The 113,622-nt window shown below is 67.7% G+C and carries 104 protein-coding genes and 1 pseudogene (2 of these 105 cut by a window edge); 61 read left to right on the forward strand and 44 right to left on the reverse strand.

Annotated elements, in window-relative coordinates:
• The 4 genes in view from ACFXHA_RS20075 to ACFXHA_RS20090 are tightly spaced (at most 8 nt apart) and all read left to right on the forward strand, a layout consistent with a single transcriptional unit that may run on beyond the window.
• On the forward strand, positions 1-1,681 hold the 3' portion of the coding sequence (locus ACFXHA_RS20075; protein ID WP_379358794.1) for a thiamine pyrophosphate-binding protein. The gene continues 26 nt to the left of window position 1, outside the view; the window shows 1,681 of its 1,707 coding nt (coding positions 27-1,707); the start codon falls outside the window, past its left edge; the stop codon is at positions 1,679-1,681.
• Positions 1,682-1,684: 3 nt separating this feature from the next.
• A complete protein-coding gene (locus ACFXHA_RS20080; protein WP_379358796.1) occupies positions 1,685-2,344 on the forward strand; it encodes an SRPBCC family protein in 660 nt (219 codons plus the stop codon).
• Positions 2,345-2,352: 8 nt separating this feature from the next.
• Positions 2,353-3,393 (forward strand): 3-oxoacyl-ACP synthase III family protein, encoded by a 1,041-nt coding sequence (locus tag ACFXHA_RS20085; RefSeq protein WP_379358798.1) that lies wholly within the window; start codon positions 2,353-2,355, stop codon positions 3,391-3,393.
• Positions 3,390-4,589: an aminotransferase class I/II-fold pyridoxal phosphate-dependent enzyme gene (locus tag ACFXHA_RS20090; protein WP_379358800.1), complete on the forward strand. Its 1,200-nt coding sequence runs from the start codon at positions 3,390-3,392 to the stop codon at positions 4,587-4,589. Before ACFXHA_RS20085 ends, ACFXHA_RS20090 begins: the two co-directional genes overlap by 4 nt.
• On the opposite strand, the gene ACFXHA_RS20095 is transcribed toward ACFXHA_RS20090, so the two are convergent.
• On the reverse strand, positions 4,543-5,511 hold the full coding sequence (locus ACFXHA_RS20095; RefSeq protein ID WP_379358802.1) for a bile acid:sodium symporter family protein: 969 nt from the start codon (positions 5,509-5,511) through the stop codon (positions 4,543-4,545). The genes ACFXHA_RS20090 and ACFXHA_RS20095 overlap by 47 nt on opposite strands.
• Before the next feature lie 104 nt (positions 5,512-5,615).
• Here ACFXHA_RS20095 and ACFXHA_RS20100 point away from each other — a divergent pair, with 104 nt between their 5' ends.
• Genes ACFXHA_RS20100 through ACFXHA_RS20115 form a run of 4 tightly spaced genes read left to right on the forward strand, consistent with a single transcriptional unit; the run spans position 5,616 to position 8,251 of the window.
• On the forward strand, positions 5,616-6,554 hold the full coding sequence (locus ACFXHA_RS20100; RefSeq protein WP_379358804.1) for a TIGR04222 domain-containing membrane protein: 939 nt from the start codon (positions 5,616-5,618) through the stop codon (positions 6,552-6,554).
• A complete protein-coding gene (locus ACFXHA_RS20105; RefSeq protein WP_379358806.1) occupies positions 6,551-7,402 on the forward strand; it encodes a DUF692 domain-containing protein in 852 nt (283 codons plus the stop codon). Before ACFXHA_RS20100 ends, ACFXHA_RS20105 begins: the two co-directional genes overlap by 4 nt.
• Before the next feature lie 36 nt (positions 7,403-7,438).
• Positions 7,439-7,795, forward strand: a complete 357-nt coding sequence (locus ACFXHA_RS20110; RefSeq protein WP_379358808.1) for a hypothetical protein — start codon at positions 7,439-7,441, stop codon at positions 7,793-7,795.
• Between the two features lie 27 nt (positions 7,796-7,822).
• Positions 7,823-8,251 carry a GNAT family N-acetyltransferase gene (locus tag ACFXHA_RS20115; protein WP_379358810.1) on the forward strand — a complete coding sequence of 143 codons (429 nt, stop codon included), beginning with the start codon at positions 7,823-7,825 and terminating at the stop codon, positions 8,249-8,251.
• On the opposite strand, the gene ACFXHA_RS20120 is transcribed toward ACFXHA_RS20115, so the two are convergent.
• Entirely contained in the window at positions 8,252-8,656 is a 405-nt protein-coding gene (locus ACFXHA_RS20120; protein ID WP_379358812.1) for an SdpI family protein, read from the reverse strand. It lies immediately after the preceding gene.
• A gap of 103 nt (positions 8,657-8,759) precedes the next feature.
• Here ACFXHA_RS20120 and leuS point away from each other — a divergent pair, with 103 nt between their 5' ends.
• Entirely contained in the window at positions 8,760-11,633 is a 2,874-nt protein-coding gene (gene leuS / locus ACFXHA_RS20125; RefSeq protein ID WP_379358814.1) for a leucine--tRNA ligase, read from the forward strand.
• Positions 11,634-11,685: 52 nt separating this feature from the next.
• On the opposite strand, the gene ACFXHA_RS20130 is transcribed toward leuS, so the two are convergent.
• Positions 11,686-12,273 (reverse strand): TetR family transcriptional regulator, encoded by a 588-nt coding sequence (locus ACFXHA_RS20130; RefSeq protein WP_379358816.1) that lies wholly within the window; start codon positions 12,271-12,273, stop codon positions 11,686-11,688.
• Positions 12,274-12,478: 205 nt separating this feature from the next.
• Between ACFXHA_RS20130 and ACFXHA_RS20135 the strand changes: the two genes are divergently transcribed.
• Positions 12,479-13,492, forward strand: coding sequence for an NADPH:quinone reductase (locus ACFXHA_RS20135; protein WP_379358818.1), 1,014 nt, complete (start codon positions 12,479-12,481; stop codon positions 13,490-13,492).
• Between the two features lie 51 nt (positions 13,493-13,543).
• On the opposite strand, the gene ACFXHA_RS20140 is transcribed toward ACFXHA_RS20135, so the two are convergent.
• The 3 genes from ACFXHA_RS20140 to ACFXHA_RS20150 are packed head-to-tail and all read right to left on the reverse strand — an operon-like array spanning position 13,544 to position 16,921.
• Entirely contained in the window at positions 13,544-14,869 is a 1,326-nt protein-coding gene (locus tag ACFXHA_RS20140; RefSeq protein WP_379358820.1) for a PHB depolymerase family esterase, read from the reverse strand.
• Between the two features lie 6 nt (positions 14,870-14,875).
• Entirely contained in the window at positions 14,876-15,565 is a 690-nt protein-coding gene (locus ACFXHA_RS20145; protein WP_379358822.1) for a hypothetical protein, read from the reverse strand.
• A gap of 15 nt (positions 15,566-15,580) precedes the next feature.
• Positions 15,581-16,921, reverse strand: a complete 1,341-nt coding sequence (locus ACFXHA_RS20150; RefSeq protein ID WP_379358824.1) for a tannase/feruloyl esterase family alpha/beta hydrolase — start codon at positions 16,919-16,921, stop codon at positions 15,581-15,583.
• Between the two features lie 209 nt (positions 16,922-17,130).
• Here ACFXHA_RS20150 and ACFXHA_RS20155 point away from each other — a divergent pair, with 209 nt between their 5' ends.
• The gene (locus tag ACFXHA_RS20155) at positions 17,131-19,029 is read left to right on the forward strand and encodes a helix-turn-helix domain-containing protein (protein ID WP_379358826.1); all 1,899 of its coding nucleotides are present in this window, start codon (positions 17,131-17,133) and stop codon (positions 19,027-19,029) included.
• 12 nt (positions 19,030-19,041) lie between these two features.
• Here the strand turns inward: ACFXHA_RS20155 and ACFXHA_RS20160 are convergent, their stop codons facing one another.
• The 6 genes from ACFXHA_RS20160 to ACFXHA_RS20185 form a co-directional block, all read right to left on the reverse strand.
• Positions 19,042-20,187: an acyl-CoA dehydrogenase family protein gene (locus ACFXHA_RS20160; protein WP_379358828.1), complete on the reverse strand. Its 1,146-nt coding sequence runs from the start codon at positions 20,185-20,187 to the stop codon at positions 19,042-19,044.
• A 3-nt stretch (positions 20,188-20,190) separates the two neighbouring features.
• Positions 20,191-21,159: a diiron oxygenase gene (locus ACFXHA_RS20165; protein WP_379358830.1), complete on the reverse strand. Its 969-nt coding sequence runs from the start codon at positions 21,157-21,159 to the stop codon at positions 20,191-20,193.
• Between the two features lie 155 nt (positions 21,160-21,314).
• On the reverse strand, positions 21,315-22,022 hold the full coding sequence (locus ACFXHA_RS20170; protein WP_379358832.1) for a TetR/AcrR family transcriptional regulator: 708 nt from the start codon (positions 22,020-22,022) through the stop codon (positions 21,315-21,317).
• 24 nt (positions 22,023-22,046) lie between these two features.
• Positions 22,047-22,838: a polysaccharide deacetylase family protein gene (locus tag ACFXHA_RS20175; protein ID WP_379358834.1), complete on the reverse strand. Its 792-nt coding sequence runs from the start codon at positions 22,836-22,838 to the stop codon at positions 22,047-22,049.
• 69 nt (positions 22,839-22,907) lie between these two features.
• Entirely contained in the window at positions 22,908-23,708 is an 801-nt protein-coding gene (locus ACFXHA_RS20180) for a polysaccharide deacetylase family protein (protein WP_379358836.1), read from the reverse strand.
• Positions 23,709-23,866: 158 nt separating this feature from the next.
• Positions 23,867-24,571 carry an SDR family oxidoreductase gene (locus tag ACFXHA_RS20185; RefSeq protein ID WP_379358838.1) on the reverse strand — a complete coding sequence of 235 codons (705 nt, stop codon included), beginning with the start codon at positions 24,569-24,571 and terminating at the stop codon, positions 23,867-23,869.
• Positions 24,572-24,735: 164 nt separating this feature from the next.
• Here ACFXHA_RS20185 and ACFXHA_RS20190 point away from each other — a divergent pair, with 164 nt between their 5' ends.
• Both ACFXHA_RS20190 and ACFXHA_RS20195 read left to right on the forward strand, forming a co-directional pair.
• Positions 24,736-26,076 (forward strand): glycogen debranching protein, encoded by a 1,341-nt coding sequence (locus ACFXHA_RS20190; RefSeq protein ID WP_379358840.1) that lies wholly within the window; start codon positions 24,736-24,738, stop codon positions 26,074-26,076.
• 83 nt (positions 26,077-26,159) lie between these two features.
• Positions 26,160-26,912 carry a glycoside hydrolase family 25 protein gene (locus ACFXHA_RS20195; RefSeq protein WP_379358842.1) on the forward strand — a complete coding sequence of 251 codons (753 nt, stop codon included), beginning with the start codon at positions 26,160-26,162 and terminating at the stop codon, positions 26,910-26,912.
• 53 nt (positions 26,913-26,965) lie between these two features.
• Here ACFXHA_RS20195 and ACFXHA_RS20200 read toward each other — a convergent pair whose 3' ends face one another.
• The 4 genes from ACFXHA_RS20200 to ACFXHA_RS20215 all read right to left on the reverse strand — a co-directional run bounded on the left by ACFXHA_RS20200 (position 26,966) and on the right by ACFXHA_RS20215 (position 30,202).
• Positions 26,966-27,691, reverse strand: coding sequence for an amino acid ABC transporter ATP-binding protein (locus tag ACFXHA_RS20200; protein ID WP_379358844.1), 726 nt, complete (start codon positions 27,689-27,691; stop codon positions 26,966-26,968).
• Entirely contained in the window at positions 27,688-29,514 is a 1,827-nt protein-coding gene (locus ACFXHA_RS20205) for an ABC transporter substrate-binding protein/permease (RefSeq protein ID WP_379358846.1), read from the reverse strand. Before ACFXHA_RS20205 ends, ACFXHA_RS20200 begins: the two co-directional genes overlap by 4 nt.
• Before the next feature lie 65 nt (positions 29,515-29,579).
• A complete protein-coding gene (locus ACFXHA_RS20210; protein ID WP_379358848.1) occupies positions 29,580-29,972 on the reverse strand; it encodes a type II toxin-antitoxin system VapC family toxin in 393 nt (130 codons plus the stop codon).
• A complete protein-coding gene (locus tag ACFXHA_RS20215) occupies positions 29,969-30,202 on the reverse strand; it encodes a hypothetical protein (protein ID WP_379358850.1) in 234 nt (77 codons plus the stop codon). The genes ACFXHA_RS20210 and ACFXHA_RS20215 overlap by 4 nt, the downstream gene beginning before the upstream one ends.
• A 121-nt stretch (positions 30,203-30,323) precedes the next feature.
• Here ACFXHA_RS20215 and ACFXHA_RS20220 point away from each other — a divergent pair, with 121 nt between their 5' ends.
• Positions 30,324-31,394: an ABC transporter ATP-binding protein gene (locus ACFXHA_RS20220; protein WP_379358852.1), complete on the forward strand. Its 1,071-nt coding sequence runs from the start codon at positions 30,324-30,326 to the stop codon at positions 31,392-31,394.
• Between the two features lie 10 nt (positions 31,395-31,404).
• Here ACFXHA_RS20220 and ACFXHA_RS20225 read toward each other — a convergent pair whose 3' ends face one another.
• Positions 31,405-31,905, reverse strand: a complete 501-nt coding sequence (locus ACFXHA_RS20225) for a winged helix-turn-helix transcriptional regulator (RefSeq protein ID WP_379358854.1) — start codon at positions 31,903-31,905, stop codon at positions 31,405-31,407.
• Between the two features lie 93 nt (positions 31,906-31,998).
• Between ACFXHA_RS20225 and ACFXHA_RS20230 the strand changes: the two genes are divergently transcribed.
• Positions 31,999-33,168: a thiolase family protein gene (locus tag ACFXHA_RS20230; protein WP_379358856.1), complete on the forward strand. Its 1,170-nt coding sequence runs from the start codon at positions 31,999-32,001 to the stop codon at positions 33,166-33,168.
• A 4-nt stretch (positions 33,169-33,172) separates the two neighbouring features.
• Here the strand turns inward: ACFXHA_RS20230 and ACFXHA_RS20235 are convergent, their stop codons facing one another.
• A complete protein-coding gene (locus tag ACFXHA_RS20235) occupies positions 33,173-33,757 on the reverse strand; it encodes a TetR/AcrR family transcriptional regulator (RefSeq protein ID WP_379358858.1) in 585 nt (194 codons plus the stop codon).
• A gap of 107 nt (positions 33,758-33,864) precedes the next feature.
• Between ACFXHA_RS20235 and ACFXHA_RS20240 the strand changes: the two genes are divergently transcribed.
• Positions 33,865-34,956: an NmrA family NAD(P)-binding protein gene (locus ACFXHA_RS20240; protein WP_379358860.1), complete on the forward strand. Its 1,092-nt coding sequence runs from the start codon at positions 33,865-33,867 to the stop codon at positions 34,954-34,956.
• On the opposite strand, the gene ACFXHA_RS20245 is transcribed toward ACFXHA_RS20240, so the two are convergent.
• Positions 34,885-35,232: a hypothetical protein gene (locus ACFXHA_RS20245; RefSeq protein WP_379358862.1), complete on the reverse strand. Its 348-nt coding sequence runs from the start codon at positions 35,230-35,232 to the stop codon at positions 34,885-34,887. The two genes, ACFXHA_RS20240 and ACFXHA_RS20245, sit on opposite strands and share 72 nt — an antisense overlap.
• A gap of 16 nt (positions 35,233-35,248) precedes the next feature.
• Positions 35,249-35,773 carry a hypothetical protein gene (locus ACFXHA_RS20250; RefSeq protein ID WP_379358864.1) on the reverse strand — a complete coding sequence of 175 codons (525 nt, stop codon included), beginning with the start codon at positions 35,771-35,773 and terminating at the stop codon, positions 35,249-35,251.
• A 644-nt stretch (positions 35,774-36,417) separates the two neighbouring features.
• On the opposite strand from ACFXHA_RS20250, the gene ACFXHA_RS20255 reads away from it, so the two are divergent.
• Complete coding sequence (locus ACFXHA_RS20255) at positions 36,418-37,401, forward strand: o-succinylbenzoate synthase (protein ID WP_379358866.1); 984 nt, start codon at positions 36,418-36,420, stop codon at positions 37,399-37,401.
• Between the two features lie 6 nt (positions 37,402-37,407).
• Here ACFXHA_RS20255 and ACFXHA_RS20260 read toward each other — a convergent pair whose 3' ends face one another.
• Together ACFXHA_RS20260 and ACFXHA_RS20265 are read right to left on the reverse strand one after the other, a co-directional pair.
• The gene (locus ACFXHA_RS20260; protein ID WP_379358868.1) at positions 37,408-37,920 is read right to left on the reverse strand and encodes a TIGR04338 family metallohydrolase; all 513 of its coding nucleotides are present in this window, start codon (positions 37,918-37,920) and stop codon (positions 37,408-37,410) included.
• An 11-nt stretch (positions 37,921-37,931) separates the two neighbouring features.
• Positions 37,932-38,774: a DUF2786 domain-containing protein gene (locus ACFXHA_RS20265; RefSeq protein WP_379358870.1), complete on the reverse strand. Its 843-nt coding sequence runs from the start codon at positions 38,772-38,774 to the stop codon at positions 37,932-37,934.
• A gap of 149 nt (positions 38,775-38,923) precedes the next feature.
• Between ACFXHA_RS20265 and ACFXHA_RS20270 the strand changes: the two genes are divergently transcribed.
• The 6 genes from ACFXHA_RS20270 to ACFXHA_RS20295 all read left to right on the forward strand — a co-directional run bounded on the left by ACFXHA_RS20270 (position 38,924) and on the right by ACFXHA_RS20295 (position 45,675).
• Positions 38,924-40,231: an ABC transporter substrate-binding protein gene (locus ACFXHA_RS20270; protein ID WP_379358872.1), complete on the forward strand. Its 1,308-nt coding sequence runs from the start codon at positions 38,924-38,926 to the stop codon at positions 40,229-40,231.
• Between the two features lie 106 nt (positions 40,232-40,337).
• Entirely contained in the window at positions 40,338-41,330 is a 993-nt protein-coding gene (locus ACFXHA_RS20275) for a carbohydrate ABC transporter permease (protein WP_379358874.1), read from the forward strand.
• Positions 41,330-42,220 carry a carbohydrate ABC transporter permease gene (locus ACFXHA_RS20280; RefSeq protein ID WP_379358876.1) on the forward strand — a complete coding sequence of 297 codons (891 nt, stop codon included), beginning with the start codon at positions 41,330-41,332 and terminating at the stop codon, positions 42,218-42,220. Before ACFXHA_RS20275 ends, ACFXHA_RS20280 begins: the two co-directional genes overlap by 1 nt.
• Before the next feature lie 113 nt (positions 42,221-42,333).
• Positions 42,334-44,553 (forward strand): transglycosylase domain-containing protein, encoded by a 2,220-nt coding sequence (locus ACFXHA_RS20285; protein ID WP_379358878.1) that lies wholly within the window; start codon positions 42,334-42,336, stop codon positions 44,551-44,553.
• A gap of 229 nt (positions 44,554-44,782) precedes the next feature.
• Positions 44,783-45,238, forward strand: coding sequence for a GyrI-like domain-containing protein (locus ACFXHA_RS20290; RefSeq protein WP_379358880.1), 456 nt, complete (start codon positions 44,783-44,785; stop codon positions 45,236-45,238).
• 11 nt (positions 45,239-45,249) lie between these two features.
• On the forward strand, positions 45,250-45,675 hold the full coding sequence (locus tag ACFXHA_RS20295) for a GyrI-like domain-containing protein (RefSeq protein WP_379358882.1): 426 nt from the start codon (positions 45,250-45,252) through the stop codon (positions 45,673-45,675).
• 61 nt (positions 45,676-45,736) lie between these two features.
• On the opposite strand, the gene ACFXHA_RS20300 is transcribed toward ACFXHA_RS20295, so the two are convergent.
• Positions 45,737-46,849, reverse strand: a complete 1,113-nt coding sequence (locus tag ACFXHA_RS20300; protein WP_379358884.1) for an inositol-3-phosphate synthase — start codon at positions 46,847-46,849, stop codon at positions 45,737-45,739.
• Positions 46,842-47,399 (reverse strand): PadR family transcriptional regulator, encoded by a 558-nt coding sequence (locus ACFXHA_RS20305; protein WP_379359601.1) that lies wholly within the window; start codon positions 47,397-47,399, stop codon positions 46,842-46,844. Before ACFXHA_RS20305 ends, ACFXHA_RS20300 begins: the two co-directional genes overlap by 8 nt.
• Before the next feature lie 185 nt (positions 47,400-47,584).
• Between ACFXHA_RS20305 and ACFXHA_RS20310 the strand changes: the two genes are divergently transcribed.
• The 3 genes from ACFXHA_RS20310 (at position 47,585) to ACFXHA_RS20320 (ending at position 52,611) form a co-directional block, all read left to right on the forward strand.
• On the forward strand, positions 47,585-47,998 hold the full coding sequence (locus ACFXHA_RS20310; protein WP_379358886.1) for a DUF5318 domain-containing protein: 414 nt from the start codon (positions 47,585-47,587) through the stop codon (positions 47,996-47,998).
• 770 nt (positions 47,999-48,768) lie between these two features.
• Entirely contained in the window at positions 48,769-50,919 is a 2,151-nt protein-coding gene (locus ACFXHA_RS20315; RefSeq protein WP_379359603.1) for a transglycosylase domain-containing protein, read from the forward strand.
• A 69-nt stretch (positions 50,920-50,988) separates the two neighbouring features.
• The gene (locus ACFXHA_RS20320) at positions 50,989-52,611 is read left to right on the forward strand and encodes a glycosyltransferase family 87 protein (protein ID WP_379359605.1); all 1,623 of its coding nucleotides are present in this window, start codon (positions 50,989-50,991) and stop codon (positions 52,609-52,611) included.
• Positions 52,612-52,623: 12 nt separating this feature from the next.
• On the opposite strand, the gene ACFXHA_RS20325 is transcribed toward ACFXHA_RS20320, so the two are convergent.
• Complete coding sequence (locus ACFXHA_RS20325) at positions 52,624-53,994, reverse strand: TerD family protein (RefSeq protein ID WP_379358888.1); 1,371 nt, start codon at positions 53,992-53,994, stop codon at positions 52,624-52,626.
• A gap of 111 nt (positions 53,995-54,105) precedes the next feature.
• Between ACFXHA_RS20325 and ACFXHA_RS20330 the strand changes: the two genes are divergently transcribed.
• Genes ACFXHA_RS20330 through ACFXHA_RS20350 form a run of 5 tightly spaced genes read left to right on the forward strand, consistent with a single transcriptional unit; the run spans position 54,106 to position 57,978 of the window.
• Positions 54,106-54,837 (forward strand): hypothetical protein, encoded by a 732-nt coding sequence (locus tag ACFXHA_RS20330; protein ID WP_379358890.1) that lies wholly within the window; start codon positions 54,106-54,108, stop codon positions 54,835-54,837.
• A gap of 43 nt (positions 54,838-54,880) precedes the next feature.
• Entirely contained in the window at positions 54,881-55,882 is a 1,002-nt protein-coding gene (gene dhaK / locus ACFXHA_RS20335) for a dihydroxyacetone kinase subunit DhaK (RefSeq protein WP_379358892.1), read from the forward strand.
• Positions 55,882-56,499, forward strand: a complete 618-nt coding sequence (gene dhaL / locus ACFXHA_RS20340) for a dihydroxyacetone kinase subunit DhaL (protein WP_379358894.1) — start codon at positions 55,882-55,884, stop codon at positions 56,497-56,499. Before dhaK ends, dhaL begins: the two co-directional genes overlap by 1 nt.
• An 8-nt stretch (positions 56,500-56,507) precedes the next feature.
• Positions 56,508-57,239 (forward strand): dihydroxyacetone kinase phosphoryl donor subunit DhaM, encoded by a 732-nt coding sequence (dhaM, locus tag ACFXHA_RS20345; protein ID WP_379358896.1) that lies wholly within the window; start codon positions 56,508-56,510, stop codon positions 57,237-57,239.
• Positions 57,220-57,978 (forward strand): isocitrate lyase/phosphoenolpyruvate mutase family protein, encoded by a 759-nt coding sequence (locus tag ACFXHA_RS20350; RefSeq protein WP_379359607.1) that lies wholly within the window; start codon positions 57,220-57,222, stop codon positions 57,976-57,978. Before dhaM ends, ACFXHA_RS20350 begins: the two co-directional genes overlap by 20 nt.
• Here the strand turns inward: ACFXHA_RS20350 and ACFXHA_RS20355 are convergent.
• From ACFXHA_RS20355 to ACFXHA_RS20370, 4 genes are read right to left on the reverse strand one after another with little or no spacing between them, the layout of a single operon-like run.
• Positions 57,908-58,780: an HAD family hydrolase gene (locus tag ACFXHA_RS20355; RefSeq protein WP_379358898.1), complete on the reverse strand. Its 873-nt coding sequence runs from the start codon at positions 58,778-58,780 to the stop codon at positions 57,908-57,910. The genes ACFXHA_RS20350 and ACFXHA_RS20355 overlap by 71 nt on opposite strands.
• A 3-nt stretch (positions 58,781-58,783) precedes the next feature.
• Positions 58,784-61,237, reverse strand: a complete 2,454-nt coding sequence (locus tag ACFXHA_RS20360) for a phosphoribosyltransferase (RefSeq protein ID WP_379358900.1) — start codon at positions 61,235-61,237, stop codon at positions 58,784-58,786.
• Complete coding sequence (locus ACFXHA_RS20365; protein WP_379359609.1) at positions 61,234-62,445, reverse strand: HpcH/HpaI aldolase/citrate lyase family protein; 1,212 nt, start codon at positions 62,443-62,445, stop codon at positions 61,234-61,236. Before ACFXHA_RS20365 ends, ACFXHA_RS20360 begins: the two co-directional genes overlap by 4 nt.
• Positions 62,446-62,485: 40 nt before the next feature.
• Positions 62,486-63,694 carry a hypothetical protein gene (locus ACFXHA_RS20370; RefSeq protein WP_379358902.1) on the reverse strand — a complete coding sequence of 403 codons (1,209 nt, stop codon included), beginning with the start codon at positions 63,692-63,694 and terminating at the stop codon, positions 62,486-62,488.
• Between the two features lie 228 nt (positions 63,695-63,922).
• Here ACFXHA_RS20370 and ACFXHA_RS20375 point away from each other — a divergent pair, with 228 nt between their 5' ends.
• Both ACFXHA_RS20375 and ACFXHA_RS20380 read left to right on the forward strand, forming a co-directional pair.
• Positions 63,923-64,498, forward strand: a complete 576-nt coding sequence (locus ACFXHA_RS20375) for a TerD family protein (RefSeq protein WP_379358904.1) — start codon at positions 63,923-63,925, stop codon at positions 64,496-64,498.
• Positions 64,499-64,601: 103 nt separating this feature from the next.
• Complete coding sequence (locus ACFXHA_RS20380) at positions 64,602-65,720, forward strand: DUF475 domain-containing protein (RefSeq protein WP_379358906.1); 1,119 nt, start codon at positions 64,602-64,604, stop codon at positions 65,718-65,720.
• Between the two features lies 1 nt (position 65,721).
• Here the strand turns inward: ACFXHA_RS20380 and ACFXHA_RS20385 are convergent, their stop codons facing one another.
• Both ACFXHA_RS20385 and ACFXHA_RS20390 read right to left on the reverse strand, forming a co-directional pair.
• A complete protein-coding gene (locus tag ACFXHA_RS20385) occupies positions 65,722-66,675 on the reverse strand; it encodes a DUF389 domain-containing protein (protein ID WP_379358908.1) in 954 nt (317 codons plus the stop codon).
• 26 nt (positions 66,676-66,701) lie between these two features.
• Positions 66,702-67,643: a DMT family transporter gene (locus ACFXHA_RS20390; RefSeq protein WP_379358910.1), complete on the reverse strand. Its 942-nt coding sequence runs from the start codon at positions 67,641-67,643 to the stop codon at positions 66,702-66,704.
• Positions 67,644-67,728: 85 nt separating this feature from the next.
• Here ACFXHA_RS20390 and ACFXHA_RS20395 point away from each other — a divergent pair, with 85 nt between their 5' ends.
• Positions 67,729-68,289, forward strand: coding sequence for a CGNR zinc finger domain-containing protein (locus ACFXHA_RS20395; RefSeq protein ID WP_379358912.1), 561 nt, complete (start codon positions 67,729-67,731; stop codon positions 68,287-68,289).
• Here ACFXHA_RS20395 and ACFXHA_RS20400 read toward each other — a convergent pair.
• Complete coding sequence (locus tag ACFXHA_RS20400; protein WP_379359611.1) at positions 68,191-69,546, reverse strand: glycosyltransferase family 87 protein; 1,356 nt, start codon at positions 69,544-69,546, stop codon at positions 68,191-68,193. The two genes, ACFXHA_RS20395 and ACFXHA_RS20400, sit on opposite strands and share 99 nt — an antisense overlap.
• 233 nt (positions 69,547-69,779) lie before the next feature.
• On the opposite strand from ACFXHA_RS20400, the gene rpsF reads away from it, so the two are divergent.
• The 6 genes and pseudogenes from rpsF to ACFXHA_RS20430 form a co-directional block, all read left to right on the forward strand.
• On the forward strand, positions 69,780-70,070 hold the full coding sequence (gene rpsF / locus ACFXHA_RS20405; protein ID WP_379358914.1) for a 30S ribosomal protein S6: 291 nt from the start codon (positions 69,780-69,782) through the stop codon (positions 70,068-70,070).
• A gap of 121 nt (positions 70,071-70,191) precedes the next feature.
• Entirely contained in the window at positions 70,192-70,761 is a 570-nt protein-coding gene (locus ACFXHA_RS20410) for a single-stranded DNA-binding protein (RefSeq protein WP_379358916.1), read from the forward strand.
• Between the two features lie 60 nt (positions 70,762-70,821).
• Positions 70,822-71,091 (forward strand): 30S ribosomal protein S18, encoded by a 270-nt coding sequence (gene rpsR / locus ACFXHA_RS20415; RefSeq protein WP_120739213.1) that lies wholly within the window; start codon positions 70,822-70,824, stop codon positions 71,089-71,091.
• 17 nt (positions 71,092-71,108) lie between these two features.
• Positions 71,109-71,564, forward strand: a complete 456-nt coding sequence (gene rplI, locus ACFXHA_RS20420; RefSeq protein ID WP_379358918.1) for a 50S ribosomal protein L9 — start codon at positions 71,109-71,111, stop codon at positions 71,562-71,564.
• 616 nt (positions 71,565-72,180) lie between these two features.
• A complete protein-coding gene (dnaB, locus tag ACFXHA_RS20425) occupies positions 72,181-74,826 on the forward strand; it encodes a replicative DNA helicase (RefSeq protein WP_379358920.1) in 2,646 nt (881 codons plus the stop codon).
• Between the two features lie 432 nt (positions 74,827-75,258).
• Positions 75,259-75,732 (forward strand): annotated as a pseudogene (locus ACFXHA_RS20430) (DDE-type integrase/transposase/recombinase); the annotation flags it as partial.
• A gap of 292 nt (positions 75,733-76,024) precedes the next feature.
• Here ACFXHA_RS20430 and ACFXHA_RS20435 read toward each other — a convergent pair.
• A complete protein-coding gene (locus ACFXHA_RS20435) occupies positions 76,025-76,705 on the reverse strand; it encodes a hypothetical protein (RefSeq protein ID WP_379358922.1) in 681 nt (226 codons plus the stop codon).
• A 161-nt stretch (positions 76,706-76,866) separates the two neighbouring features.
• Between ACFXHA_RS20435 and ACFXHA_RS20440 the strand changes: the two genes are divergently transcribed.
• Positions 76,867-77,181: a hypothetical protein gene (locus tag ACFXHA_RS20440; protein WP_379358924.1), complete on the forward strand. Its 315-nt coding sequence runs from the start codon at positions 76,867-76,869 to the stop codon at positions 77,179-77,181.
• Between the two features lies 1 nt (position 77,182).
• On the opposite strand, the gene ACFXHA_RS20445 is transcribed toward ACFXHA_RS20440, so the two are convergent.
• Together ACFXHA_RS20445 and ACFXHA_RS20450 are read right to left on the reverse strand one after the other, a co-directional pair.
• On the reverse strand, positions 77,183-78,241 hold the full coding sequence (locus ACFXHA_RS20445; RefSeq protein WP_379358926.1) for an alpha/beta hydrolase: 1,059 nt from the start codon (positions 78,239-78,241) through the stop codon (positions 77,183-77,185).
• A 124-nt stretch (positions 78,242-78,365) separates the two neighbouring features.
• Positions 78,366-78,692 carry a hypothetical protein gene (locus ACFXHA_RS20450; RefSeq protein WP_379358928.1) on the reverse strand — a complete coding sequence of 109 codons (327 nt, stop codon included), beginning with the start codon at positions 78,690-78,692 and terminating at the stop codon, positions 78,366-78,368.
• Between the two features lie 75 nt (positions 78,693-78,767).
• Here ACFXHA_RS20450 and ACFXHA_RS20455 point away from each other — a divergent pair, with 75 nt between their 5' ends.
• The 3 genes from ACFXHA_RS20455 to ACFXHA_RS20465 all read left to right on the forward strand — a co-directional run bounded on the left by ACFXHA_RS20455 (position 78,768) and on the right by ACFXHA_RS20465 (position 83,360).
• Positions 78,768-80,654, forward strand: a complete 1,887-nt coding sequence (locus ACFXHA_RS20455; RefSeq protein WP_379359613.1) for a CocE/NonD family hydrolase — start codon at positions 78,768-78,770, stop codon at positions 80,652-80,654.
• Between the two features lie 136 nt (positions 80,655-80,790).
• On the forward strand, positions 80,791-82,725 hold the full coding sequence (locus tag ACFXHA_RS20460; RefSeq protein WP_379358930.1) for a DUF6301 family protein: 1,935 nt from the start codon (positions 80,791-80,793) through the stop codon (positions 82,723-82,725).
• Positions 82,722-83,360 carry a class I SAM-dependent methyltransferase gene (locus ACFXHA_RS20465; protein ID WP_379358932.1) on the forward strand — a complete coding sequence of 213 codons (639 nt, stop codon included), beginning with the start codon at positions 82,722-82,724 and terminating at the stop codon, positions 83,358-83,360. The genes ACFXHA_RS20460 and ACFXHA_RS20465 overlap by 4 nt, the downstream gene beginning before the upstream one ends.
• Here the strand turns inward: ACFXHA_RS20465 and ACFXHA_RS20470 are convergent.
• Entirely contained in the window at positions 83,350-83,772 is a 423-nt protein-coding gene (locus tag ACFXHA_RS20470; RefSeq protein WP_379358934.1) for a winged helix-turn-helix transcriptional regulator, read from the reverse strand. The two genes, ACFXHA_RS20465 and ACFXHA_RS20470, sit on opposite strands and share 11 nt — an antisense overlap.
• 67 nt (positions 83,773-83,839) lie before the next feature.
• Between ACFXHA_RS20470 and ACFXHA_RS20475 the strand changes: the two genes are divergently transcribed.
• The 3 genes from ACFXHA_RS20475 to ACFXHA_RS20485 all read left to right on the forward strand — a co-directional run bounded on the left by ACFXHA_RS20475 (position 83,840) and on the right by ACFXHA_RS20485 (position 88,008).
• Positions 83,840-84,751: an NADP-dependent oxidoreductase gene (locus ACFXHA_RS20475; protein WP_379358936.1), complete on the forward strand. Its 912-nt coding sequence runs from the start codon at positions 83,840-83,842 to the stop codon at positions 84,749-84,751.
• Positions 84,752-84,852: 101 nt separating this feature from the next.
• Positions 84,853-86,388, forward strand: coding sequence for an FAD-binding protein (locus ACFXHA_RS20480; RefSeq protein ID WP_379358938.1), 1,536 nt, complete (start codon positions 84,853-84,855; stop codon positions 86,386-86,388).
• Between the two features lie 36 nt (positions 86,389-86,424).
• A complete protein-coding gene (locus tag ACFXHA_RS20485; protein WP_379358940.1) occupies positions 86,425-88,008 on the forward strand; it encodes a phytoene desaturase family protein in 1,584 nt (527 codons plus the stop codon).
• A 3-nt stretch (positions 88,009-88,011) separates the two neighbouring features.
• On the opposite strand, the gene ACFXHA_RS20490 is transcribed toward ACFXHA_RS20485, so the two are convergent.
• Positions 88,012-88,431 (reverse strand): winged helix-turn-helix transcriptional regulator, encoded by a 420-nt coding sequence (locus ACFXHA_RS20490; protein WP_379358942.1) that lies wholly within the window; start codon positions 88,429-88,431, stop codon positions 88,012-88,014.
• An 85-nt stretch (positions 88,432-88,516) separates the two neighbouring features.
• On the opposite strand from ACFXHA_RS20490, the gene ACFXHA_RS20495 reads away from it, so the two are divergent.
• Positions 88,517-89,413: an NmrA family NAD(P)-binding protein gene (locus ACFXHA_RS20495; RefSeq protein ID WP_379358944.1), complete on the forward strand. Its 897-nt coding sequence runs from the start codon at positions 88,517-88,519 to the stop codon at positions 89,411-89,413.
• Here ACFXHA_RS20495 and ACFXHA_RS20500 read toward each other — a convergent pair.
• Positions 89,408-90,325, reverse strand: coding sequence for a LysR family transcriptional regulator (locus ACFXHA_RS20500; protein WP_379358946.1), 918 nt, complete (start codon positions 90,323-90,325; stop codon positions 89,408-89,410). The two genes, ACFXHA_RS20495 and ACFXHA_RS20500, sit on opposite strands and share 6 nt — an antisense overlap.
• 258 nt (positions 90,326-90,583) lie before the next feature.
• Here ACFXHA_RS20500 and ACFXHA_RS20505 point away from each other — a divergent pair, with 258 nt between their 5' ends.
• Entirely contained in the window at positions 90,584-92,041 is a 1,458-nt protein-coding gene (locus ACFXHA_RS20505; RefSeq protein ID WP_379358948.1) for a threonine/serine exporter ThrE family protein, read from the forward strand.
• Here ACFXHA_RS20505 and ACFXHA_RS20510 read toward each other — a convergent pair.
• Positions 91,987-92,613 carry a GDSL-type esterase/lipase family protein gene (locus tag ACFXHA_RS20510; RefSeq protein ID WP_379358950.1) on the reverse strand — a complete coding sequence of 209 codons (627 nt, stop codon included), beginning with the start codon at positions 92,611-92,613 and terminating at the stop codon, positions 91,987-91,989. The genes ACFXHA_RS20505 and ACFXHA_RS20510 overlap by 55 nt on opposite strands.
• Before the next feature lie 241 nt (positions 92,614-92,854).
• Here ACFXHA_RS20510 and ACFXHA_RS20515 point away from each other — a divergent pair, with 241 nt between their 5' ends.
• Positions 92,855-95,287 (forward strand): flippase-like domain-containing protein, encoded by a 2,433-nt coding sequence (locus tag ACFXHA_RS20515; RefSeq protein ID WP_379358952.1) that lies wholly within the window; start codon positions 92,855-92,857, stop codon positions 95,285-95,287.
• Here the strand turns inward: ACFXHA_RS20515 and fadD5 are convergent.
• Positions 95,284-96,849, reverse strand: coding sequence for a fatty-acid--CoA ligase FadD5 (gene fadD5, locus ACFXHA_RS20520; RefSeq protein ID WP_379358954.1), 1,566 nt, complete (start codon positions 96,847-96,849; stop codon positions 95,284-95,286). The genes ACFXHA_RS20515 and fadD5 overlap by 4 nt on opposite strands.
• Positions 96,850-97,131: 282 nt before the next feature.
• On the opposite strand from fadD5, the gene ACFXHA_RS20525 reads away from it, so the two are divergent.
• From ACFXHA_RS20525 to ACFXHA_RS20545, 5 genes are all read left to right on the forward strand, one after another.
• A complete protein-coding gene (locus ACFXHA_RS20525; protein WP_379358956.1) occupies positions 97,132-98,106 on the forward strand; it encodes an NAD(P)H-dependent flavin oxidoreductase in 975 nt (324 codons plus the stop codon).
• 142 nt (positions 98,107-98,248) lie between these two features.
• On the forward strand, positions 98,249-98,413 hold the full coding sequence (locus ACFXHA_RS20530) for a type II toxin-antitoxin system VapB family antitoxin (protein WP_379358958.1): 165 nt from the start codon (positions 98,249-98,251) through the stop codon (positions 98,411-98,413).
• 134 nt (positions 98,414-98,547) lie between these two features.
• Positions 98,548-100,998, forward strand: a complete 2,451-nt coding sequence (locus ACFXHA_RS20535; protein ID WP_379358960.1) for an acyltransferase domain-containing protein — start codon at positions 98,548-98,550, stop codon at positions 100,996-100,998.
• A 14-nt stretch (positions 100,999-101,012) separates the two neighbouring features.
• On the forward strand, positions 101,013-101,405 hold the full coding sequence (locus ACFXHA_RS20540) for a hypothetical protein (RefSeq protein ID WP_379358962.1): 393 nt from the start codon (positions 101,013-101,015) through the stop codon (positions 101,403-101,405).
• Between the two features lie 12 nt (positions 101,406-101,417).
• Complete coding sequence (locus tag ACFXHA_RS20545; protein WP_379358964.1) at positions 101,418-102,581, forward strand: cation:proton antiporter; 1,164 nt, start codon at positions 101,418-101,420, stop codon at positions 102,579-102,581.
• Positions 102,582-102,587: 6 nt separating this feature from the next.
• Here the strand turns inward: ACFXHA_RS20545 and ACFXHA_RS20550 are convergent, their stop codons facing one another.
• From ACFXHA_RS20550 to ACFXHA_RS20560, 3 genes are all read right to left on the reverse strand, one after another.
• A complete protein-coding gene (locus ACFXHA_RS20550) occupies positions 102,588-102,968 on the reverse strand; it encodes an RNA-binding S4 domain-containing protein (RefSeq protein ID WP_379359615.1) in 381 nt (126 codons plus the stop codon).
• A 56-nt stretch (positions 102,969-103,024) separates the two neighbouring features.
• Positions 103,025-103,609, reverse strand: coding sequence for a C40 family peptidase (locus tag ACFXHA_RS20555; RefSeq protein WP_379358966.1), 585 nt, complete (start codon positions 103,607-103,609; stop codon positions 103,025-103,027).
• Between the two features lie 283 nt (positions 103,610-103,892).
• Entirely contained in the window at positions 103,893-104,150 is a 258-nt protein-coding gene (locus ACFXHA_RS20560; protein ID WP_379358968.1) for a hypothetical protein, read from the reverse strand.
• Positions 104,151-104,354: 204 nt separating this feature from the next.
• Between ACFXHA_RS20560 and ACFXHA_RS20565 the strand changes: the two genes are divergently transcribed.
• The 4 genes from ACFXHA_RS20565 to ACFXHA_RS20580 all read left to right on the forward strand — a co-directional run bounded on the left by ACFXHA_RS20565 (position 104,355) and on the right by ACFXHA_RS20580 (position 109,415).
• The gene (locus tag ACFXHA_RS20565) at positions 104,355-105,539 is read left to right on the forward strand and encodes an AAA family ATPase (RefSeq protein WP_379358970.1); all 1,185 of its coding nucleotides are present in this window, start codon (positions 104,355-104,357) and stop codon (positions 105,537-105,539) included.
• Positions 105,540-105,685: 146 nt separating this feature from the next.
• Entirely contained in the window at positions 105,686-107,641 is a 1,956-nt protein-coding gene (locus ACFXHA_RS20570; RefSeq protein ID WP_379358972.1) for an acyl-CoA dehydrogenase family protein, read from the forward strand.
• Between the two features lie 295 nt (positions 107,642-107,936).
• Positions 107,937-108,923 (forward strand): alpha/beta fold hydrolase, encoded by a 987-nt coding sequence (locus ACFXHA_RS20575; protein ID WP_379358974.1) that lies wholly within the window; start codon positions 107,937-107,939, stop codon positions 108,921-108,923.
• Positions 108,924-109,127: 204 nt separating this feature from the next.
• On the forward strand, positions 109,128-109,415 hold the full coding sequence (locus ACFXHA_RS20580; RefSeq protein WP_379358976.1) for a hypothetical protein: 288 nt from the start codon (positions 109,128-109,130) through the stop codon (positions 109,413-109,415).
• Positions 109,416-109,432: 17 nt separating this feature from the next.
• On the opposite strand, the gene ACFXHA_RS20585 is transcribed toward ACFXHA_RS20580, so the two are convergent.
• Positions 109,433-110,713 carry an acetyl-CoA acetyltransferase gene (locus ACFXHA_RS20585; RefSeq protein WP_379358978.1) on the reverse strand — a complete coding sequence of 427 codons (1,281 nt, stop codon included), beginning with the start codon at positions 110,711-110,713 and terminating at the stop codon, positions 109,433-109,435.
• A 367-nt stretch (positions 110,714-111,080) separates the two neighbouring features.
• Here ACFXHA_RS20585 and ACFXHA_RS20590 point away from each other — a divergent pair, with 367 nt between their 5' ends.
• Together ACFXHA_RS20590 and ACFXHA_RS20595 are read left to right on the forward strand one after the other, a co-directional pair.
• Positions 111,081-111,911 (forward strand): hypothetical protein, encoded by an 831-nt coding sequence (locus ACFXHA_RS20590; RefSeq protein WP_379358980.1) that lies wholly within the window; start codon positions 111,081-111,083, stop codon positions 111,909-111,911.
• Positions 111,912-111,950: 39 nt separating this feature from the next.
• Positions 111,951-113,622, forward strand: partial view of a fumarate reductase/succinate dehydrogenase flavoprotein subunit gene (locus ACFXHA_RS20595; RefSeq protein ID WP_379358982.1) — the 5' portion only. Its footprint extends 260 nt past the window's final position; 1,672 of the gene's 1,932 nt are visible here — the first part of the coding sequence; the start codon lies at positions 111,951-111,953; the stop codon falls past the right edge of the window.

The following is a 113,622-nucleotide window of genomic DNA, read 5'->3' on the forward strand; positions in this document are numbered from 1 at the left end:
TCACCTGGTCAAGGCGGTGTCGACCCTGGGCGTCGGGCACATCTTCGGTGTCGGCGGAGCGAATATCGAAGACCTGTACGACGCGGCCTTCGAGCATCGCGATCTGGTCACGGCGGTCGTCGCCAAGCACGAGTTCGCCGCCGCCACCATGGCGGACGGCTACGCGCGCTCCACCGCCGGACTCGGGGTCGTGTGCGCGACCTCGGGCGGCGGCGCGGTGAATCTGGTCGCCGGGCTCGCCGAGGCATTCGCCTCCCGGGTGCCGGTGCTGGCTCTGATCGGGCAGCCGCCGACGGTCTTGGAGGGCAAGGGCGCCTTCCAGGATTCGAGCGGGCAGGCCGGCGCCTTCGACGCGGTCGCGCTGTTCACGCCGATCTCGCACTACTGTGCGCGCGTCGGGGCCCCCGCCGACCTGCCCGCGCACCTCACCCACGCGGTCACCGCGGCCCGACGCGGCGGGCCCGCGGTGCTGTTGCTGCCCAAGGACATTCAGCAGGCCGACCTGGTCGCACCGGACTTCGTGCCGCCGTCACGCGCCTACCGCCGCGAGATCGAGAACCTGTGGCGGGTGTTGCGCACCGTGCGAACCGCCCGTGCCACCGGAAAGATCGTGATCATCGCCGGGGATCAGGTGGCCCGCGACGATGCCCGCGACGAGCTGGCCCGCTTCACCGCCGCCCTGGATGCCGCCGTCGGAGTGGCCCCGGACGCCAAAGACGTTTACCACCACGCGGATCCGGGCTACTGCGGCGTCTCGGGCAGCATGGGCAATCCCGAACTGCTCGACGCGTTGCGCGGCGCGGCGCTGTGCCTGCTGGTCGGCACCCGCATGCCGGTCACCGCCCGGGCCGGGATGGAGGACGCGCTGGCGGCGGTGCCGCTGGCGAGTATCGGCGCACTGCCGCCCTTTCTGCCCGCCACCCACGCACACAGCAACGACCTGGCCAAGACCCTCGCCGAACTGATCGGTGAATTGCACGCCGGCAGTGGCGATTCCGAGGCTCAGGTGATTCCGCTGCGACCTCGGCCGCGTGCCGAATCCGCCCTGACGGCGTTGTCGGTGCCGCCCGCCGACGGCCCGGGGCTGCGCTACCGGGAGGTGGTGGAGACCATCAACGACGCGCTGCCGGACGGTTCGGACGTGTTCGCCGACGCGGGCAATACCGGTGCGGCCGTGGTGCATCACCTGCGGCTACCGCGCGACGGCCGCTTCACGGTGGCGCTCGGCATGGGCGGGATGGGCTACGCGTTCGGGGCCGGAATCGGCTCCGCGTTCGCCCGGCAGCATCGCCCCGACGGGAGACAGCGCCGCACCTACGTGATCGCGGGCGACGGTGCTTTCTTCATGCACGGCATGGAAATTCACACTGCGATCGAGCACCGGCTGCCGATCACCTTCGTGGTGTTCAACAACAACGCACACGCCATGTGCATCACCCGCGAACAGCTGTACTACGGAGATCGATACAGCTTCAACCGATTTCGTCCCGCGTATCCGGGCGCCGGGATGGCCGCCATGTTCCCGGATCTGTGCACCCACGCACCGGAGTCCCTCGCCGAACTCGACGCCGCGCTGCGGCATTGCGCCGAGAAGCCGGGACCCGCCTTCGTCAGCATCGACTGCGATCCCGATGAAATTCCGCCGTTCACACCGTTCCTGACGCCCCCCACCAGGAGGTAACCCGTGACCACCAGCGCCCTGCCCGCCCTGAGCGATATCCCCGACGAAGCCGTACCCGGTCTGCTGCGCATCGAGAACTCCGATCGCGACGCCACCACCCCGATCATTCTCGACATGCTGCGATCGGTGTACCCGCACGACCAGATCTTCGGCGACTATTGCCCGGTCCAAGGCTATATCGACGCCCCGCCACGGGATCTCTACGAGTACCTCGCCGACACTCGCAGCCTGGAGGAGTGGACCTACAGCCTGCGCGGATTCACCGAGACCGAGGAACCAGGACTGTGGATCTCGCACGACCGGCTCGGCGACAACACCAATATCTACACCCGCACGGTCGCCAATCCCGATGCCATGACGGTGGATTACCACTGCGCCTGGGATCAGGGCGATCACCTGTGGATGATCTATCTGATGCGGGTGGTCGACGCCCAGGTGGTGTTCGACAAGCCGGGATCGGTTGTGCTGTGGACGAATTGCCATCACCCGTTCTATGACAAGAACCCGTACAAGGACACTGCGCCGGACAAGCGCAAAGTGTGGGTCGGCGACTTCTGGGAGATGTTCTCCGCCGGACACCAATTGGAGCTCGACAACCTCAAGGCGATCGCCGAGTACCGCGCCTCGCACGGCCTGCCCATCAAGCCCGACTGGATGAAGTGAGCGATTCCATGGATTTCACAGAGCCCTCGTTGAGGACGCCGCCTGTCAGCCTGGTCGACGTGGCGGGGTATCTACCAGGTGAGCCGGTCGGCACCGAATACTTCACCCAGTTCTCCCGCTCGGACCGGATGGCCAAGAACGTCATGTTCCGCGCCCCCAAGGGCCGCCACCACATCGCCCGCGACGAGACGTCGGTGGACATGGTCGAGCAGGCGGTCGCCCCGCTTATCGATCGTCATGGGACCCAGGAGATCTCGAATATCGACGTGCTGATCACCCACACCCAGCTGCCGGACAATCCGGTGCTGGGCATGGGGCCGGAGGTGGCGCGGCGGCTGGATATGAAGCCGCGCTGGGTCTTCGACGTCAGCAATGGCGGCTGCGCGGCGTTCATCCACGCCATGTGGATCGCCCGCATGGTCTTGCAGACCACCGACGCCCGCACCGCGCTCATCGCGTGCGCCCAGAACTGCGCCGGGCCGGTGTTCACCCAGTCCGATATTCGCGGGCTCGCGCAGGCCCCGGTACCCGGCGACGGCTGCGGGGTCGGGCTGCTGGTGAAGAACAATGCGGCGCCCATCCTCGATATCGAATGCCGCACCTATCCAGAGTTCGCAGGGGACATGGAGTTCAGCACCAATGGCGACCGCAAGTACTGGGAGCCGGGCGAGGGCCAGGGCTGCGTGAGCTTCACCGAATCCAAGGTGGCCAAGGTGATGGCGCGCGGCAATCGGCTGGTGCCCGAGGTGGCGCAGGCGGTGTGCAAGCGGATCGGGGTGAAGTCCCGCGATATCGACACCTTCGTCACCAACCAGCCCAACCGGCTGTTCCTGCGCAACTGGAACGAGGCCCTGGAACTGCCGCCCGAACGGCATCCGGACACCTTCGACAGCTGCGGAAACCTGTTCGCCGCAGGCATTCCGGTCACTCTCGACGCCGAGAACCGGGCGGGACGGCTGCGCGATGGCTCGGTCGTGCTGATGGCGGCGTTCGCGCACGCCGGGGACTTCGCGGGGGCGGCGGCCGTACGCTGGGGGGCCACGCGATGACCCGGCCCGGCACGGGGGAGAACAGCCGTCCCGTACCGCACACGGCGACCCCGGTGCCCTGGCCGACCGGACTGCGCGGCAGTGAGTTGATCGCGGACGCGCAGTCCGTCGACACGCACGGCGCGCGGACCATCCGCTACGACCTGAGCCTGAGCGAGAATCCGTTTCCGCCACTGCCTTCCGTGGTCGCGGCGCTGGACGACTGCCTCGGCAAGGCGAACCGGTATCCGGAATTCCTGCCCAAACGCCTGCCGCGGCTGATCGCCGACCATCTCGGGGTGGACACCGAGCAGGTGGTGGTGGGGTCGGGCGCGACCGGGGTGGCCATGCAGATCATGCAGACCCTGCCCCGCGCCGGTGCCGGATTCATCTACGGCGCACCGACTTTCGACGGCTATCCGATCATGGCGAACATGATCGGGCTGCGGTCGGTGGCGGTGCCGCTGGACACCCACGGCCGCCAGGACCTGTGGGGGATGGCGCGCGCGGTGGACGAGCGCACCGGACTGATCGCGGTGTGCCGCCCGCACAATCCGACCGGCACCGTGATCCCGGCCAGCGAACTGAAGGCGTTCCTGTATTCGATCCCACCGCACGTGCCGGTGCTGCTGGACGAGGCGTATGTCGAATTCCTCGGCGCGGCAGACACTCTCGACGACCTGGAACTGATCAGCCGGCATCCGAACGTGCTGGTGTTGCGCACCTTCTCCAAGGCCTACGGCCTGGCGGGGCTGCGCATCGGCTACGCCTTCGGGGCGCCGGAGCTGGTGCGCAAGGTGCAGCGGTTGCAGTTGCCGTTCGGGGTTCCCGCGACGGCGGTGGCCGCGGTGCGGGCCTCCTACGCCGCGGAAGCCGAACTGGGCGAACGGATTCTGCGCATCACCACCGAACGCGAACTGCTGCGCACCGAACTGCGGCGCGGCGGCATCCGGGTGCCGCGCAGCAGCGCCAACTTCCTGTACCTGCCCGGCCGGGACATCGCGCCCGCGCTGGCGCTGGCCGGGATCGTGGCCAAGCGCTATCCGGACGGCAGCGCCCGCATCGCGGTCGGGGATCCGGGCGCGGACCGGGCCGTCCTGCACGCCCTGGCCGCGCGGCCGTCGGCGGGCGGCCGGTCGCTGCGGCGCGAGGACAGCAGGCTGCTCTCGCTCACGGCGCGCTACGAGCCCAGCGTTGTGCGAGGGCGGCACAGGTGATCAGCTGAATCTGGTGGAACATCATGAGCGGCAGCACGATCAGGCCCACCGGGTGCCCGGCGAACAACACCGTCGCCATGGGCAACCCGGTGGCCAGACTCTTCTTGGAACCGCAGAACACCACCACGATCCGGTCGGCGCGATCGAATTTCACGGCCTCGCCGAGGAATCCGGTCGCGGCGATCACAATGGCCAGGATCGCGGCGCACACCAGCGCCAGCGACAGGATCCGCCACGGCGACATCGAATGCCAGATGCCCTCCACCATGCCCGCGCTGAACGCGCTGTAGACCACCAGCAGGATGGACCCGCGGTCCACCAGCTTGGTCGGCTCGGCGTAGCGGGACAGGAAGCCCTTCACCTTCGGGCGGATCAACTGGCCGATGAAGAACGGCACCAGCAGCTGCAACACGATGTCCACCACCGCGGACGGGTCCACCTTCGCCTGACCGGTGGTGTTCATCAACAGGATCACCAGCGCGGGAGTCAGGAAGACGCCCAGCAGATTCGACACGGTGGCGCTCACGATCGCGCCCGCCACATTGCCCTTGGCGATCGAGGTGAACGCGATCGAGGACTGCACCGTGGACGGCACCAGGCACAGGAACAGCACACCGGTGTAGAGGTCGCTGGTGAGAATGTGCGGCACCAGCACCCGGGCGGCCAGGCCGAGCAGCGGGAACATGATGAACGTGCAGGCCAGCACGGTCACGTGCAAACGCCAGTGCTTGAGTCCCGCGAGCGCCTCCTGCGGGGCCAGGCGGGTGCCGTAGAGCAGGAACAGCAAGCCGATGGCGATCTTGGTCAGCCAGCTCACGACGTCGGCGGCCTCACCCCGGGCCGGGAAGATGCTGGCCAGCACCACCATCGCAAGGATCCCCAGGATGAATCCGTCTATATAGAACTTGCTGAGGAATCGCACCGAAACAGGCTAATCACCCAGGAATACTCGGGATAACACCGCACCCTCACAGCCGCGATACTGGTGGTGATCGACAGTTTCGACGACTCCCGAGGGGAATCGCCATGGTCCAGTGGACCGCCGCGGCAGTGGCCGCACCCGACACCTGGGGGATCTCGGGTCCAATCTTCATGCTCGGCTACGTGATCGCCGGGGTGCTGGCGATTGTCGCCGGGTTCGCCAGGCGCGCCGCCATCCTGCGCATGGTCGATCCGGCGTGGCCGCCCGCCGCCGCGCTGCGGCCCACCGAGACGGCCATGCTCGTGGACGATCGGCGGCCGGTGCTGGCCGGGCTCGCGCAATTGCGCGGTCATCAGATCATCGACTCCGCCGGTCGGCCGGTGCGCACGCCCACCGAAGCCGAACAGCGGCAATTGGATCCGGTGTCCGGCACGCTGTACGCCCACCTGTTCAGCGCGAAGCAGCCGCGCGTCTCCGACATGGTCGCCGCCACCGGCTCGGTGGTGGGTGGTCTGCGCGAGCATCTGATCACCGCCGGCTACCTGTTCGGCGGCAAGCAGCGGAAGGCGCTGTGGACGGCCCGGATTCCGTTGCTCGCGGTGCTGGTTCTGGGTTTCGCCCGGCTCTTCTCCTCGACCGGGCATCCGGTCGGCTTCCTGGTGTTCGTCATGATCGTGCTGGCCTTCTTCACCTGGCCGGTGGGGCGGCCCACCCGGCTGACCCGGCGCGGCCGCGAGGCCCTGCTCATCACCACCGCGAGCAATCGCCACCTGCGCCCCGCCAATGCCCCGGCCTACTCCGCGTACGGACCCGACAGCGCGGCCGTCGCCGTCGCACTGTTCGGCGGGATGGCGCTGTGGACCCTCGATCCCGCGCTCGCCGGAGCGGCCGAGATCGCCGCCGGTGGCGTCGGAAGCGGTGGCAGCAGTTGCAGTTCCGGCTCCAGCTGCGGCAGCAGCGACAGCGGCAGTAGTTGCAGCAGCGGCAGCAGCAGTTGCGGCAGTAGCTGTGGCAGCAGTTGCGGCGGAGGCTGTGGCGGATGACCGAGTCACCGCTCCCGGCCGCGGCACTGGGCATCGGCTGGCGGCGCGAGATCTGCGGCATCGTGGCGGATCTCGACGACATCGGATTCTGCGAAGTCATCGCGGAATCGCTGACGCGCGGACGCCGATCCGCGATCACGGTGCCCGACGAGCTCACGGCACTGATCGATCGGGGTGTGCGCGCGGTGCCGCACGGTATTTCACTCTCGCTCGGCGGGGCCGAACCGGTGGACGAACAGCGCGTCACCCACCTCGCCGACTGCGCGCGGGCGCTGGACGCGCCCCTGGCGAGCGAACACATCGCCTTCGTGCGGGCCGGTGGCCTGGAAGCCGGGCACCTGCTGCCGGTACCGCGCACCCGTGAGGCGCTGGATGCCCTGGAACGCAATATCTTCCGGACCAGCCGCCAACTGGACGTGCCGCTGGCCGTGGAGAATATCGCGACCCTGTTCGACTGGCCCGACGCCGAATTCACCGAAGCCGAGTTCCTCCAGGAGTTGGTCGAGCGCACCGGGGTGTACCTGCTGCTCGATATCGCGAATGTCTATGCCAATGCCCGCAATACGGGCCGCGACCCGCTCAGCGAACTCCTGCGGCTACCCACCGAGCGACTGGCCTACTGCCACATCGCGGGCGGCCACGAATCCGGCGGGCGCTACATCGACACCCACACCGACCCCGTCCCCGCCGAAGTACTGGCCCTGGTCGCGGAATTCGCCCCCGGCCGTCCGGTGCCCCTCATGCTCGAGCGCGACGGAAACTATCCGCCCGCAACCGAACTCGTCGCCGAACTCAACGCCATCGCCACCGCGGCGGGCCGCCCGCCGATCACCGTGCGCACCACGTAGCGGTGGTGGTGAATGCGACAGAGGAGGAGGTGGCGGATGAACGGCACGATCGGCGAACCGGCAGGAGAGGCCGGCACACTCGCGCATCAGCAGGCCGCACTGGTGCGGGCACTGGTGGCCGGGGACGCGGTGCCTGCGGGCTTCGACGCCGAGGATCTCGCCGCGACCACGCACGGGCTGCTGCACAAGCGGGCCGAGGAGGTGCGGCGGCGGTTTCCGCAGCTGGCGCACGCGGCCGGGACGGATTTCGTGGGCCGCTATGTGGAGTGGGCACGTACTCGGCCGAAGACCAGCACTCCCGAGGACGCCGCCGCTTTCGCCGGCGAGCTGGGTCTGCCGGATCCGAGACCGGCCGGGCGCGCCCGGCTGCGCTGGCCCACCCGCCGCAGGTGAGCCTGGCCACTCGGGCATGCTGATCCCATGATCGAGGTCGTCACCGTCAGTACCGAACAGGAACTCGCCGACGCCTATGCCGTGCGCATGACGGTGTTCGTGGATGAACAGGGCGTGCCCGCCGACATCGAGATCGATGAGCTCGACGAGATCGCCGACCATTTTCTGGGTCGGCTCGACGGCATGCCCGCCGGGGCCGGGCGCATGATCGTGCGCGACGGCGTCGGTGTGCTCGGCCGGTTGGCCGTATTGAAGGAGACGCGCGGCACCGGACTGGGCGTCGCCCTGGTGCGTGCCATCGAGGAGCGGGCGCGGGAGCGCGGACTGGCCGCGGTCGAACTGCATTCGCAGACGCAGGCGCGCGGCTTCTACGAGAAGCTCGGGTACGAGGCGTACGGCGAGATCGGCATGGACGCGGGCATCCCGCACATCTGGATGCGCCGACCGGTCAACTGATCAGGCGGGTTCGCACGCGTCGCGCAGCGAGCAGGAACCGCAGGCGCTACCGCAGCCGCCGACCTTCTCCTCCGGGAATGCCGCGGTCAGAGCCTTTTCCGCGGCCGCCGCCCCGGCACCGAGGGTGAACACCGAGATCACCACGGCCACCACGGCCACGATCAGCGCGGGCACCCCGCCCGCCACGATCGCCACCGCACCACTGGCCGCGAGCAGCAGCCCGGCCACGATGGAGGTCGGTGCGGCGACCTTGTTGGCCAGCTTGAAGGACTCCTCGGTTTTCACCGCGGCCTCGGAGTGCACCCCGAAATACCGGTTGCCCGGCAGGGTCCCGGTAAGTCCGAGCACGCCGGTGACCACGGCCACAGCCGCGAGGACAAAGAGGATCAGCGCCACGACGAACACCGGGTAAACGGTACGCCCACCCTTTTTGGGCCCTGGGGTGGGCACGTTTTACGCTGGTGGGCGACCTTAACGGGGATCGGCTCGAACTAAAGAAGGCAGGACCGTGCAGGACACCCGTGTATCCGAGACACCCACCGCGAGCGCGGGTGGGGGCGGCGACGTTCCCGCACACCGCTACAACGCCGACCTCGCGGGCCGAATCGAACGCAAGTGGCAGGGCAACTGGCAGGAGCGCGGCACGTTCTACGCGCCCAATCCGGTCGGCCCGCTGCAGGGCGACATCCCGGCTGACAAGCTGTTCATCCAGGACATGTTCCCGTACCCCTCGGGCGCTGGCCTGCATGTAGGGCACCCGCTGGGCTATATCGCCACCGACGTGTTCGCCCGCTTCCACCGCATGCGCGGCCGGAATGTGCTGCACGCTCTGGGCTACGACGCCTTCGGCCTGCCCGCCGAGCAGTACGCGGTGCAGACCGGCGCGCACCCGCGCGACACCACCACCTCCAATATGGCCAACATGCAGCGGCAGCTGGATCGCCTGGGCCTGGGCCACGACCGCCGGCGCACCTTCGCCACCACCGATCCCGAGTACTACCGGTGGACGCAGTGGATCTTCCTGCGCATCTACAACGCCTGGTTCGACGAGGGTCTGGGCAAGGCGCGCCCGATCGACGAGCTGATCACCGAATTCGAGGTCGGCAAGCGCAATCCCGTCGAGGGCCGCTCCTGGGCCGAGCGCACCCCGGCCGAGCGCAGTGCGCTGATCGACTCGTATCGCCTGGTTTACCAGACGGATTCGATGGTCAACTGGTGCCCGGGTCTGGGCACCGTGCTGTCCAACGAGGAGGTCACCGCGGACGGCCGCTCCGAGCGCGGCAACTTCCCGGTGTTCCGTAAGCGCCTGTGGCAGTGGATGATGCGCATCACCGCCTACTCCGATCGCCTGGTCGACGACCTGGACGAGCTGGACTGGCCGGACAATGTGAAGTCCATGCAGCGCAACTGGATCGGGCGCTCGCGTGGCGCGCAGGTCAAGTTCGAGGCGGGCTCCGACATCATCGAGGTGTTCACCACCCGGCCCGACACCCTGTTCGGCGCGACCTACGTGGTGCTGGCCCCCGAACACGAGCTGGTCGACAAGCTGACCGGTGCGTCCTGGCCGTCGGGCACCGACGCGCGCTGGACCTTCGGCGGCGCGGACTCCCCCGCGGAAGCCGTTGCGGCCTACCGCAAGTCGATTGCCGCCAAGTCGGATCTGGAGCGGCAGGAGAACAAAGAGAAGACCGGCGTCTTCCTGGGCACCTACGCCACCAACCCGGTCAACGGCGCGCGCGTGCCGATCTTCATCGCCGACTACGTGCTGAGCGGCTACGGCACCGGCGCGATCATGGCCGTCCCCGGCCACGACGCCCGAGACTGGGAATTCGCCTCCGGCTTCGGCCTGCCGATCGTGGAAGTCGTTGCGGGCGGCGATGTCTCGCAGGCCGTGTACTCCGGTGACGGTCCGCTGGTGAACTCCGGTTACCTGGACGGCCTGGACATCGAGGCCGCCAAGGCGCGGGTGATCACCCAGCTGGAGACCGACGGCCACGGCCGCGGCACCGTCCAGTACAAGCTGCGCGACTGGCTGTTCGCGCGCCAGCGCTACTGGGGCGAGCCGTTCCCCATCGTCTACGACGAGGACGGCGCACCCCACGCCCTGCCCGAATCCATGCTGCCCGTGCGGCTGCCGGAGATCGACGACTTCGCCCCGGTCACCTTCGACCCCGACGACGCCGACTCCGAGCCGTCCCCGCCGCTGGCCAAGGCCAGTGACTGGGTGAACGTGGAACTGGATCTGGGCGACGGCCCCCGAATGTACCGCCGCGACACCAATGTCATGCCCAACTGGGCGGGCAGCTCCTGGTATCAGCTGCGCTACGCGGACCCGACCAACGACAAGGTCTTCTGCGCTCCGGAGAACGAGCAGTACTGGCTGGGCCCGCGCCCGGCCGAACACGGCCCGAAGGATCCGGGCGGCGTGGACCTGTACGTCGGCGGTGTCGAGCACGCGGTGCTGCACCTGCTGTACGCGCGGTTCTGGCAGAAGGTCCTGTTCGATCTGGGTGAGGTCTCCGGCTCCGAGCCGTACCGTCGCCTGTTCAACCAGGGCTACATCCAGGCCTTCGCCTACACCGACTCGCGCGGCGCGTACGTGCCCGCCGCCGAGATCGTGGAGCGGGACGGAAAGTTCTTCTGGACCAACGCTTCCGGCGTGGAGGAAGAGGTGTTCCAGGAGTACGGCAAGATCGGCAAGTCGCTGAAGAACGCCATCTCCCCCGACGAGATGTGCGACCTGTACGGTGCGGACACCTTCCGCTTCTACGAGATGTCGATGGGCCCGCTGGACACCTCACGCCCGTGGGCCACCAAGGATGTCGTCGGCGCGCACCGCTTCCTGCAGCGCGTGTGGCGACTGGTGGTGGACGAGGAGTCCGGTGCGCTGAAGGTCACCGACGCCGAACCGTCGGGCGAGGCACTGCGCGTGCTGCACAAGACGATTGCCGGTGTCGACGACGACTTCGCCAACCTGCGCGACAACACCGCCGGGGCGAAGCTGATCGAGCTGACCAACTACCTGACCAAGAACTACGGCGACGGTGCGCCGCGTGTCCTGGTCGAACCGCTGGTCCTGATGCTGGCCCCGATGTCCCCGCACGTGGCCGAGGAACTGTGGGAACGCCTGGGGCACAGCACCGCCCTGGCCCACGGCCCCTTCCCGATCGCGGATCCGGCACTGCTGGTGGCGGATTCGGTCGAGTACCCCATCCAGGTCAACGGCAAGGTCCGCAGCCGCATCAGCGTCCCCGCCGACGCCGACCAAGCCGCGGTCGAAGCCGCCGCCCTGACCGACGAAAAGATCGCAGAACTGCTGGGCGGCAAGCCGCCTCGCAAGATCATCGTGGTCCCGGGCCGACTGGTGAACATCGTCGCCTGACGACCACCCAACGAGATCGGCCCGGTGCGCATCCCGCACCGGGCCGATCTCGTCACCGGGTCCGGAGACCGTCGAGGATGAGCGAGACGACCGCCGCCGAGTCCGTTTCGGTCTCGGGGGAATGCCATTCCGCGGCGTGCGTCGGGTCGTGGAAGCGGCTCGTCGCGTTCAGGACGGCGCGCGCGGTCGATTCCGGCTCGCCGGTGGCGAAGTCACCGGTGGCGACACCGTCGATGATGATGTCCCGGATCTGAGCGAGCAGGAAACCGACATGGTCGGAGGACACGGTGCTGTGCTCGGCCGCCAGCACCCGGAAGGTGGCGAACAGCTCCGGATCCTCCCGTGCTTTCGCCCATTTGATGGCAAACATGGTGGCGAGCAGCGCCGGCAACCGCTCGGCAGGGGGTAGGTCCGAGTTGCGCGCTGCGCGGGTGAGTTCGTTTCGCACCTGGTCGAGCCAGCGCCGAATCACGGCCTCGCGCAACGCGGCCTTGGACGCGAAGTGGCGGTACACGCTGCCGTGGCTCACGCCCAGTTGTCGCGCGACGTCGAGCACCGTCGTCTTGTCCGGACCGTGACGGCGCAGGATCTCCTCGGTGGCCGACACGATCGTCTCCGCGTCGAGCGGCTCCCCGCGCATCGGGCCCTCCCTGTCAGCCGGTCACGTCATCAGCCACGCGAACCTATGTCGCCACCGAGTCGGCGGTCAAACTTCGCCATCTGACTGACAACTATTGAAATCTGTCATTCATTCTATCTACAGTGGCCTCATCGCTCGACCATCGACCGAGGAGACTCGTCATCAATACTTCAAACTCCAACAATGTCGCGATCGGCGCGGAGTCGTGAAGGCCGTCGTCTACCGCGACAATGGCGGTCCCGACGTTCTCCAACTCGTCGATCGCGAACCGCCCGTGCCCGCTCCCGGGGAGGTCCGCGTCCGGGTGGCCGTGTCCGGGGTCAACCCCACCGACTGGCAGGCCCGCGCCAGACAGACCATGGCGTTCCCGGAGATCACGCCGCACCTCGACGGAGCCGGTGTGATCGACGCCGTCGGTGCGGGGGTCGATCGAAGCCGGGTCGGCCAGCGCGTGTGGCTGTTCATGGCCGCCGCGGGCCGGGCCACCGGCACCGCCGCGGAGTTCACCGTCGTGCCGGCCGAGCAGGCCGTGCCGCTGCCGGACGAGATCGGTTTCGATGTCGGTGCCGCCCTGGGCGTTCCCGCGCTCACCGCTCACCGCGCGCTCACCGTCGCCGAGGACGGGCCGAGCAGGCTGCGCCCCGGCGCGCTCGCGGACAAAGTGGTGCTCGCCGCGGGCGGCGCCGGAGCGGTCGGGCACGCGGTGATCCAGCTGGCCCGCTGGGCCGGTGCCACCGTGATCAGCACGGTCAGCAGCCCGGAGAAGGCGCGACTGGCCACCGCCGCCGGCGCCCACCACGTGGTCGACTACCGCCAAGGCGACCCGGCCGCCGAGATTCGCACGATCGCTCCGGACGGCGTGGACATCGTCGCCGAGGTGGCGCTCGGCACGAACCTCGCCTTGGACCTGGCCGTGCTGCGGCCGCGCGGCACCATATCGACCTACGCCAACGACGGTGGTCACCCGGTCGAATTGAATGTGCTGCAGAACATGGTTCGCAACATCCGCATGCAGTTCATCGTGCTCTACACCGCCGGTCCTGACATTCGGGCCGCGGCCGTCGCCGACGTCGCCGACGCCGTCGGTGACGGTGCCCTGCCGGTCGGCGAGGCGCACGGCCTGCCCCTGGTCCGCTTTCCGCTCCGCCGCACGGCGGATGCCCACCGGGCAGTCGAGGGCGGCGCGATCGGCAAGGTGCTCGTCGACATCGTGTCGTGACAGGCCTCCGGCCCGGTGCGCTATCCGCACCGGGCCGAATTCAATTGCGCTTCAGCACTTTTCCCAGTAGCCGGGGCTGGTTTCCTTGATCGTGCTGGTGACGAAGGTGTTCCACAGGCCGAGGTTCTGGTTGGAGCCGTTGGCGTAGGTGGTGCCCATCGTCTGGTGGGCGCGGCCGGCCTGGACGTGCGCGTAGTTACTGGCGGTCACGCAGGTGGGTGCCGGTGTGGTGGTGGGCGGAGTTGTCGTGGTCGACGGCGGTGTCGTGGTGGGCGGCACGGTGGTTGTGGTGGTCGGGGGCGTGGTGGTGGGCGGTGTAGTGGTGGGCGGCGGGGTCGTGCCGCCGCTGATCTTGTGAACCATGGCCATGATGGCCTCGATTTGTTTGCCGCCGTGCCAGGCGTAGTTGGCATCGCCCTCGAAGCCGTACCAGTTCCAGCAGCCGTTCGGGTTGGTGTTGTTGTTGTCCGGAATAGCCTGCGGGTACAGCACGATCATGTTGTTGGTGTCGGCGTACTCATTGAGGTTGGCGTCCTTCATGAAGGCGTCGCCGAGGGACTGGTAGTCGTAGCCCTGTTTGCAACCGTGCAGGGCGACCATCAGCCGGCAGCTCGTTCCGCTCGCGCAGGATTGCGGGATGTAGGCGAATCCCTTGTCGTCCATGCTGATCGCGCTCGCGTTGCCACCGGGGGCGTAGGCCTTCTGGTCGAATTGGATCAGTTTGCCGTTCAGGGTGGCGGCGGGGGCGCTCACGCTGCCGAAGAACTTGGTGAGCATCTCCTTCTCGGGATCGTTGTTGCAGTTGTTGACGAACGGGGACTGCGTGTCCGAGCAGTTCACCGGTCCCAGCGGGCTGACCCAGGCGTGACCGGCCGCGCTGGACTTGTTGTAGGTGACGTTCGCGCCGAAATCCGTGTAGTAGGTGGCGAGATCGTCGTTGACGGCTTGCAGCACCGTGTTGTCGTTGGTGCCGTGATAGAGGTAGACCGGGGAGCCGGACAGGCCGGAGACCGGATCCACCTTGCCCTGATTGGCCAGATCCTTTGTCGCCGACTCCAACTGGGCGGGCGTCTGGCGGCCGGAAGTGTTCTGCATGCAGGAGTTCTGTGCCCGGACCGCGTAATCGAAATCCCCGGCACAGCGGTAGGGACCGGCGGTGAAGATGCCCGCGCCGTCGAAGACGCTGGAATACGCGACGTGCAGTTGATTGGCCATATAGCCGCCGGACGAGACGCCGGAGACGTAGGTGCCGCTGATGTTGTAGCCCTGCAACGTGCCCGGCGTGGGGCTGGGGACGGCGGCGGTCACCATGGAAGCGGTGATCGCGGCCAACCCGAGACCGATAGCCGTGACGGACAGGATGTTTCGTAACTTCATACGGCCCTACTTCGCCGGTGTGAACGGCTGATTGATGGTGGTGAAGTACTGGATGGCGGAGGCGATGGCGACGGGCGCGGTCACGAAGACCTGACCGGCGATGGTGCCCAGGAAACCGACCGTGGAGGCCCCGATCAGGCAGCCCGCGACCGGGCCGACACCGAACATGGTGGCCAAAGGCGCTGTCGCGGCGGCGAATACGACACCACCGAGCACGCAACCAAGAGCCGCCCCGCCCAGGCCGCCGACCAGCGTGCCGATGGTCGCGCCCATGCTCACGGTGTCGCGCAGGCGGTTCCAGGCCGCCTGCTCACGGTCGTACTGGGTTTTCCAGGGGGCCTGATCCTCGTACGGCAACGCGACCGGCTTGTACACCGCGTGCGACTCGTCGAACTGCGGCGTCAATGTCGCGGTGCGATCGGCGACGGCCGCCGCGATCGGGAACTCGAAATCATCGACCCGGAACGTCAATGCCGTTCCCGCGACCATGGTTCCATCGGCGGCCTTGATCTTCAACGCGCCGTCCTCGACCACCAGCGAGCCCGCATCGGTGCGAATGACCGCACCGGTGTCGGTGGCCTGGTTGGTGTAATTGATGACACCGCTGTCGGTTCCGGCCGGCGCCGCACCGGCGGGACCGGCGGCTACGCCCGCGGTGGCGGCGAGCAGCAGGGCCACCGTCGTGAACTTCCTCATCTGTACTTCTTTCTCTCAGTTGCCCAGCGGGCACGTGTTGGCCGGATCCGTACCGGCCGGGCGGGACAAGGTCGTGTCCACGGGCGGAATTTGCCCTGCGGCAGTCCAGGATTCGAGTGCGGTGAAGGCACTGCGGAAGCACGGCAACATCGGCCGCAACAGGTTCGGGTAGGTGTCGTAGAGGCCGTCCACGTGATTGCCGCCCTCGACCCGGTAGTACCGGTGCAGGTCGGCCCGGCCCTGGTCGCGGATCATGGCGGCGTACACATCGGAGTCGTGCGTGATGGGCAGCAGGCTGTCCAGGGTTCCGTGAACGGTGATGAGCGGCCGTTGAATTCGGCCCGTGAGCGCGATCCGTGCGACGGCGTCGTGCACGGCCTGCGGTCGGGCCGCGAAATCGTAATCGGCATCGGACCCCGCGTAGGAGGGATCGAATTCCTGCCGGTAGATGCGCTGGGTCAGCTCCCAATAGGTCTTGTCGTGGTACTCCCACAACGGCTGGGATTCGACCGCGAACCCGGCGGCCACGATGGCGTCGCGCGCGGCCGGATCCGATTGCGAGTTCGGGTAATTCGCGATGGCAGGCGGAAGGAAGGTGAGCGGGTTATCCACATCCGTCCACAGGGTGCCCTCCCAGTCGACCCCGCCGTCGTAGAGCCACGGCGCGTTCTCCAGCTGCCAGCGCACCAGATAGCCGCCGTTGGACAGTCCCGCCATGAAGGTGTGCGCGGCCGGCCGGCCGTAGCGCTGCGCGACGGTGGCCTGCGCCGCAACGGTCAATTGGGTGACGCTGCTGTTCCATTCGGCCATCGCGTCGCCGGGCGCGGTGTCGCCCCGGAAGAAGTCGGACCCGGTATTGCCCTTGTCGGTGGCGGCGAACGCATACCCCTGTGCCAGCACCCAGTCGGAGATCACGAAGTCGTTGGCATACTGCCGCCGGTTGCCCGGCGACCCGCTCACCACCAAGCCCCCGTTCCAGTGCTCGGGTAGCCGAATCACGAACTGGCCGTCGTGATTCCAGCCGTGGTTGGTGTTGGCGGTGGAGTTGCCGGGGAAGTACCCGTCGATCTGCATGCCGGGCACGTCGCTGGGATTGCGGGCCCCGGCCGGATGCAATCCCGCCCAGTCGGCGGCCACGGTGTGCCCGGAGGCGACGGTGCCCGCGGTGGTCAGATCGTCGAGACAGTCCGCGATCTGCACCTGCGCCCCGATCACCAGCGGCGCCGCACAATTCGCGGCCCGCACCGCGGGCTGCTGCCCGGCGGCCATGGTTCCGGCCACCACGACGGCGGCCGTCGCGATGGCGGTGTGCGCGGCCAGGCGGCGGATCGCGCGCCGGCGGTGTGCTTGCGGCATCGGGCTCCCTCTCGATGTTCAGTGAAATGCCGGAAAGTCTGTTCACCTGCGACGACCGCGACCAGGTGGGTGTCACCCACATTTCGGGGTGCGAATGTGTCGGAGGTCACCTCATGTGGGTGACGGGGATGCGACGGGCCATCACTGTGTGGGCGACCCACATGACATTCCCGCCCGCGCGAACCGGAAGTGCGCCACAATGTCACGCCATGACCAGCGAGATCTTCCTGGAGTTGCTCGAACGGGAAGCTCCCGCCGTCGAATTCGAGGCGCCCGTGCTGCAGGCGCGCGCCGCTGGCGCACCCGCCGCCGAGGTGGCCGCGCTGGAGACCGCGAAGCTGTCGGCGCTGCGGGTCCGCGCACTGCTGGAGCGGCGAACCCGCAGGGAGGCCGAACTGGCCGCTCTGTTCGATACCGCCAGCGATCTCGCGGGCCTCCGGGATGTGGACGCGGTGTTGCGCGCCATCGTGCATCGCGCGCGCCGGTTGCTGCGTTCGGACATCGCCTATATGACGCTGCCCGATCCGGAGAGCGGTGACACCTACATGCGGGTCACCGACGGTTCCGGATCACCGGAGTTCCGGGCCTGCCGACTGCCCATGGGTGCGGGCCTGGGCGGGCTGGTCCAGCAGACCGGCATGCCGTACTGCACCCCGGACTACTTCGCCGACCAGCGTTTCCACCACACCTCCGGCATCGACGGTGCGGTACGCGATGAGGGCATCGTGGCGATCCTCGGCGTGCCGATGAAGCTGGGCGAGCAGGTCATCGGGGTGCTGTTCGCCTCGCACCGCGATGCCCGCCCGTACTCGCCGGAGGAGATCGCGCTGCTGTCCTCGCTGGCGGCGCACGCGACCATCGCCCTGGACTCCGCCCGCCTGCTCACCGAAACCCGCACGGCGCTGGCCGAATTGAGCGCCGCCAACGAGGCCATGCACGCCCACTACAACACCGTGGAGCGAGCGGCGCAGGCCCATGACCGGATGACCGACGTGGTGGTGCGCGGTGGTGGCGTGGAGGATGTCGCCGCGGTGGCCGCCGATATCCTCGGCGGCGCATTGTTGGTGCTCGACGCCGACGGTCGCCGCGTCGGCCTGGTCGACGTGCCCGACGGGCGGCCGCACGAGCAACTCGACGAGGACCTCCTGCTGGCTGAAATATCCACCACTGCAGGACAACTCGGCCGGACCGCACAGTTGAAGGAACTCTGGGCCGCACCCGGCGGCGCGGGCACCGACCCACTGTGCACGCTGGTGCTGCATCACCCCGATCCGCTCTCGGTCTCCGATCAGCGCATTCTCGAGCGTGCCGCGCTGGTCACCGCGCTGCTGTTGCTGTTCCGCCGCAGCATTGCCGAGGCCGAGGGCCGGGTGCGCGGGGAGCTGCTCGACGACCTGCTGGCCGGTCGAGTCGCCGACCGCGAGACGCTGGAGAACCGCGCCGCTCTGCTCGGCATCAACCTCGGCCGCCCCCATGTCCTGGTGGTGGTCGATCACGGCGAGCATCGCCGGATGGCCACCTGGACAACGGGTTACGGCATGTCCCACCACGGCCTGGCCGCCACCCGGGGCGAGCACACCGTCCTGCTGCTGCCCGGCGAAGACCCCGCGACCATCGCCGGACAGCTCGGACGGGAGCTCGCGGCGGCGCTCGGAACCCGCGCCACGATCGCGGGCGCCGGGCCGGTGGACCTGCCGGGCGACACCGAGGCCGCCTACCGGGAGGCGGTCCGCTGCGTCCGTGTCCTGCACGCGCTGGGCCGAACCGGATCCGCCTGCAGCGCCGCGAATCTCGGCTTCGTCGGCCTCCTGATCAGCGACGACGCCGACGCCCCCGCCTTCCTGGACGGCGCCCTGGGCCCCGTCGTCGACTACGACCGCCGCCGCCGCACCGACCTGATCCACACCCTGGAAACCTATTTCGCCAGCGGCTGCAGCCTCACCACCAGCGCCAAACAACTTCACGTACACGTGAACACAGTGACCCAACGCCTGGAACGCATCACCGGCCTACTCGGCGAAGGCTGGCAACTCCCCGACCGAGCCCTGGAAATCCAACTAGCCCTCCGCCTACACCGCCTCCGCGAAGCAGCCGTCTTCACCGAGTGAGCCGCTGGTGAATCACAGTGTGCGAGCGATGATCTCCTTCATGATCTCGTTGGTGCCCGCGTAGATTTTCTGCACCCGGTTGTCGACCCAGAGCCGCGAGATCGGGTATTCGGTCATATACCCGTATCCGCCGTGCAGTTGCAGGCATTCGTCGAGGTTCGCCATGGCGCGCTCGGTGGTCCACCACTTGGCCATGGCGACGGTGGCGATATCGAGTTCGCCACGCACGTGACGGTCGATGCAGTGGTCCACGAACACCCGCATGACGCGGGCATCCGTCGCCACCTCGGCGAGGGTGAACTTGGTGTTCTGGAAGGCGAAGATCGGCTTGCCGAACGCCTCCCGCTGCTTGGTGTAGGAAAGCGTGTGGGCCAATGCCGATTCCACGGCGATGGTGGACCCGACCGCGAGGATCAGGCGCTCCTGCGGCAATTGCTGCATGAGCTGGATGAAGCCCTGCCCCTCCACCGTCCCCAGCAGATTGGCGACCGGCACCCGGACCTCGTCGAAGAACAGCTCCGAGGTGTCCTGACCGCGCTGACCGATCTTGTCCAGCACTCGGCCACGCCGGAATCCGGCCCGGTCGGCCTCGACCAGAATCAGCGAGATCCCCGCCGCCGCACCGCTTCCGGTCTTGGCGACGACGATGATGAGATCGGCCTGACCACCATTGGTGATGAAGGTCTTCGACCCGCTGACCACGTACTCGTCGCCGTCGCGCACCGCACGCGTCTTCACGTTCTGCAGGTCCGAGCCGGTGCCGGGTTCGGTCATGGCGATCGCGCCGACCACCGAGCCATCCGCCATCCTCGGCAGCCATAGCCGCTTCTGTTCCTCGGTGCCATAGGCCAGCAGGTAGTGCGCCACGATCACGCTGTGCAACGGACCGCCCCAGGAGGAGTCGCCGATACGCGCCTGCTCCTCGATCAGCACCGCCTCGTGCGCGAAAGTTCCTCCGCCGCCGCCGTATTCCTCGGGAATCGACATGCACAGCAACCCCAGCGCGCCGGCCACCTGCCACAGGTCGCGATCGACGTGATGCTGTGCGATGAACTTCTCGATATTCGGGGCGATCTCCTTCTCGCAGAAGGCTCGCGCCAATTTGCGTAGCTCGTCCAGATCCTCATCCAGCCAAGGGGATCGGTACTCGTAGGTCATGGATCAGGCGGCCTTCCGGGCGGGTTCGCTGCGGTAGCGGGAGGGGGCGCCGTCGATGCGGCAGAGGCGCCAGAGGATGCGGGCGACGGGATTCATCAGGTCGAGTTCCTCGGCGAGCATGCGGACGTCGGCGAAGAAGTTGCGGAGCATTTTTCGGGCTTCGGGGTTGCGCCAGAAGATGTCGCGGACGACCGAGTGGGGGACGTCGCAGTCCTGGCGGAATTTGCGGGTGGGGACGGCGATTAGGTCGCAGATGATGCGCATGGTGGGGGCGAAGACCAGGGAGAGGATGAACTTCTTGATCGGGCCCAGTTGGGGGACATGGTGTTCGAGGTATTGGTGGGCGAAGCTGATGTGGCGGGCTTCCTCGGCCACGTGGATGGTCATGACGCGTTCGAGCATCGGGTGGGTGCGGTCGCCGCCGCGGAGGACGGTTTTCTGGGCGTGGTCGATGGGTTCTTCGCCGGCGAGCACCATGACGAAGAACCATTCGGGGAACAGTGAGGCCAGGAACGGGACCAGCGGGCCGACCACGCGGACCCAGGAGCGCATGCCCGCGACATCCATGCCGACGCGGTTGACCACCTCCTGGAACATCATGGTGTGGTTGCACTCTTCGATGGCTTCGTGTGTGCAGTAACGGAATTCGGGTGACCCGTTGGGCACCGAGAACACGTACTGCATGAGACCGCGGATGAGCAGGTTCTCGAATTGCAGCCCCACCTTGGCGACGTTGGCCTGCCGCCACATGCCGATGTGGATCTGCCGTTCGCGCGGCAGCGCCTGATACCAGGGGTGTGCGCCGAAGGGGTCGGTGGGCGGGAGGATCCAGCGGTCGTCGTCGGCGCGGACCACGAAGTCGGGGTGGTCCCAGTCGATGTCGACGTACGGATCGAAGCGCTTGTTGACCGATCCGTCCGAGAGCGTGCTCAGCGATTCGGTGTAGTCGTCGAGGCCGAGGTGTGCGTTCACGGCGTTCTCCCTGTTTCGGGTGAGCGCGACATCATGTCGCGATAGACCCGACGGTACCGGTCACGACATGCCGAAACAAGAGTGATCGCGACACAATGTCGCGCACAACTGATGACATGCAGGAACGACAGGACCGACCGGGTCGCTGCGGAGAATCAGAGATCGAGCGGTGCGGGCGGGTCGGCCAGCAACTCCGCGATGGGCCGCTCCGGGTCGACGACGAAGCCGCGCGTGCGAGCCATCGCATCGAACAGCGCCCAGATCGAATCGCCGAGCATACGGGTCAGCTCGACCTCGTCCAGATCGGCCGGACGCGTCTCCAGCCACCGCGTCACGCCACCGTCCACCAGCGAGACAATGGCGAACGCCGCGGGATCGATGCCCGGATGCTGTTGCCCGACAACGCTCGCCGCCATGGTGAACAATTGCGCGACACGTTCGGCGATGGCCGCCTTGGTGCCCACCACCACGGCCTTACTCGCCGGGTCACCGCTGCCGGGCCCGCGCTCGATCCACCCGTGCAACCGCGCGTGCACCGACACCCAGCCGACATAGGTGCCGACAATGCGAACGATGGTGTCCCGCAGTCCTTCTTGCGGGTCGAAGTCCGGCATCACCAGCTCGACCACGCTCTCGACCGCGAACTCACGCGTCTTGGCGTCCAGGTCACCGCGATCGGCGAAGTGCCGGTAGACCACCGATCGCTTCACGCCGGCGCGGTCGGCGATCACCTGCAGCGGAATGTCCGCACCCGGTGCGGATTCCTCGATCAGCTCGACATACGCGGCGATGATGGCACGGCGGCGCTCGACATTGTGCTCGCCCCAGCGACCACCCGTCGCCTCCGCCGTGTCCACCGCCATGCGGTCAAGCATCCCATCCGGGCACTAGCGCGGCGGGATCAGGACATCGTTGAGGGTGACCAATTGCAGGTTGCGTTCGCGGATGATGTCGGAGAGCTGGTCGTAGAGATGGGTGACGGTCGGGCGGTTGGCGTGCCCGATGACGATGGCCTGGGCCCGGAACCATTGCCGCGCGGCGTCCAGCAGCATGCCGTCGTTGATGACGGTATTGGTGTCGTTGAGGCTGCCGTACCACATGGTCGGAACGGTGTAGCCGCAGTCGGCGGCGACGGCGTCGACGCTGCCGTTGTGGTGACCGTAGGGCGGACGGTAGTACGGGGTCCCGTCGGTGCCGTACTGATTCCAGAGGAAGTCCTTGCAGCGGTTGAGCTGATCGGCGATCGCGCCGCCGGATAGTCGCGTCAGGTCCGGGTGATCCCAGGTGTGATTGCCCAGCTGGACCTGACCGGAATCGACCAGGGGGCGCAGCGCATCCCGGTGGTCGAGCCAGCCGGGGTAGTAGGCCGTCACGAAGAAGGTGAGCCGCGCGCCGGTATTGCGGGCGAAATCGATGAAACCGCCGATGGTTTCGGAGCTGGCGCCGTCATCGATGGTGAGCGCCATGTGATTGCCGTCGCCGGGCAGCGCGTTGATGGTGCCGGTCCCGATCGGCGTCTTGGGCCCGAAATCCGGTGTCGTCTGCGGCATTCCCGGAAGCTGCGGGACGATGCCGGAGGATCCGGAGTCGAAGGGGAAGTCGGCGCGCGCCTCGCCGGTGCCCAGCAGGGTGGCAGCCGTACCCGCCGCCAGCATCGTCAGCAGCCGTCGTCTGTCCATGTCGAACCTCATTCCCTCACACTCCGGCCCCCTCGGAACCGGAACTACTACTCCCCCAACGCAACCCGATCAGGTCGGTGATACCAGCACGTCGTTCAGCGTCACCAGCGACAGATTGCGGGACCGGATGATGTCGACCAGCTGGCCGTAGCAGTGGGTGACGGCCGGGTGGTTGGCATGTCCGATGACAATGGCCTGCGCGTTGAAATACTTTCGCGCGCACTCGATCAGGTAGTCCTCGGTGATGACACCGGAGTCGGACAGCGAGCCGTACCACATGACGGGAACGGTGTAACCGAGATCGGCTGCCACCTTGTCGACCGTAGCATCGTGGCGGCCGTAGGGGGGCCGGAAGTACGGCGCACCGTCCACGCCGAAGTTATTGCGCAGGAACGTTTTCGCCTTGCCGAGCTGGTTGGACACCTCGGCCGCCGACAGTTTGGTGAGGTCCGGGTGGTCCCAGGTGTGATTGCCCAGCTGGATCTGGCCCGAGTCCACCAGCGGCCGCAACTCGGCGCGGTGCGTCATCCACGAGTCGTAATAGGCGGTGACAAAGAATGTGAACCGCGCGCCGGTGTCCTTCGCGAATTGGATATACGCGCCGACCACTTCGGGACTCGCGCCGTCATCGACGGTGAGCGCCACATTGTTGCCGGTACCCGGCAGCGCGGTAATCGTCCCGGCCGGAATATGGGCCTTCGGTGCGCCCGACGGCACGGGTAGCGCCTGCGGCACCGGCGAGGGCGCGGGCGTCGTGGTGGGCCCGCTGATGCGTGGGGTGACCTTGTGCGGGGAGGGGTCGGCGGAGCAGCCCGTCAGGGCCGTCGCAGTGCCCGCGGCGAGCAGTGCGAGCAACTGTCGTCTATCCATACGTGTCGTTCACTCCGAGATATATATTTTTGCGCCGTGCCTCCCTCGCAGGGCTCATCATTTATATCCACAGGTTGTGAACTGAACACGAAATCTGTGCGAAATGATTCGAATTCAGCGGAGAAATTAAGGCTCTTCTCAGAGAGTCCCGGGAGATCTCAGCGTGCGATGGGACGCAGCACGATTTCGGTGGGATGCGCGTCACGCGGAGTCTCGACCGCATTGCGGACCGCCCGCGCCACCGTCTCGGCGGTGAGGAACTCGCGCGGCTCGTAAGCCCGCCCCTCGCCCGCGATGATCTCGCGCTGCATGTCGGTGTCGATGCGGCCCGGATGCACCGAGGTCACGCGCAGCGCGGGTTCTTCGAGCCGCAGCGCGTCGCCGAAGGCACGCAGCCCGAACTTGCTCGCCGCGTACACACCCCAGCCCGGATTGGCCCGCAATCCGGCACCCGAATTGATCAGCACCACATGGCCGTTGGCGGCGCGCAGCGCGGGCAGCAACAGCCTGGTCAACTCGGCGACCGCGATCAGGTTGCCTTCCAACGTATTCCGCCACTGCTCGACCGTGGAATCGGCTATCGTTCCCAAGTCGGCGATTCCGGCGTTGTGCACCAGTACATCCAGCCGTTCGATGCCTTCGACCGCGCGCGCCACCGCCGCGTAGTCGGTGAGCTCGACCGGCCACCCGGTCGAGCCGGGCAGCTCACGCAGGATCGGGTCCAAGGCCTCCGGCGTGCGCGCGCCCAGCAACAACCGGTGCGCAGGCGCGAGCTCCCGCGCGATGGCCGCGCCCAGCCCCCGGCTGGCTCCGGTGATCAGCGCGGTGGGCGCCTCGGTGCTGGTGTTCGCGGAATTCGCCATGAGATCACGGTAACCGCGTGGGGTCGGACTGCGATGCTTCGGTCGGGCACACCAACGCTCGACTGATTCATGAGAAGGCGAACGCATTGCAATCTGGCGATCAGGAGCCGTCCTCCAGCCCGGTCCATCGCGCGTACCTGCGAGTCCCAGCGCAGAATAGGGCGATGACACACCCGGGATTCACGCCCACCCAGCTCGCGGCCCGCGCGGCCTACCTGCTGCGCGGCAACGACCTGGGCACCATGACCAGCGCCGCACCGAAGCTGTATCCGCACATGTGGAGCTGGGACGCCGCCTTCGTGGCCGTCGGCCTGGCGCCGCTGAGTGTGGAGAGAGCCGCGCTCGAACTCGACACCCTGCTGTCCGCGCAATGGCGCAACGGCATGATCCCGCACATCGTCTTCGCCAACGGCGTCGACGGCTACTTCCCGGGACCCTCCCGCTGGGAATGCCGCAGACTCGCCGCCGACGCGCCGGACGGGCCCGACACCTCCGGCATCACCCAGCCGCCCGTGCATGCCATTGCGGTGCAGCGGATTCTGGACCACTCGCGCCGGCACGGCCGCAGTACCCGCGCGGTGGCCGAGGACTTCCTGAATCGGCGCTGGGGCGATCTGATGCGCTGGCACCGCTGGCTGGCGTACGCCCGCGATCCCAAGCAACACGGCCGCATCACGCTCTACCACGGCTGGGAATCCGGCATGGACAACTCACCGCGCTGGGATCGCGCCTACGAGAACGTGATTCCGGGGCCGGACCTGCCGCCCTACAAGCGTGAGGATCTGCAAGTGGTCGGCGATGCCACGCAGCGGCCCTCGGATCGCGAGTACGACCGCTACATGTGGCTGGTCGAGCAGATGCGCCGCGCCGGCTACGACGACTACCAGCTGGCCTCGACCATGAGCTTCGCCGTCGAGGACGTGTTCGTGACCGCCATCTTCGCGCTGGCCTGCGATGTGCTGGCCAATATCGGCGAGGACTACAAGCAGCCGCACGCGGACGTGCGCGAACTCTACGAGTGGGCCGACTACTTCCGTTCGGGCGTGGTGGCCACCACCGACGCGCGCACCGGCGTGGCCCGCGATTTCGATGTGCGCGCGGACAAGTGGATCGAGACCGAGACCCTCGCCTGCTTCGCGCCGCTGCTGTCGGGCGGGCTGCCGCGCGATGCCGAACGACGACTGTTGCGGCTGTTCGAGGGCCCGCGCTGGTGCGGGCACCCGGATCTGCGCTACGCGCTGCCGCCCTCGACCTCCCCGGTGTCCAAGGACTTTCGACCGCGTGAGTATTGGCGCGGGCCGGTGTGGCCGGTGATCAGCTGGCTGTTCTCCTGGGTCTTCGCCCGGCGGGGCTGGGCGGAACGGTCGTTCATGCTGCGCGCGGAGGGCTTGCGCCAAGCCAGTGACGGCAGTTTCGCGGAGTACTACGAACCGTTCACGGGTCTGCCGCTAGGCAGTATGCAGCAGTCCTGGACCGCCGCTTCGGTGTTGGATTGGCTGGGCTAGCCGACACCGATAGCTAATAATTGGCGAATATCACAGCCCAGCCTTCACGGCTATAGACACTGTTCGGCCTAGCCTTTTTTGGCATGACCGGACGAAGCCTGATGAAAGTGCTCACAGTCGCAGCCACCGGCATCCTGATGGCTACCCCAGCCGGGGTGGCCGCCGCCGATGTGGAGGGCCCGGATGTGGCCTCCTATCAGCACCCGGGCGGCAGCGGCATCAACTGGTTCGGCGTGCGCGCGGCCGGATATCAATTCGCCATGCTCAAGGCCACCGAGGGCCTCAGCTACGTGAATCCGTTCTTCGTGCAGGACAGCCTCTCCATGCGGGTGGCCGGAGTCGCCCGCGGCACATACCATTTCGCGCGCCCGGCCGAATCGCCGGAACTGCAGGGCGCGTTCTACTCGGCCCTGGTGCTGGGCCAGAACGGACTGCTGGATCTGCCGCCGGTGCTGGATCTCGAGGACTCCGGCGGGCTGCCGCCGGACGCCCTGATCGACTGGACGCACCGGTATCTCAATACCGTGCAGGCCATGACGGGCCGCCGCCCGATCATCTACACCTATCCCCGCTTCTGGCGCACGGCCATGGCCGACACCAACCAGTTCACGTCCTACCCGCTGTGGATCGCCGACTACCGCGGCAACGACCAGCCCGAGGTGCCCGGCGGCTGGCCCGCCTGGACGTTCTGGCAGACCACCGATTCCGGAGCCATCAACGGCATCGGCGCGGGCGTCGACCTCAATGTGTACAGCGGAGCCCAAGGCGATTTCGGCGGGTTCGCCAATATCCCCTTCAGCGGCAGCGCCAGCGGATCCGGGCGCGGCAGCAGCTAGCCCTCACGCCCTTGGGGTTTCAGGGGGGTACCCCTGAGAGTCCCGAGAGTTGGTCACAGCACCTGCGAGAGGAACTGGCGCAAGCGCGGGGTTTCCGCGTTCTCGAAAAGTGCTTCGGGCTTACCGGTTTCAACCACCTGACCGTGGTCCATGAAAACCACCTGGTCGGAAACCGAACGGGCGAAGCTCATCTCGTGCGTCACAATGACCATCGACATGCCGCCGCCAGCCAGCTCCGCCATCAGCGCCAGCACGCCCTTCACCAGCTCCGGATCCAGGGCCGAGGTGGCCTCGTCGAAGAACATGATGTCCGGCTTCATGGCCAGCGCCCGCGCGATGGCCACCCGCTGCTGCTGGCCACCGGACAGATTCCCCGGGCGCGCATCGGCTTTCCCGGCCAGCCCGACCGCCTCCAACTGCTGCACCGCCAGCGTGCGCGCCTGCTCCTTGGACAGCCCGTGCAGCTTGCGCGGGCCGAGCGCCACATTGTCGGCGGCGGTCATGTGCGGGAACAGGTTGAAGTGCTGGAACACCATGCCGATGCGCTGCCGCAGCCGGTCCGGGTTCTCCCCCAGCACCGATGTGCCGTCCAGCAGAATGTCACCCGCATCGGGTTCGTGCAGCCGGTTGAGCACCCGCAGCAGCGTGGATTTGCCGGAGCCGGACGGGCCGATCACCGTGGTGGTCTTGCCCGCGTCCACGTGCACGTCCACGCCGCGCAGAATCTCGTTGCGGCCCAGCGTCAATCGCAGGCCGGTGCCGGTCAGGGAGGCACTCATGCTCCACGCCCTTCGGTGATGACGGCCTGTTCGATCGGTTCCGCGGTCGGCTGCGGCCGGCCTTCGCGCATGCGTTTGTCGATGTAGTTGACCAGGTGGGTGAGCGGCACGGTCAGCACCAGATACATCAGACCCGCCGCCACCAGTGGTGACAGGTTTCCGGTCTGCGCATTGAGATCCCGCCCCACCGCGAACAATTCGCGCTGGGTGGCCAGCAGGCCCAGGAAGTAGATCAGCGAGGAATCCTTGATCAACGCGATGAACTGATTCATCAGCGCGGGCAGCACCCGGCGCACCCCCTGCGGGATCACCACCAGCGTCATGGCCTGCCGATATCCGAACCCGATGGCACGAGCCGCCTCCAACTGCCCGGCCTCCACCGACTGGATGCCGGAGCGGAAGATCTCGCCGATATAGGCCGACGCCAGCAGCGCCAGCGCGATCGCGCCCAGCCAGTACGGGTTGTTTCCGGTGATGTTCTTGACCAGCGGACCCACGCCCAACCCGATGATCAGAATGATCACGACGGCGGGCAGGCCCCGGAAGATATCGGTGTAAACCCGTGCGGGCCAGCGCAACCAGCGGGTGCGGGAAATACCGGCAACCGCCAGCAGCATGCCGAGCACGGTGCCCAGCAGACCCGAAACGAAGGCCAGGATCAGGGTATTGGGCAGACCGGTCTTGATCAGGTCGGGAAAAGCCTTGCGGTACAACGACCAGTCGAAGAACGTGTCCTTGAGCTGCGCCAGTGTGGATTTCGGTGCGACACCGCTGTTGTCCGGCTTGTCCTTGGCATGCTCGGCGGCGATCTCGGTGAAGTTCGGCCAGTCCGGCGCGGCCACGGCTTTCGAACCCGGCTTCCAGCCCGGAGGCGGCTGGCGCGGCACCCAGTCCTCGTACAGCTTCAGATAGGTGCCATCGGCGATGACCGCGTCCAGCCCGGCATTGAGGGCATCGGTGAGCGGCTGATTGCCCTTGCGCACCGCCCACCCCGTGAAGTTGTTGACGCTGAAGGTGTTCTGCACGATCGAGGTCGGATCGCCCGCCTTGATCGTGCCGATGGCCTGCTGCGAGGGCGCGACCCAGGCATCGATCTGGCCGGTCTTCAGGTTCGCGTAGGCGGTGTTGTAGTCGGGGAACTTCACCGGGTCCAGGTGCAGTTCGTTGACGACGTACTCGTCCTGCACGGTGCCCTGCACGACGCCGATCCGATTGCCCTTGTGCAGATCCGCGAAGCCCTTGATGCCGCTGCCGTTCGGCACCACCAGCGAGAAGTAGCCGAAGTCGTAGCCATTGGTGAAGTCGACCAGTCGCCGACGCTCGTCGGTGGTGGTGATGCTGGAGGAGCCGATATCGAAGCGGTTGTTGGCGACCTGCGCCAGCAGCCCCGAGAATTCGGTGCCCGTGAATTCCACCTGCAGCCCGAGCTTCGCGCCGATCGCCTTCAACAACTCATTGTCGAAGCCGGTGTAGACGCCCTTGGAGTTCACGCAGATGCTCGGCGGCGCATCGGAGAGGGTGCCGATGCTCAACTTGCCAGGCGTGAGCAACCCCAGCTTGCCGACATCGATGGTGTTCAGCGGCTCGGTGGTGGCAGTGGTGAACCGGTCCGCCCCGGCGTCACGCTGTCCGGACGCCAGATTGGTGGGCGCGGCGCTGGCGGCGGCCAAGCCGGGCGGCGAACACAGATCGCCGTTATCGGCGGCAGCCCCGCCCGCACCCAGCGTCACGGTGCCGACCAGGCCGACAAGCAATACTCCCGCTAGTGCCAGGAGGCGAGTCGGCCGACGTCGTCGGGGCGCGCCCGGGCGCAAGGGAACCATGGCAAATCACCCTAATAGGGGTGGCCGGTGAATCCAGAGTTACCCTCACGCCGATTTGGCGGAGATCACTCGGGAGCCTCCACGGTGAGACCGGCCGACCGCGCGGCATCGGCCAGTCGTTTGTCGTAGGTGACGAACGCGGTCAGGTCTCCGCCCAGGGTCAGTGCCGTTGCCAGATGCACAGCATCCAGCGACCGCACAGTAACCGGCAGTACCGCCCGCGCCAGACTCCGAACCCGCGCACCGATCTCGATCGTGTCCACCAGCGCGAGCACTCCGGCCAGCCGGGGAACCGCCTCCGGGGAATGTCGGGCCACCGCCCGAAACGCTTCCACCTCGATCAGGGTCGAACTGACCCACGGCGTACCTCTGCGTTCAATCAACCACGCGCGCAGGGCATCCGACTCGGCTTCCCGGTGAGCCAGCTTCACGGCCGCTGCTGAATCCAAATAGATCACAGGTCGCCGCTCCTTTCACGGGCGATCTCGTCAGCGAGGTTCACTCCGTCCGGCTCGCCGAGCGGCATCGCGAGCACTGCCAACTGCATGTCCGCCAGCCGCTCCTTGCGCTCGGCCGCTGCCAGCACGGCCGCCCGGATCGCGGCCGACCGGCTGACCCCGTCACTGGTCAGCACCGCTAGCGCGTGCTCGGTCTCGGCATCGGTGCGAATCGTGATCGTGTCAGCCATACCTACCAGCGTAAGACAAGTAGTCTTACGCCACAATCGCACGCCCTCCACTAGGCTGCGAGGCCGACCCTCTACAACGGATCGTCCGGCACGTTCCTGCCGGTGAAGGGAAGTATCAATCGTGGCAACGGTGACTTTCGACAAGGCCACCCGGCTCTACCCTGGCGGGAACAAGCCCGCCGTGGACGCCTTGAACCTCGAGATCGAGGACGGCGAATTCCTGGTTCTGGTCGGTCCTTCCGGCTGTGGCAAATCCACCTCGCTGCGCATGCTCGCGGGGCTGGAGGAGGTGAGCGGCGGCCGGATCCTGATCGGGGACAAGGACGTCACGCACGCCGAGCCCAAGGAACGCGATATCGCGATGGTGTTCCAGAACTACGCGCTCTACCCGCACATGAGCGTCGCCGAGAACATGGGCTTCGCGCTCAAGATGGCCAAGGTCTCCAAGGAGGAGCGGCAGCAGCGGGTGCTCGAGGCCGCCAAGCTGCTGGACCTGGAGCCCTACCTGGACCGCAAGCCCAAGGCGCTGTCCGGCGGTCAGCGCCAGCGCGTCGCCATGGGCCGCGCGATCGTGCGCCAGCCGCAGGTGTTCCTGATGGACGAGCCGCTGTCCAACCTGGATGCCAAGCTGCGCGTGCAGACCCGCACCCAGATCGCGCAGTTGCAGCGCCGGCTCGGCACCACCACCGTCTACGTCACCCATGACCAGGTCGAGGCCATGACCATGGGCGACCGGGTGGCCGTGCTCAAGGACGGGCTGCTGCAGCAGTGCGCCTCCCCGCGCGACCTGTATCGCAATCCCGCCAACCTGTTCGTCGCGGGCTTCATGGGCTCACCCGCCATGAACCTGTTCACGCTGCCGGTGAGCAGCGGCTCGGTCACCCTCGGCGGCTGCCCGCTGCCGCTGCCGCGCTCGGTGGCCGCGTCCACCGGCGAGCAGGTCGTGGTCGGCATCCGGCCCGAGCACCTGGAGCCGGTCGGCGACGGTGCGGGCATCGCCATGGAGGTGGATGTGGTCGAGGAGCTCGGCTCCGACGCCTACATCTACGGCCGCACCGCCGGTGACGGGGAAACCATTGTGGCGCGGGCGGATTGGCGCAACCCGCCCGCCAAGGGCACCCGCCTCGCGCTGGTGGCGGACACGGACCACACCTACTTCTTCCACCCGGAGGACGGGCGTCGCCTGAACTGACGGGCAAGTCTCACGAATGGCGGCGGGTTTTCCGCCGCCATTCGTCGTTCACCCGGACCCGCAGATTCTCCAGGGGCACCGGGTTTCCCGAGGCGCTGCGGAGTTCGACACTGACCGGTTCACCGGTCGAATCCTCCAGCCTCTGCAAGGGCGCGATCCCGTCCTGCAGATATTTGTCACCCCACTGCCACAACGCGACCACCGCGGGGAGCAGATCCAATCCCATTGGGGTGAGCACGTATTCGTTGCGGGTGCGCTTGCCCTCTTCGCGATAGGGCCGCTTCTCGAGCAGCCCGGCCTCCACCAGTTTGCGCAGTGCGCTCGAGGCGGCGGCGTCGGTGATCCCCACGCGTGCCGCGAAGCCGTCGAACCGCGTCGTCCCGTAATAGCACTCACGCAGGATGAGAATCGCCGAGCGGGTGCCGACGATGTCCATCGCCTTGGCAATGGAACAACCCTCGGGCGTCCACGTGCCCAGATCGCTGAGCTTTCCTTCCATCACTGCCGACATGGCGTACATCATACCAACCTGACTTGCCCTAACTATTGCCAGCTCCTACCCTAACTATATAGCGATGAAGCTAGAGGCTCTGGAAGGAACGTCATGAGAGACGCAGTCATCGTCGAAGCGGTCCGCACCCCGATCGGCAAGGGCAAGGCCGCCGGCGGTTTACACGGCACGCATCCGGCCGATCTGCTCGCACACAGCCTCCGGGAAGTGGTGCGGCGCACCGAGATCGATCCCGCGCTGATCGACGATGTGATCGGCGGCGTGGTCACCCAGGTCGGCGAGCAGGGCTCCAATCTCACCCGCCGCGCGGCCCTGGCCGCCGGTTATCCGGAATCGGTGCCCGCCACCACCGTCGACCGCCAGTGCGGCAGCAGCCAGCAGGCCATCCACTTCGCCGCCCAGGGCGTCATCGCCGGCGCGTACGACATCGTGGTGGCCGCGGGCGTGGAGTCCATGAGCCGGGTGCCCATGGGGGCCAACCTGATCGGGGCCGAGGACATCGCCGGGGTCGGCTTCGCCGAACGCTATCCCGAGGGCCTGGTACCGCAGGGCGTCAGCGCCGAACTCATCGCCGCCAAGTGGGGACTGAGCCGCACCCAGCTCGACGAGTTCGCCCTCGCCAGCCACGAGAAGGCCGCCGCCGCAACCAAGGCCGGGGCGTTCGAGGCCCAGCTCAGCCCGTACGGCGGGCTCGCGGTGGACGAGGGCATCCGAGTCGGCAGCACCCTGGAGACGCTCGGCGCGCTGCGCCCTGCCTTCTACAGCGAGGAGATGGCCGCCCGCTTCCCGCAGATCGACTGGAACATCACCGCCGCCAACTCCAGCCCCATCAACGACGGCAGCGCCGCCACCCTGATCATGACCAGCGAACGGGCCGCCCAGCTCGGCCTGCGCCCGCTGGCCCGGGTGCACAGCTTCGCCGTGGCCGGTGACGACCCGCTGTTCATGCTGACCGCCGTCATCCCCGCGACCCGAAAGCTGCTGGCGCGCTCCGGACTCGATCTCGCCGACATCGACCTGTTCGAGGTCAACGAGGCCTTCTCCTCGGTGGTGCTGGCCTGGGCGAAGGAAACCGGCGCGGACCTGTCGAAGGTCAATGTCAACGGCGGCGCGATCGCCCTCGGTCACCCGCTCGGCGCTTCGGGAGCCCGCCTGGCCACCACCCTGGTGCATGCCATGCACGACCGCGGCGCCCGCTACGGCCTGCAAACCATGTGCGAGGCAGGCGGTCTCGCGAACGCCACCCTCTACGAGCGACTCTGAACGCTCACAGTCCCAAACCGGTGAGCAGGGCCTCGATCTGACGTTCCATCTGCGGGCGCTCGTCGAGCACGCGGATGACGCGGAACAGGCCCTGCAGGAAGGTGACGATCACCTGGGCGGCGACGTCGGACGGAAACCCGTGCGGCAGTTCGCCGCTCACGGTCGCGTCGCGCAGTCGTGCGGACAGCGCCGCCTCCAGGGTGCGCATCTCGTCGAGGATGTAGTCGCGTAATTCGTCCACGGCCAGCACCTCCACCGACAGACTGCCTGCCATCAGGCAGACATTGGGGACGGCCGGATCGTCGAGATCATCGAGCACCGCGCGGAAGTAGGCCCGCACGCCGTCGCCGATGGCGGGTTCGGCGGCCAATGCCTCCCAGCGTCGCCGGGTGACAGTGTCGTTGTAGTGCCGCAGGCACTCCAGGTAGAGCTGCTTCTTGCTCTTCATCGAGTGGTAGAAGGAGCTCTCCCGAATCCCCATGACCTCGAGCAATTCGCTCAGCGAGGTATTGGTGTAGCCCTTCGCCCAGAACAGCCGGGTGGCCCGCTCGATCACCTCGTCGTAGTCGAATGCCCGTTTACGGCCCATGGCACCAGCCTGTCACAAATTGGAGTAGTCACTACAGTTTCCTTGTTCGGGCCGCACCGGGCACCTACGATTTTCTGTATCGACCACTACAAAAAATCGAGGCGGCCATGTCCGAGCCCACGATCCTGGTCACCGCGGCCTCCGGGAAGACCGGAACCGCGACGGCACTGCTCCTGCTGGCACGCGGGTATCCCGTCCGAGCCATGGTGCACCGGCTGGACGCCCGCAGCGCCCGGCTGGCGGCGGCCGGGGCCGAGCTCCGCGTCGGATCGCTCGAGGATCTCGACGATCTGACCGCCGCGCTGACCGGAGTACGGCGCGCCTACTTCTGCCCACCGCTGGAACCCGGAACCCTGCGCCGGGCAACGCTTTTCGCCACCGCCGCCCAGCAGGCCCGGCTGGAGGTCGTGGTGGCATTGAGCCAGTGGGTGGCCGACCCCCTGCATCCGGCGGTGCACGCGCGCGAGAAATGGCTCAGCGGCCAAGTCCTGCAATCGATGTCGAACGTCGGCCTGGTGACCGTGAATCCCGGCTGGTTCGCCGACAACTACCTGGCCGGACTGGAGGCGGCAGCCCAGTTCGGGATCCTGGCCATGCCCCTGGGCGAAGGCCGCAATGCCCCACCGTCCACCGAGGACATCGCAGCGGTGATCACCGGCGCACTCACCGATCCGGCACCGCATCTCGGCAAGACCTACCGCCCCACCGGCCCCCGCCTGCTCGACCCCGGCGAGATCGCCGACGCCTTCGGCCGCGCCCTCGACCGCAAGGTCGAATACCGCGACACTCCCCTGCCGCTGTTCCTCAAAGTCGCCAAGTCACTGGGCTTCTCGGACTTCGTCATCGGGCAGCTCTACTGGTTTCTGCAGGACTACCGCGACAATGCGTTCGGCGTCGGCGCACCCACCGACGCGGTCCTCGAGGTCGGCGGCACGCCACCCGAACCGTTCGAGCAGATCGTGCGCCGCCATGCGCGATCGAACCCGGTCGCGACCCGTTCCGTCCCCGCGAAGCTGCGCGCGGCCACCCATCTGCTGCACGCCCTGCTGACCCGGGCCCCGGATCTGGATGCACTGGCGGAACAGGGTATTCAACCGCCGCTCACCAATGCGGCCCGAGCCGTGGAGTCACCGCGCTGGCAGCACGCTCACGGCGACGATCGCGGTCAGCAGACCGAGGACCCAAGCCTCCACCAGTAACGGGAAGGCCAGCAGCGCAGTGGTCCACGCCCGCTGGCGCTGCGATACCGCGCGAATGGTCCACAGCAGCACCAGCAGCATGGCCACCGCGATGCCCAGCCACGCCACGGCATCCGCGAGCGGCAGGTAGCGGGTGTCCACCGTGGCCGGAAACAGCCCGCGATAGTCCGGCACGAAGCCCGCCACCGTCCACGCTGCCGCACCCGCCACGGCATAGATCACCACGGTGGCAAGGAAATCCGCGACCGTGATAGGGGGCCGCCGCCATCCGGCCACCCCTCCAGGATGCCGGTCAGTTGATGGCGGTGGCTACCAGGACGTGCCCGGCTCCGCCCGCGAGGGCGATGATCGGCAGGGCGATGGCGGGCCACAGCCAGGCCCGGCGGCCGGTCATGGCCGCCACCGAGGTCAGGATTATCGCCACGATCAGCACCAGGAACGTCGCGCCGCCACCGATCAGCAGGCCCCAGAGCGCCGAGGCGGGCGGGCGGATCAGCACACACTTCGCGGCGGGCGGCCCCAACTGCACCGTGCAGCGATTGTGGACCAGATCGGAGAGCTTGGAGAAGAGGTCGTAGGCCCACCCGAACGCCACCGCCACGCCGACCAAACACAGCAGCGACGCCACCAGCACGTCCTTGCCGCGCACCGGTTTACGCTCGGAGCCCGCCTTGGGCAGCGCCGCCGCGGCCGCCTCCGCGGGCGGCAGCTTCGACGGCATGGTCAGATCGTTCTCCCCGAACGACTGCCCGGGCCCGCCCGCATCCTGCGCGTACGCCGGCCCGGCCGGAGCCCACACATCCGGCGAGACCTCCACGGCCGGTGGAAAATTCGAGCCCGTATCCGGATGGCCCGGCCTGCCGTAGGGCGGATTCCCGGCGGCGCCGTCGCCGGGCTGCCATCCCCCACGAGCGGCCGGTCCGCCGGGGCCGGGGACTCCACCGGCGTTGCCCAGTGGTCGCGGCGGCCGTGCCTGCCTGCCACCTCTGGCCGAGTCCGGACCCGCGGCGGGGCCACGGCCGCCCGGCGGCTGCGGCGGCACCGGCGCAGGAGGAGTTCGATTGCCGCCCTTGGGAAGTGTCGGCCCGGCCGGATCGAGTGCCTCGCCCGATGGGCGCGAACCGGGCGGTGCGGGCGGGGCCGGTGGCGGTGGCGGACCCTGGCGCCCCGGCCCGGGCAATGTCGGGCCCGCCGGCCCCGCCAGGTCTTCGGGCCGAGGCGCACCCGCCGGACCCCCCGGACGCGGACCCACGGGTTGCCGCGGACCGGCCGGATTCGGAGTGCGCAATGGGGGCGGCGGACCGTCCGGTCCGGGACGGCGGGGCTCGTTGGGCCGGTTCATATGTGCGTTCTCCCCCAAGGCGCAGGTCTGGAGCCGGAATCGGCTTCCTTCGGATTGTGACCCGCACACGCCTGCACCGCCACCCGATACCTTCGGGGGCGCTGGGTAGGGTGCGGAAGGTGAGCGACAGCGGCGGGGCGGTGGACTTCGAGTCGGCGGTGGTCTACGCGATTCCCATGCGAACCCGGTTCCGGGGCATCACCGTGCGCGAGGGAATGCTGATTCCCGGGCCGTACGGCTGGGGCGAGTTCTGCGCCTTTCCCGAATACGACGACCGGGAGGCGGCCGCGTGGCTGGCCACGGCGGTCGAGCAGGCGAGCGTGGGATGGCCTGCGCCGGTGCGGGATCGGGTGCCGGTCAACTGCATCGTGCCCGCCGTCGGACCGGAGCGGGCCCGCGAGATCGTCGTCGCCTCCGGATGTCGCACGGCCAAGGTGAAGGTGGCCGATCATCCCGATTCGCTGGCGGAGGATCTGGACCGGGTGGCGGCGGTGCGGGAGGCGCTCGGACCGGACGGTGCGGTGCGCGTCGACGCCAATGCGGTGTGGGATGTGGACACCGCCGTCGAGAAAATTCGGCGAATCGACCGGGCCGCAGGCGGTCTGGAATACGTCGAGCAGCCTTGCCGGACCGTCGAGGAACTCGCCGCGGTCCGCAAACAAGTGGACGTGCGCATCGCCGCGGACGAGTCGATCCGTCGCGCCGAGGATCCGTTGCGGGTGGCGGTGGCCGGGGCGGCCGATGTGGCGGTGCTGAAATGCACTCCGCTGGGCGGGGTTCGGCGCGCGCTCGAGGTGGCGGCGGCGGCCGGGCTGCCGTGCCTGGTGTCCTCGGCACTGGAGACCAGTGTCGGCCTGGCCGCCCAGGTCGCCTTGGCCGCCTCACTCCCCCACCTCGATTTCGCCTGCGGCTTGGACACCTTGTCCCTGCTCACCGGGGATGTGGTGACCGAACCGCTGCGCCCGGTCGACGGCTGGCTGCGGGTCCCGCGCAGCGCACCGGTGCCCGACCCCGAGCTGCTCGACCGCTATCGGCACCCGGATCCGGAACGCACCGACTGGTGGCGGCAACGCCTCGCCCGGGTCGCGAAATTGCTGTCCTGACCGCACTCAGGCGATCCGCACCCCGCACGAGTACATGGTGGTGCGCATCAGCAGCGCCGCCTCCGGCCCGATGATCCCGTCCACCAGTTCGAGGTAGCGGGCACAGAACTCGGGACCGTGCGCGGCCGTCTCGGCGAGCTCCGGGTCCAGGTGATGCGCCAGTTCATGCAAGATCACCAATTCTCGCAGCGCCCAAGCGGTTCCACTGCCGTGCAGCGGTACCGCCAACACCGCCCCCGCGGATTCGTAGTGCGCCGCTCGAGCCCCCGCCCGGGCCCGCACGGTGACCGGCGCGGACGCCCGATCCCATTGGGCGCGAACCCAGTTCAGCGCGAGCACCCGATCCGCGTACGCCTGCACCGATTCCACCGACGCAAAGCGCCGCTCGATCGGCAGCGTGATGTTGGACCCGTGCAGTTCGACGGTCCGCAGCCCGAATTCGTCGGCGCGGTCGAACATTCCGCGCACCAGACCCTCGGCGTCGTACACCTGGGAGCGCTGCGCGTCCCGCACCGCCATGTGCGCGACCGCTATTCGCCCGCGCCGCGCGGCAGCTGTCCGCGCGCCCCGCCGAGTTCCGTCGCATTGCCCAGCCGGGCGGCCTTGCCCGCCCGGTCCCCGGCCCGCCGCGCGGCCGCCGAGTATCCGGCCGAGGCCTGCGGTCCCCGCCAGGTGCCGCGCGCCTCGGAGGTGCGGGAGTAGAAATTCGTGAGCTCGAGTTCCTTGTTCCGCAGCGCGAGCGCCGTTCCGGTGGGCGCGGATTCGGCCGCGTCGGCGCGCACGGCCGCGGTCTCCACATCCGCCTTCACCTCGGCCAGGCGGCGGCCGATCCGCGCGGCGAAGGCCATCTGGAAGTTCAGCCGCGCCGTCACCCCGGCGACCGGGACCTGCACGGGCCGCTGGACCTGCCGCCCGTAGCGGCGTTCGACCACGATCTTCTCGGTGGTGGCCGAGCGGTAGCTGCCCGACTTGATGTACTGGTCCGACGCCCGCACCATCTGGATCAGCAGGCTCGTGTAGAGCGCCTCGCAGGTGTCGATATCGGTGTCGAAACCGTAGGCGTACACCGTCGTCGAGGACCGGGCCACATCGCAGCGCACATCATTGGCGGCGGCGATGGCCACGAACAGCTGTACATAGGTGCGCAGCCCACGCTTGCCGGCCTCCCCGATCGGGATGACCCGCTGAGTCGGCACCGGCCGCCGTTCCCGATTGGCGATATGTGCCCGCGCCACCGCCAGATCCACCGACGAACCGGTCGCCAGGCGCTGCGCGGCAGCCAGAAAAGCCTCGGCTTCATGCTCGTTGTCGGTCGATTCGGCCTGCCGGAGCAGTCCCCCGATCCGGGTGAGCATCTTGTCCTGAGAAGACATCAGCGACCAGCTTAGCCGCAACGAAGATCATCCTGGTGAGCGTCCGAAGGACGAGGTAGTACCGGCACCGGGAACCTCCACCCTGTATCTTCCCTTGTGCAACCGGCTGGGTGTGCTGCCGCTCACGTCTCGACCCTGGAGTATTCACGATGGCTTTGAAGAAGGTGTCGTCCCTACGATCGACGCTGGTGCCGCGGGCCACTATGGCCGTGACGTCGGCGGCCCTGCTGACGGCGGCGCTCGTCAGCGGCTGCTCCAGCAGCAGTAGTGGCGGCTCCAACGCCATCGGTGAGAACCTCACCGGCCGGGGCCCGATCACCTACGTCGAGGGCAAGGACACCACCGAGACCGGTGCGGTCAAGCAGCTCATCGACCGCTGGAACACCTCGCACCCGGACGAGAAGGTGACGTTCAAGGAGCAGTCCAGCGACGCCAACCAGCAGTACGACGACCTCACCCAGCACATGCAGGCCAAGGCGTCGGACTACGACGTCGTCGCCCTCGACGTGCCGTGGACCGCGGAGTTCGCCGCCAAGGGCTGGATCCAGCCGCTGAAGGACTCCTTCGCGCTGGACACCTCGACGCTGCTGTCGCCGCCGGTCGCCTCGGCCACCTACAACGGCACCCTCTACGCCGCGCCGCGCAACACCAACGGCGGCCTGCTGTTCTACCGCAAGGACCTCTCGCCGGAGCCGCCCAAGACCTGGGCCGAGATGATCGCCTCCTGCCCGAAGGCCAAGGAAGCCGGAATCGGCTGCTACGCAGGCCAGTTGGCCCCCTACGAGGGCCTGACCGTGAACGCCGCGGAGGTCATCAACGCCTTCGGCGGCAGCTTCGTCGGCCCCGACGGCAAGACCCCGACCGTGAACACCCCGCAGGCCAAGCAGGGCCTGCAGACCCTGGTCGACGCGTACAAGAACGACGACATGCCCAAGGAAGCCCTCTCCTTCAAGGAGCCGGAGTCCCAGAACGCCTTCGTCAGCGGCAAACTCATGTTCATGCGCGGCTGGCCGTCATCCTTCGGTGACGCCGGTTCCGACGCCTCCGCGGTGAAGGACAAGTTCGGGGTCGCCCCGCTGCCCGGCAAGGACGGCATCGGCGCCTCCACCCTCGGTGGCTACAACGCCGCGATCAGCGCCTTCTCCAAGAACAAGGCCACCGCGCTGGACTTCCTGCGCTACCTGATCAGCGAGGACGCCCAGCACATCGTCGCCCAGGGCGGCCTGCCGTCGGTGCGCGCCTCGGTGTACGACGACCCGGCCCTGATCGCCAAGATGCCGTACCTGCCCGCGCTCAAGGACTCCATCGCCTCGGCCGTGCCGCGTCCGGTGACCCCGTTCTACCCGGCCGTTTCGAAGGCCATCCAGACCAACGCGTTCGCGGCGCTGCAGGGCAGCATGACCGTCGACGCCGCGATTGCCGGAATGCAGAAGGGCATCGAGACCGCCGGATCGTAAGGTGTACCCGGAACCGAGTCGGTAGATCGCCCGCAGGAGAAGAGTAAAAGTGTCACGTCCTCCGGGAGCGACCGACGTCGCGGAACCCGAACCGACGGAGCAATTCGTGAAAACCGAAGCGGCACAGCCGGACAGCCCGAAGCCCAAGCGCCGGGGGCCGATCCTCGGCCTCACCGCCCGGGCCTGGCTGTTCGTCGCGCCCGTGCTGCTCGCGCTGATCGTGGTCGTCGGTTACCCGGTGGTCCGGGCCGTGATCATGTCCTTCCAGAAGGACGCGGGCATCGACAAGTCCACGGGCATGTTCGTGGACGGCGGCAATGCCGGATTCAGCAACTACACGCACTGGCTGCTGCAGCAGTGCACCGACTCGCTCGGCCAGACGATCTCCTGCCCGACCGGCAACAGCGGCTCCGAATTCTGGGCCGCCGTCGGCGTCACCGTGTTCTTCGCGGTCGTCACGGTCACGCTGGAGGCCACCATCGGTCTGGGCATGGCCATGATCATGGGCAAGACCTTCAAGGGTCGCGCCCTGCTGCGCGCGGCCGTGCTCATCCCGTGGGCCATTCCCACCGCGGTCACGGCGCGGTTGTGGGAGTTCATGTTCCACGTCGACGGCGTGGTCAACCGGGTCTTCGGCACGCACATCGTGTGGACCGTCGACACCTGGCCCGCCCGCTTCGCGGTCGTCATCGCCGACGTCTGGAAGACCACCCCGTTCATGGCGCTGCTGATTCTGGCGGGCCTGCAGGTGATTCCGGGCGACGTGTACGAGGCCGCCCGCGTGGACGGGGCTTCGGCCTGGCAGCGGTTCCGCTACATCACCATGCCGCTGCTGAAGCCGGCGCTGCTGGTGGCGGTGCTGTTCCGCACGATGGACGCGCTGCGTCTCTACGACCTGCCTGCCATCATGACCCAGAATCTCGGTGCCACCCGCACCATTTCGATGCTGGTGGTGGACCAGTCGCGGTCGGGCGCCAACAGCGCGTCGGCCCTGTCGGTGATCACCTTCCTGCTCATCTTCGCGGTCGCGTTCGTACTGGTGAAGGGTTTGGGCGCCAACGCCGTTCGCACCCAGGAAGAGCAGCGGGAGGCGCACTGATGAGCACCGTCATCGAAGAGAAGATCGAGCAGCCGGTGCGGCAACAGCTTTCGTGGCAGCAGCGGCTCACCTCGGGCCGCGTCTACCTGGGCGCGCTGATCGTGCTGATCTGGGGTTTGGCGCCGTTCTACTGGATGGTCGTCACCGCGCTGCGCGATCCGGCCTACGTCTTCGACACCACCCCGTGGCCGACGCACCTGACGCTGGAGAACTTCCGGACCGCCTTCGACACCAGCCGCGGCACCAATTTCGGTCGCGCCCTGGGCAACAGCGTGCTCATCGGCTCCGCCACCACCGCCATCGCCTTGGCGCTGGGCGTGATGGCCGCGTATGCGTTGGCACGCTTGACCTTCCGCGGCAAGTACCTGGTCGCGGGCCTGATCCTGTCGGCCTCCATGTTCCCGGTCGTGGTGCTGGCGACGCCGCTGTTCCAGCTGTTCACCGACCTCGGCTGGTACGGCCACTACCAGGCGATGATCATCCCGAACATCTCGTTCGTGCTGCCGATGACGGTGTACATCCTGTCCTCGTTCTTCAGCGAACTGCCCTGGGAGCTGGAGGAAGCCGCCCGCATCGACGGCGCGTCGCGCTTCCAGGCGTTCCGGTTGATCATGCTGCCGCTGGCCGCGCCTGCCGTGTTCACCACGGCCATCCTGGCTTTCATCGCGGCGGTGAACGAATTCCTGCTGGCCAACCTGCTGTCCTCGGACGCCACCGCGCCGGTGACGGTCGCGGTCGCGCACTTCGGCGGCAACAACGGCTCGAAGGTGCCGCCCTACGGCGCGATCATGGCCGCGGGCACCATCGTCACCATTCCACTGGTGATCATGGTGCTGCTGTTCCAGCGCCGCATCATCTCCGGCCTCACCGCCGGTGGTGTGAAGAGCTAGCGCCGGGGGCCTGAAGAGCTAGGGACGCCAAGCAACGTCGATTAGCATGGGTCGCGCCGTGGATGGGTCCACGGCGTCACCTGTCACAAGCTTTTTCGACGCTCCGGAAGGAGATGCTCGTGAGCTCGTCCCGCAAGCGGCGTCGTGGGGAACCGGCACCGAACGGCACCACGACAGGCTGGAACGAGCTGGCATCGGCGGCGGCCCGCAGGGGGCAGCAACCCTCGCACAGCAGGCCGCGCCGCCGCGCCAAACCACCACGGGCAGCGAAACAGCCCGACTCGTCACCGCGTCCGCGCCGTACCCGCGGCCAGCGATTACGCCGCCTGATACTCGCCCTGTTCCTGGTATTGGTGGTCATGCCGACCACGCTGATGGGCATCGCGTACTGGAGCGCCGAGATCCCGGACCCGAATGCGGTGCAGACCAACCAGATCGCCACCATCCTCGCCTCCGACGGCAACTCCGTCATCGCGAAGGTCGTTCCGCCGGAAGGCAACCGGGTCCCGGTCCCGCTCAGTGACGTGCCCGAACCGGTGCGGCTGGCGGTGCTCTCGGCCGAGGACCGCAACTTCTACACCAACCCGGGCTACTCCACCTCGGCGTTCCTGCGCGCGGCCCGCGACAACCTGCTGGGCCGCGACGACGCGGGCGGCGGCTCCACCATTACCCAGCAGTACGTGAAGAACGCCTTCCTGAGTTCCGAACGGACACTGAGCCGCAAGATGCGCGAGCTCATCATCTCCGCCAAGATGGCCCGCGAATGGAGCAAGGACGACATCCTCGCCGCCTACCTCAACACCATCTACTACGGGCGCGGCGCCTACGGCATCTCGGCCGCGGCCAAGGCGTACTTCGACAAGCCCGCACCGGAATTGACCCTCGCCGAGGGCGCGGTGCTCGCCTCGGTGATCCGCACCCCGTCGCTGCTGGACCCGGAGAGCCACCTCGAACAGCTGAAGGCCCGCTGGACCTACGTGCTCGACGGCATGGTGACCATGGGCGTGCTCAACCGCAATGAGCGGGCCGCCACCGTGTTCCCGAACATCGTCCCGGCCACCGAAGTGGACGACAGCACCCCGCGCGGCCCGGAGGGACTGATCCGAGCGCAGGTGCTGCGCGAGCTGCGCTCCTCCGGCATCAGCGAACACGACCTGAATACCGGTGCGCTGCAGATCATCACGACCATCGACGCCAAGGCGCAGCAGGCCGCGCTGAACGCGGTCGGCAATGTGCTGGGCGGGCAGCCCGGCGAATTGCGCACCGCCGTCGTCTCGATCGACCCGCGCTCGGGCGCGGTGCGCGCCTACTACGGCGGACCCGACGGCATCGGCTTCGACTTCGCGCAGGCCCCACTGCAAACCGGTTCCGCCTTCAAGACTTTCGCGGTGCTGGCCGCGCTGCAGCAGGGCATCTCGCTGTCCTACAAGCTCGACAGCGACCCGGTCACGGTGAACGGCGAGAAGATCCAGAACGTGGGCGGCGAGTCGTGCGGCACCTGCTCGCTGGCCGAAGCGTTCAAGCGGTCGCTCAACACCAGCTTCTACCGGCTCACCCAAACCCTGTTCGAGGGTCCGAAAGCCATTGCCAATGCGGCACATCAGGCCGGGATCCCCGATCAGATCCCGGGTGTGCCCGGCAAGACCCTCACCGAGGACGGCGGCCCGCCGCTGCCCGCCATCGTGCTGGGCGCGTACTCCGTGCGTCCCATCGACATGGCCTCGGCGTACGCCACCCTGGCCGCCTCCGGCGCCTACCGGGCCCCCTACTTCGTGCAGAAGGTGACCACCGGCGACGGCCGCGTGCTGCTCGACCGCGCCAAGGAGCCGCGCAAGACCGAGCAGCGCATCCAGACCTCGGTGGCCGACACCGTCGCCCAGGCGATGCTGCCCATCGCCGCGTACTCCAACAATCACAATCTGTCCGGCGGCCGCCCCTCGGCCGCCAAGACCGGCACCACCCAACTCGGCGACAGCGGCCAGAACAAGGACGCCTGGATGGTCGGCTTCACGCCCGGCCTGTCCACCGCGGTCTGGGTGGGAACCGAACAGTCCCAACCCATCCGCACCTCGCGCGGGGCCGCCATCTACGGTTCGGGCCTGCCCGCCGACCTCTGGAAGCAGACCATGGACGGCGCCCTCGACGGCAGTCCGGTCGACCAATTCCCCGCGCCCGAACAAATTGCCGGAATGCCCCCGAGCAACGGCAATTACGACATCCTCAACCCGCCCGCGCCCGGCCCCCAACAAGAACCGGTCCTGGTGATCCCGCCGGCCCCGACCCCCAAGGAAGTAGAAATCTTCCCGGGCCTCAGCATCCCTGTGCCGGGCTGAGAGGTGACCGCATGCCTTTCTTTTCGGGGGTATGGGGGCGAAGCCCCCACAAAATCCTCCAACAGTGATGCACTGTTGATCATGTTTGACGCCTACTGTGCCCATCTATGCGGTGCCACGGATATGGTGGAGACCGCCACCGGCTTCAATGACTCCTGGAGTCGATGGCAGGATGCGGGTTGGGAGCAGGGTGGGGTCGGAGACAGCACGAGACTTAGGGGCGACGCCGGTGGATTTCAATGTCGTTGAACGCCACGAAACGCTGGTAGCCGGAACGGTGCTACGCAGCCCGGCACTAGCGGTCGAAGGACCGCGCCGCGCGAAGGTCGAGGAGGCCTGGAAGCAGAATCTGGCACGCGATCTGCCCGGTCCACCCGCGACCGCGTATGTGGATCACGCACCCGAGATCGGTTCGTATCTGACGCATGTCGTCGGGTACGAGTGCAAAAACCTGGATGATTTATTGCCAGGCGATGTACTCGCCCGTATCCCGGCCGGTAAATTCGCGCGCATCATTCGCAGCGGCGACAATCTCGGCGACATCATCGTGTCGATCTGGCGCACGGTCTGGGACCTCGAGGCGGCCGGCACTCTGGTGCGCGCGTACACCGGGGATTTCGAGCACTATCCGGACAACCGGACGGTGGAGGTTTTCGTCGCGCTGGATCCCAGCGCCGAGGGGTAGGGGAGCTAGCAGTGGACTTCGAAATCGTCACCCTGGAGGAGTTCCTGGTCGGCGGCCTGACCATCCCTCTGGCGGGTCGCGAGGTCACCGCGCGCGATCTGGATCTGGTGAACTTCACCTGGGACCGCTACCTGGCGCGCGAGAAGAAGGCCGAGCGGACCGCCGCCTACATCGGCCAGAACGATCACGCGGTCGCCGTGCTGGGCTACGAACTCGCGGGCCTGAGCGACCTGGACACCGGTGATGTGGTCACCCGCATCCCGGCGGGCCGCTACGCGAAATTCGTTGTGTCGGACAAGCCTTACGACCTGCTGCGCACCGCGTGGGCCAAGGTCGCCAAGGCCGAGAACGCGGGCACCATCACGCGCTCGCACAGCGCGGAGATCGAGCGCTACACCGGCCCGACCTCGGTCGAGGTGTACGTCTCGCTCGACTGAGAGCGAACGATAAAGGGCGGCACCGCGATTCGCGATGCCGCCCTTTCCGTTACGAGAGCTGTTACTCAGCCCCGATGATGAACGCCTCGAGCTGGGCGCGGGCGACGTCGTCGGCCAGCTGCTTCGGCGGGGACTTCATCAGGTAGGCCGAGGCCGGGAGGACGGGTCCGCCGATGCCGCGATCCTTGGCGATCTTGGCCGCGCGCACCGCGTCGATGATGATGCCCGCCGAGTTCGGCGAGTCCCACACCTCGAGCTTGTACTCCAGGTTCAGCGGCACGTCGCCGAAGGCGCGACCCTCGAGCCGGACGTAGGCCCACTTGCGGTCGTCGAGCCACTCGACGTAGTCCGACGGGCCGATGTGCACGTTGCGGTCGTGCACCTTGCCAGCCAGCGGGCCCTCGAGGTTGGAGGTGACGGCCTGGGTCTTGGAGACCTTCTTGGACTCCAGCCGCTCCCGCTCGAGCATGTTCTTGAAGTCCATGTTGCCGCCGACGTTCAGCTGGTAGGTGCGGTCCAGCACGACGCCGCGGTCCTCGAACAGCTTGGCCATCACGCGGTGCGTGATGGTCGCGCCGACCTGGGACTTGATGTCGTCGCCGATGATCGGCAGGCCCGCGTCGATGAACTTCTGCGCCCAGACCGGGTCGGAGGCGATGAAGACCGGCAGCGCGTTGACGAAGGCCACGCCCGCGTCGATGGCGCACTGCGCGTAGAACTTGTCGGCCTCTTCAGAACCGACCGGGAGGTAGGACACGAGGACATCGACCTGTGCGTCCTTCAGCGCCTGGACCACGTCGACCGGCTCGGCATCCGAGAGCTCGATGGTCTGGGCGTAGTACTTGCCGATGCCGTCCAGGGTCGGGCCGCGCTGCACGGAGATACCGCTGGGCGGCACGTCCGAGATCTTGATGGTGTTGTTCTCGCTCGCGAAGATCGCGTCGGACAGATCGAAGCCGACCTTCTTGGCGTCCACGTCGAACGCGGCGACGAACTTCACATCGCGCACGTGGTACTGACCGAACTTGACGTGCATGAGACCCGGCACGGTGGAATCCGCGTCCGCGTCCTTGTAGAAGTGCACGCCCTGCACCAGGGAGGATGCGCAGTTGCCCACACCCACGATGGCCACGCGCACTTCGGTGGCTCCGCCAGCCTGATTGATGTCACTCATGGCCGATATTTCCCTCTTTCTGTGGTGCCGCCTTCGTCGATTGCTCTGCGGCAATCAACTCATTGAGCCAGCGCACTTCGCGCTCGCTTGATTCGAGACCGAGCTGATGGAGCTGGCGGGTATAGCGGTCCAGTTGCCCGCTGGCGCGTTTTATCGCTTCCCGCAGTCCTTCTCGGCGCTCCTCGACCTGCCTCCGCCGCCCCTCCAGGATTCGCATCCGCGCTTCCGCGGGGGTGCGGCTGAAGAAGGCGAGATGAACGCCGAAGCCGTCGTCGGTGTAGTTCTGTGGCCCGGTGTCGGCGAGCAGTTCGGCGAACCGCTCTCGGCCGGACTCAGTCAGGTTGTAGACCCGCCGCGCACGGCGGGTGGCCAATCCCTGCGGACTCTCCTCCGCGATGAGGCCGTCGGTCTGCATGCGCCGCAGGGCCGGATACAGCGACCCGTAGGAGAAGGCCCGAAAAGGCCCGAGCAGACCGGTGAGTCGCTTCCGCAACTCGTAACCGTGCATCGGTGATTCGAGGAGCAGCCCGAGGATCGCCAGTTCCAGCACGGGCTTCACCTCCTGACTGTCGTGTGTTCAGAACCTAACCGATGGATGCAGTTCCAAACTATATCGCGCCGATATAGTTGGCGCGCACTGTGCGGGACATCGACCGTCCGCGACTCATGTGGAGATTCCGTGAGAGTCGACTCGGGGCGTGCGGGCGGTCGGGGGCCGCAAGTACTCTGGGTCGCGTGCGAATACAGCGGCAGGTAGTGGACTATGCGCTCCGGCGTAAGTCGCTGCTGGCCGACGTCTACGCGGGGCGGGTGGACGTCGCGGAAGTGTGCGATGCGAATCCGTACCTATTGCGTGCGGCGAAGTTCCACGGCCGGGGGAGCGAGGTCACATGCCCTATCTGCAGGAAAGAGCAGCTGACTCTCGTATCGTGGGTCTACGGTGACGGGCTCGGGCCCGTAGCGGGTTCCGCCCGCACGCCCGAGGAATTGGTCCGGCTGGCCGAGTCCCGCGAGGAGTTCTCGGTGCATGTGGTCGAGGTGTGCCGGACCTGCAGTTGGAATCATCTGGTGCAGTCCTACGTGCTGGGTTCCGCCCCGGCACCGACGAGGCGCCGCCGCACCGGCACCCGTCGCACGGCCGCCGAGTGAGAGGCCACGTCGACTGCTGAACCAGCGGGCATCACCATGCCCGCCGCGGTGCAACGCGTGACCGCATCGAGCCATCAGGACCTAACTAGTAGTTATTGGAGAGCCAGGCTGTGACATCGCCCTATGACGACGGACCGCACGGCGGCCGCCCCCGTGGCGGTTCGCAACCCGGCCCCGGCGGCTACCCGCCGCCTCGACCGGCAGGCCCGCCGCCCGGCGCGAATCGGCCCGTACCCGGGCCGGGTGGTCCACAGCGTGGTCCCGTCGGCGGTCCCGGAGGTCCCGGCGGTCTGCCGCCGCGCGGACCGAACGGGCAACCGCCGCGCGGTCCGGCACCGCAGGGCGGTCAGCCCCCTAGACGCCAGGGCCCGCCCCCGCAGCGGCCCGACAATCCGGACGCGACTCGCAAAATTCCGCATCCCGCCAATCAGGACGCCAAGCTGAATACCGGCGGGCGCCAGGCGGTTCCGAACCACATCTCCCGCGCGGCCACCTCCGACCGCACCCAGCGGATCTCCGATCGCGCGGTGCGAGCGGGAGCCGGTGCGGGCACCGGGACCCGGCCCCGCCCGGACGAGGACCGCGCCCGCCCGCCCTCGGGCGCGCAGCCCGCGACCCGCCGCCCCCAGGGCGATGTTCCCGGCGGTCCCCCGCCACGGCGGCCCGGCGGCAACGGTTCCGGCGGTGGCGGCGGCAAGGGCGCGCCGAAGAAAAAGAAGAGGTCGGCCTGGCGGGTGGTCCGCCGGGTCATCTACCTGTTCATCGCGCTGATGTTCGGCACCATGAGTTCGGTCTTCCTGTACGCCTATTCGACGGTGAACGTGCCGCAGCCCGGCGACCTGAAGAACAACCAGGTGGCCACCATCTACATGGCCGACGGCACCTCGGTGCTCGCGAAAGTCATTCCGCCGGAGGGCAACCGGACCGATGTGACGATCGATCAGATTCCGCCGCACGTGCGCAATGCCGTGATCGCCGCGGAAGACCGTTCGTTCTACACCAATCCGGGCTTCTCCATCCAGGGCTTCGGCCGCGCGGCCCTCGGTCAGCTGACCGGAGACTCCAGTGCCGGTGGTGGTTCGACGATCACCCAGCAGTACGTGAAGAACGCCATGGTCGGTAACGAGCACTCGCTGACCCGTAAGCTGCGCGAACTGGTGATCTCGGCCAAGATGGCCCAGCAGTGGTCCAAGGATCAGATCCTGGCCGCCTACCTGAACACCATCTACTTCGGCCGCGGCGCGTACGGCATCGACGCGGCGTCCAAGGCGTACTTCAACAAGCCGGTGGGTGAGTTGTCGGTGGCCGAAGGCGCGGTGCTGGCCGCGACCATTCAGCAGCCGTCGAACCTGGATCCGGAGAAGAACCCGGACGGCGCGAAGACTCGTTGGAACTACGTGCTCGACGGCATGGTCGACGGCGGCAACCTGCCCTCGGCCGACCGCAAGGGCATGCAGTACCCGACCGTCATCTCGGCCGCGGACGCAGCGCACGACAAGACCCTGGACTCGGGTCCGGAGGGCCTGATCAAGACCCAGGTGCTCAAAGAGCTGGAAGCCGCGGGCATTTCCGAGCACGACCTGAACACCCAGGGCCTGACCATCACCACCACGATCGACGCCAAGGCGCAGCAGGCGGCGGTGGACGCGGTCAACAAGGTGATGGACGGTGAGCCGGATCAGCTGCGCACCGCGGTGGTGTCGGTGGATCCCAAGACCGGTGCGGTGCGCGCCTACTACGGCGGATCCGACGGCCAGGGCTTCGATTTCGCGAACGCCGGGCTGCAGCCGGGCTCCTCGTTCAAGGTGTTCGGCCTGGCCGAGAACCTCGAACTGGGCAAGCCGCTCTCGACCATGTACGACAGCTCGTCACCGTTCAAGGTCAACGGCATCGACATTCACAATGTCGCCGACGAGAACTGCGGTGTCTGCACCATCGCCGAGGCCACCAAGCGGTCCTACAACACCAGCTTCTACCGGATGATGCTGGACATGCCGGGCAACGGCCCGCAGAAGATCGCCGACATGGCGCACCGGCTCGGCATCCCGGAGAACGTCCCGGGCATCGGCCAGACGCTGGTGGAGCCCGGCGGTGGGTCGCCGAACAACGGTATCGTGCTGGGCCAGTACAACGTTCGCGTCCTCGACATGGCCTCGGGCTATGCGACGCTGGCCGCCTCGGGCATGTACCACGCCCCGCATTTCGTGCAGAAGGTCGTCGCCTCCGACGGCACCGTGCTGCTGGATCGCGGCGACGTCGCCGGTGACCGCAAGGTCGCGGCCGCGGTGGCCGACAACGTGACCGACGCGATGAAGCCGATCGCGCAGTACTCCAACAAGCATCAGCTCGCCAACGACCGGCAGTCGGCCTCGAAGACCGGTACCGCCCAGCTGGGTGACACCGTCGAGAACAAGGACGCGTGGATGGTCGGCTACACACCGTCGCTGTCCACCGCCGTGTGGGTCGGTACCGCCGCCGGAAATGAGAAGCTGCGCAACGTCAATGGCGGCATGATCTACGGTTCGGGTCTGCCCGCCGATATCTGGAAATCCACCATGGACGGCGCGCTCAAGGGCACGCCGGTCGAGACCTTCCCGAAGCCCGGCAAGATCGGCAATTCCGACGGTGGTGTGCCGTCCTGGTCGGCGCCGTATACGCCGCCGTCCACCACCGAACAGCCGGTGCTGCCGCCGGTGGTGACGCAGAGTCAGGTCGAGATCCTGCCGGGCATCACGATCCCGGTACCGGGCCTCGCGCCCAATCCGAACAATCAGCGGCAGACGACCCAACCGGCGAGCCCGCAGGACGGCGGCCCGATGTCCGGACAGCCGGTGGCGCCCGCCGACGGGTCCACCCCGACGACCGCGCCGAACGGCGGTAATGGGAACGGCAACGGCAACGGGTCCAGGCCGACTCGGTAGCCTGCTGCCGTGATCGAGCAGGAACTGGTGCACCGGTCGGCCGCCTCGGGCGAGCCGGCCGGTGACGCGCTGAAGCCGGGGGAGGCAGCGGTGGAACACGAGGTACCGGTGGTCTACGAGTCGCCGGAGCCGCCGGCCGCGGATCTGCGCTCGATCGACGACCGCGACAAGCCCAGTCGCACAGACACATTGACCGCGCAGCTGGCCGATCTGATCGGCGGGCCGGTGGGTGATCACGCGTTGATCGGCCGGGTCCGCTTCTGGACACCCGTGCGCGTCATGATGGCGTTCGCGGTGCTGTTCCTGGCGTTCAGCTGGTTCGGCAAGGTGGGTTGTATCCAGCAGCGACCCGACGCCGACGGCCTGATGGGGCTGGACTGGAGCAACAGCCGCCAGTACATCGCCATGTGCTACTCGGACACCGTGCCGCTGTACGGGGCCGAGCATCTCAACGAGGGCGCGTTCCCCTACAAGAAGGAGTGGGTGGAGACCGGCGGCGACGGCCGGCCGCAGGTGCGGTACATGGAGTACCCGGTGCTGTCGGGGCTGTACCAGTACGCCTCCATGGGAATCGCCAAGGCGTGGAAGATGTCCGCGCTGCCCGGGCACAGTGCGCTCGAGGTGGTCATCTACTTCGATGTGGTGGCGATCGGGCTGGCGCTGGCCTGGCTGGTGACCATCTGGGCGACGGCGCTGGCGGCCGGGCGGCGGGTGTGGGATGCCGCGCTGGTGGCGCTGTCACCGCTGGTGCTGGTGCACGCCTTCACCAATTTCGACGCGCTCGCAACGGCTTTCGCGGTCGGCGGCCTGCTGGCCTGGGCGCGGCGGCGTCCGGTGCTCGCGGGCATACTGCTGGGCCTGGGCGGCGCGGCGAAGCTGTATCCGCTGTTGTTGCTGGGGCCCATCGTGATTCTGTGCTTGCGTGCCGAGCGGCTCGACGAGGACGAGTCGGCCTGGGGTGGCCTGCGGCCGCTGCGGGCGGCGGGTGCGGCCGTCGCGGCGGCGGTGATCACCTGGCTGGCGGTGAACGCGCCCATCGCGGCGCTGTACCCGAACGGCTGGTGGGAGTTCTTCCGGCTCAACACCGAACGGCACGCCGACCCGGATTCGATCTACAACGTGATCACCTCGTTCACCGATTGGAGCGGCTTCGACGGAGTGCTGGGCCCGCAGCAGACACCGACGGTGTTGAACGCGGTGTCGCTGCTGCTGTTCGTCGCCGCCTGCGCGGGGGTCGCCTGGATCGGTCTGCGGGCGGCGCGGCGACCGCGGTTGGCGCAGTTGGTCTTCCTGGTGGTGGCGGCGTTCCTGCTCACCAACAAGGTGTGGAGCCCGCAGTATTCGCTGTGGCTGGTGCCATTGGCGGTGCTGGCGTTGCCGCAACGCCGAATCCTGTTGGCGTGGATGACGATCGACGCCCTGGTGTGGGTGCCGCGCATGTACTACTACCTGGGCCCCGATCACAAGGGGCTACCGGAGCAGTGGTTCACCGGCACGGTGGTGCTGCGGGATCTGGCCGTGGTCGCGTTGTGTGTGCTGGTGATCCGCCAGATCTACCGGCCCGGTGAGGATCCGGTGCGGCGCGACGGGGTCGACGATCCGGGGGGTGGCATTCTCGCGCACGCCCCGGATCCCGAACAGCCCTGGCTGCCACCGGCACTGCGGCCGCGGCAGCCCGCTGCGGTGCCCTAGCGGAGACCGGATCTAGACGAACCGGGCCAGCTGCGGCACGGCCTCGCCCGGGTGCTTGGCCTGGAAGCCCTCGCCGAGGGCTTCCAGCTTCCAGTCCGCGCCCGGCGCGGTGCGCGACATCTTCGCCATCGCCATGCCGGTGAACGGCATGCCGCCCGCGAGGGTGAAGCGCGCCAGCTCGGCATTGGTGGCGCTGTCGACCAGGCGGCAGTAGGCGTTGGCGATCTGTTCGAAGGTGTGGCCCTTGTAGGAGGTCACGATGAACAGCAGGGTGTTGACCGAGTCGGCGATCCGGGTGAGGTCGACGCTGATCTCCTCGTCGTCGCCCTCGCCCTCTCCGGTCAGGTTGTCGCCCTGATGCCGGATGGAGCCGTCCTTGGAGTTCAGGCTGCCGTAGTAGACGACATCGACGGGTTTGGGTCCGGAGAACAGCACGACCGAGGCGTCCAGATCCACGTCCACGGTCTTGTTGCCGAACACCCCGCCGCGCTTGACCGGATCCCAGCCCAGGCCCATCTTCACGTAGCCGAGGGCCGCGCCGCCCTCCTTGCGCAGGTTGATGCGCTGGCCCTTGACGAGGCTGACCGCATGCCCGTTCGGCAGGTCGCGATCGGGCGGGCCGGGCTGCGCGTAGCCCTGCTGCGCATAGCCCTGCTGCGGCGGATAGCCGCCGGCAGGTGAATACTGCTCGGCGGGTTGGGGATAGCCCTGGTTCGGCAGGGGCGGCGGGTAACCACCGGTCGGTGCGAAGGTCTCGGTCGGAGCCGGTGCCTGGTAGCTGGGCATCGGGGGTGCCAGCGGCTCGGGAGCGGGCGGCATCGGCACGGCCGCGGGAGCGAGGGGCGCGACCACGGGCGAGACGGGCGCAGCCTGCGGGGCCTCGTTGACCTGGACACCATGGTCGGTGACCAGCGCGGCGAACCCGCCGGCGTAGCCCTGACCGACGGCACGCACCTTCCAATCACCCTGGCGGCGGTACAACTCCAGTGCGATGACGATGGATTCGGTGCTGAGCCCGTCGATCCGGTACTCGTACAACACGTTTCCGGCGGTATCGCTCACGTGCGCGACCGGCGCGGATAGCTGCCCGAAGCTGGACCCGGCGTCGTCGAGGGTGATGACGGCCCGCAGCTGCTCGATCTCGGCGGGAATCGCGTTCAGGGCGACCGCCAGCACCTGCGGCTGACCGGGCGCGCCGGGCCGCAACGTGACGCCGGGACCCGAAGGCTGGTTGAAGAAGATGAAATCGGCGTCGGTGCGGACCGTGCCCGCGGCGGTGACCAGCAGCGCGGACAGGTCCGCGGGCGCGGCCACCTGCACGCTGATCACCAGATCGTGGGCGTTCGAGGGACCGTTCTGGCCCTTCACCAAAACTGTGGACAAGATCGACCCTTCGCTTGTCGTTGCATTCGCTGCCACTCTACGAGAACTCCGCGACACGGGCCGTGGCCGTGATTAGCAGTCGGGGCCGAGGAGCGTGGCAGTATCGGCTGGGTGAGCGACGGTGAGGTCGATCCCGTGGAAGCGCACGAGCAGTACCTGCGAGCCTTCCGGCATCCGGCCGTGTCCCGCGACCAGTTGCGGGACCTGCTCGATGCGGTGAACGCGTTCCTGGACACCATTACCCCCAGGGAGGACGAGTTCGTCCCGCACGGCGGCTGGGCCCCGGCATCCACCGCCATGGCCTTCCAGATCGGCCGCGCGGTCGAGCAGGTGCTGTCCGAGCGCGAGGACGCGGAGCGGGAGCTGGTGCGGCGCCGCGATATTCGCGACCGCCTGGTCGCCGCGCTGGACGCGGTGCTGGACTGCCTGCGCACGCTGCCCGAATTGGCCGATGCCGAGGTGAAATTGGGCACCATCTGCGTGAACGAGGGCTATCAGGTCTACGACGACGGATCGGTGCGCACCACGCCCGCACAGGAGATCAGCGCCGACGCGGGCCTGCTGGAACTGCGCCGGGTGGAATTGGACGAGCAGATGACGGCCGCGGTGTCGGCGCGCAACGGCCTGATGGACGACACCACCGATCTGATCCGGGAGCGGCTCGGCGTGGGCGACGTCGGGATCCCGTGGGTGATCCTGGCCGCGACGCAGGGCGGGCTCGACGTGTCGGAGCCCTTCGAGTTCGCCGCCGACCATCTGCCCGACTGTGAACTGCGAGATCTGATGGTGCAGTTGGTGACCGACATCGAGCTGGCCCGCACCTTGGAGGAGCCTGCGCAATAAGCTCGCGGGGGATCGCAAACCGGCCTGGCGACGGGAGAATTCGGTGAAGAAGCTCATCAACGATCCGGCCGAGGTGGTGGATGCCGCGCTGGCGGGCATGGCCGCCGCGCATCCCGAGCTGCGGGTGGATGTGAAGCAGCGCATCGTGGTCCGCGCGGACGCGCCGGTGCCCGGCAAGGTGGGCCTGCTCTCCGGCGGTGGTTCCGGGCATGAACCGCTGCACGGCGGTTTCGTCGGGCTCGGCATGCTGGACGCGGCCTGTCCGGGCGAGATATTCACCTCGCCGGTGCCCGATCAGATCCAGGCCGCCACCGCGGCCGTGGATGCCGGGGCCGGGGTGCTGCACATCGTGAAGAACTACACCGGCGACGTCATGAACTTCGAGATGGCGGCCGAACTGGCGGCCGCCGAGACCGGCATCGAGGTGCGCTCGGTGGTGGTGAACGACGATGTGGCGGTGCAGGACAGCACGTACACGGCCGGTCGGCGCGGGGTGGGCGCGACGGTGATCCTGGAGAAGATGGCGGGTGCGGCCGCCGAAGCGGGCCGCCCGCTGGCCGAGGTGGCGCGGATCGCCGAAGCGGTGAACGCGAATTCGCGCAGCATGGGGATGGCGTTGACCTCGTGCACGGTTCCGGCGGTCGGGCATCCGACCTTCGAGCTGGGTGAGCACGAGATGGAGATCGGGATCGGCATCCATGGGGAGCCGGGCCGGCTGCGGCTGCCGGTGGCCCCCGCGCACGATATCGCGGAGCTGCTGCTGGAGCCGATCCTCGCGGATCTGCCGTTCGCGCAGGGGGATCGGGTGCTGTGCTTCGTGAACGGCATGGGCGCCACTCCCCTGCTCGAGCTGTATCTGATGTTCGACGAGGTGGCGCGAATCCTGCGCGGGCATCGCATACACATCGAGCGGTCGCTGGTCGGGTCGTACATCACGTCGCTCGATATGGCGGGCTGCTCGATCACGCTGACCAGGCTGGACGACGAGCTGACGGCGCTGTGGGACGCGCCGGTGCGGACTCCGGCACTGCGCTGGGGCATCTGATGGCAACCGTGGACGTGGCCGCGTGGGTGCGGGAATTCGCGGCGCTGATCGACGCGCACGCCGACGAGTTGACCGCACTCGATGCCGCCATCGGCGACGCCGACCACGGCACGAACATGCAGCGCGGCATGGCGGCCGCGGTTGCGGCCCTGTCGGATTCGACGCCGGAGACGCCCGCGGAGGTGGCCAAGCAGACGGCGCTGGTCCTGATCCGCACCATCGGCGGCGCGAGCGGCCCCCTGTTCGGCACCTTCTTCCTGCGGTTCGCCGCCGCCGTCGAAAGCGGTTCGGACATCACCGATTTCGCGCGTGCCTTCCGGGCCGGGCTGGACGGGGTGATCGCGCGAGGCAAGGCCGAACCCGGGGACAAGACCATGGTGGACACGCTGGGTCCGGCCGCCGACGCCCTGGACAAGGCGGTCGCGGGCGGGGCCGACGCCGCGGCGGCGCTCGACGCGGCGGTGGCGGCGGCCGCGGCCGGGCGGGATGCGACCACGCCGCTGGTCGCCCGCAAGGGCCGCGCCTCCTATCTCGGCGAACGCAGTGCGGGACATCAGGATCCGGGTGCGACCAGCGCGGCACTGCTGGTCGCCGCGGCCCGGTCGGCCCTGCGATGATCGGGCTGGTGGTGGTCTCGCACAGCCGGGCGCTGGCGGAGGCGGCGGTGGCACTCGCGGCCGGGCTGCTGCCCGAGCAGGGTGTCGAGGTCCGGATCGCGGCCGGACTGCACGACGGCGAGCTGGGGACCGACGCGGTCGCGGTGGCCGACGCCATCGCCGCGGCCGACACCGGGGACGGCGTGCTGGTGCTGATGGATCTGGGCAGCGCGGTGCTGTCCGCCGAAACCGCACTGGATCTGCTGGATTCCCCGGTGCGGGTGCGGCTTTCGGCCGCACCGCTGGTGGAGGGTCTGGTGTCGGCGCTGGCGGCGGCCGGTGGCGGCGCGGATCTGGACGCCGTGGCCCGGGAGGCCGAGGGCGCGCTCGGCGCGAAACGCGCCCAGCTCGGCGAATCCGCCGATGCCCCTTCGTCTGGTTATCCACAGTCATCCACAGGTGTTGGGCCTGTGGATGATTCGGCTACCGAGATTTTCGAGGTGACCGGTGAGCACGGCCTGCATGCGCGGCCCGCTGCCGAATTGGTCGCGGCCCTGCGGGATTTCGATGCGACGGTGGCCCTGCGCAATGCCACCACCGGCGCGGGCCCGGTCCCCGCCGACAGCCTCACCCGGGTGCTCACCCTCGGCGTGCTCCCCGGCCAGGAACTGGAAGTGCGGGCGAGCGGTCCCGATGCGGCGCGGGTGGTCGCCAAAATCCGTGCGCTGGTCGAGAATCGAGATCATGACCAGCATCGGTGAGAAAGCCACCACGTTCCTGCAACTGCATCAGCCCGGTAATCCGGTGATCCTGCCGACGGTGTGGGATGCCTGGTCCGCGAAACTCGTGGCCGACGCCGGTTTCTCGGCGCTCACCATCGGCAGTCATCCGCTGGCCGACTCGATGGGCAAGCCGGATCAGGAGGGCATGACGCTCGCCGAGGTGCTGGGCCGGGTGCGGGAAATCACGGCGACCGTGGACATTCCGGTGTCGGTCGACCTGGAGTCGGGATACGCCGAGAAGCCGTCCTCGATCATCGAGGGCCTGCTGGAGGCGGGCGCGGTCGGCTTCAATCTGGAGGACTCCGTCCACAGCGAGGGCGGCCGACTGCGCACCCCGCAGGAACACGCCGACCTGGTGGCCGAATTGCGGGCCGCCGCCGACGCTTCCGGCGTGCACGTGGTGATCAATGCGCGCACCGACGTGTTCCTGCGCCAGGACACCGGGACCTCGGAGGAGCGGCTCAGCAGCGCGTTGACCCGGCTGCGGCTGGCCGCCGAGGCGGGCGCGGACGTGCTCTACCCGGTGGGGCGCCACGAGCCGGAGGTGCAGCGCACGCTGACCGCCGAACTGCCGCTGCCGGTCAACGCCATCGGCCTGCCCGACAACGGCACCCCCGCCTACTTCGCCGAACTCGGTGTGGCGCGGGTCAGTTTCGGCCCGTTCCTGCAGCGTGCCCTGTCGGAACAGGCGAACCAGCTGCTGGCGGGTTGGCGCTGACGCGCAGGAAGTAATCGAGGATCTCCTCCGCGGCGTGAATGCCGGCGGTCGCGCTGACGGCCACGCCCGGATGGGTCCAGTTCCGCTCTTCCAGCTCGCCGTGGCGAGGCCGGATGGCGAGGTCGGCGGTGCGCAGCAGTTCGGCGTCGAGCGCGCCGTCACCGGCGGCCGCCAGCACCGAATCCGGGTGCAGTTCACCGGCGTCGAGCAGCCGCCGGCGCACCTCGTGCACGGCGGTGCTCTTGCACACCGGCGTCGGCATGGCGTAGATCTTGCGGCCCTGCTGGGAGGCCGACCAGCCGCGCGGGCGGGCCCAGGCATCGAAGTCCGCGAGGAAGTTCGCGGGCAGGCGATCGACGTCGACGACCAGATAGCAGAACAGGTCGTCGGCCTCGCGCAGCTTGAGGGCGAACGATTCGTCCACGCGCGCACGCAATTCCGCGCGCACCTCGATGAGGGTGGCGCATTCGGCGCGCACCCGGGCGTCGAGGGCCGAACGCCAGCGCCGGTCGGGCAGGCCGTTGCGCAGGATGGTGCCGCCATTGCTGGTGACCGCGTACGGCCACGGCCCGCCGGGCAGCGTGACCCGCTGGAACTGCTCGATGGTGCGGGTGGTCACCGGCACCACCGCGGCCGTCGCGGCGAGCGCGCTCAATTGCCGTGCGGCCGCCTCCGTCATGTACGAGAGGGGCTGCCCCTCATGGTGTTCCACGCACACCGTCGACGAGTTCGAGGGCCCCCCGGCCGCTCGCGTGTAGATCATGGTTCGATCCAGATCCGTCGCCACCATCACCGAGCGCACCAGCTATCCCTTCATATCTTTGATCAAGCCCATACAGGCATACGCCAAATCCGGCACCGTCTCGACCGGCACGCCGCGCGCCGCCGCCAGCATCCGAATGTGGGCGTGTTCACCCGCCTCGGGATCCCGGACCAGCACCCGCCACGGCACCCGCCGCAGCAGCACCCGGGTCGTCTCTCCCACACCGGGTTTCACGAAATTCACGCTGGAGATCCCGTATTCGGCGCGCACCCGCTCCACCGACTCCCAGCCCGCCCAGGTCGGGGACCGGTCCGCGGCCAGCAGCTCCCGAACCCGCGCGTCGACCTGCGGGCGCACCCGGTCGAAGCAGTCGCTCACCGCATCCAGCAGCCGATTGGAGACATCCTGAGCCGCCAGCTCGGCATAGAACTTGGCCCCGTGAAACTGCCCCGGCCCGATCAGCCGGTCATTGAGCACCGTGCGCGAAACCAGCCCCGACACCGTGGAATTCAGGCAGGCCGAGGCGATGAGAAAGTCATCGCGGGTACCGAAGGTCCGCACGCAACTGCCCGGATCGGCGAGCACCGCCAGCTCCGGATCGAACCGCGCCCCACCCGCGGCCTCGTATGCCGCCAACGCCTCGGCAAGCTCCCGGGTGATCGCCCCTTTACCGGTCCACCCGTCCACGAAGACGACCTGCCCCGGATCATGGTGGCGCGCCAAGTAATTCAAGGCTGTGGTGTCGATCCCCCGCTCCCGCACGATCGATACCGCGTAGTGCGGAACCTCGATCCCCCGCCCCAACAGCCACCGCCGCATCAGCACCCCGACCGGAGTCCCCGCCCGCGCCAGCGAAACCAGCACGACCTCACTCCCCCGCTCCGCGACCACCAACTCCGCCACGGTCGCCACCGCCAACGCCAACCGCTCGGCACTCTCCTCGAGCACCCGCTCGAACAACTCCCGATACGCGGCATCCGGCTGATACTCCACCGGCAGCGACTCCGCGTAATGCGCCGTCCCCGCCTGAATCTCCCGCTCCCGCTCCCCCACCTCGGCTTCCAGCGCGACGCTCGACAGATCGCTGAGCAGCCACCCCACCTCATCCCGCGCATACGACCCGAACTCGGGCCCGAACAACGGTTCCGGCAGCCGGACGATGCGAGCGGCCTCGAGCGCGCGGGGATCGGCGTCCGGCAGCACGGCCAGCAGCACATCCGCACCGGAGGCGGTGAGAACATCGACCAGACCGCCTGCCGCCGTGAGTTGTTCGGTATCGGCGGGGGAGTCGACGATGATCAGCAGGATGGGGTCGGCGGAGCTGCTCGGCCAGTGCGCGTTGTACAGGTAGCGCGGGGTGTCCTCACCGGATTCCGGTGCGGTGAAACGGAAGCCGCGACGCAGCGGGTAGCCCGGACGGTCCAGCACATAGGCGGGTGAACGCGTGGTGGTCTGGTAGCGAGTGGGAATGCCGTTGTCCGCCAAGGCCGCCGCGATACGCAGCGGCAGGTACATGAGCTCCTCGTGGGCCACCACGATCACCGGGCGCGGCCCGTTCGCTCCGTCGGCAGCCGGTTCCGCGAGTTCGTGCGACAGCACGGCCACGGCCCGCGCGAGCGCTACGTCGAACGGGGCGGCGTCCGAATCCAGGAAACCGTGGCGGCCACCCTCCGGAACGTCCGCAGGCCAAGGCAATTCGACTCGTGTGCAGGTGCCGCGGCGGTCGGCGACCGGGTTGAGCTCGGGTTCCGGGAGCGCGGCCACGGATTCGATCAAGTCGGTCGGCAGATGAGTGCGGCCGGTGGCCAGGCAGACGGTGTCGATGCGCGCGCCGAGGTCGGCGGCGGCCTTTTCGAAGGCGCGGCGGTCGGCGTCGGTGCGCATGTCGACCAGGGACGCGAGGATGTAGTGGGCGCGCGGCGAGTGCGCGTGCAAGGCCCGCACGGCGTCCAGGGCGGTTGCGCCGGTGGAGATCTCGTCGTCCACCAACACCATGGGGAGATCGTTGTGGAACACCGTGGCGGGCATGGGCTGCAGCAGGTGGGAGGTGGCGTGCGAATGCCCCTCCTCGAAGCCCGCCAGGGTTTCGGCGGCGGCCACGTCGCGGCGCGTCGAATGCAGGTAGCAGCGTGCTCCGATGTGCGCCGCGACCGTATGGCCGAGCCCGGTCGCGGTTTCCGCGAAGCCCAGTACCACCGCGCGATCAGCCTGTGGCGCACCGTCTTCCGTCGCGAGTACCTCGCGCACCAGGTCGCCGAGGCGGTTGCCCGCGTCGAGGACGCGGTGCGGGTCGGTGGGGAGGTGTTTGCCGAGGACGGTTGAGACCAGCAGGTGGGCGCGGCGCGGGTTGCGGCGTAGGCCGGGTTCGATCAGGGCGTCGATGCGCCAATCGGGTTCGGGGAGGGCGGAATCGGTGTGGTGCAGGGTGAGGCCGAGTTCGCGGGTGACCCAGGGGAGTTCGCGGGTGGGCGCGGGTAGGGCGGCGTCGGCGGTCACGATTCGACCAGCGCCTTGAGCAGGTCCACGAAGGAGACTCCTTGATTGGCGACGCCGAATATGCTGGCGCGCCGCATGATCTGGTGCGCCCAGCTGCGGTGGGGTCGCATCTCGTTCATCTTGTTGCGGTATCCGGAGGCGGCGACGCCGCCGGTGTCGACGCGCAGAATGTCCTGTGCGTCGGCGTACTCCTCATGGGTCACCACCGACAGTGCGTGCACCACGGCCACATGGGACGGGTGGATCACCGTCTTGCCCTGGATCCCGTTGGCGCGATCGAGGGTGATCTCCCGCAGCAGCCCGTCCAGATCGCGGCTGACCAGCGATTCCCGGAACGGCACCGCGTCGATCTCGGCGAACGGCGAGGTGCGCAGCAGCGGCCGGAACATGCGGTCGTGGTCGGCGAAGTACTCCCACACCGGCCCGGTGATGGTGAATCCGGTGCCGTCGGCACGGCCCAGATAGTTGACGATGTCGGCGATGACGTCGGCGACCACCCGCACGTCGTAGATGGTCAGATCGCGGTCGCGGCGAATCCCGAAGGTGGAGCACATATCCGTGGCCCCGATGCGTACCGCGAGAATCTGGTCCCGATGCTGGGCGAGCAGATCCCCGATCAGCCGCAGTTCCCGGTCGCGGGTCTCGCGATGCACCAGCGCGGGCGATTCCAGCACCGGCATGCCGAACACGGTGCGTCCCAGTCGTTCCGACGCGGCGGTCACGGCGTGTAGATAGTCGCCCGCGCGGGCGGCATCGAATTTGGGCAGCACGAATCCGGTGAGCGCCCGCGCCCCGGATCCCAGCCGAGCGGCGATCTCGCCGATGCTCTCGGCGTCGCGTACCCGCACGAACAGCAGCGGATGCGGCTCCCCGCTCGCGGCGAGTTCGTCGAGAGTCCGTGCGGCCTGCCGTTTCCCGGCCTCGACGGCATGGTCGGCGACGGCGTCCTCGAGATCGATGACCATCGAGCACACGCCGCGGGCGGCGCGCCGCACGATGGTCGCGGTGAGGTCGGGCCGGGTGGCGGGCACGTAGAGGGTGGCGCCCAGCGCCATGGCCAGCAGTTCCCGGTCACGGGAGCCGCCGAAGGGTTCGGGCAACAGATGGAACAGCCGCCGCAGTTCCGGTCCCGGCACCTGCCGGAAGTGGCGCAGCGGGAAGGTCTTGCGCAGGGAGACGGTGGCGAGCTCCGGATCGCTGTCGATCATCGCGGTCATCGGTGCGGCCGTCCTCCTGCTGACTTTCGGTCTATCTGTCGGTATTTCGCATGCGATCGACCACTCCGGCCACGAAGGCGGAGATGGCGTCGAGTTCGGACACGTAGGCCCAGTAGTCGGGGTGGTGTCCGGTCAGGCCCGCGGCGGCCCGTTCCAGCCGTTCGGACTGGGCGTCGAGCACGCTGCCCCATTGCGGGACCACGCCCTTGTTCACGGCGAGCATCTGCGCGTCACGGAGTTTGAAGCGGACGGCCTTGGCACGGTCGGCGGGCTGGTCACGCACCTGCCGCAGCAGCGCGAGCCGATCGGTGACGGTCTCGGCGCGTTCCTCGGCGGTGGCGAGCTGGGCGCGGGCGGTGGAAGTCAGGTCGAGCGCGTCCTCCGGGTCGTTGGCGGCGAGGGCGGCCCGGGCGCGGGTCAGATCCGCGTCGGCGGCCGCTACGGCCTCCCGGGCTTGTCGCTCATTGTTCGCCAAATCGTTGGAGGACGCAGCCGCGAACTCACGGAGCAGACCCGACATGGCGGGTGCGACACGCTCGACCCGATTGCGTGCGGCGTCGAGCCGGGTGGCCGCGGACGCGATGGCGGTGGTGGCCGAATGCTGTTTCGCGGGAGCGGCTTCCAGGGCGGTGGACAACTCGCGCAGCAGCGTCTCGAGCCGGGTCGCGGCATCGCGGCCGGACCGTCCGGAACCGGCGGACACCGCCGCCTCGAGTGTGACCAGTCCCTCATTCACAGCGGCCGTGGCGTGCCGGACCGACGGGTATTCGGCATACGGCGAGGCGGCCACCGCCGCGAGTTGCTGTTGCCCCTGGGCACGCACCTGCGCGATCAACTGCGGCACCGATCCGTACACCGCGACGGCGTGCTCGAGGTGGGCCTGATTGCCGCGATAGAACTGGTCGACCCCGCCGGCGGCCTCGGTCAGACCGCGTACCACGCTGTCGATCTCGGGCTGGGCGATCCTGGTGCCGTCGCGTTCGGCCTGGTCGAGCCGATCGTTGAGGGCCAGGTAGGCGCCCGAAGCGCCGTAGCAGCGGGCGCGCACGACATCCCAGCGCGCGGCCATGCCGCGTTCGGGGAACAGGGCCGCGGAGGCGGCGACCGCCGCCTCGGCAATGCTCTGCCGCTTGTCCATATCCAGGAAGGCGGTCGTCAGCGCCTGCCGGGCCTGCTGCACCCATTCGTTGTTCTGAGCTGTCCCGGATGCCCGGAACCATCCGCGTCGACGGCCTGCCACGCCCCCGATGTTAGATCGGTCGGCGAGGAACCGAGTGGTACGGGCGACAGGGGCGGTCATTCGTGGAAACCTGTCGTATGACAGTTGGTCACTCCCAGCTGGATTGGGCTCCGCCTATCCAGGATTTGGGGAAACCATTACTGTTTGACTCGGCGCGGAACCGACATAGAGGACACGCCGTTAAGCAAGGAACGGCTCCACACGCTTTACAACGGAAGGATCCCCGCAATGGGTGTCAGTTTGTCCAAGGGCGGAAACGTTTCGCTGACCAAGCAGGCTCCGAACCTCACCCAGGTCACCGTCGGCCTCGGCTGGGACGTGCGGACCACCACGGGCACCGACTTCGACCTCGATGCCAGCGCCATCGCCACGAGTGCCGAGAAGAAGGCGCTCTCCGACAAGCACTTCGTGTTCTTCAACAACCTGCAGTCCCCGGAGGGCACCATCGTGCACACCGGCGACAACCTCACCGGTGAGGGCGAGGGCGACGACGAGAGCATCAATATCGATCTCGCCAACACCCCGCCGGCCATCGAATCCATCTTCTTCCCGGTCTCGATCTACGACGCCGACGCCCGCGGTCAGAGCTTCGGCCAGGTCCGCAACGCGTACATCCGGGTGGTGGACCGCGCCAACGGCGCCGAGCTGGCCCGTTACGACCTGAGCGAGGACGCCTCCACCGAAACCGCCATGGTGTTCGGTGAGCTCTACCGCAACAATGGTGAATGGAAGTTCCGGGCGATCGGCCAGGGCTACGCGTCCGGCCTGGCGGGCATTGCTCGCGACTTCGGCGTCAACGTCTGATTCGTACAACTCACGACACCGCAGGAGGGCTCGGTCGCACGGGCCCTCTTCGTGTGTCCGACCGCCACCCACCCGATCCCGCCTCGACGAAAGGCCCACTGCGGTGCGAATTTTCGGACTCTCCATCGTCGTCACCGTATTGGCGCTGATCGCGGCGCTGATCTACGGCGGCCCCACGGCCCTGCTGCTGTGCGCCATCCTGGGTGTGCTCGAAGTGTCCCTATCCTTCGACAACGCGGTCATCAATGCCAGCGTGCTGCAACGGATGAGCGAATTCTGGCAGCGCATCTTCCTGACCGTCGGTGTGGTCATCGCCGTTTTCGGTATGCGCCTGGTGTTCCCGCTGGCCATCGTATGGATCACGGCCGGACTCAACCCGGTTCGCGCCTTCGACCTGGCCATGAACCCGCCCGCCGGCGGCGCGCTCACCTTCCCGGACGGCAGCGCCTCCTACGAGAAGCTGCTCACCGACGCGCATCCGCAGATCGCGGCCTTCGGTGGCGCGTTCCTGCTGCTGCTGTTCTTCAACTTCATTCTCGAGGAGCACGAGGTCACCTGGCTGGGCTGGATCGAACGCCCGCTGGCCAAGCTCGGCAAGCTCGACATGCTCGCCGTGGTGCTGACGCTGGGCGCCATCGTCATCGCGGCGGAATTCATTGCCGCCGACGATGATCGGGGCACGGTGCTGCTGGCCGGCATCCTCGGCGTGATGACCTACATCCTGGTCGACGGGCTCGGATCCATGTTCCATGCCGAGGAACACGCCGAAGAGCAAGCCGCGGCCGGGCCTTCGGGGATCGTGAAGGCGACGGGCAAGGCGGCGTTCTTCCTGTTCCTGTACCTGGAAGTGCTCGACGCGTCGTTCTCTTTCGACGGTGTCATCGGCGCGTTCGCGATCACCTCCGACCCGATCCTGATCGCGTTGGGCCTGGGCCTGATCGGCGCCATGTTCGTTCGGTCCATCACGGTGTTCCTGGTGCGCAAGGGCACGCTGTCGGAGTACGTCTACCTCGAGCACGGCGCGTTCTGGGCCATCGGCGCGCTGGCGGTCATCCTGCTCATCACCATCGGGGTGCATGTCAACGAGCTGATCAGCGGTCTGGTCGGCGTGGCGTTCATCGGCGCGGCGTTCATCTCCAGCGTGATCCGCAATCGGCGCGAGGCCGCGGAGGAAAGCGACGAGGACGACGTGGACCGCGAGAAGACCAGCGTCGTCAGCTGATTCAGCGCATGCGCCGCGGCCTGGACAACCGCCGCGGCGACACCCGCGACCACAGCGTCTGCTGAATCTGCAGGGTGGCCCAGCCCGCGATCGCCATGCCGGCGACATTCACCAGCAGCTGGGCCACACTGCCCCACACCGTCGAACCGTTCCAGAACGCCACGCCCAGTGCGATATTGCCCGCGGCGGGGACGGTGGTGACCGAGATGAAGACCCCCGCCAGGCCGATCGACTTCGACGAGGTGATCGACAGCACGCCCGCGCCGCCCGCGATCACCGCCACGATGAACGACCATTTGTCCGGCGTGTAGATGAAATGCGTGCTCGGCCGCGGCCCGGTGACCTGCTCCAGGGTGATCCAGCCGAGGCCGCGGGCCATCAGGGCCAGCACGATGGTGAGGCCGATGGCCACCACGAAACCGGCGACCAGGGTGCGAAGCGCCAACTGCAGCAGCACGAATCGCCGCCGCACCAACGCCACCCCCAGCGCCGCGATGGGCCCGAACTCCGGGCCCAGCACCATCGCCCCGACGGTGAGGATCTGCGAATCGGTGACGATCGCGATGCTCGCGATCACCGTGGCCAGGGTCAGGAAGCTCAGATACGTCCAGTTCAGCTCGGATTCGTCGTAGGCCCGCTGCGCGACCTCCGCCCACACCACCGCATCGCTGCTGCTGCCCGGGGTGCGCACCTCGGCGTCGAAGCCGCTGCGCGACAACCAGGTTCCGACCGGTTCGAGTTCGATGCTGCCCAGCTGGTGCACCCGCATCTCGCGCAGGGTCGCCACCAACGGGTTGGCGGCCTCGCGGGGAATCTGCGCGGTGATCAGATCGCCGGGCGGGCGGAGCGCGACACCGCGCATGGCAACGAGTCCGGTGACCGCGTCATCGGACTCGAGGACCTCGAGAATGTCGTCGCTCAGGGCGGCGGGCGAAAGAATGCGCAGGTGCAGCATGCTCGCAGTCTGCCGCGCACAACGGCTCAGACGCCGACGGCGTGCCGCCGCAACATGATGCGGTGCGGTGCGGGCCGGGATGCCACTGCCGTTTCGCTCGTCGGGGCCGCGGCTGCGGCGCGACGCGAGGCCAGCACCATGCCGATCAGGCCGACGCCCAGACCGGCAAGGGTCAAGGGGCGCAACGGCTGATCGATGAACAGCCACGCCATCAGTGCGGTCACCGCGGGGATGGCGAAGAAGAAGCGGCTGACCCGGCTGGTGTCCCAGCGCAGCATCATGGTGTTGAGCAGCAGGAACGCGCCGATGGAATTGATCAGCACCATCCAGACCAGGGCACCGCCGAAGCGGGCCGGATCCGCGATGTGGAAGCTGCCGGTCAGCACGGCCAGCACGCCCGCGAAGGGTGCGGCGATCAGCAGGTGCAGGGCGGTGCCCGCGCGCGGATCGACGGCCGGGGTGAAGCGCTTCTGGTAGACGGTGCCCAGGCTCAGGCCGAGCAGACCGACCACGCACAGCAGCAGGCCGATCACCGAGAAGTGGGACTGGTCGACCACCGCGAGGCCGACACCGAGACCGCCGACCCCGAAGCCCAGCCACTGCCGCGGGCTCACGGATTCGCCCATGCCACCGGCGAAGAGCGCGATCACGATCGGGCTCAGGCCCTGCATCAGCGAGATGACCGCGGCGCTGACGTGCTCGTGCATGGCCGAGTAGAAGCCGCCGAACTGGACCATCTGCATGAGGAATCCAGCGACCAGGGTGTGGGCCAGGATGCGGCCGCGGGGCCAGACCGTCCGTGCGACAAGGGCGTACGTGACGAGCAGCAGTGCGGCGATGCCGAAGCGGGCGAACAGCACCAGCATCGGCGGGGCCGCGCCGACGCCGATGATGCCGGCGATGAAGGCGCTGCTCCACATGACGATGAGAGCCGGGGGTCCTGCCACTTCGAGAAGCCGGTTGTCCATGATTCCTCCACGCCGATAACCGCTTTAAGTGGTTACTACCGTCGCACTCCTGCCCATAACCTGTCAAGGGGGTTACTATGAAGACATGTCCAGCTTCGCCGACCCCCACCTGTTCGTCAGCGGCAACCTCGCGCTGAACTTCATCGGCACGGCCCACGAACGGCGCACCACCTTCATCGAGCGGCTGAATACCGATGCCGACCTCGGGGAATGGGCTGTCGCCGCCGGCATCCTCGACACCCCGCCGGACTGCGAGGGCGCGCTCGACCGCGCCCTCGCGCTCCGCGAGGCAGCCTGGCGGGTCATGGTGGCCACGCTGGACGGCGAACCGCTCGCCGACACCGACCGGCGGCTGCTCAACCGGCACGCCCGCGAGACCCCGCCCGAACTGAGCCTGCGCCCCGACGGCACCGTACGACGCGGCGGGACAATCGATTCCGCGCTCGCGGCGATCGCCCGCTCTGCTCTGGAACTACTCGGCGGCCCGGATCGGGAACGGCTCAAGGAATGCGGGCGAGACGCCTGCACCCGCCTCTACCTGGACACCTCACGCGGCGGTTCGCGCCGGTGGTGCGATATGGCGGTCTGCGGAAACCGGGCCAAGAGCAAGGCCTTCCGCGCCCGCGGCACCGAGCCGGCCCACTGACCGCGCCCGCGCGCCGACGAACAGGAAGAAGAACACCGCCAGCAACGCGGCCCGGCCCCAGACCCCGACCTGCACCAGGTTCTGTTCCAGGGCCGCGTCATGGCCGGCGCCCAGGGCATAGAAGTAGCGGAAGACGCCGATGCCGATGCAGGCGTCGGCCATCAGGTAGGTGACGACCAGGCTCCACGGCACCTCGAGCAGCACCAGGAACGGGATCAGCCACAGGGTGTACTGCGGCGAATGCACCTTGTGGAACAACAGGAATCCACACAGCATGGCGCCGCTGACCCCGATCCACGGATACAACCCGGCCAGCTGCCAGCGCCGCCACCCCAGCCAGCAGGCCAGCGCGAACGACGCCACCACCAGGACCGGCGAGGCCACCGACACCATGTCCTGGAAGGAGATCTCCCCGGCGCGAGTGTTCGCGTACAACGGGCGTAAACCCCAGTACCACACGGAATTCGTGGTGATATCGGCCTGGCGCAGCTCTTGGAAAGTGATCGAGGCCCGCCAGCCGTTGTATCCGGCCAGCGCGAAAGGCAGATTGATCGCCACCACCGTGCCGATCGCCGTGGCCGCCACCAGCAACGCACCGCGCACGTCGAATCGCTTCGCGCGCAACGGCTGTTCACCGACCAGCACATAAATCAGCAATGGCAGCACGAAGATTCCGGGATACAGCTTGAAGCAGAAGCCGATCGCCAGGAATACCGCCGCCGCGATCGCGCGATCGCGGAGTGAATATTTGGTCAGCACCGTCATCACGTAGAACGCCGCGACCGCGGTGGCGACCACCGGCAGTTCCCAATTGTGGAAGGCGTAGAGCACCAGCGGCGGCCCGGCCGCCCACAGCAGCGCCGCCGGACCGGCCATGCGCGCGAGCAGATAGGCGGTCAGCAGTGCGAACGGGGCCAGCAGCAGCGCCGAGTGCAGCAGGAAGTCCGCGTCGGTGTGCGAGCCGATCCCGCCGATCCACATCAGCAGGCCGCTCAGCACCGGATACTCGACCGCCCCGCCGGTCAGCTGGCCGTCGGGGCTGATGCCACCGGTGAGATACGGGAAAACGTGTTCGTTGATACCGCGCCCCAGCCACAGGTACTGAATATCCGAATAGCAGACATTCGAGTCCTTGATCATGTCGAACACGACGCTGCGACCGGACTCCTCGAACGCGCCGCCCGCACACCGCGCCTTGTTCAGATAACCGAGCAACAAGGTGACGCAGCACACCAGCGTCGAGGTAATGGCGATCATCGAAAGACCCGAATCGCGACGGCGAGAGACCGTTTCGCTGACGACGGGTCGGTTCGACATGCGCCCCACCCTAAGCCGACCGTCTGTGGGTCCGCTTGTCCAATCCTTGGAGTGGCCCGATTTAGCAGCTCAGCAGGCCCTCATGTAGCCTTGTCGGGTTGCTGACGCAACGAACCCTCCTGCCCACGGACAGTCCGTGGGCCGTTTACAGTCCACAGGAGGTGATGAGGTCCGTGCGTCATTATGAAGTGATGGTTATTCTCGATCCGAGCCAGGACGAGCGCACTGTCGGCCCGAACCTGAACAACATGCTTGGTGTTGTCGGGTCCGAAGGCGGCAAGGTCGACAACGTCGACATCTGGGGCAAGCGCCGTCTCGCCTACGAGATCGCCAAGCAGGCCGAGGGCATCTACGCGGTCGTCACCCTGACCGCCGAGCCCGCGACCGTGAGCGAACTCGATCGCCAGCTGGGTCTGAACGAGTCGGTGTTGCGCACCAAGGTGCTGCGACTCGACAAGAAGTAAGTCCAGTCCTCCCGCAACGTCGCTCGTAAACCGTCGGTCCCTATCTCTAGGCTGACTGGCAAACCGTGCCCTCGAAGGCACGGGAGCGAGTTGCGGACTGCACCGGAAAGCAGGAGGAACCATGGCCCAGGGCGACACGGTCATCACCGTCATCGGAAATCTGACGGCTGACCCCGAGCTTCGATTCACGCCCGCGGGAGCGGCCGTCGCGAACTTCACCGTCGCGTCGACTCCCCGTGTGTTCGACCGTAATACCAATGAATGGAAAGACGGCGAAGCGCTCTTTTTGCGCTGCAACATCTGGCGTGAAGCTGCGGAGAATGTCGCTGAGAGTCTGACCCGAGGCTCACGAGTGATCGTGAGCGGACGACTCAAGCAGCGCTCCTACGAAACCCGCGAGGGTGAGAAGCGCACGGTCGTCGAGCTCGAGGTCGACGAGGTCGGTCCCTCCCTGCGGTACGCGACCGCGAAGGTCAACAAAACCACCCGTGGCGGTGGTGGCGGCGGCTTCGGCGGCGGTGGCGGACAGGGCGGCGGCGGCCAGCAGCAGAACGCTGGCGGCGGTGGCTTTTCCGGTGGTGGCAGTGGTGGGGGTCGTGGCGGCCAGAGTGCCGGCGACGACCCGTGGGGCAGTGCCCCCGCGGCCGGTTCCTTCGGGGGCGGCCCAATGGACGACGAACCGCCGTTCTAACCAACGGCTTTGCCCGGAATCCGACTCATCGGGTTCCCGAAATTACGGAGTTGAAAGACCATGCCCAAAGCACCGGCACGCGAAAAGGTGCTCAAGAAGAAGGCCTGCACCTTCTGCAAGGAAGACAAGGCCGGCAAGAAGAACAACACGGCCGGCGCCAAGATCGACTACAAGGACACCGCGCTGCTGCGCAAGTACGTGTCCGATCGTGGCAAGATCCGCGCGCGCCGGGTGACGGGCAACTGCGTCCAGCACCAGCGCGATATCGCTGTCGCCGTCAAGAACTCGCGTGAGGTCGCTCTGCTGCCTTACGTCTCCACCGCTCGCTGAGAAGGGAAGGCACAGCCATGAAGCTCATCCTCACCGCTGATGTCGACAACCTCGGTGCGCCCGGCGACACCGTGGAGGTCAAGGACGGCTACGGCCGTAACTTCCTGCTCCCGCGCGGCCTGGCCATCGTGGCCACCCGTGGCGCGGAGAAGCAGGTCGCGGGCATCCGTCGGGCGCAGGACGCCCGTAAGGTGCGCGACCTGGACCACGCCAACGAGCTGAAGCAGGCCCTCGAGGGTCTGTCCGGCGTGTCCCTGTCGGTCAAGACCGCGGGTACCGGCAAGCTCTTCGGTTCGGTCACCGCCGCCGATGTCGCCTCGGCCATCAAGGTCGCCGGCGGCCCGGTGGTCGACAAGCGCAGCATCGAGCTGCCGAAGGCACACATCAAGAGCACCGGTAAGCACGGTGTCGTGGTGCATCTGCACCCGGATGTGGTCGCCAAGGTCGACCTGCAGGTCACTGCCGCCGAGTAATTCGGTTTGTCGGAGGCCACCTCATCCGTGGGGTGGCCTCCGATTTTCTTTTGCTTGCCAGTTGGTAGCTGTTGTGCCCGTGAGAGTGTCGCCGCGAGGTGTCGGCCTGCGTGACCCGCAGTGTTCGCCCGGGTTGTGGATTGCTAAGCAAACCAACCATTCTCGTTGTGTGGTGGGTCACAAGTCCGTGACCGTCCGTTCACCCAACACGCCCGGACGTTACCGTCCAGCGACACGCCGCACCGAATTGATCCACAATTGCGCACAGTGAGAATTCGACCACTACCAGCGTATTGATTGCTCCCGCCGACTGTTGTCCCCAAGTTTTCCACAGGGGGTGCACAACGGTTGGTGAACAATACCCACGTTATCCACAGGTGTGTGCACAGCTCGGTTTGGCGGGTCGCCGCTCGGTCGCCTAGGTTCGCAATTGATGTCGTGACCATAGCCCGGGGACGCCACGACTCCGTATACCCAGCGCCCACCCCACGGGTTTGCCACCGCGCCTTCATGACTGCGTGTCGGCTCCGCGTGGCGGCCCGAACATGTCGGTGCGCAGGCGTACAACGGGTCATGCACGTCGTTCCGGGCGCGAACAGAGAGGACGGTCGCCCCCATGGCAGTCGTCGACGATCGCGGCCACGATGATCACGGCCCTTCCGACTACCCCGACGCCCCCGGCGAAGATTTCGGCCGCCAGCCACCCCACGACATGGCCGCCGAACAATCCGTCCTCGGCGGCATGCTGCTGTCCAAGGACGCCATCGCCGACGTCGTAGAGGTACTCCGCCCCGGCGACTTCTACCGCCCCGCCCACGACGCCGTCTACGAGGCCATCCTCGACCTCTACGGCCGCGGCGAACCCGCCGACCCGGTCACCGTCTCCGCCACCCTCGACCGCCGAGGCGAACTCAAGCGCATCGGCGGCGCCCCCTACCTGGTCACCCTGACCCAAACGGTCCCCACCGCGGCCAACGCCGGCTACTACGCCGAAATCGTTGCGGAGAAGGCGATCCTGCGCCGCCTGGTCGAAGCCGGCACCCGCATCGTCCAATACGGCTACGCCGGCGCCGATGGCCAAGACGTAGCCGAAGTCGTGGACCGAGCCCAAGCGGAGCTCTACGACGTCACCGAACGCCGCTCCTCCGAAGACTTCGCCCCCCTCACCGACATCCTCCAGCCCACGATGGACGAACTCGACTCCATCGCATCCCGAGGCGGCATCTCCCTAGGCGTACCAACCGGTTTCACCGAACTAGACGAGATCACCAACGGCCTCCACCCCGGCCAGATGATCATCGTCGCGGCCCGACCTGGCGTCGGCAAGGCTCTCGCTCTCGATACGCCACTGCCCACCCCGACCGGCTGGACCACCATGGGTGAGGTCCAGGTCGGTGATGAACTGCTGGACGCACACGGCCGTCCGACCCGCGTGGTCGCGGCGACCGATGTCATGACCGACCGTCCTTGCTACGAGGTCGAATTCTCCGATGGCACTGTGATCGTCGCCGATGCGCAGCATCAATGGCTCACCGAGACGCGAGCTTCACGGCGGTCCGCACAGCAGGCTGCCATCGGATACAACCGGTATCGGAATCAGAAGACCTTCGCCGAAGTCCGCACGACTGCCGACATCGCAGCAACCGTCCACTGCGAAACCGCGGATCGGCGCGTGAACCATTCTGTGGTGAACACTGCGGCGTTGCAGTTGCCCGAACGTGAATTGCTGGTGCCCCCTTACACATTGGGCGCCTGGCTCGGCGATGGCACTTCGGCGTGCGCACAGCTGACCACCGCGGATCCGGAGATCATCCATCGCATCGAGAACGAGGGAATCGTTGCGGTGCACTCGGATTCCGCACCGCTGCGCTACAGCCTCCAGCTTCCGGATGATGTGGCAGTCGAGCCCCGCGATTGCGTCGTTTGCGGTACAGAGTTCATTCCCCACACGAGCGAAGTTCGCACCTGCGGCCGATCTTGCGGTGGCAAGGCCCGTTTCATCTCCGCTCCGGTCCCCGCGCCGACCTGCCCACAGTGCGACGGCCCCTCGATCGGGTTGCGCCTGTGCCAGTCCTGCCGCAATGCCATCGGCACCGTTCAAGCCCGGCTGCGGACCCTCGGTGTGCTCGGTAACAAGCACATCCCGACGGAGTACCTCCGAGCCTCGGAATCGCAGCGCCGCGCTCTGCTGGCGGGGCTGCTCGATACCGACGGCACTGTCACCAAGGGCGGCTCCGTCCAGTTCGCGGTCACCAACCAGCAGTTGGCACGTGACACCGAAGAGCTGATCGTGAGCCTGGGCTACCGCGTTCAGCTGTCGACCAAGCGAGTCCACGGCCGTACGGAGGCGTCCTCCACCGCCTACACCCTCACCTTCGCCACCGAAGACGAAGTCTTCGGCCTCAGCCGAAAAGAACTGCTGCACAAGAAACGCCGCGGCGCGACCAACACCGCCCGCTCCGGTTCCCGCTTCATCATCGACGTCCGCCCGCTCCCCAGCGTCCCGGTCCGTTGTGTAGAAGTGGACAACCCCGACCACCTCTACCTCGCGGGTCGTGCCATGATCCCCACTCACAACTCCACGTTGGGTATGGATTTCATGCGCAGCTGCTCCATCAAGCACGGCATGGCCAGCGTCATCTTCTCTCTCGAAATGAGCCGCACCGAAATCGTCATGCGCCTCCTCTCCGCCGAGGCGAAGATCAAACTGGGCGACATGCGTTCAGGCCGCATGAGCGACGACGACTGGACCAAACTCGCCCGCCGCATGAGTGAAATCTCGGAAGCCCCACTCTTCGTAGACGATTCGCCGAACCTCACCATGATGGAGATCCGGGCAAAGGCCCGCCGCCTCAAGCAGCGGCACGACCTACGCCTGATCGTCGTCGACTACCTCCAGCTGATGAGCTCCGGCAAAAAGGTCGAATCCCGCCAGCAAGAAGTCTCCGAATTCTCCCGAAGCCTCAAACTGATGGCCAAGGAACTCGAAGTCCCGGTAATCGCAATCTCGCAGCTGAACCGTGGTCCGGAACAGCGAACCGACAAGCGCCCCATGGTGTCCGACCTTCGCGAATCGGGCTCGCTAGAACAGGACGCGGACATGGTCATCCTGTTGCACCGACCCGACGCATTCGAGCGGGACGATCCGCGCGGTGGTGAAGCCGACCTCATCCTCGGCAAACACCGAAACGGCCCCACCGCCACCATCACCGTCGCCCACCAGCTCCACTTGAGCCGCTTCGTCGACATGGCCCGCGGCTGATTTTCCGCATGTAGTGTCTCACTGAACATGGCCAAATCTCATTGAACATGGCCACCCGATGGCCAATTGGCCATCGGCAATGAGACAGATTCTTGCTGGCTGGCGCCACTGACTTCGGTTGATGGCGGCGCGCGGATCCCGGGTTTCCAGACTCGGCTGCTCAGGGGTAGACGCAGCCGAGTCAGCTCCCCCGAGCACGGCCACCCGGTCCAACGATGGAGGCGGTCTCCGCAGGAGTTCCGCCGCGATGTCGTCGCGGTCGCCCCGCAAGGGCAACGCCTCGATCAAGCAGGTCGCCAAGGATCTCGAGATCTCCGAAGCCTGCCTGCGCAACTGGCTTAAACAGGCCGACATCACTCCACAGGCGTTCTATAAGTGGAAGAAAATGCCTGCCTCACAGCGTGATTGGGACGATGCCCGTCTGATCGAAGCCCGCCAGTCCATGACGACTCGTCGCTCGCGAGTTCACCGCATCAGCGCTAAATCGGTTGTGGCTCACCGACATCACCGGGCATCGCACCAGTGAAGGAAAGCTCTATCTCTGCGCGATCAAGGACTGCTTCTCCAACCGGATCGTTTGGTTATTCGATCGACGAACGCATGACCGCCGCACTGGCAGTCGCGGCTTTGCGCAACGCGGTCGCGATCCGCTCACCGGCCGGCACGGTGGTCCACTCGGATAGGGTCAGTCAGTTTCGTTCCAGGCGATTCGTTCATACGTTGTCGGCCAATTGATTACGAGACTGGATGGGGTGCGTCGGGGCATGCGGCGACAACGCCGCGATGGAGTCGTTCTTCGCTCTGCTGCAACGCAACGTCCTCGACCGCCGACGCCGACAACGCCGACTCGGCCGCCTGACGCCGATCGAATTTGAGACAATCAATCAGCCCGCACTCACGGCCTGAAACACCACACCCCGCAAGTCAACCGAACTCGGGGCAGTCCCGAACCTCCCAGACGTCTTCATCGAGGATGCCTCGATCATGCTCTGTCCCGGTGGCCATCGCCTGACGCCATTCAAGCAACGCGACCGAAAACCAACCGTCCCCGCCGGCCCGTCCATTCCACTTGGATCATGCTGCCGCCAAGCCGAATTCGATGATGCTCCGAATCAGATCCGCTCCCAAGGTCTCCGCCACACCGACATCACCGCATCACCGAGGGCCGAAATCAGCCCGAAAGTGGTCAGCCAAGCGATCAGCCGATCACCGACCGCGCTTCCACATACCCAGGAAACCGCTCACCCAACGCCACATCGAACGCCGACGCCCGCTCGAAAGAATCGAAAACACTGAACCGACCCGCCCCCAAATACCAACCCATCAACCCAGCCGCATCCGCCACACGATCACTCAATAAACACAAAACAACCGTCGCCCTCAACAGCTCGGAGTCCGGGTTGACCTGATCCACCGACCGCGGCCTCGGATACTTCGCCAGGTCAAGCAGTTTCGTCACATCATCACGCTGCGAAAACCACCCACCAACCGGACCATCCAGACACTCCAGAACCCACTCCACCGCACCAGCCACACTCGACTCATCACGCAAGGCGAACGAACCGTACGGCCCCGCGTTGACGAAGCCGTCGAACCCGGCCAACTCGACCAGACCCAGTTCGGCACCCGGGTCCGCCCAGTCCTTCAACTGCGCGGATTCCGGCAGACCGCCGATCACCTCACCAACCTCGGCCGACACCACACGTGCGTAGGCCGTCATCCCCATCCAATCCCGCAGAGGCTCGGCATAGATATCAATCACCCTGGTCAACAACGGGAACGACGGAACCCGGCCACTGAACCGCAGGTCAGCATCGTCACCACTTCGAGACCGCGAAACCTGAAGACCCCCGGGCAGCAGCCTCGGCGCGAGTTCCACCGACAACAACTGTATGTATCGGCCGACACTAGTGTCGTTCAACATATTCCACCTCTCACGACTTCTCCTATCGTGCTCTACGAAATCGGTTCCCACGGCGCGCGCGGGGTGATCGGTGAAGCAACCGTGCCAAAACTCAACTCCTTGAACAGCAACACCATGTGGACACGATTCCCGAAGAGATCTGGGAGACGGTCCGGGCGCTGCTCACCACCCGAGCCATGTCACACCGGCAGTTCCAATCCGCCATGGGCAGCGAGTTCTGCGGATCAGCGATGTACAAGCGCTCACCCAGTCGTACCCGGTTGGCTCGCGCGGCCGCCATCCTCGACGCTCCCGAACTCGCGATGCTCTGCACCAACGATGTCTTCTGGGATCGGATCACCGATCTTGGTGAGCAAGATGTCTTCTCGGTATCCGTGGCAGGCACCGACAATCTCGTAGCGGACAGTGTTTCGGTGTACGCCGGGGTGTAGGTCAGCCGATGTTGGCGGAGAGGGCGGGGAGCATTCGGTAGGCCTCGTCTTGCCAGTTGTTCCAGGCGTGGATGCCGTATTCCGGGAAGGAGTAGTCGGCGTTGTTTGCGCCGAGGGTCGCCATGCGGACTTGGAAGGCGCGAGTGTTGGCTAGGGCCAACGCCTCTAATGCCATTCCATTGACTGTGCCCATGTTGGGGCCATCCATGGCGGTGGGACGGCCGGAGGCTGCGGCGATGTACAGGCGGGTGTTGTTGGCGATGAGGCTGGGGGCGAAGACGAAAGGGTCCATGCGGAGCCACTGCGGACCCCACGGGGGAGCCATGGAGTCGACGTTGTAGCCGCCGGCGTCGATCATGGCCAGGCGGATGGCTTCTCGCATGCCGGGGGCGGAGATGTTGAGGTAGCCGGAGAAGGCGCCGGCGAAGGAGAAGTGGTCGGGGTGGTAGGCGGCGAGGGTGAGGGCTGCGGAGCCGCCCATGGAGAGGCCGAAGACGCCGTTGCGATAAGGGTTGAAGCCGAGGCGGTCTCGTAGGGCCCAGCGGAGGTCGTTGGTGAGGAAGGATTCCCAGGTGTAGCGGTAGCTTTTGCCGGGGCCGCCGGAGAGGGCGTCGGTGGCGCCGGAGCCGGTATTGGCGGAGCCGGTGCCGGGTGGGATACCGAAGAAGGAGCTGGGGGCGTTCCAGTCGGCGTAGAAGCTGGATTGGCCGCCGACGGGCATGACCACGTTGATATTGGCTCCGGCCATGGCCTCGGCGACATTGGTTTCGATCTCCCAGCCGCTGAGGTCTTCGCGGGCGCGCATGCCGTCGAGGGCGTAGACGACGCGGTTGGTATTGCCGTCGGCGGCGCGCAGAATGCGGGTTTTGATGGGGCCCATGGCGGAGTCGACCCAGAAGTCGAAGGCGGCGGGTTCGAAGGCGGCGGATGCCGTTGCACCGACTCCGGTTACGGACACCACCAGTGGCGCGGCCAGTGCCAGCGCCGAGGCCAGCACGGTGCGCCGGGACAATCCGGCGCGGTTGCCGCTCGAATTCGATCTTCCGCGAATCGATTCCATCGATCCCGATCCTTTCGCTCGTGTGGCCATGCGACCGCAGGGCTATCCGGAACCGGTCCCCGAACCGGGCGAAAAGCGGGCGCGACGACGGGGGCAGTTCCCGTCGTCACGCTCGCTGATGTACCTATCGTCCGGTTCCCCAATTTCGTTGCTGAAAATTAGCGATGATCTTCGAGAAGGAGGCTTCGTCGCAGGTCAGCCCGCAAGAATTCGTTGAAAGTCGTCCGCCGGAACCAGGGTTCGCTATCGCGAAGACCTGCAATGCGCTCGACAGGTCCAGGTGGAGGTTGCGCCGTGCAGCGGCCAGTTCCACCAGGTCCAGCGTGTGGAACTCGCCGAGCGCCCCGACGATCAAGGGAACCGAAGAATAGCGGGCGGCCAGTTCGGCATACCCGCGGAGATCGTCGAGGGTATTGGGCGCGAAGACCCGCTTTGCCCGATTAGCGATCATCGGGCCCGGCGCCGGGGTTACCGTCGATCAATGAGCCGTAGTGGGAGAGGACACGGCCGCATCGTTCGGGCCGGGGTGGTGGTGGCGACGGCCGCCTTGGTCGCGGCGGGCTGTGGGAGCAGCGGGAAGGATCAGACGCCGCAGGCCGCGGGGAGTTGGCCGCCGTCGGGCGGGCGTGGAGCGTGCGCGGTGGACAAGCAGGAGAATGTGCCCGCCACCATGCGGGATGGCACCGTGCTGAAAGCCGATGTGTACAAACCGAAGACGTCGGATCCGGTGCCGGTGATTCTCATGCGCACCCAGTACGGGAAGGCGGCCGCGCAGATCCAGCCGTTCCGGTATCAGACGCCGGACTGGTTCGCTTCGCAGTGCTATCTGGTTGTGGTACAGGACATTCGGGGTCAGGGCCAGTCCGGGGGCACGTTCAGCGAGTTCACCAACGATATGAACGACGGCTACGACTCGGTGGAGTGGGCGGCCGGGCTGGATGGATCCAATGGCAAGGTCGGCATGTACGGCTCGTCGTATGTCGGTGCGACGCAATGGCTTGCGGCTGTCGGCGCGCCACCGCATCTGACCACCATCGTTCCGGCCAATACGGCCTCGGATTACTACGACGGCTGGAATTACGAGGGTGGCGCGTTCCGGCTGGCGTTCGTGGAGCCGTGGGCCATGGAGACCATCGGGGCGAGCGCGGCGGTCAATCGGGGCGACACCGGCACCGCCAAACAACTGGCCGCGGACGGCGCGAATTTCACGCGTTGGCTGGGTTTCCGTCCGTACCAGCAGTTTCCGCCGTTACACCCGGGGGATCCGGCGGTCGCACCGTGGTTCTACGACTGGTTGAAGCATTCCACCCGCGATGACTACTGGAAGCAGTGGAGCATTCGCGACCGGTACGCGAATGTCAAAGTCCCCGTGCTGGATTTCGAGGGCTGGTATGACGCCTTCCTCGCGGGCGGCGTGGAGAACTTCGCGGGCATGGTGGCGAACGGCGGCACCGCCGAGGCGCGGGCCGGGCAGCGGCTGGTGCTGGGCCCCTGGGATCACGTCGGCTGGGGGCGGCCGGGCAGCAATGTGGAGACGCCCATGCTCGCCGCCGCCGGGGAAGCCGGGAACAGTCCGATCAACGATCTCATGCTGGCCTGGTACGACCATTTCCTGAAAGGCAAGGACAACAAGGTTTCCGGCACGCCGATGGTCGACTACTTCCTGATGGGCGCGAACAAGTGGAAGTCCGCGTCGGCCTGGCCGCTGCCGAATACGCGGTGGACCACCTACTACCTGTCGGGCAATGGCGGTAATGCCGCGCAGGGCCGGGTCGGTCAGCTCACCACCGACGCCCCGAAGGATCCGCAACAGCCTGACGGTTACGACTACGACCCGTTGAACCCGGTGCCCAGTGCGGGCGGGCACTCCTGCTGCGGTGCTTCGACCGGTCCGCAGGGCCCGGTGGATCAGTTCGTGGTGGAGCAGCGTTCGGATGTGCTGACCTACACGACCGCGCCGCTGTCCTCGGATACCGAACTCACCGGCCCGATTCGGCTCACATTGTGGGCGGCCTCGACCGCGACCGATACCGATTTCACCGCGAAACTGGTGGCGGTGGCCCCGGACGGCTCCACGGTGAACCTGAACAACGGCATCATTCGCGCCGCGTTCCGGGATTCGCTCGAGCATCCGACGCCGATCGTGCCGGGGCAGCCCTACAAATACACGATCGACATCTGGCCGACGAGCTATCTGGTCCCGGCCGGGTCGAAGATTCGTGTCGAGGTCTCGAGCAGCGATTTCCCGCAGTTCGCACCGAATCCGAATACCGGTGACCCGTTCGGCGCGAATGCGAATACGCAGGTGGCGACGCAGACGATCTATCACGATGCGGCGCATCCGTCGGCGATCGTGTTGCCGATCATTCCGGCGGGCGACGCGGGAAGTTCACGATTCCCGATGGCACACTGACATATTCGCAGCGCAGGATGACCGTGGCCGGGGCCTCCCGAGGATTGTCCGCCCCTGTTCGGGAAGCACCGGCCGCCTACAGACTAATCGGGGCCGGAAGGTGTCCCTACCAGCCGACCCGGTTTAGTGTCGCTGGGTGGGTTTCGAGGTGCGTGTCGATACCGCGGGTGCGGTCGAGATCGTCAGAGCGGCAGCCGGGTTCGGCTGGCGGTGGGGCTCCGGGAATGTGGCCGAATTCTCCCGACTGGTCGGCTGGAGCAGTCCGCAGCCGGTCGGCACCCTCCGCGACGGTCCGGTGTTCTCCCGCACCGGGCTGTCGGTGTGGTGGGACACGGCCATGTTCTGGGGCAGTGAACGCGGTCTCGACCATGTGCGCATCACCATCTCCGATTGCCCGGCCCCCGCCGAGTTCGGCAGCCGGGAACTCCTGGACGCCGCGCTGGCCCGCGTCACGGCCGTGTTCACCGAGCACTGGGGTGAACCCGAGAGCGCCGACGCCGGCCCGTCCGAGGGCGTGGCGTGGCGTTTCGCGAATGTGTTCGCGGGCTTGACCATCGGTGTCGACACCGTGGACCTGCTGCTGGTGAGCCCGACCGCGCAACGGTATTGGATGGACCGCCGCCACGAGGCGGCCCGCCGCCGCGCCGCCGCGGGAGCGTGGATCCGCTTCGCCGAGAACCTGGCCGGGTTTCTGGAAACGCTGCCCGTGGACACGCGACTGGTGCTGACCGTGCCGGGCGGCCGGTTCATCCAGTTCGAGGCCGGGCCCGAACAATTCACCGGCGAGCTGGCCCGCAGCGAATTCATCGACCCGACCTGGCGCTACACCCCGCAGATCGAACAGTCCCTGATCGAGCAGGGCTGGACCCCACCCCGCGAGGCGAACTGGACCCGCACCCTGTCGCGGCGCGCGGGCCCCGCGGCCGTGAGCGGGCTCGCCCTGCACATCGTGGATGCGTTCCGCACGATCGGTGTCGACACCACCACCGCGCTGGTGGCCGACGCCTGGGTGGAGGGCGGTGCGGACCTGGACGTGACGCCCCTGGGCGTCCCGCCGCATCCCACCTCCCGCACTCAGCGCGCGGAATTCCTGCGCCGCCACGCCACCTACGACTTCGACGCCGGACCCCTGCGGGTGGATGTGCCCGCGGGCATCGAGGTCGCGCGCGCGGCCCGCGCCTTCGACTGGACCTGGACGCGCGCCGATCTCGACGCCTTCACCGTGGCGGTGGGCTGGAAACCGGTGCACGACAGCACCGCCGGGGAGCGCACGGTCTGGGTCGACACCGACCTGACGGTGGACGATCCGCGCGCCCGCTTCTGCTTCGACGGGGATCGGCTCGAGGCCGTCTGCCTGACCCTCAGCGACAGCATCGAATCCTTCCTCTACGACGAGGGCCTGCCCGACGAGGTGCGCGAGCAACGCACCGCCGCGCACGCCCGCGCCGTGGACGGCTTCCGCGCCGAATTCGGCCTGCCCCGCTACGGGGTGCTGGGCCAGCTGCACGGACCGGCCTGGCCGGGCGCGGATCTCACCCTGGGGGTGGTCACCGACGCGGACACCGTGGAACTGCATCTGGTGCCCGCGGCCGATCGCGACCGCCGTCTCATCATCGAGCAGCAGCGGGCCGCGCAGCGCGCCCGCGAACGCGAATGGGCGCAGTTCTTCGACGAATTGGCCGGTCTCATCACCGATCTCACCGATGCCGGGCAGCTCACGGTGGACGCCGGGGAGCCGCATCGAGCCCGCATCGACCGCCACGGTGAGCTGTTGCGCCTGGAGCTGGCCAGCGCCACCGCGCGTGCCCTGTCGCCGCGGGTGCTGAAGTTCATGCTGCGCGACGGCTGGCAGCATCCCGATCACCAGTATCCCTTGTGGCGCATAGAGATTCCCCTGCCCGCCCTGCCGCGTGAGCTACGCCGGCTGGCGCGGCTGGCGGTGCTGCCGCTGCGCACGCTGCTGCCGCCGCAGGGTCAGCTGCGGGTGCTGCTGGACGGTTTGGATCAGCCGGTGCGATCGCCGTCCACGGGGTCGATCGGAGGCGTCGCCGCGCCTAAGGTCGAAGAGTGATCGAGACAGAAGACATGGGTGTCACCCGGGCCGCCTACGACGAGGTGGCGGAGCGCTACGCCAACTTCATCCATCGGCAGCTGCTCGCGAATCCCTTCGACCGGGGCATGATCGACGCCTTCGCGCAGCTGGTCGGCGAGAGCGGTACCGGGCCGGTCGCCGATATCGGTTGTGGGCCCGGCCGAGTGACCGCTCATCTCGCCGCGGCCGGATTCGAGGTGTCCGGAATCGACCTGTCGCCGGAGATGATCCGCCTGGCCCGGGCCGAGTTCCCCGACCTGGCCTTCGAGGTGGGCCCGATGGAGCAACTGCCGTTCGCCGACGCCGCGCTGGCGGGGCTGGTGGCCTGGTACTCCATCATTCACATTCCGCCGCAGCGGGTTCCGGATGTGCTGACCGAATTCGCGCGAGTGGTACGGCCCGGCGGACACGTCCTGTTCGGCTTCCAGGCCACCGACGAGCCCACCGGCATCACCGAGTACGACCACAAGGTCGCCCTCGCCTACCGCTGGGCTCCCGTCACCTTCGTGGAGACGTTGGCCGCCAACGGTTTCCGCGCCACTGCCACCCTCAGCCGCGAGGCCCGCGCCGACGAGCGCACCCCGCACGCCAACGTGCTGGCCGTCAGAGTCTGACCGGCTCCGGTTCGCGGGCCGCGCGCTCGTCGAATTCGGTTCGCGCGTCTGCGATTTCGTCCGCATGCCGCAGCGCCCACTGCCCCATGGCGTGGGTGATGTGGCCCAGGTCCGCCCCGAGCTCGGTGAGCGTGTACTCCACTCGGGGCGGGACCGTCGGATACACCGTGCGCCGCACCAGCCCGTCGCGTTCGAGATCGCGCAGCGTGCGGGTCAGCACCTTCTGGGTGATGCCGTCGAGGCGGCGGCGTAATTCGTTGAACCGGATCGGGCCGCCCTCCTTGCGCAGGGTGCCCAGCACCAGCAGCACCCACTTGTCGGCGAGCACCGCGAGCACGTCGCGTGCCGGACAGCGCCGCAGATAGCTGTCGACCAGATTTCCGGATGGCTCCCAGTCAGGGGCAGTATCCATGAGGTACCTCGGGATCAAAAGAGTGCCTTCTTCCCGAAAGATACCAGCTGCGAGCACGATCGACATCGTGACGAACAACAGCATGCGGGCCATTACGCAACGCACCCTCGGCGGCCCGGAAGTACTCGAATCGGTGGAGGTGGCCGTCCCCCGGCCCGGCCCCGGCGAGGTCCTGATCCGAGTGGCCGCGACCTCGATCAATGCGGCGGATTGGAAACTGCGTTCGGGCGCGGTCACCAAACTCGGTCCGCCGCCGTTCACGCTGGGTTTCGACCTGTCGGGCACGGTGACCCGGGCCGGCGCCGAGGTCACCGAATTCGCCCCGGGTGACGAGGTTTTCGGCAATGTCCTCGGCCGCAACGGCGCGTATGCCGACTATGTCGTCGCACCCGCGGATTTCCTCACCCGCAAACCGGCCGCACTCGATCATGCGCATGCCGCCGCCCTGCCGACGGCCGCCCTCACGGCATGGCAGGCCTTGACGGATGTGCGTGCGGGGCAACGGGTTCTGGTGCACGCGGCGGCCGGTGGCGTGGGCCACCTGGCGGTGCAGTTGGCCAAGGCGCGGGGCGCGTACGTGATCGGCACCGCCCGTACGGCCAATCACGAATTCCTGCGCGGTCTCGGCGCGGACGAGCTGATCGATTACACGACAACCGATTTCACCACCGCGATCGAGCCCGTCGACCTCGTCTTCGACCTGGTCGGCGGCGATTACGCGGAGCGGTCACTGCGGGTGCTCGCCCCGCACGGGCGCATGGTCGACGCCCAGGGCGAGGAGCCGCTCGCCGATCCGCGCTATCACCGCCACTACTTCCATCCCTCCGGCGCGGACCTGGGCGAGATCGCCGCCCTGGTCGCGGCCGGGCGGCTGCGCGGCGAGATCGACCGGGTGATGCCGCTGGCCGACGTGGTCGAGGCGCACCGGCTCAGCGAATCCGGCCGGGTGCGCGGCAAGATCGTACTCACCAACCCCTGACCCCCGGCTATCGGGACGCATCCGGCCATCGGGACAGTGCGTGCGCGGCCGGGCCGTTGTGCTTATCGTCGCGGAGAGACCACTTTGCGCAGGGAGTAACGGTGACGGACTGGAACGAAGAAGTCGATGTCCTGGTGGCCGGATCGGGCGGCGGCCTGGCCGGGGCGTACACGGCGGCCCGCGAGGGGCTGACGGTGGCGGTGGTCGAGGCCACCGATAAATTCGGCGGCACCACCTCGTATTCAGGTGGCGGCGGGGTCTGGTTCCCGTGCAATCCGGTGCTGCGGCGCGCGGGCGTGGACGACACCGTCGAGGACGCACTCACCTACTTCCGGGCCGTGGTCGGCGACCGCACCCCGGCCGAGCTGCAGGAGACCTACGTCCGCCGGGGCTCCGATGTCATCGAATACCTGGAGCAGGACGAGGCTTTCGCGTTTCAGATGTTCCCGTGGCCGGACTATTTCGGGAAGGCTCCCAAGGCCCGCACCGACGGCAAGCGGCACATCATCCCGGCCCCGCTCAAGGCCGCCAAGCTGGGCGAACTGAGCGAGTCGGTGCGTGGCCCGCTCGGCACCGACCGGCACGGCGACCCGCAGCCGGACTATCTGATCGGCGGGCGCGCCCTGATCGGCCGGTTCCTGTTGGCGCTGGCCAAGTTCCCGAATGTGGCCCTGCACCTCAACACTGCGCTGGTCGAGCTGGTCACCGAGGACGGTGCGGTCACCGGCGCGATCGTCGAACGCGACGGGCAGCGCGTCGCCATCCGCGCCCGCCGGGGCGTGCTGCTGGCGGCGGGTGGTTTCGAGGGCAACGACGAGCTGCGGCAGCGCTACGGCGTGCCCGGCACGGCCCGGGACACCATGGGGCCGTATGGAAACCAGGGCCTGGCGCACGAGGCGGGCATCGCCGTCGGCGCGGATACCGATCTGATGGATCAGGCGTGGTGGTCACCGGGTCTGATCCACCCGGACGGGCGGGCCGCCTTCGCGCTGTGGTTCACCGGCGGTCTGTTCGTGAACCAGACCGGCGCACGCTTCGTCAACGAGTCCGCGCCCTACGACCGGCTCGGTCGCGACGTCATCGAGCAGCTGAACGACGGGTCGGTGACGCTGCCGTTCTGGATGATCTACGACGACACCGAGGGCATCGTGCCGCCCATCAAGGCCAGCAATGTGCCGATGGTGGAGGCGGAACGCTATGTCGAGGCGGGCCTGTGGAAAACCGCTGACACGCTCGAGGAACTGGCCGCCGAGATCGGTGTCCCCGCCGACACCCTGGCCGCCACCGTGGCCCGCTTCAACGGCTTCGCCGCCGAGGGCGTCGACCCGGACTTCGGTCGCGGCGACGAGGCCTACGACCGCGCCTTCTCCAATGGCGAGCCTCCGCTCACGCCGATCGTGAAGGGCCCCTTCCACGCCGCCGCGTTCGGCATCTCCGATCTGGGCACCAAGGGCGGCCTGCGCACCGACACCGCCGCCCGCGTCCTCGACACCGACGGCAATCCGATCCCGGGCCTGTACGCGGCGGGCAACACCATGGCCGCGGTGAGCGGCACGGTCTACCCCGGCGGCGGCAATCCGATCGGCGCGTCGGTCCTGTTCAGTCACCTCGCCGCACTCGACATGAGCACCCGCTAGCAGCGTCGGAGACCCGTCATGTGATGCGATGAGCGCATGACTGCGGGGACGCCCGGGCGGACCGGGTACGACGTGATCGTGGTGGGCGGCGGACACAACGGGTTGGTGGCCGCCGCCTATCTGGCTCGGGCCGGACGGTCGGTGCTGGTGCTGGAGCGCGCGGAGCGCACCGGCGGCGCGGCCGTGTCCGAGCGGCCGTTCGCCGGGTTCGACGCGCGGCTGTCGCGCTACTCGTATCTGGTGAGCCTGCTGCCGGAACGCATTGTGCGGGACCTGGATCTGAGCTTCGAGACCCGTAAGCGCCGCATCTCCTCCTATACGCCGGTGGGTGACACCGGGCTGCTGGTGGACAACGGCTCGGAGTCGGCCACCCGGGAAAGCTTCGCGCAGGTCACCGGTTCGGAGCGGGATTACGCGGCCTGGCAGGACTTCTACGGCATGACCGGGCGACTGGCCCGGCGCGTCTTTCCAACCATGACGCAGCCGTTGCCGACCCGCGCCGAATTGCAGCGCATGGTCGACGATTCCGCGGCCTGGGAGGCGATTTTCGAACGGCCACTGGGGGAATCGGTGGAAGCTCGCTTCGCCGACGATCTGGTGCGCGGCGTGGTGCTCACCGATGCGCTGATCGGCACCTTCACCCACGCCCACGATCCGTCGCTGCTGCAGAACCGCTGCTTCCTCTATCACGTCATCGGCGGCGGCACGGGGGACTGGAATGTGCCGGTCGGCGGCATGGGCGCGCTGACCGACGCGCTGGCCGGCGCGGCGCGCGCGGCCGGGGCCGAGATCCGCACCGGCAGTCTGGTCACCGGCATCGAAACCGACGGCCGCACAGCGGAAGTCCGGGTCTCGGGCCGCCATGGCGAGAGCACGGCGACGGCCCGGCACGTGCTGGTGAACGCCGCGCCCTACGTGCTGGCCGGGCTGCTCGGCGAGCAAGCCGACAAACCCGAGGGCGCCCAGCTGAAGATCAATATGCTGCTGCGGCGGCTGCCGAAACTGCGTGACTCGCACGTGGATCCGCGCACGGCGTTCGCCGGGACCTTCCACATCTCCGAGTCGGCGCGGCAACTCGAGCAGGCCTATCGGGAGGCGGCGGCGGGCGAACTGCCCTCGGCCCCGCCCTCGGAAATCTACTGCCACACCCTGACCGACCCGACGATCCTCGCGCCGGAACTGCTCGAACGCGGATTCCAGACCCTCACACTGTTCGGGATACACACCCCCGCAAAGCTTTTCGCCGATGATCCGCGCGGCACCAAGGACCGGCTGGTGGATGCCACACTGGCACAATTGGATTCGGTACTCGCCGAATCGATCCACGACTGCCTGGCGCTCGACGGTGAGGGCAATCCGTGTGTGGAGGCCCGCACGCCGCTCGAACTCGAGCGGGAGATCTCCCTGCCCGGCGGCCATATCTTCCACGGCGACTTGGCATTTCCCTACCGGAACGAGGCCGATGACGGCCCTGCCGCCCGGTGGGGCGTGTCGACCGGGCACGCCAATATCCTGCTGTGCGGCGCGGGCGCGGTGCGCGGCGGCGGGGTCAGCGGCATCGGCGGCCACAATGCCGCGATGGCCGTGCTCGAAATGGGCCGGGGCGCCGAAAAGGGCTGAGCCTCAATCCAGGCCGCCGTGCTCGGCATCCCAGCGATCCCGGGCGGCGGCCACTCCGGCCATCTGCGCACGCGACCAGTCGGCCAGGTAGAAGGCGACCCGCGCCAGGCTCTCGCCCGACTCGGTGAGCCGGTAGTCCACCTGTGGCGGAATCGTCGGATAGGCGGTGCGCTCCAGAAACCCGTCGCGCCACAGGCGTTTGGTGGTGAGGGTCAGCATGCGCTGGGAAATGCCGGGTATCGCGCGCTGCAATTCGCCGAAGCGTCGCACTCCCTTGCTCAATTCCACCAGCACCAGGATGGTCCACTTGTCGCCGAGGCGTTCGACGGTGTCGCGAATACCGCAGCGATCATCGCCACACGGCCCTTCGGGATTCACCGGCGCGACCTGGTCGGTATCAGCGGTGTTCGTGACTGACAGCAAAGTGCCTTCTTCCCAGCTCACCGCGGCTCCCGCAGGCTCGGTCGTGTCGAAATACACGACTTGCTCAACACGAGGAGAAACGAAAATGATCCTGGTAACCGGTGTCTCGGGCGCGCTGGGCGGACTGGTGCTGGACGGGCTGCGGGCCCGCCCGGAGCTGGAGGTGCTCGCGGGCAGCAGTTCCGGTGACGGCGACACCGTGCGCCGCCTCGACTTCGACGATCCGGCCACGCTCGCCGACGGCCTGCGCGGGGTGGACGTGCTGGTCTTCATTTCCGCCGGGTACGCCGAGGATGATGTGGTGACCGCCCGCCACGGCGCGCTGGTGGCGGCCGCCACGGCCGCGGGGGTGCGGCACGTGATCTACACCAGCCTGTCCACGTCGGCGTCGCACACCTCCATCGCCGTCCCGCATCTGTGGACCGAACAGCAGTTGGCGGCAGCACCTTTCGAATTCACGGTGCTGCGCAACGGTTTCTACAGCGAACTCACCGTCGGTCTGGCCGCGGACGCGATCGAAACCGCCTTCGCCACCGGTGTTTTCACCGCCCCGTTCGGCACCGGCCGGATCTCCGGGGTGTCGCGGCACGATCTGGCCCAGGTCGCGATCCGGGTGGCCGCCGAGGTCGAGGCCGACCTGCGGGCCGGAACACCCAGCGCGCACGCCGGTCGCACCTACGAACTGGAGGGTGTGGGCTCGGTCGACGGTGTCGAGATCGCCGAGCTGCTCGGCGAATCCCTCGGCCGCCCGGTGCAATACCGCGATGTCCCGCTCGCCGATCTGCGCGCCGGTATGCTCGGCAGCGATCTGGAGCCGTACCGGATCGGCCACAGTGTGTCGCTGTTCGCCAATCTCAAGGCGGGCTTCCTGCACGCGACGAGCAGCGACCTGCCCGCCCTGCTGACCGATGCCCCGCGCCTGGTGAGCGACGAGATCGCCGCCGCGCTCGCGCACTCGGCAGCCGCGCTCAGCCGCTCATGAGGTGCGGCGGCCGTGGTCCCCGTGCTGGCCCATGATGTCGGAGCAGCAGCGAATGAAGTACCGCAGCACCGGATCCGCCTCGGAGGCGTCGGGCCACACCACCGCCACCCGGGTGGGGCCGATGCCGTGCACCGGCCGGAACACCACGCCCGGGTAGGCGGTGCGGGCGGTCGAGGCGGGGGTGAAGCTGACGCCGAAACCGTTGGCGATGGCGCGCAGCCATTCCTCGGTGCTGCGCGCGATGGCCCCGATGATGGCGGTGTCGGCGGGCCGGGCGTCCAGGCCCATCCAATAGTCGCGCCACCAACCGGTTTCCGCGGGCGAGGCGACATACGGTTCGTCCCACAGTTCCCGGAACGCGAGGTCCTCGCGCGCGGCCAGCGGATGATCGTGCGGCAGCGCGATCCAGCGCGGCTCGGCGAACAGCTCCCGCACGTGATAGTCCTCCTGGCCCGGGAACGGCAGCCGCAGCAGGGCCACATCCACATCGCCCTCGTCCAGCCCGGCGCTGGGGTCGGTCCAGCCGCCGGTGTGGATGTCGACCTGCCAGTCCGGGTGCAGCCGGTGGAAGACCTGGATGATCTCCGGAATGTGGCTGTCGGCAGCGCTGTTGACGCAGCCCAGCCGCAGCACCCGGGAGGCGCGGCTGGCATCGCTCTTGGTGTCGCGCAGTATCCGATCCCAGGACGCCAGCAGCGGCGGGATCTGTTCGGCCAGCACCTTCCCGGCCGCGGTCAGCGTCCAGCCCGCGCGGGACCGGATGAACAGTTCCACGCCCAGCTGCTGTTCGAGCTGTTTGATCTGGGTCGCCAGCGCGGGCTGCGCGACGTGCAGTCGCTGCGCCGCCCGCGGCAGGTTCTCCGCATCCGCGACTGCCAGGAAGTAACGCAGCAGTCGCGTGTCGATATCCATGCCACCAGGTTAGGAACAGGGCAACCGGTAGGCATACCCCAAGCCTTGGAAGACGGGATATGAGGCGGATGCTATCGGCGGTTCCGGACAGGTCTGTCGCCCATCTCACGCTAGATTCATTTGCTAGAAGATTGCCTGATCAGTAGACCGGAAGACGCGCCCCCGCAACCGCGTGGGACGCCATCGAGTACGGAGGCGATCGGTACGAGCGAGCGGCATCTGCCCCAGCACCGGCGGTCACAGCAGGGCCGGGGTCCCATGACACGCGGTCTCTACGGGGCGACCCGCAAGGCCGCGGGATCCATGGACCGCTGGCTGCGGCGGGTCAGCGCCGACACCGCCGCACCGCCCGAGGAAGCGCCCGAACCGGTGGAGCCGCCGGTCTCACAGGACCTGCTGGACCTGCTGCGCCATCTCGGTGTCGCGCTCATCCGCTCCGGTGAGACCACCACCCGGGTGCAGGACATCCTCGACGATCTGGCGCGGCGCTACGACGTCGACGAGGTGCACTTCTTCGTGCTGCCCACGGGAGTGTTCGTGCGCGTGCAGGATTCGCGCGGCTCGGCGGTCGACCTGTTGGAGGCCGACTCCGACACGCTGCGCCTGGATCAGATCGCCGCGCTCTACCGGCTCATCGACGACATCAAGACCCATGTGCCGCCGCCCGCCGAGGCGACCGCCCAGCTGGCCCGCATCCTCACCTCTCCACAGCCCACCCCCGTCTGGCGGCTGCTGCTGGGCAACGTGGTGCTGACGGTGGGCCTGGGCCTGATGCTCAATCCCACCTCGAACGCGCTGCTCGGCTATATCGTGCTGGGCTTGGTGGTCCAGCTGCTGCTGATGGCGGCCGATCGGTTCCGGCTGCTCTCGACCGGGCTGCCCGTGGTCGCCGGGGCGCTGGTCACGTTGCTGTCCTTCGGTTTTCCCAATGCGCTCGGCGGCGGCAATCCGTCCCAGCTGCTGATCCCGTCGGTGTCGAGTCTGCTGCCGGGTGCGGCGCTGACCAACGGGTCGATCGAATTGGCCACCGGCAGCATGGTGGCCGGGGCCAGCCGCACCATCTACGGCTTCAACAAACTGCTGCTGCTGGCCTTCGGCATCCTCATCGGCCTGCAGCTGCTGGGCACCCTGCCGTCGGCGAAACCGGCGCACGGGGGTGGATTGGGCTGGTGGACACCGGTACTCGGGGTGCTGCTGATCGGCCTGGGCCACAGCTGGCGGGCGAGCGCGCCGAAGAAGTCGCTGGGCTGGCTGCTGATCGTGCTGTACGCGGCCTTCTGCGGGCAGCAGCTGGGCCAGCAGCTGCACGGTGGCGGACTGCTCGGTTCGTTCCTCGGCGGCATGATCGCGGTGCCCGTCGCCTACCTGGTGCAGCGCAGCAACGACGCCCCGCCCACCCAGGTGGTGTTCCTGCCCGCGTTCTGGATGCTGGTGCCCGGTGGCATGGGACTGACCGGGGTTTCGGAACTGGTGACCAAGAACGATCCCAACGGCCTGCACGTGATCGTGAACGCGGTGCTCACCATTCTCGCCATCGCCATGGGCGTGCTGGTCGGGTCCGGACTGGTGTCCTCGACGCGGCGACCGCGACTGGAGAACATGGTCGAGGACTGGCTGGGCCCCGACACCGGCAGGCATGCCGCCGGCGGTGCCCCTGAAACTCAGCGCACGACAGGCAGTTCCGAGCCCGGATCGGCGAGCCAGAGCAGCCAGTGAGGCGCGAGTAATGCCGCGAACTCGTCATAGCCGGGCGCGCCCGGGTGATATCCGTCGCCCGCGGTGACCTCCCGCATCCAGACGGTGTTCTCGCGTAGCGGGTGATGCGTCCGCAGATACGGCACCTTGACCTCTTCACAGAGGTCGGCGTAGCGGGTGTCCAACGCCAGGATCCGGGCATTGTGCGCATCGTCGACATTGGGCGGCGGCGCGACCACCATTGTCTGCCAACCCCTTTCCCGCGCCGTGCGCAGGATGGCGGCCAGGTTCCGCACCGAGTCCTCGAGGTCGACGCGTGGGCGGCCGTCCTCGAACTGGGTGTCGTTGACGCCGGTGGAGATCACCACCCGGGCGTCCGAGCCCGCCGGTAGCCGGAGCGCGCACTCGGCCTCCCAGCGCAACGACAGCTCGGTGCTGTTCTCGCGCCGGATCCCGAGGTTGTAATAGGTCAGCGGTTGCCCCGCCGCAATGGCTCTGGCGGCCAACCGCCCGGCCCAGCCCAGGCATTTCTGATCACCGACCCCCGCCACGAAGGACTCACCGATGAAGCAGACACGCAGATCGAGCACCACGCACCGATCCTCGCACGCCCCTTCACAATCCATCGCACTCTGGTATTAAGCAGGAATAACAGGTAGTTCGCGGGATCCGCGGAGTTGTACATTCCGGACTGCGCGCAGCGGACACCGGATCGAACACTGTTACGGTTACCGGCGTGTTGGGTGACCTCGGAAGAGGCCGCCTGGCGCATACTCACACCGAGCCGACCATGGGACCGCAGCCGTTCCCACGATCCGAAAGCGCGAATAGGACATGCGAGTCGACGGGCGGGAGATTCCCGTCTCCGGCAGCCTGCTGCAGCCGCGGATCCGCCGGACCAGTGACATCTTGCGCGTTGCGCTGTCCGCGTTGGCGGTGGCCATCGTCATCACCGGATCGCTGATCACCCGGCCCCAGTGGGAACAGCTGGAGCGATCGGTCTCGGGCATCGTGGGCTTCCTGACCCCGGAACAGTCCAACCTGGTCTACATCGTCTACGGCATCGCGATTCTGGCACTGCCCTTCGCCATCCTGGTGCGGCTGGTGCTGCGCCGGCAGTGGAAACTGCTGGCGGGCTTCATCTCCGCGGGCCTGATCGCGCTCGGCCTGTTCTCCATCACCGGCACCGGTTTCACCGCGCCGCGCTGGCATCTGTCGGAACCGCAGCAGGTCAATACCTTCCTGTCGCAGTTCCTCGACGATCCGCGCTGGATCGCCATGCTGGCGGCGGTGCTCACGGTGGCCAGCCCGTGGCTGCCCACCCGCTGGCGGCGCTGGTGGTGGACGCTGCTGCTGGCCTTCGTGCCCATCCACCTGTTCGTCTCGCTGGTGGTGCCCGCGCGCGCCGCCCTCGGGCTGGTGGTGGGCTGGCTGATCGGCGCGGTGATCGTGCTGGTGGTCGGCACACCCGCACTGGAGGTGCCCCTCGATGCTGCGGTGCGGGTGCTGGCCCGGCGCGGCTTCCGGGTGACCGCCTTCAAGGTGCTGCGCCCGGCCGCGCGCGGGCCGCTGGTGCTCTCGGCGAGCACGGTGCCGCAACCGGAGCTGAGTGCCGCGGCGGCATCGGCCGCGGACAGCGAAACCCCGTCGCCCGACAATGAATTGATTCTCGAGCTGTACGGCGCGAATCAGCGCAGCCGCGGCATGCTGCAGCAGCTCAAGCGCTGGCTGACCATCCGCAGCGGCGAATATCCGGCCTCCTTCGCCTCCATGCGGCGCGCGGTCGAGCATCGCGCGCTGATGGGTTTCGCCATCGCGGATCTGGGGCTGGCCAGCAACAAGCCGCTCACCGTCGCGGCACTGGACCGCAGCTGGATGATGTACGCGCACACCGTCCCCCAGGGTCGCCCGCTCGCCGCCTCCGACAGCGAGAAGACGCTGACCAGCGCCTGGCGCGCGCTCAACAGCATGCATCAGGCACAGATCTCGCACGGCGATCTGCGCACCGACGAGATTCGGGTACTCGACGACGACACCGTGCTCTTCGAAGGCTTCGTGCAGTCCGAATTCGGCGCCTACAAGGTGCGTTTCGACTCCGATGTGGCGCAGCTGCTGCTGAGTTCGTCCGCCCTGTTCGGCCCCGAACCGGCGGTGCGCACCGCTCTCGAGGTGCTCGACAAGCAGGCCGTGCTGGACGCCTCGACCCGGCTCACCAAGACCGCCATGCCCGCGCATCTGCGCAAGGCGGTGCCGGAGGCGGGCGCGCTCATGAAGGATCTGCGCGCCGAGGTGGCCGAGCAGACCGGACAGGACAAGATCGCGGCCGCGCAGGTCACCCGGTTCTCGCGCAATCAGATCGTGCAGCTGGTGCTGCTCATCGGCCTGGTCTACGTGGCCTACCCCTACATCAGCCAGGTGCCGACCTTCTTCACCGAACTGCACAACCTGCACTGGGGCTGGGCGGCTTTGGGCCTGACGGTCTCGGCGCTGACCTATGTCGGTGCGGCAATGGCGTTGTGGGCGTGCGCTTCCGAGGCCGTGAAGTTCCGCAACCTGCTGCTCATGCAGATCGCCAATACCTTCGCCGCGACCACTACTCCGGCCGGTGTCGGCGGTCTGGCGCTGAGTGTGCGATTCCTGCAGAAGGGCGGCCTGGGCGCGGTGCGCGCCACCGCGGCCGTGGCCCTGCAGCAGACCGTGCAGGTGGTCACGCACCTGGTGCTGCTGCTGATCTTCGGTGCGGCGGCGGGGGTTTCGACGAACCTGTCGCATTTCGTGCCCAGTGCCACCGTGCTGTATTTCGTCGCGGGCGCGCTGCTGGGCCTGCTCGGCGCGACCATGTTCATTCCCAAGATCCGCCGCTGGCTGCTCAACGAGGTGCGTCCGCAGCTGGCGGAGGTGGTGGCGCAGTTGAAGGATCTGGGGCGACGCCCCGGTCGCCTCGGCATGATCATCGCCGGTTGCGCGACCACCACCCTGGGCTCCGCGCTGGCGCTGTGGGCGAGCATCGAAGCCTTCGGCGGCTCCACGACTTTCGTGACGGTCACCATCGTCACCATGGTCGGTGGCACGCTGGCCTCGGCCGCCCCGACACCCGGTGGTGTGGGCGCTGTGGAAGCCGCCCTCATCGGTGGCCTGGCCGCCTTCGGAGTCGAGGCGGGGATCGCCGTCCCCGCCGTCCTCCTCTACCGCGTGCTGACCTGCTGGCTGCCCGTGTTCTGCGGCTGGCCGATCATGCGCTGGCTCACCCGCAAGGACATGATCTAGGCCGAATATTCTTTGCGGAGTTCGACCTTCACGACCTTGCCGCTGGCATTGCGGGGCAGCTCGGCGACGATCACCAGATGCTTGGGGTGCTTGTAGCGAGCCAGTGAATCGTTCAGGAACGGTTCCAGCTCTTCGAGAGTCAGGTCCTCGACACCGGGCATCAACGCCACCACGGCGACCGGCACCTCGCCCCACTTCTCGTGCTTGCGCCCGACGACCGCGGCCTCGTGGATCTTGGGGTGGGCGAAGAGCACGTTCTCGATCTCGGCGCAGTAGATGTTCTCGCCCCCGGAGATGATCATGTCCTTCTTGCGGTCCACCACGTAGACGAAGCCCTCCTCGTCCACTCGGACCAGGTCGCCGGAGTGGAACCAGCCGCCGTGGAAAGCTTCCGCGGTGGCCTCGGGCTTGTTCCAGTAGCCCTGCATGAGAGTCGGTCCGCGATAGACGATCTCGCCGATCTCGCCGGGCGCGACATCATTCATCTCGTCGTCGACCACGCGGGCCTGGATGGTCGGGATGGGCTTGCCGACCGAGCCGAGCTTGCGCAGCGCGTCCTCGCCGTCGAGCACGCAGGTGATGGGCGACATCTCGGTCTGGCCGAACACCGCGACATTGGAGGCGTCCGGGAAGCAGTCGGCCATGGCGCGCAGCACGCTGTCCGAGGCCGGGGCCGCACCCCACGACAGTCCCTTCAACGCGAGCTTGCGCTGCTTGACCGTCGGCTCCTCGCAGATGAGCTGCCACTGCGCGGGCACACAGAACGCGGTGGTGGCCTGCTCGGCCTCGATGGCGTCGAGGAACTGGGTGGCGTCGAACGCGCCGAGCGGATGCAGCACGGTCTTGCTGCCGAGCAGGAAAGCCGGGGTGAGACTGCCCAATCCGGCGATGTGGAACAGCGGCGAAGTGCAGAAGCCGATGGAATCGGTGGTGACGCCGAGGGCCCGGATACAGGTCAGCGCCTGCGAATTCATGTTCGCGTGGGTCAGCACCGCGCCCTTGGGGGTGCCGGTGGTGCCCGAGGTGTACATGATCAGGCTGGGCGTGTCCTCCGGAATGTCCAGCGGCGCATGGGGTTCACCCGCCTCGGCGAGCGCGTCGTCGTAGCCGAGCACGCCCTCGGCGGTCTGCCCGTTGATCACGACGACGGTGTCGAGACCAACGGCCTGCCCGGCCACACCCACGGCCAACGGCTGCAGCACCGAATCGGTGACGATCGCCTTGGCGCCCGAGTCGGCCACGATGTAGGCGACCTCGGGCGGGGTGAGCCGGAAGTTCACGGGTACCGCGATGGCGCCCAGAGCATTGATGCCCATGACCGCCTCGATGTACTCGGTGTAGTTGAGCGCCAGGATGAGCACCCGATCGCCGAACCCGACCCCTCGACGGGACAGCGCGTCGGCGAACTTCTCCGACCGTTCGTGGAGCTGCTTCCAGCTGGTGTCGACGCCCTTGCACCGGAAGGCGACATGGTCCGGCCGCATGGCCGCGTGGGTCGCGATCTGGTTCACCCAGTGATTGCGACGCGACCGAATCGGCTCGTCTAGCGGCTGGAAGGTCATGCAGTGTCCTTTCACGCTGGTCGAGCGTGAGAATACTCGCTAACTTTCTGAAGTGACAAGGGTTACAGAGAAGGTTTCATTGAAAAGTTCTCACCACTTCAACCAGCAGCTCAAGACATAAATACGGAGGTGGACGAGAAGTCGGTGCGCGAGCAGTTATCCACAGGCAGGACCGAAATACGCCATCGGACCAGCAAACTCCGGCTCACATCGGGGTTGTCGCCCCATATGCAACTATGCGAGTATCAGGGCAGTCGCGAGAGGCAGGGAGAGGACAGCCCCATGGCACTGAAGACCAAGTTCACCGAGACGTTCGGCGTCGAACACCCGATCGTCCAGGGCGGCATGATGTGGGTCGGCCGGGCCGAGCTCGCCGCCGCGGTCTCCGAGGCCGGCGGTCTCGGCATCATCACCGCGCTCACCCAGCCCACCCCGGATGATCTGCTGCGCGAGATCGAGCGCGCGCGGGAGCTGACCGACAAGCCGATCGGCGTGAACGTCACCATCCTGCCGTCGATCAACCCGCCGCCCTACCAGGACTACGTCAAGGCGATCATCGAGTCCGGCGTGAAGATCGTGGAGACCGCCGGGTCCAACCCGGAGCCCTTCCTTCCTTATTACAAGGAGGCCGGGATCAAGGTGCTGCACAAGTGCACCAGCGTGCGGCACGCGCTCAAGGCGCAGAAGATCGGCGTGGACGGCGTGTCCATCGACGGCTTCGAGTGCGCGGGCCACCCGGGCGAGGACGACGTCCCGGGCCTGATCCTGATTCCGGCCGCCACCAAGGCCCTCGACATTCCGGTCATCGCCTCCGGCGGCATCGCCGATGCGCGCGGCCTGGTCGCGGCGCTGGCGCTGGGCGCGGACGGCGTGAACATGGGCACCCGCTTCATGTGCACCCAGGAGTCGGCGATTCACCAGACGGTCAAGGAGCAGATCGTCGCGAATTCCGAGCGCGCCACCCAGCTCATCTTCCGCACCATGCACAACACCGCGCGGGTGGCCGACAACGAGATCAGCCGCAAGGTCGTCGAAATCGAAAAGGCCGGCGGCAAGTTCGAGGACGTGCGGGATCTGGTCGCGGGTGCGCGCGGTCGCCGCGTCTTCGAAGAGGGCGATCTGGACGCCGGCATCTGGTCGGCCGGTCAGGTGCAGGGTCTCATCGACGACATCCCGACCTGCGGTGAGCTGGTGTCGCGGATGGTGTCCGAGGCCGAGGCGCTGATCGGTCAGCGGCTCGCGGGCATGATCGGATAATTCCGGCGAAAGTCGGTACGTCCCAGACAATTACGGCAATGGGCCCTTGGCAATCGTGCCAAGGGCTCTTGCCATTTCTGCTATCGCTGACCGCTGTATCCGTCATGCTTTCAGTACACGACGGATGGCGGAGGTGCCTGAAATGGCAATCACTCGAATCTATCTCGACGACGACGCGCTGCGCCGAGCCATGGCCATCTCCGGTGTGTACACCGAACAGGATGCGGTGAACCTAGCGTTGAGATTCTTCAGCGCACACGCCACCGCCGAGGATTTCGACCACCCCTTTCCGGCGCGGACGGCCTAGGGCCCGGTAAGCCCAGCCCCCAGCGGGTATGGGACGCACCTGCGTGAAAGCCCTTCTGGGCGCGCCGAAATCTTGGCAGAATCGCGGGTGGTACCTCGGCGGCCGACAGCGCGCGGACACGGGAGGACATTCCTGTGGGGCACAGCAGCAGAGCATCGACCGATCCCACCCCGTTTCCGCGGGTGTCGATCGTCGGTGTCGGCTGCCGGGCGACTGGTACCGACTTCGACCACGAGTGGTTCGGCCTGGACCGCCTCGCGGCCGCCGGTCTGACCCCGCGCCAGCGCACCAATCTGGAAGTCGCCGTGGAGGCCCTCGACGACTCCGGATTGGGTTGCCTGGCACCGGCGTCCAACGCGGCGGTGGTCTTCGGCGCGATCGGCGGCACCAATTCCGCCCACCACCTGTCCAGGGCGCTGGACCTGCGCGGCCCCAGCCTGACCGTCGACAGCCAGCGCGCCTCGCCCTTGGTGGCGGTCGACATGGGCGTCCGACTGCTGGCCGACGAATCGGTCCCCTTCGTGCTCGCGGGCGGCGTGGATCTCACTCTGCTACCGGACATTTCGGACCTTCGCCTGCCGGTGCCCCGGACCGGAGGCACCGGCGTCTGCACCGTCCTGGTGCTGCAACGCACCACCGACGCGCTGCGGACCGGAAGCCGCCGCTACGCGGAAATCGGCGGCCCCGCACTCGGATTCCCCGAGGCCGACAGCCTCGACGCGCACATCGCCCTGGACGACCCCGCCCGCGCGACCCACGACCGCGACCGCGGCGACGAACCACCGGTGCTGGTCCCGATCAGCGGCCCCGATCCGGCCACCGTCCACGCGCTCGCGCTGCGCTGGGCCGTCGCGCTCGGCTCCTACCGCTCGCTGCGCGAATTCGCCTCCTCGACAGCACGGCTCGTCCCCGAACACACCCGCGCCGTCATCCTCGCCCGGGACAGCGCCGACGCGTCGGCCCAGCTACGAACGCTCTCGCGGCGCATCGCCCACGCGCCACCCACCGCCACCGGCATCTTCGATCCGGCCCACACTCCCCACGACGGCCGGACCCTGTTCCTGTTCCCCGGCACCGGATTCCACCCGCGCATGGGCCGCCGCCTCGCCGCCCGCTACCCGATCTTCGCGACCGCCCTGACCACCGCGGTGGACGCCGTCGCCGCCGCGGGCGGCCCCCGGGTCTGGACACCCCGGCACGGATTCCACCGCACCGGCGAGAACGACTGTGCCGAGGTGGTATTCGAGCAGGCGGCATTGTTCGCATTCCAGGTGGCCTTGGCCGAATTGCTCGAGACGTGGGGGATCCACGCGGACGCGCTGGCCGGGCACGGGGCCGGAGAGGTCGCCGCCGCGGTGGCGTGCGGTGGGCTGTCGATCGAGGACGGGGCACGGGTGACGGTGGCGCGGGCGCGGTTGCTCGCGCACGCCGGATCGGGCGGAGCCGCCGCGGTCCTCGAAGGGACCCGGGCGGAAGTGACCCGGCTGCTCGAGCCCATGCGCGCCGAGGTCGCGCTGGCGGCGGTGGACGGTCCGACCACCATCACCGTGTCCGGCGAGCCGCGCTACGTCGAAGCCTTGGTGCGTCGGGCTCATCGCCGCGCCATCTTCGCCCAACTCCTTGCGCCCGATGCCGTGTCCCGGCCCGCTCACCTGCCCGCGGTTCGCCGCCGGATCGACGAATTACGCGGTGACCTTTCCGATTTGGCACCGGTCCCGCCCGCGCGCCCGCTGTATTCGACAACTCGGCGCGGCGAACTCGCGGCACGGCTGGATGCCGACTATTGGGCCGACAATGCGTCGTGCGGTGTCGAACTGGCCGCCGCGCTGGAACGCGCTGCCGCCGAGGGAATCACGACCGTGCTGGAGATCGGCCCCTACCCGGTGCTGACACCCGGGCTGCGCGATCACGCCCCCGCTCGTGCCGTGCTGACCCGGGACGACGAGGCCGAGAGCCTGCTGCGCACCATCGCGGAATGGTATCTGGAGGGGCGTTCGGTGGACTGGACGGCACTCGGCCCGCACCTCGCCGGACCGCCGCAACGGCAATGGCGCAGAGGCGATTCCGGCGACACCCGGCACCGGCCACACTCCGAGTACGGGACGGCCGAGATCGTTCCAGTGTTCCCCGCCATCGAAATCCGACCCGAAGGCGCGTACGTGGTGGCGGGTGGGCTGGGGGCGCAGGGGGAGGCGGCGGTGCGGTGGCTGCTGGGGGCGGGAGCGCGGGATGTGGTGGTGCTGACCCGGTCCCCGCGGCCGCTGCCGACCGGGTTGGCGGGGATGGAGGATCGCATCGTGGTGATGCGGTGCGACTGCGCGGATCGGACGGATCTGGCGATGGCGCTGCAGGACATTCGCGAGTGCGGGGCCGCGATTCGCGGCGTGGTGCACGCGTCGGGCGAGACGCGGCTGGTGGCGGCCGCGAATCTGCTGGAGCTGACCGCGGCCGATCCGACGGATTTCACCGTGCTGCTGACCCCGGTGCCCGGGACCGGTGAACCCGAGGCGGTGCGGGAATTCGCGGCAGCGCAGGCGGATCGGCGCGTCATATGCGTGGATTGGGAGGTCGGGCCCGCCGCCTAGGGCAGGATGACTCCATGGCGGACCCAGAGATCACGGTCAAGTGGAAGAAAGAGCCGGACGAGCACGACTATCCGGCCGCTGCGGACTACTTGGAGATGCTGGCCGACGCGACCACCATCGACAAGGTGGTGCAGGAGTTGCGGGCCGCGCCGATCGTCTACAAGAAGGCCAAGGACCTGCTGCGGGCCTCCGCGCTCGACGCCCTGCCCACCTCCAACCCGTACGTGCGGCGTGACCTGCAGAAGATCGTCACCGGCAAGGCGCTCTCGCCGATCCTGGTGGTGGCCGGGGACTTCCGCAAGGGCGTGCCCATGGTGATCGCCGACGGCTACCACCGGGTGTGCGCCATTTACTACACCGACGAGAACATCGCGATCCCCGTGAAGATCGCCGCCCTACCGCACTGACGAGACGACACCGTGAACTTTCAGACCCTCACCCTCATCACCCTGCTCGGCCTGGCCGGGCCCTGGCTGGCCTGGCGGCAGTCCTGGCATCTGCCGGTCATCCTGGGCGAGCTGCTGGCCGGAATCGTCTGCGGCACCACGGGCTTACGGCTGCTGCACCCGGAGGACCCCACCTTCACCTTCCTCGCCGATGTCGGTTTCGCGGTGGTCATGTTCGTGGCGGGCACCCATGTGCCGGTGCGCGACGCGTCCATCCGCTCGGCCCTCGGCCGGGGCGCACTGCGTGCGGCCGTGGTGGGCGTGCTCGCCATGATCGCCGGGCAGGGCATCGCGGTCTGGTTCGACACCGGGCACGGACTGCTCTACGCGGTGCTGCTGGCCTCCTCCTCGGCGGCCATCGTGCTGCCCATCCTCGACTCGCAGGGGCTGACCGGAAAGTCGGTGCTGGAGTTGACCGCCCAGGTGGCGATCGCGGATGCGGCGGCGGTGGTGGCGCTGCCGCTGGTGATCGATCCGGGCAATGCGGGCCGGGCCGCGATCGGCGCGCTGCTGGTGGCCGCGGCGGCGGTGGCCGTCTACTTCTTCCTGCGCTGGATCGAGGATTCCGGCATCCGGCATCGGCTGCACAAGGTGTCCGAGGATCGGCAGTTCGCCCTGGAACTGCGGGTCAGCCTGGCGCTGCTGTTCGCGCTCGGCGCGCTGGCCACCCGCAGTCACGTCTCGATCATGCTGGCGGGCTTCGCACTCGGTCTGGTGGTGGCGGCCATCGGGGAACCGCGCCGGGTCGCCCGGCAGCTCTTCGCCCTCAGCGACGGCTTCTTCGCACCGCTGTTCTTCGTCTGGCTGGGCGCGCGATTGAATCTGCGCGAGTTCGGCGACCACCCGTACCTGATCCTGCTGGGCCTGGCGCTCGGCGGCGGAGCCGTCCTCGTGCACGCACTGATGCGCTTCCTCGGTCAGCCGGTCCCGTTGGGCACCATCGCTTCCGCGCAGATCGGCGTCCCGGTCGCCGCGGTCACCGTCGGCACCCAACTGCATGTCCTGAAACCCGGTGAACCGGCCGCGCTCATGCTGGGCGCGCTGATCACCATCGCGGCCGCCGCCTGGGGTGCCCGGGAGGCCGCCACGGCACAACCGGGGAGTCCGGCTCCACCGCAGGGTGATTCGAAGTCCTGAACCGGGTCAGTCGGCGTCGCGGCCCAGGAGCTTGTCGGTCTCGCGACGTTCACGCTTGGTCGGACGGCCCGCGCCGCGATCGCGATGCGGCATCAACGCCGTCAGCTGCGGGTCCGGCGGGGGCGGGCTCTTGTCGATCATGACCTGCACGACCACGGCCGCCCCGACCCGCTTGGTGATGAGTTGCTCGACGATGACGATGCGTTCGGAACCATTGACACGAACCCGGATCTCGTCGCCCGGCTTGAGGTTGTGCGCCGGTTTCACGGGCACGCCGTTGACCTTCACATGCCCGGCGCGACAGGCCGCGGCGGCCGCCGAACGGGTTTTGAAAATGCGCACGGCCCAGGTCCAAGAATCAACTCGGGCCTGGGCCGTAGTGCTCAGTGGAGCAGGGGTCACGTCTCGACGATACTGCGACGCGACCCGAAGATCGAAACTCGCTACGCGGCGATGCGGCGCGCGGTGACCACCTGGCTGGGGTGCAGGTTGGTGTACGACACCGGGGTGCCGGTCTGCACGGCGTTCAGCAGCTTGCCGTCACCGGCGTAGATGCCGACGTGGCCGCCGCCGTTGGTGATGACGATGTCACCGGGCTGCAGGTCCTCGAAGGCGACCGGAGCGCCGACGTTGGACTGCTCGAAGCTGGTGCGGGGCAGCTCGATTCCGGCCTGCTTGTAGGCCCACTGCACGAGGCCGGAGCAGTCGAAGGAGTACGGGCCGGTCGCGCCCCAGGAGTACTGGGCGCCGACCTTGGTCTCGGCGGCGTGCAGGGCGATATCGCCGACGCTGCTGGACTTCTGCTGGAACAGGGAGGGCAGCTGGAACTGCGGTGCGGCGGGCGCGGCGGCCTGGGGGGCCGGCGCCAGCGCCGTCGCGGCGTCCTTGGCAGCCTGGTTGAACTGCTGCACCTGGGGTGCGAATTGGTCGGGCACATCGAAGTTTCCGATGCCCGGGATGTCGAGGGTCGCGGCGCTGGCGGTGATCGCCGGGAACGCACCCGTTGTCGTCGCGGCCATCGCACCCATGACGATGGCACCCTTGACGGAATTCGGAAGTCTAGATTCCCGCTGCAAGCTGTGCTTACCCACTGCGCCGCATCTCCGATCTTGCTGCTGTAACGAAGCGGGCTGCCTCTCCGATGAAGCAACAGACTCCGCTAAGTCACGAGAAGATTACGACTCGGTCCGCCGGTTGTCCACCCGACGCGAGGGGTGTGTCGCACCTTTTCCAAAATGCCCCGCTGGAAGGCCAATTCGGTGTATAGGGCGGTGGATCACGAGACGGTATAGGTGATCGACTCGGCCGTTATCAACTCTTCGCATCCAGCAGCCGCTCCAGCTCGGCAATCCGCCGGCGCGCGTCCGCGAGCTCGACCTCGAGTTGCCCCAGCGCCATCACCAGCGGACCCACCGCGAGATCCGCGACCAGTTGCGGATCGTCGTACCCACGCTCGATGGCCACCAGGATGTTGTTGCGGATGCGCGCGGCGACGATCGCCTCGGCGGGCACGTTCCAGGATTCGACCACCTCCGCGACGGTGGGTACGGGCATGGCCTCTTCCGACATGAACCCTCCTGCGCTGCATCCGTGAACGCTGCATCCCAACGAATCAGGCATAAGGGTAGAGACCCCGGCGGACAACGCGGACACACTGCGCGAACTTCCGCCGCGCACACGCGGAACCAGCACGGTATGCCCATCGATAGCTGCGTCTAGGGCCCCCGGTAGACACCCGGATAATCCGCGATTCCCGCGCTACGGTTGGGCCGCATGGACCCCGTCAGGAATCCGTACGCGCCCGGCGCCGGGCAGCGACCACCCGAACTCGCGGGCCGCGACCGGCAACTCGACGCCTTCGACATCGTGCTGGAGCGGGTGGCGCGCGGGCGGCCGGAACGCAGCGTCATGCTCACCGGCCTGCGCGGGGTCGGAAAGACGGTGCTGCTCAACCAGCTTCGCTCGGCGGCCCGCACGCGCGGCTGGGGTACCGGCAAGCTGGAGGCGCGTCCGGATCAGGAACTGCGCCGGCCACTGGCCTCGGCGCTGCACATGGCGGTGCGTTCCCTCGCTGTCGCACACCGCAATCCGGAGCAGGTGGACGATTTCCTGGGGATTCTCAAGGCTTTCGCGCTGCGCTCCACCGACGGCAAGGGCATGCGGGAGCGCTGGAATCCCGGCATCGACGTCCCCGCGGTGACCGGGCGGGCCGACTCCGGCGATATCGAGATCGATCTGGTGGAGCTGCTCATGGAGGCGGCGGCGCTGGTGCGCGATGTCGGCATCGGCATCGCGGTGTTCATCGACGAGATGCAGGATCTGGGCGCGGCCGACATTTCGGCCATCTGCGGTGCCTGCCACGAATTGAGCCAGGACGCCGCACCTTTGATCGTGGTCGGGGCGGGCCTGCCGCATCTGCCGGCGGTGCTGTCGGCGTCCAAGAGCTACTCCGAGCGCTTGTTCTCCTATCACCGCATCGACCGGCTGGATCGGGAGGCGGCCGATCGAGCGCTGACCGCGCCGGCCGATCTGGAGAGCGTGAAGTACAGCGAGGAGGCCCTGGAAGCGCTGTACCGCAAGGCCGACGGGTACCCGTATTTCGTGCAGGCGTACGGCAAGGCGACCTGGGACGCGGCGGCGCAGAGTCCGATCATGGCCGAGGATGTGGCGGTGGCCGCGCCCACCGCCGAAGAAGAGCTGGCGGTCGGTTTCTTTGGTTCCCGCTACGAGCGGGCGACTCCGGCGGAGCGAGAATATATGCGCGCCATGGCCGATCTGTCGGGTGACGACGGTCCGGTGGCCACCTCGGCCGTCGCCAGCGAGCTGGGCCGCAAGCCCGCCTCGTTGTCCCCGGCCCGCGACGGTTTGATCAAGAAGGGCCTGATCTATTCGGCGGAGCGCGGCAGCATCGGTTTCACCGTCCCGCATTTCGGCCGATACCTGCGGAGCGTGCAGTAGCCAAAGAAATGTGCAGTAGCGAAAGATTAGCCATTTGATCAAGATCTTTCCCTGACAAGGCTTTTCGATCATTGCCGCCCCCTACCGGTGGGTAACAAACGCTCCTACACTCGAATGTGATTCTCATCACGGTCGAGGAGGACATCATGGCGACTGCCGCCAAAGTCGACGCCACCGAAGAACAGGCCCGGGCACTGGTCGAGGAATCCCGCGAAACCACCTGGAACAAGCCATCCTTCGCCAAGGAGATGTTCCTCGGCCGGTTCCGGCTCGACCTCATCCATCCGTTCCCACGCCCCGGCGCCGAGGACGCCGCCAAGACCGAGGCCTACCTGACGCGACTGCGCGCGTTCTGCGAGACCATCGACGGCGGGCGCATCGAGGCGGACGGCCGCATTCCGGACGAATACGTCGAGGGGCTGGCCGAACTCGGCTGCTTCGGCCTCAAGATTCCCGAGGAGTACGGCGGCGTCGGCCTGTCCCAGGTCGGCTACAACCGGGCGCTCATGCTGGTCGGCTCCGCGCACGGCAGCCTCGGCGTGCTGCTCTCGGCACACCAGTCCATCGGCGTGCCCGAACCGCTCAAGCTGGCCGGCACCCCGGAACAGAAGCGAGAGTTCTTGCCGCGCTGCGCCAAAGGCGCTGTCAGCGCTTTCCTGCTGACCGAACCCGATGTGGGTTCGGATCCGGCGCGCATGGCCTCCACCGCCACCCCGACCGACGACGGCGAGGCCTACGACCTCAATGGCGTGAAGCTGTGGACCACCAACGGCGTGGTCGCCGAACTACTCGTGGTCATGGCGCGCGTGCCCAAGAGCGAGGGGCATCGGGGCGGCATCTCCGCCTTCATCGTGGAGGCCGACAGCCCCGGCATCACCGTCGAGCGGCGCAATGCGTTCATGGGCCTGCGCGGCATCGAGAACGGCGTTACCCGCATGCACAATGTCCGGGTTCCGAAGCGAAACCTGGTGGGGCGCGAGGGCGATGGGCTCAAGATCGCGCTCACCACCCTCAATGCGGGACGGCTCGCGATTCCGGCCATGTGCACCGCCGCGGCGAAATGGTCGCTCAAGATCGCACGCGAATGGTCGGCCACGCGCGTGCAGTGGGGCCGCCCGGTCGGTGAGCACGCGGCCGTCGGCGCCAAGATCTCCTTCATCGCCGCAACGACTTTCGCGCTGGAGTCGGTACTCGACCTGTCGGCCACCATGTGCGACGAGAACCGCAACGACATCCGCATCGAGGCCGCGCTGGCCAAGCTGTGGGCCTCGGAGATGGCCTGCGAGATCGCCGACGAACTGGTGCAGATCCGCGGCGGCCGCGGCTACGAGACCGCCGCCTCGCTCGCGGCCCGCGGCGAAAGAGCCGTCGGGGCCGAGCAAATGGTGCGCGACCTCCGGATCAACCGCATCTTCGAGGGCTCCAGCGAGATCATGCGCCTGCTCATCGCCCGCGAGATGGCCGATGCCCACATGGCGGCCGCGGGCGCGCTGGTGGACCGCAATGCCGAACTCAAGGCCAAGGCCAAGGCGGCGGTCGGCGCGAGCGGCTTCTACGCCAAGTGGTTCCCGCAACTGACCGTCGGCGCGGGCAGCACCCCGGTCACCTACGGCGAATTCGGTCCGCTCGCACGGCATATGCGCTACGTCGAACGCATGTCGCGCAAGCAGGCCCGCGCGCTCATGTACGGCATGGCCCGCTGGCAGGCCAAGCTCGAGTACAAGCAGGGCTTCCTGGGCCGCATCGTCGACATCGGCGCGGAACTGTTCGCCATGGCCGCCGCCTGCGTGCGCGCCCAGTCCCTGCGCGTGGCGGGCGATCCCGACGGCGTGGCCGCCGAGGAACTGGCCGACCTGTTCTGCCGGCAGTCCCGGCTGCGGGTCGAGAAGCTCTTCGACGCCCTCTGGTCCAATACCGACGACGCCGACACCGAGCTGACCCGCGGCGTGCTCGACGGCCGCTACCGCTTCCTGGAGGCGGGCGCGCTCGACCCGAGCGAGGGCACCGGGCCGTGGATCTCCGAATGGCAGTTCGGCGAATCCACCGAGAAGAACCTGCTCCGGCCGTTCCTGCCGTCCACGAAGACGGCGGCCACCCAGTAGTCGAAGCTCGTCAGGGCAATCTGCCGCTATCTAGCAATCCAGCTAGATAGCGGCAGATTCTTATGTCCCCGAGTTCGCATTCCCCAATTATCAGCTATCTACATATATCTAGTGCCGTCACTAGATATCTGTAGATATTGCAAGTTGCCGAGAGCCGTGCGGATCCTCCGACAGCGCTGCATAGATCGGCGGCGACAGTTGGACAACTTGTGCATAACGCCAGGTGTGACGGGTTAACGCGGGGGCTACTTCTATCGACAACCGGGCAAGAAGGCGAACTCTTCAGGAGGACGTCATGTCCACAGCCAGCCCCCGGGCCGCCGATTTCGACGGCCGCCACATCACCGTCTCCGCGGACGACGGCGTGCCACTCGCGGTCCGCGAGTTCGGCACCACCGACGCGCCGGTCACCGTCGTTTTCGTGCACGGCCATTGCCTGCGCGCCGAATCGTGGGCGTTCATGCGCGGGCATCTGCTGCAGACCTGGGGCGATGACACCCACATGGTCTTCTACGACCATCGCGGCCACGGGGATTCGGGCTCGGCCGATCCCTCGACCTACACCATCGAACAGCTGGCGCGAGATCTTGAGGCGGTCCTGCGTGCCGTGGTGCCGACCGGACCCGTTGTGCTGGTGGGTCATTCGATGGGGGCCATGACGGTGCTGGCGTATGCGCGGCTGTACCCGGAGACCATCGGCACCCGCGTGGTCGGCATAGGTCTGCTGTCCAGCGCCGCCAGCGGGGTCACCCGGGTCGGGCTGGGGCGACTGCTGAGTGCGCCGGCCGTCAGCTCGCTGCGGGCCGCGGTGCGCAAGGCCCCGCGCACCATGCAGGCGTCGAAACACCTGAGCCGCCGCCTCTTCGAGCCCATCCTGCGCGACGCCACGCTGGGCACCCGCAAGGTGAGCCCGCGCATGCTGGCGGTGGCGACGGCCATGTTGAACGACACCTCGCTGCTGACCATGGCCAGCTTCCTGGAGTCACTCATGCGCTTCGACGAGTCCGCGACCCTGCACCGGCTGGGCATGATTCCGGTGCTGGTGCTGGCCGGGTCGGCCGACATCATGATCCCGTTCGCACATTCGGTGGTGCTGGCCTCACAGGTCGACGACGCCGAGCTGGTGCGACTGGACGGCGCCGGGCACAGCGTGATCCTGGAACGCGCGGAGGAGGTGGCCGCGGCGGTGGTGGCACTGGTGGCCCGCGCGACCGCGGCGGCCCGCGGACAGGACCCCGATTGCGGCCCCGACTGCGGGCCGGAACTGGCCATCGCGGGGTAATGGGAAGAGCCGTCGCGGGGTAGCTGGAAGATCATCTGCGACGGCCCGTTTCGAGCCATCTGAAACGTCAATGCCCGGTTTTTCGCTCACGCGACAGGCCCCTGAGCTGCGAGTACTATCGGCAAACGAGACGGATTGAAATTCATCACGTACTGTGTTGTAGATCACGATGTGTGGTCTGTCACACGGCTCGAGGAGGTTTCGATGACACGCAGCGAGATTGCGGAACTCCGCTACGCGGTCGGCCAGCTCCGGCAGTGCGTAGGCGCACTGCGGTCGCACTACGGCGACGCCGGCACGATCCGCCGGTTGGAGAACGATCTGGAAAGGCTCGTCATCGACACCGACGAGTTCGAACAGACGCCACCGCCGGAGGCGCCCGGCGCCAAGCAGGAGACCATCTACGTCCCCGATGCCAAGCATCAGGAACAGGATTGGCTCGGCGCGCAGGACGAGGGCCTGGGGTTCCACTCCCGCCCGCGCACCGAATAGGTAACCAACCCCGAGTTTCAGCTTCGATTGCGGTGGCGGCCGGAACGTTTCGAGCCGGCGCCACGGAAGCGTGCGCCGAGCGGAGCCTGGCTGACAGGCTCCAGATTCGGCGACTCGAAGACGGCGGCCAGCGAACGACCGGGGCCGGTCGGCGTGACGGCGAGTCCGAGACCGCCGTCGCGACGTGACAATTCGTGCAGCATGGTGGTGACCATGCGCAGCGCCGACGCGCCACCGGGATCGCCGAGGGCGATCGCGCCGCCGTGCACATTGAGCAGTTCGCGTTCCTCGAGGCCGAGGGTGTGAGCCAGGGCCAGCACATCCGCGGCGCTGGTCTCCTCGACCTCCAGCAGATCCAGGTCGGCGAGATCGAAACCGCTGCGCCACAACGCCTGTGCTACCGCCGGGGTGGCGGCCGGGACGGGCGCGCCGGGTTCGGCGGCGGCGGTGGCCCAGCCGACCAGATAGGCCATCGGTTCCAGCCCCAGATCCGCCAGCCGGTCCTCGGCGATGACCAGGCAGGCCGAGGCGGCGAGCGTGCGAACGCTGCTGTTGCCGACCGTGGTGACGCCGGCGGCATGGAAGGGCGCCAACGCCGCGAAGGCCCGGGGTGAGACGTCGTCGCGCAGGCCCTCGTCGCGGTCGACCAGTTGCCGCACAGGAGAATTCACGTCGTGGGGGTCGGCGCACACCACCACCGGCGCGGTCTCCGCGCCGAAGATGCCCTGTCGCCGGGCGCGGGCCGCGCGGCGGTGGCTGGCGGCGGCATAGTTGTCGACATCGGCGCGGGTGAGGCCGTAATGGTCGCCGAGCCGGTCGGCGGCCTGCCACTCCCGGTGGCCGCGGCCGGGTTCCGCCGTCGCCCAGAGCGCCACATGCTCGTCGGTGGTGAGGGTGTCGTCGTCCGCGTCGCGGGATGCCGGGGCGGGCGGCCGGGGTACGGGACGCCTTGTGCCACTGGCATATTCGGCGCCCACGACCAGTACCACATCGGCCGCGCCGGTATTCACCATCATGGTGGCGGTGATGAGGGCGCGCAGCCCACCGCCGGGGCCGGGGCCGACGGCGAAGTCGCCGAGCGTCGGGGACAGGCCCGCGAGTGGCAGTGCGGCGGTCACGGATTCGGGGTCGGGGACGGCCGTGACCACCTGTTCGACGCGCAGCGGGTCCAGGCCGGAACGACCCAGCACGGCGGTGAGAACCGTGGCGATCAAGCGGTGCGGGGGGACCTCGGACAGGGCTCCGCCCGGTAGCCCCACGGGGGTGCGCATCGGCATCACGATCGCGGCTCGTCTCATCACCGGCTCCCTTCGAACCTCAGCACCGGCTGCCCCGCGGCGGGGACGGTCTAGCTCAGGGGACAGGCCACCACACGGTTGTTGCTGCCGTGTGACGGTGTGTAACCGGAAAATGCGAGCGGCCGGAGCTGCACAATGTCCGAAATCTGAATCTTTCTGAAATGCCGCCGAGTTCGAGTGATTGCCGTTTGTTCACCGAGCAAACGAAACGCTGGTCGACGCAGGAAATGTGGCGCAAATCACGGGCTCGCGAAATAGCTGTTGCGAGCTCGAGTGATAGCGCCCCTGTCGTAAGGTGCTCACCATCACATTCGATGCCGGAGGTAACGATGACGTTCCACGGGGTAGAGCAGCGAGGCATCCAGCAGTGAGCGCCGCACCAGTCAAGGCTTCTGAATCGAGCACAACCGGGGTTTTCTCGAGGGGCCGGGCCGCCATCGCGGCACGCACGCTCCGCACCGACCGGTGGTGGGTACCGCCGGCCGCGACGGTGGCGGGACTGGCGACGTTCGTCATCTACGCGACCATCAGATCCTTTGTGCGCGCGGCGTATTGGGTACCGGACTTCCACTATCTGACACCGTTCTATTCGCCCTGCCTGAGCGCCTCCTGTGTCGAGGGCTCCACGCACTTCGGTACGCCGATCGGCCATCTGCCGATGTGGATCCCGCTGGGCTTCCTGGTGCTGCCGTTCCTGCTGCTGTTCCGGTTGACCTGCTACTACTACCGCAAGGCCTACTACCGGTCGGTGTGGATGTCGCCGCCCGCCTGCGCGGTGGCCGAGCCGCACGCGAAATACAGTGGTGAGACCAAGCTTCCGCTGATCATCCAGAACGCGCACCGCTACTTCTTCTATGTCGCGGTCATCATCTCGGTGATCAACACCTATGACGCGGTGATCTCCTTCCACGGCAAGAGCGGCTTCGGTATCGGCCTGGGCACCTTCATCATCACCGCCAACGCGGTGCTGCTGTGGGCCTACACGCTCTCGTGCCACTCCTGCCGCCACATCGCGGGCGGACGGTTGAAGCACTTCTCGCAGCATCCCGTGCGCTACCGCTTCTGGACCGTGGTGTCGAAGCTGAACACGCGGCACATGCAGCTGGCGTGGACCACCCTCTGCACGCTGATGCTCACCGATTTCTACGTCATGTTGGTCGCGAGTGGAACCATCCACGATCCTCGCCTCATCGGCTGACGTCCTCTATTCCTCTTCTCTCCCAGGAGTGTTCGGTCCATGCCAGAAGTCGAGCGGCACAAGTACGACGTCGTCGTGATCGGTGCCGGCGGTGCCGGCCTGCGTGCGGTCATCGAGGCCCGTGAACACGGTCTGTCCGTGGCGGTGGTCTGCAAATCCCTGTTCGGCAAGGCGCACACCGTCATGGCCGAGGGCGGCTGCGCGGCCGCCATGGGCAATGCCAACGAGAAGGACAGTTGGCAGACCCATTTCAAGGACACCATGCGCGGCGGCAAGTTCCTCAACAACTGGCGCATGGCCGAACTGCACGCGCAGGAGGCCCCCGACCGGGTGTGGGAGCTGGAAACCTATGGGGCGCTGTTCGATCGGACCGCCGACGGCCGGATCAGCCAGCGCAACTTCGGCGGCCACACCTATCCGCGGCTGGCGCACGTCGGCGACCGCACCGGGCTCGAGATCATCCGCACCATGCAGCAGAAGATCGTCTCGCTGCAGCAGGAGGACTTCGCGGCCACCGGGGACTACGAGGCGCGGATCAAGATCTTCGCCGAATGCACCATCACCGAACTGCTCAAGGACGGCGACGCCATCTCCGGGGCCTTCGGATACTGGCGCGAGTCCGGGCGTTTCATCCTGTTCGAGACGCCCGCGGTGGTCATCGCGACCGGCGGTGTCGGCAAGTCCTACAAGGTGACCTCGAACTCCTGGGAGTACACCGGTGACGGCCACGCGCTGGCACTGCGCGCCGGAGCCTCGCTGATCAATATGGAGTTCCTGCAGTTCCATCCGACCGGCATGGTCTGGCCGCCGTCGGTGAAGGGCATCCTGGTCACCGAGGGCGTGCGCGGTGACGGTGGAGTGCTCAAGAACTCCGAGGGCAAGCGGTTCATGTTCGACTACATCCCGCCGGTCTTCAAGGGGCAGTACGCCGAATCCATCGAGGAGGCGGATCAGTGGTTGAAGGACAACGACTCCGCCCGGCGCACACCGGATCTGCTGCCGCGCGACGAGGTCGCGCGCGCCATCAATGAAGAGGTGAAGGCCGGGCGCGGCACCGAGCACGGTGGCGTGTACCTCGATATCGCCTCCCGGCTGCCCGCCGATCAGATCGTCAAGCGGCTGCCGTCCATGCACCACCAGTTCAAAGAGCTGGCGGACGTGGACATTACGAAGGAGCCGATGGAGGTCGGGCCGACCTGCCATTACGTCATGGGCGGCATCGAGGTCGACCCGGACACCCAGGCGGCCACGGTCCCCGGCCTTTTCGCGGCCGGTGAGTGCGCGGGCGGTCTGCACGGATCCAACCGGCTGGGCGGCAACTCGCTGTCGGATCTGCTGGTGTTCGGCCGTCGCGCCGGTCTGGGCGCGGCGAGCTACGTCGAGCAGCTGGCCGGGCGGCCCAAGATCTCCGACGAGGATCTGGCCGCCGCCGCGAAAGCGGCTGTGACACCGTTCGATCCGCCCACCGAGGGCGGCCCGGGGGAGAACCCCTACACCCTGCACATGGACCTGCAGCAGACGATGAACGACCTGGTCGGCATCATCCGCAAGGAACACGAGCTGAAGCAGGCCATCGAGAAGCTCTCGGAACTGCGTGACCGCTACGACCACGTCGTGGTGGAGGGGCACCGGCAGTTCAACCCGGGCTGGCATCTCGCCCTGGACATGCGCAACATGCTGCTGATCAGCGAGTGCGTTGCGCAGGGCGCGC

Origin of the sequence: Nocardia sp. NPDC059240 (assembly GCF_042753865.1) — a bacterium.
Taxonomy (GTDB): Bacteria; Actinomycetota; Actinomycetes; order Mycobacteriales; family Mycobacteriaceae; genus Nocardia.

Excerpts from the sequence above, each read along its gene's own strand:
- ACFXHA_RS20565 (WP_379358970.1), top strand. The coding sequence starts at position 104,355 with ATGGACCCCGTCAGGAATCCGTACGCGCCCGGCGCCGGGCAGCGACCA.
- ACFXHA_RS20190 (WP_379358840.1), top strand. The coding sequence starts at position 24,736 with ATGACACACCCGGGATTCACGCCCACCCAGCTCGCGGCCCGCGCGGCC.
- ACFXHA_RS20575 (WP_379358974.1), top strand. The coding sequence starts at position 107,937 with ATGTCCACAGCCAGCCCCCGGGCCGCCGATTTCGACGGCCGCCACATC.
- ACFXHA_RS20450 (WP_379358928.1), bottom strand. The coding sequence starts at position 78,692 with ATGATCGCTAATCGGGCAAAGCGGGTCTTCGCGCCCAATACCCTCGAC.
- ACFXHA_RS20515 (WP_379358952.1), top strand. The coding sequence starts at position 92,855 with ATGCGAGTCGACGGGCGGGAGATTCCCGTCTCCGGCAGCCTGCTGCAG.
- ACFXHA_RS20555 (WP_379358966.1), bottom strand. The coding sequence starts at position 103,609 with ATGGGTGCGATGGCCGCGACGACAACGGGTGCGTTCCCGGCGATCACC.
- ACFXHA_RS20195 (WP_379358842.1), top strand. The coding sequence starts at position 26,160 with ATGACCGGACGAAGCCTGATGAAAGTGCTCACAGTCGCAGCCACCGGC.
- ACFXHA_RS20215 (WP_379358850.1), bottom strand. The coding sequence starts at position 30,202 with ATGGCTGACACGATCACGATTCGCACCGATGCCGAGACCGAGCACGCG.
- ACFXHA_RS20175 (WP_379358834.1), bottom strand. The coding sequence starts at position 22,838 with ATGGACAGACGACGGCTGCTGACGATGCTGGCGGCGGGTACGGCTGCC.
- ACFXHA_RS20200 (WP_379358844.1), bottom strand. The coding sequence starts at position 27,691 with ATGAGTGCCTCCCTGACCGGCACCGGCCTGCGATTGACGCTGGGCCGC.
- ACFXHA_RS20410 (WP_379358916.1), top strand. The coding sequence starts at position 70,192 with ATGGCCCAGGGCGACACGGTCATCACCGTCATCGGAAATCTGACGGCT.
- dhaL (WP_379358894.1), top strand. The coding sequence starts at position 55,882 with ATGGCAACCGTGGACGTGGCCGCGTGGGTGCGGGAATTCGCGGCGCTG.
- ACFXHA_RS20085 (WP_379358798.1), top strand. The coding sequence starts at position 2,353 with ATGGATTTCACAGAGCCCTCGTTGAGGACGCCGCCTGTCAGCCTGGTC.
- ACFXHA_RS20230 (WP_379358856.1), top strand. The coding sequence starts at position 31,999 with ATGAGAGACGCAGTCATCGTCGAAGCGGTCCGCACCCCGATCGGCAAG.
- ACFXHA_RS20110 (WP_379358808.1), top strand. The coding sequence starts at position 7,439 with ATGAACGGCACGATCGGCGAACCGGCAGGAGAGGCCGGCACACTCGCG.
- ACFXHA_RS20130 (WP_379358816.1), bottom strand. The coding sequence starts at position 12,273 with ATGCGCGGGGAGCCGCTCGACGCGGAGACGATCGTGTCGGCCACCGAG.
- fadD5 (WP_379358954.1), bottom strand. The coding sequence starts at position 96,849 with ATGACCTTCCAGCCGCTAGACGAGCCGATTCGGTCGCGTCGCAATCAC.
- ACFXHA_RS20540 (WP_379358962.1), top strand. The coding sequence starts at position 101,013 with ATGGCGGACCCAGAGATCACGGTCAAGTGGAAGAAAGAGCCGGACGAG.
- ACFXHA_RS20580 (WP_379358976.1), top strand. The coding sequence starts at position 109,128 with ATGACACGCAGCGAGATTGCGGAACTCCGCTACGCGGTCGGCCAGCTC.
- ACFXHA_RS20495 (WP_379358944.1), top strand. The coding sequence starts at position 88,517 with ATGATCCTGGTAACCGGTGTCTCGGGCGCGCTGGGCGGACTGGTGCTG.
- rplI (WP_379358918.1), top strand. The coding sequence starts at position 71,109 with ATGAAGCTCATCCTCACCGCTGATGTCGACAACCTCGGTGCGCCCGGC.
- ACFXHA_RS20470 (WP_379358934.1), bottom strand. The coding sequence starts at position 83,772 with ATGGATACTGCCCCTGACTGGGAGCCATCCGGAAATCTGGTCGACAGC.
- ACFXHA_RS20115 (WP_379358810.1), top strand. The coding sequence starts at position 7,823 with ATGATCGAGGTCGTCACCGTCAGTACCGAACAGGAACTCGCCGACGCC.
- ACFXHA_RS20155 (WP_379358826.1), top strand. The coding sequence starts at position 17,131 with ATGACCAGCGAGATCTTCCTGGAGTTGCTCGAACGGGAAGCTCCCGCC.
- ACFXHA_RS20525 (WP_379358956.1), top strand. The coding sequence starts at position 97,132 with ATGGCACTGAAGACCAAGTTCACCGAGACGTTCGGCGTCGAACACCCG.
- ACFXHA_RS20235 (WP_379358858.1), bottom strand. The coding sequence starts at position 33,757 with ATGGGCCGTAAACGGGCATTCGACTACGACGAGGTGATCGAGCGGGCC.
- ACFXHA_RS20090 (WP_379358800.1), top strand. The coding sequence starts at position 3,390 with ATGACCCGGCCCGGCACGGGGGAGAACAGCCGTCCCGTACCGCACACG.
- ACFXHA_RS20315 (WP_379359603.1), top strand. The coding sequence starts at position 48,769 with ATGTTCGGCACCATGAGTTCGGTCTTCCTGTACGCCTATTCGACGGTG.
- ACFXHA_RS20100 (WP_379358804.1), top strand. The coding sequence starts at position 5,616 with ATGGTCCAGTGGACCGCCGCGGCAGTGGCCGCACCCGACACCTGGGGG.
- ACFXHA_RS20445 (WP_379358926.1), bottom strand. The coding sequence starts at position 78,241 with ATGGAATCGATTCGCGGAAGATCGAATTCGAGCGGCAACCGCGCCGGA.
- ACFXHA_RS20390 (WP_379358910.1), bottom strand. The coding sequence starts at position 67,643 with ATGGACAACCGGCTTCTCGAAGTGGCAGGACCCCCGGCTCTCATCGTC.
- ACFXHA_RS20265 (WP_379358870.1), bottom strand. The coding sequence starts at position 38,774 with ATGTCTTCTCAGGACAAGATGCTCACCCGGATCGGGGGACTGCTCCGG.
- ACFXHA_RS20395 (WP_379358912.1), top strand. The coding sequence starts at position 67,729 with ATGTCCAGCTTCGCCGACCCCCACCTGTTCGTCAGCGGCAACCTCGCG.
- rpsR (WP_120739213.1), top strand. The coding sequence starts at position 70,822 with ATGCCCAAAGCACCGGCACGCGAAAAGGTGCTCAAGAAGAAGGCCTGC.
- ACFXHA_RS20300 (WP_379358884.1), bottom strand. The coding sequence starts at position 46,849 with ATGAGTGACATCAATCAGGCTGGCGGAGCCACCGAAGTGCGCGTGGCC.
- dnaB (WP_379358920.1), top strand. The coding sequence starts at position 72,181 with ATGGCAGTCGTCGACGATCGCGGCCACGATGATCACGGCCCTTCCGAC.
- ACFXHA_RS20140 (WP_379358820.1), bottom strand. The coding sequence starts at position 14,869 with ATGAAGTTACGAAACATCCTGTCCGTCACGGCTATCGGTCTCGGGTTG.
- ACFXHA_RS20400 (WP_379359611.1), bottom strand. The coding sequence starts at position 69,546 with ATGATCGCCATTACCTCGACGCTGGTGTGCTGCGTCACCTTGTTGCTC.
- ACFXHA_RS20240 (WP_379358860.1), top strand. The coding sequence starts at position 33,865 with ATGTCCGAGCCCACGATCCTGGTCACCGCGGCCTCCGGGAAGACCGGA.
- ACFXHA_RS20560 (WP_379358968.1), bottom strand. The coding sequence starts at position 104,150 with ATGTCGGAAGAGGCCATGCCCGTACCCACCGTCGCGGAGGTGGTCGAA.
- ACFXHA_RS20145 (WP_379358822.1), bottom strand. The coding sequence starts at position 15,565 with ATGAGGAAGTTCACGACGGTGGCCCTGCTGCTCGCCGCCACCGCGGGC.
- ACFXHA_RS20530 (WP_379358958.1), top strand. The coding sequence starts at position 98,249 with ATGGCAATCACTCGAATCTATCTCGACGACGACGCGCTGCGCCGAGCC.
- ACFXHA_RS20225 (WP_379358854.1), bottom strand. The coding sequence starts at position 31,905 with ATGTCGGCAGTGATGGAAGGAAAGCTCAGCGATCTGGGCACGTGGACG.
- ACFXHA_RS20180 (WP_379358836.1), bottom strand. The coding sequence starts at position 23,708 with ATGGATAGACGACAGTTGCTCGCACTGCTCGCCGCGGGCACTGCGACG.
- ACFXHA_RS20585 (WP_379358978.1), bottom strand. The coding sequence starts at position 110,713 with ATGAGACGAGCCGCGATCGTGATGCCGATGCGCACCCCCGTGGGGCTA.
- ACFXHA_RS20285 (WP_379358878.1), top strand. The coding sequence starts at position 42,334 with ATGCTCGTGAGCTCGTCCCGCAAGCGGCGTCGTGGGGAACCGGCACCG.
- ACFXHA_RS20505 (WP_379358948.1), top strand. The coding sequence starts at position 90,584 with ATGACACGCGGTCTCTACGGGGCGACCCGCAAGGCCGCGGGATCCATG.
- ACFXHA_RS20185 (WP_379358838.1), bottom strand. The coding sequence starts at position 24,571 with ATGGCGAATTCCGCGAACACCAGCACCGAGGCGCCCACCGCGCTGATC.
- ACFXHA_RS20105 (WP_379358806.1), top strand. The coding sequence starts at position 6,551 with ATGACCGAGTCACCGCTCCCGGCCGCGGCACTGGGCATCGGCTGGCGG.
- ACFXHA_RS20160 (WP_379358828.1), bottom strand. The coding sequence starts at position 20,187 with ATGACCTACGAGTACCGATCCCCTTGGCTGGATGAGGATCTGGACGAG.
- ACFXHA_RS20260 (WP_379358868.1), bottom strand. The coding sequence starts at position 37,920 with ATGGCGGTGCGGGACGCGCAGCGCTCCCAGGTGTACGACGCCGAGGGT.
- ACFXHA_RS20570 (WP_379358972.1), top strand. The coding sequence starts at position 105,686 with ATGGCGACTGCCGCCAAAGTCGACGCCACCGAAGAACAGGCCCGGGCA.
- ACFXHA_RS20485 (WP_379358940.1), top strand. The coding sequence starts at position 86,425 with ATGACTGCGGGGACGCCCGGGCGGACCGGGTACGACGTGATCGTGGTG.
- ACFXHA_RS20385 (WP_379358908.1), bottom strand. The coding sequence starts at position 66,675 with ATGCTGCACCTGCGCATTCTTTCGCCCGCCGCCCTGAGCGACGACATT.
- ACFXHA_RS20375 (WP_379358904.1), top strand. The coding sequence starts at position 63,923 with ATGGGTGTCAGTTTGTCCAAGGGCGGAAACGTTTCGCTGACCAAGCAG.
- ACFXHA_RS20280 (WP_379358876.1), top strand. The coding sequence starts at position 41,330 with ATGAGCACCGTCATCGAAGAGAAGATCGAGCAGCCGGTGCGGCAACAG.
- ACFXHA_RS20150 (WP_379358824.1), bottom strand. The coding sequence starts at position 16,921 with ATGCCGCAAGCACACCGCCGGCGCGCGATCCGCCGCCTGGCCGCGCAC.
- ACFXHA_RS20270 (WP_379358872.1), top strand. The coding sequence starts at position 38,924 with ATGGCTTTGAAGAAGGTGTCGTCCCTACGATCGACGCTGGTGCCGCGG.
- ACFXHA_RS20205 (WP_379358846.1), bottom strand. The coding sequence starts at position 29,514 with ATGGTTCCCTTGCGCCCGGGCGCGCCCCGACGACGTCGGCCGACTCGC.
- ACFXHA_RS20365 (WP_379359609.1), bottom strand. The coding sequence starts at position 62,445 with ATGATCGACAGCGATCCGGAGCTCGCCACCGTCTCCCTGCGCAAGACC.
- ACFXHA_RS20170 (WP_379358832.1), bottom strand. The coding sequence starts at position 22,022 with ATGGCGGTGGACACGGCGGAGGCGACGGGTGGTCGCTGGGGCGAGCAC.
- ACFXHA_RS20500 (WP_379358946.1), bottom strand. The coding sequence starts at position 90,325 with ATGGATATCGACACGCGACTGCTGCGTTACTTCCTGGCAGTCGCGGAT.